General features: G+C 69.4%; 106 protein-coding genes and 6 pseudogenes (1 of these 112 cut by a window edge). 44 read left to right on the top strand and 68 right to left on the bottom strand.

All coding sequences use genetic code 11. From position 1 onward, the window contains the following. The 3 genes in view from ACFYO0_RS17430 to ACFYO0_RS17420 are tightly spaced (at most 52 nt apart) and all read left to right on the top strand, a layout consistent with a single transcriptional unit that may run on beyond the window. A protein-coding gene (locus ACFYO0_RS17430; protein WP_386344677.1) for a ferric reductase-like transmembrane domain-containing protein crosses the window boundary here: on the top strand, window positions 1-273 show its 3' end. 1107 nt of this gene lie to the left of the window's left edge; the window shows 273 of its 1380 coding nt (coding positions 1108-1380); its start codon lies off the left edge, out of view; its stop codon occupies window positions 271-273. Window positions 274-292: 19 nt separating this feature from the next. Then, entirely contained in the window at window positions 293-1423 is a 1131-nt protein-coding gene (locus ACFYO0_RS17425) for an FMN-binding protein (RefSeq protein WP_388676134.1), read from the top strand. 52 nt (window positions 1424-1475) lie between these two features. Continuing rightward, on the top strand, window positions 1476-2213 hold the full coding sequence (locus ACFYO0_RS17420; RefSeq protein ID WP_388676586.1) for an FAD:protein FMN transferase: 738 nt from the start codon (window positions 1476-1478) through the stop codon (window positions 2211-2213). A gap of 52 nt (window positions 2214-2265) precedes the next feature. Here the strand turns inward: ACFYO0_RS17420 and ACFYO0_RS17415 are convergent, their stop codons facing one another. The 5 genes from ACFYO0_RS17415 to argC form a co-directional block, all read right to left on the bottom strand. Further along, entirely contained in the window at window positions 2266-2802 is a 537-nt protein-coding gene (locus ACFYO0_RS17415; RefSeq protein WP_344393583.1) for an arginine repressor, read from the bottom strand. Window positions 2803-2809: 7 nt separating this feature from the next. Further along, window positions 2810-4030: an acetylornithine transaminase gene (locus ACFYO0_RS17410; protein ID WP_388676131.1), complete on the bottom strand. Its 1221-nt coding sequence runs from the start codon at window positions 4028-4030 to the stop codon at window positions 2810-2812. Beyond that, window positions 4027-4944: an acetylglutamate kinase gene (gene argB, locus ACFYO0_RS17405; protein ID WP_386344682.1), complete on the bottom strand. Its 918-nt coding sequence runs from the start codon at window positions 4942-4944 to the stop codon at window positions 4027-4029. Before argB ends, ACFYO0_RS17410 begins: the two co-directional genes overlap by 4 nt. Beyond that, window positions 4941-6092 carry a bifunctional glutamate N-acetyltransferase/amino-acid acetyltransferase ArgJ gene (gene argJ / locus ACFYO0_RS17400; RefSeq protein ID WP_388676128.1) on the bottom strand — a complete coding sequence of 384 codons (1152 nt, stop codon included), beginning with the start codon at window positions 6090-6092 and terminating at the stop codon, window positions 4941-4943. Before argJ ends, argB begins: the two co-directional genes overlap by 4 nt. A gap of 142 nt (window positions 6093-6234) precedes the next feature. Further along, on the bottom strand, window positions 6235-7263 hold the full coding sequence (gene argC / locus ACFYO0_RS17395; protein WP_388676125.1) for an N-acetyl-gamma-glutamyl-phosphate reductase: 1029 nt from the start codon (window positions 7261-7263) through the stop codon (window positions 6235-6237). A 73-nt stretch (window positions 7264-7336) separates the two neighbouring features. Here argC and ACFYO0_RS17390 point away from each other — a divergent pair, with 73 nt between their 5' ends. Next, window positions 7337-7876 carry a hypothetical protein gene (locus ACFYO0_RS17390; RefSeq protein ID WP_388676122.1) on the top strand — a complete coding sequence of 180 codons (540 nt, stop codon included), beginning with the start codon at window positions 7337-7339 and terminating at the stop codon, window positions 7874-7876. A gap of 147 nt (window positions 7877-8023) precedes the next feature. Here the strand turns inward: ACFYO0_RS17390 and ACFYO0_RS17385 are convergent, their stop codons facing one another. Continuing rightward, window positions 8024-8431, bottom strand: coding sequence for a DUF1304 domain-containing protein (locus ACFYO0_RS17385; protein WP_388676119.1), 408 nt, complete (start codon window positions 8429-8431; stop codon window positions 8024-8026). Further along, window positions 8428-8886: a cupin domain-containing protein gene (locus tag ACFYO0_RS17380; protein ID WP_388676116.1), complete on the bottom strand. Its 459-nt coding sequence runs from the start codon at window positions 8884-8886 to the stop codon at window positions 8428-8430. The genes ACFYO0_RS17385 and ACFYO0_RS17380 overlap by 4 nt, the downstream gene beginning before the upstream one ends. An 86-nt stretch (window positions 8887-8972) precedes the next feature. Between ACFYO0_RS17380 and ACFYO0_RS17375 the strand changes: the two genes are divergently transcribed. The 7 genes from ACFYO0_RS17375 to ACFYO0_RS17345 all read left to right on the top strand — a co-directional run bounded on the left by ACFYO0_RS17375 (window position 8973) and on the right by ACFYO0_RS17345 (window position 14920). Next, window positions 8973-10049 (top strand): helix-turn-helix transcriptional regulator, encoded by a 1077-nt coding sequence (locus ACFYO0_RS17375; RefSeq protein ID WP_388676114.1) that lies wholly within the window; start codon window positions 8973-8975, stop codon window positions 10047-10049. A gap of 66 nt (window positions 10050-10115) precedes the next feature. Beyond that, window positions 10116-10241: a hypothetical protein gene (locus ACFYO0_RS17370; RefSeq protein WP_388676111.1), complete on the top strand. Its 126-nt coding sequence runs from the start codon at window positions 10116-10118 to the stop codon at window positions 10239-10241. 232 nt (window positions 10242-10473) lie between these two features. Then, window positions 10474-10815: a helix-turn-helix transcriptional regulator gene (locus ACFYO0_RS17365; protein WP_053752428.1), complete on the top strand. Its 342-nt coding sequence runs from the start codon at window positions 10474-10476 to the stop codon at window positions 10813-10815. Window positions 10816-10818: 3 nt separating this feature from the next. Then, window positions 10819-11325 carry an SRPBCC family protein gene (locus tag ACFYO0_RS17360; protein ID WP_388676108.1) on the top strand — a complete coding sequence of 169 codons (507 nt, stop codon included), beginning with the start codon at window positions 10819-10821 and terminating at the stop codon, window positions 11323-11325. Then, window positions 11325-11945 carry a dihydrofolate reductase family protein gene (locus ACFYO0_RS17355; RefSeq protein WP_388676105.1) on the top strand — a complete coding sequence of 207 codons (621 nt, stop codon included), beginning with the start codon at window positions 11325-11327 and terminating at the stop codon, window positions 11943-11945. The genes ACFYO0_RS17360 and ACFYO0_RS17355 overlap by 1 nt, the downstream gene beginning before the upstream one ends. 222 nt (window positions 11946-12167) lie before the next feature. Then, window positions 12168-14345 carry a hypothetical protein gene (locus ACFYO0_RS17350; RefSeq protein WP_388676102.1) on the top strand — a complete coding sequence of 726 codons (2178 nt, stop codon included), beginning with the start codon at window positions 12168-12170 and terminating at the stop codon, window positions 14343-14345. After that, complete coding sequence (locus tag ACFYO0_RS17345; protein WP_388676099.1) at window positions 14243-14920, top strand: hypothetical protein; 678 nt, start codon at window positions 14243-14245, stop codon at window positions 14918-14920. Before ACFYO0_RS17350 ends, ACFYO0_RS17345 begins: the two co-directional genes overlap by 103 nt. A 13-nt stretch (window positions 14921-14933) precedes the next feature. On the opposite strand, the gene ACFYO0_RS17340 is transcribed toward ACFYO0_RS17345, so the two are convergent. Next, window positions 14934-15386: a hypothetical protein gene (locus ACFYO0_RS17340; protein ID WP_388676097.1), complete on the bottom strand. Its 453-nt coding sequence runs from the start codon at window positions 15384-15386 to the stop codon at window positions 14934-14936. A 278-nt stretch (window positions 15387-15664) separates the two neighbouring features. Beyond that, window positions 15665-18148 carry an alpha-L-arabinofuranosidase C-terminal domain-containing protein gene (locus ACFYO0_RS17335; RefSeq protein WP_388676094.1) on the bottom strand — a complete coding sequence of 828 codons (2484 nt, stop codon included), beginning with the start codon at window positions 18146-18148 and terminating at the stop codon, window positions 15665-15667. Window positions 18149-18307: 159 nt separating this feature from the next. Here ACFYO0_RS17335 and ACFYO0_RS17330 point away from each other — a divergent pair, with 159 nt between their 5' ends. Further along, window positions 18308-18799, top strand: coding sequence for a DUF6314 family protein (locus ACFYO0_RS17330; protein WP_388676091.1), 492 nt, complete (start codon window positions 18308-18310; stop codon window positions 18797-18799). A 39-nt stretch (window positions 18800-18838) separates the two neighbouring features. Here ACFYO0_RS17330 and ACFYO0_RS17325 read toward each other — a convergent pair whose 3' ends face one another. After that, window positions 18839-19423 carry a histidine phosphatase family protein gene (locus ACFYO0_RS17325; protein WP_388676088.1) on the bottom strand — a complete coding sequence of 195 codons (585 nt, stop codon included), beginning with the start codon at window positions 19421-19423 and terminating at the stop codon, window positions 18839-18841. Window positions 19424-19605: 182 nt separating this feature from the next. Beyond that, window positions 19606-21048 (bottom strand): PLP-dependent aminotransferase family protein, encoded by a 1443-nt coding sequence (locus ACFYO0_RS17320; RefSeq protein WP_388676085.1) that lies wholly within the window; start codon window positions 21046-21048, stop codon window positions 19606-19608. On the opposite strand from ACFYO0_RS17320, the gene ACFYO0_RS17315 reads away from it, so the two are divergent. Both ACFYO0_RS17315 and ACFYO0_RS17310 read left to right on the top strand, forming a co-directional pair. Then, complete coding sequence (locus ACFYO0_RS17315) at window positions 21047-21988, top strand: DMT family transporter (protein WP_388676082.1); 942 nt, start codon at window positions 21047-21049, stop codon at window positions 21986-21988. The two genes, ACFYO0_RS17320 and ACFYO0_RS17315, sit on opposite strands and share 2 nt — an antisense overlap. A 94-nt stretch (window positions 21989-22082) precedes the next feature. Continuing rightward, window positions 22083-22286, top strand: coding sequence for a DUF1918 domain-containing protein (locus ACFYO0_RS17310; RefSeq protein WP_388676079.1), 204 nt, complete (start codon window positions 22083-22085; stop codon window positions 22284-22286). Window positions 22287-22323: 37 nt separating this feature from the next. Here ACFYO0_RS17310 and ACFYO0_RS17305 read toward each other — a convergent pair. The 3 genes and pseudogenes from ACFYO0_RS17305 to ACFYO0_RS17295 all read right to left on the bottom strand — a co-directional run. Next, a pseudogene (locus ACFYO0_RS17305) lies at window positions 22324-22628 on the bottom strand (hypothetical protein); the annotation flags it as partial. Between the two features lie 214 nt (window positions 22629-22842). Next, window positions 22843-24096: a D-alanyl-D-alanine carboxypeptidase/D-alanyl-D-alanine-endopeptidase gene (gene dacB, locus ACFYO0_RS17300; protein WP_388676076.1), complete on the bottom strand. Its 1254-nt coding sequence runs from the start codon at window positions 24094-24096 to the stop codon at window positions 22843-22845. A 695-nt stretch (window positions 24097-24791) separates the two neighbouring features. After that, a pseudogene (locus ACFYO0_RS17295) lies at window positions 24792-25844 on the bottom strand (ISAzo13 family transposase); the annotation flags it as partial. A gap of 258 nt (window positions 25845-26102) precedes the next feature. Between ACFYO0_RS17295 and ACFYO0_RS17290 the strand changes: the two are divergent. From ACFYO0_RS17290 to ACFYO0_RS17270, 5 genes and pseudogenes are all read left to right on the top strand, one after another. Then, entirely contained in the window at window positions 26103-26738 is a 636-nt protein-coding gene (locus ACFYO0_RS17290; RefSeq protein WP_388676073.1) for a transposase, read from the top strand. A gap of 632 nt (window positions 26739-27370) precedes the next feature. Then, window positions 27371-28111, top strand: coding sequence for a class I SAM-dependent methyltransferase (locus tag ACFYO0_RS17285; RefSeq protein WP_388676070.1), 741 nt, complete (start codon window positions 27371-27373; stop codon window positions 28109-28111). A gap of 165 nt (window positions 28112-28276) precedes the next feature. Then, window positions 28277-28396 (top strand): annotated as a pseudogene (locus tag ACFYO0_RS17280) (peptidase); the annotation flags it as partial. Window positions 28397-28598: 202 nt separating this feature from the next. Further along, a pseudogene (locus ACFYO0_RS17275) lies at window positions 28599-28766 on the top strand (transposase); the annotation flags it as partial. A 32-nt stretch (window positions 28767-28798) separates the two neighbouring features. Beyond that, window positions 28799-29065 carry a hypothetical protein gene (locus ACFYO0_RS17270; RefSeq protein WP_388676067.1) on the top strand — a complete coding sequence of 89 codons (267 nt, stop codon included), beginning with the start codon at window positions 28799-28801 and terminating at the stop codon, window positions 29063-29065. 40 nt (window positions 29066-29105) lie between these two features. Here ACFYO0_RS17270 and ACFYO0_RS17265 read toward each other — a convergent pair whose 3' ends face one another. The 3 genes from ACFYO0_RS17265 to ACFYO0_RS17255 are packed head-to-tail and all read right to left on the bottom strand — an operon-like array spanning window position 29106 to window position 29936. Beyond that, window positions 29106-29402, bottom strand: coding sequence for a hypothetical protein (locus tag ACFYO0_RS17265; protein ID WP_388676064.1), 297 nt, complete (start codon window positions 29400-29402; stop codon window positions 29106-29108). Further along, entirely contained in the window at window positions 29399-29743 is a 345-nt protein-coding gene (locus ACFYO0_RS17260) for a pentapeptide repeat-containing protein (RefSeq protein WP_388676061.1), read from the bottom strand. The genes ACFYO0_RS17265 and ACFYO0_RS17260 overlap by 4 nt, the downstream gene beginning before the upstream one ends. Before the next feature lies 1 nt (window position 29744). Continuing rightward, window positions 29745-29936: a hypothetical protein gene (locus tag ACFYO0_RS17255; protein WP_388676058.1), complete on the bottom strand. Its 192-nt coding sequence runs from the start codon at window positions 29934-29936 to the stop codon at window positions 29745-29747. A 433-nt stretch (window positions 29937-30369) separates the two neighbouring features. On the opposite strand from ACFYO0_RS17255, the pseudogene ACFYO0_RS17250 reads away from it, so the two are divergent. After that, window positions 30370-30590: pseudogene (locus ACFYO0_RS17250) on the top strand (ATP-binding protein); the annotation flags it as partial. A gap of 147 nt (window positions 30591-30737) precedes the next feature. On the opposite strand, the gene ACFYO0_RS17245 reads toward ACFYO0_RS17250, so the two are convergent. Beyond that, on the bottom strand, window positions 30738-30911 hold the full coding sequence (locus ACFYO0_RS17245) for an AAA family ATPase (RefSeq protein ID WP_388676055.1): 174 nt from the start codon (window positions 30909-30911) through the stop codon (window positions 30738-30740). A 588-nt stretch (window positions 30912-31499) separates the two neighbouring features. Between ACFYO0_RS17245 and ACFYO0_RS17240 the strand changes: the two genes are divergently transcribed. Then, window positions 31500-32687, top strand: coding sequence for a serine hydrolase domain-containing protein (locus tag ACFYO0_RS17240; protein WP_388676052.1), 1188 nt, complete (start codon window positions 31500-31502; stop codon window positions 32685-32687). A gap of 155 nt (window positions 32688-32842) precedes the next feature. Here the strand turns inward: ACFYO0_RS17240 and ACFYO0_RS17235 are convergent, their stop codons facing one another. From ACFYO0_RS17235 to ACFYO0_RS17210, 6 genes and pseudogenes are all read right to left on the bottom strand, one after another. After that, the gene (locus ACFYO0_RS17235) at window positions 32843-33184 is read right to left on the bottom strand and encodes an AAA family ATPase (protein WP_388676049.1); all 342 of its coding nucleotides are present in this window, start codon (window positions 33182-33184) and stop codon (window positions 32843-32845) included. A gap of 112 nt (window positions 33185-33296) precedes the next feature. After that, on the bottom strand, window positions 33297-33617 hold the full coding sequence (locus tag ACFYO0_RS17230) for a histone-like nucleoid-structuring protein Lsr2 (RefSeq protein ID WP_388676046.1): 321 nt from the start codon (window positions 33615-33617) through the stop codon (window positions 33297-33299). 393 nt (window positions 33618-34010) lie between these two features. Continuing rightward, window positions 34011-34253 (bottom strand): annotated as a pseudogene (locus tag ACFYO0_RS17225) (diguanylate cyclase domain-containing protein); the annotation flags it as partial. A gap of 120 nt (window positions 34254-34373) precedes the next feature. After that, on the bottom strand, window positions 34374-35297 hold the full coding sequence (locus tag ACFYO0_RS17220) for a tyrosine-type recombinase/integrase (RefSeq protein ID WP_388676044.1): 924 nt from the start codon (window positions 35295-35297) through the stop codon (window positions 34374-34376). 383 nt (window positions 35298-35680) lie between these two features. Next, the gene (locus ACFYO0_RS17215) at window positions 35681-36484 is read right to left on the bottom strand and encodes a hypothetical protein (RefSeq protein WP_388676041.1); all 804 of its coding nucleotides are present in this window, start codon (window positions 36482-36484) and stop codon (window positions 35681-35683) included. A gap of 299 nt (window positions 36485-36783) precedes the next feature. Further along, complete coding sequence (locus tag ACFYO0_RS17210) at window positions 36784-38064, bottom strand: glycoside hydrolase family 10 protein (protein ID WP_388676039.1); 1281 nt, start codon at window positions 38062-38064, stop codon at window positions 36784-36786. Between the two features lie 165 nt (window positions 38065-38229). On the opposite strand from ACFYO0_RS17210, the gene ACFYO0_RS17205 reads away from it, so the two are divergent. Together ACFYO0_RS17205 and ACFYO0_RS17200 are read left to right on the top strand one after the other, a co-directional pair. Further along, entirely contained in the window at window positions 38230-39102 is an 873-nt protein-coding gene (locus tag ACFYO0_RS17205; protein WP_388676036.1) for a 3-hydroxybutyryl-CoA dehydrogenase, read from the top strand. Between the two features lie 205 nt (window positions 39103-39307). Further along, window positions 39308-39565 (top strand): hypothetical protein, encoded by a 258-nt coding sequence (locus ACFYO0_RS17200; protein ID WP_033323455.1) that lies wholly within the window; start codon window positions 39308-39310, stop codon window positions 39563-39565. Between the two features lie 23 nt (window positions 39566-39588). Here ACFYO0_RS17200 and ACFYO0_RS17195 read toward each other — a convergent pair whose 3' ends face one another. The 10 genes from ACFYO0_RS17195 to infC form a co-directional block, all read right to left on the bottom strand. After that, a complete protein-coding gene (locus ACFYO0_RS17195; protein ID WP_388676033.1) occupies window positions 39589-40134 on the bottom strand; it encodes an NUDIX hydrolase in 546 nt (181 codons plus the stop codon). A gap of 120 nt (window positions 40135-40254) precedes the next feature. Further along, window positions 40255-41595, bottom strand: coding sequence for a transcriptional regulator (locus ACFYO0_RS17190; RefSeq protein WP_388676030.1), 1341 nt, complete (start codon window positions 41593-41595; stop codon window positions 40255-40257). A gap of 295 nt (window positions 41596-41890) precedes the next feature. Continuing rightward, window positions 41891-43144 (bottom strand): PP2C family protein-serine/threonine phosphatase, encoded by a 1254-nt coding sequence (locus tag ACFYO0_RS17185; RefSeq protein ID WP_388676028.1) that lies wholly within the window; start codon window positions 43142-43144, stop codon window positions 41891-41893. A 196-nt stretch (window positions 43145-43340) separates the two neighbouring features. After that, entirely contained in the window at window positions 43341-45854 is a 2514-nt protein-coding gene (gene pheT, locus ACFYO0_RS17180; RefSeq protein ID WP_388676025.1) for a phenylalanine--tRNA ligase subunit beta, read from the bottom strand. Next, window positions 45854-46984 (bottom strand): phenylalanine--tRNA ligase subunit alpha, encoded by a 1131-nt coding sequence (gene pheS / locus ACFYO0_RS17175; RefSeq protein WP_388676023.1) that lies wholly within the window; start codon window positions 46982-46984, stop codon window positions 45854-45856. The genes pheT and pheS overlap by 1 nt, the downstream gene beginning before the upstream one ends. A gap of 143 nt (window positions 46985-47127) precedes the next feature. Next, on the bottom strand, window positions 47128-48273 hold the full coding sequence (locus tag ACFYO0_RS17170; protein ID WP_388676020.1) for an ATP-binding protein: 1146 nt from the start codon (window positions 48271-48273) through the stop codon (window positions 47128-47130). Between the two features lie 76 nt (window positions 48274-48349). Then, complete coding sequence (locus tag ACFYO0_RS17165) at window positions 48350-49192, bottom strand: TrmH family RNA methyltransferase (RefSeq protein ID WP_388676017.1); 843 nt, start codon at window positions 49190-49192, stop codon at window positions 48350-48352. Between the two features lie 652 nt (window positions 49193-49844). Continuing rightward, entirely contained in the window at window positions 49845-50228 is a 384-nt protein-coding gene (rplT, locus tag ACFYO0_RS17160) for a 50S ribosomal protein L20 (protein WP_006141703.1), read from the bottom strand. 98 nt (window positions 50229-50326) lie between these two features. After that, window positions 50327-50521 (bottom strand): 50S ribosomal protein L35, encoded by a 195-nt coding sequence (gene rpmI, locus ACFYO0_RS17155; protein WP_165257477.1) that lies wholly within the window; start codon window positions 50519-50521, stop codon window positions 50327-50329. 134 nt (window positions 50522-50655) lie between these two features. Further along, window positions 50656-51291: a translation initiation factor IF-3 gene (gene infC / locus ACFYO0_RS17150; protein WP_344393655.1), complete on the bottom strand. Its 636-nt coding sequence runs from the start codon at window positions 51289-51291 to the stop codon at window positions 50656-50658. A 402-nt stretch (window positions 51292-51693) separates the two neighbouring features. Between infC and ACFYO0_RS17145 the strand changes: the two genes are divergently transcribed. After that, complete coding sequence (locus tag ACFYO0_RS17145) at window positions 51694-52050, top strand: DUF1844 domain-containing protein (RefSeq protein WP_165345819.1); 357 nt, start codon at window positions 51694-51696, stop codon at window positions 52048-52050. A gap of 49 nt (window positions 52051-52099) precedes the next feature. Here the strand turns inward: ACFYO0_RS17145 and ACFYO0_RS17140 are convergent, their stop codons facing one another. Beyond that, on the bottom strand, window positions 52100-52831 hold the full coding sequence (locus ACFYO0_RS17140) for an SseB family protein (protein WP_388676013.1): 732 nt from the start codon (window positions 52829-52831) through the stop codon (window positions 52100-52102). Between the two features lie 150 nt (window positions 52832-52981). Here ACFYO0_RS17140 and ACFYO0_RS17135 point away from each other — a divergent pair, with 150 nt between their 5' ends. Then, window positions 52982-54007, top strand: coding sequence for a hypothetical protein (locus tag ACFYO0_RS17135; protein ID WP_388676010.1), 1026 nt, complete (start codon window positions 52982-52984; stop codon window positions 54005-54007). On the opposite strand, the gene mycP is transcribed toward ACFYO0_RS17135, so the two are convergent. Further along, the gene (mycP, locus tag ACFYO0_RS17130) at window positions 54004-55212 is read right to left on the bottom strand and encodes a type VII secretion-associated serine protease mycosin (protein ID WP_388676008.1); all 1209 of its coding nucleotides are present in this window, start codon (window positions 55210-55212) and stop codon (window positions 54004-54006) included. The two genes, ACFYO0_RS17135 and mycP, sit on opposite strands and share 4 nt — an antisense overlap. Next, complete coding sequence (locus ACFYO0_RS17125; RefSeq protein ID WP_388676005.1) at window positions 55209-56393, bottom strand: hypothetical protein; 1185 nt, start codon at window positions 56391-56393, stop codon at window positions 55209-55211. The genes mycP and ACFYO0_RS17125 overlap by 4 nt, the downstream gene beginning before the upstream one ends. A gap of 1059 nt (window positions 56394-57452) precedes the next feature. Between ACFYO0_RS17125 and ACFYO0_RS17120 the strand changes: the two genes are divergently transcribed. After that, complete coding sequence (locus tag ACFYO0_RS17120) at window positions 57453-58655, top strand: amino acid deaminase/aldolase (RefSeq protein WP_388676002.1); 1203 nt, start codon at window positions 57453-57455, stop codon at window positions 58653-58655. 25 nt (window positions 58656-58680) lie between these two features. On the opposite strand, the gene ACFYO0_RS17115 is transcribed toward ACFYO0_RS17120, so the two are convergent. The 4 genes from ACFYO0_RS17115 to ACFYO0_RS17100 are packed head-to-tail and all read right to left on the bottom strand — an operon-like array spanning window position 58681 to window position 63196. Continuing rightward, window positions 58681-59613, bottom strand: a complete 933-nt coding sequence (locus ACFYO0_RS17115) for a DUF2510 domain-containing protein (RefSeq protein ID WP_388676581.1) — start codon at window positions 59611-59613, stop codon at window positions 58681-58683. Window positions 59614-59661: 48 nt separating this feature from the next. Further along, window positions 59662-60444, bottom strand: coding sequence for a 3-oxoacyl-ACP reductase (locus ACFYO0_RS17110; protein ID WP_388676000.1), 783 nt, complete (start codon window positions 60442-60444; stop codon window positions 59662-59664). Beyond that, on the bottom strand, window positions 60441-61820 hold the full coding sequence (locus tag ACFYO0_RS17105; protein WP_388675997.1) for an aldehyde dehydrogenase family protein: 1380 nt from the start codon (window positions 61818-61820) through the stop codon (window positions 60441-60443). The genes ACFYO0_RS17110 and ACFYO0_RS17105 overlap by 4 nt, the downstream gene beginning before the upstream one ends. Window positions 61821-61831: 11 nt before the next feature. Continuing rightward, window positions 61832-63196 (bottom strand): glutamine synthetase family protein, encoded by a 1365-nt coding sequence (locus tag ACFYO0_RS17100; protein ID WP_388675994.1) that lies wholly within the window; start codon window positions 63194-63196, stop codon window positions 61832-61834. 77 nt (window positions 63197-63273) lie between these two features. Here ACFYO0_RS17100 and ACFYO0_RS17095 point away from each other — a divergent pair, with 77 nt between their 5' ends. The 10 genes from ACFYO0_RS17095 (at window position 63274) to ACFYO0_RS17050 (ending at window position 75315) form a co-directional block, all read left to right on the top strand. Then, a complete protein-coding gene (locus tag ACFYO0_RS17095; RefSeq protein WP_388675991.1) occupies window positions 63274-64020 on the top strand; it encodes a FadR/GntR family transcriptional regulator in 747 nt (248 codons plus the stop codon). A gap of 185 nt (window positions 64021-64205) precedes the next feature. After that, window positions 64206-65651 carry an ethanolamine permease gene (eat, locus tag ACFYO0_RS17090; RefSeq protein ID WP_388675988.1) on the top strand — a complete coding sequence of 482 codons (1446 nt, stop codon included), beginning with the start codon at window positions 64206-64208 and terminating at the stop codon, window positions 65649-65651. A gap of 25 nt (window positions 65652-65676) precedes the next feature. Next, window positions 65677-66360, top strand: coding sequence for a gamma-glutamyl-gamma-aminobutyrate hydrolase family protein (locus ACFYO0_RS17085; protein ID WP_388675986.1), 684 nt, complete (start codon window positions 65677-65679; stop codon window positions 66358-66360). Between the two features lie 332 nt (window positions 66361-66692). Further along, window positions 66693-67781 carry a glycine betaine/L-proline ABC transporter ATP-binding protein gene (locus ACFYO0_RS17080; RefSeq protein WP_388675983.1) on the top strand — a complete coding sequence of 363 codons (1089 nt, stop codon included), beginning with the start codon at window positions 66693-66695 and terminating at the stop codon, window positions 67779-67781. Next, window positions 67774-70386 carry an ABC transporter permease/substrate binding protein gene (locus ACFYO0_RS17075; RefSeq protein ID WP_388675980.1) on the top strand — a complete coding sequence of 871 codons (2613 nt, stop codon included), beginning with the start codon at window positions 67774-67776 and terminating at the stop codon, window positions 70384-70386. Before ACFYO0_RS17080 ends, ACFYO0_RS17075 begins: the two co-directional genes overlap by 8 nt. Window positions 70387-70648: 262 nt before the next feature. Beyond that, window positions 70649-71212, top strand: coding sequence for a helix-turn-helix domain-containing protein (locus ACFYO0_RS17070; RefSeq protein WP_388675977.1), 564 nt, complete (start codon window positions 70649-70651; stop codon window positions 71210-71212). Beyond that, window positions 71209-71919, top strand: coding sequence for a helical backbone metal receptor (locus tag ACFYO0_RS17065; protein ID WP_388675974.1), 711 nt, complete (start codon window positions 71209-71211; stop codon window positions 71917-71919). Before ACFYO0_RS17070 ends, ACFYO0_RS17065 begins: the two co-directional genes overlap by 4 nt. A gap of 394 nt (window positions 71920-72313) precedes the next feature. Further along, window positions 72314-73249 (top strand): LysR family transcriptional regulator, encoded by a 936-nt coding sequence (locus ACFYO0_RS17060; protein WP_388675971.1) that lies wholly within the window; start codon window positions 72314-72316, stop codon window positions 73247-73249. Between the two features lie 125 nt (window positions 73250-73374). Next, window positions 73375-74304: a 5'-3' exonuclease H3TH domain-containing protein gene (locus tag ACFYO0_RS17055; RefSeq protein WP_388675968.1), complete on the top strand. Its 930-nt coding sequence runs from the start codon at window positions 73375-73377 to the stop codon at window positions 74302-74304. Between the two features lie 162 nt (window positions 74305-74466). Next, window positions 74467-75315, top strand: coding sequence for a siderophore-interacting protein (locus ACFYO0_RS17050; RefSeq protein ID WP_388675965.1), 849 nt, complete (start codon window positions 74467-74469; stop codon window positions 75313-75315). 51 nt (window positions 75316-75366) lie between these two features. Here the strand turns inward: ACFYO0_RS17050 and ACFYO0_RS17045 are convergent, their stop codons facing one another. From ACFYO0_RS17045 to ACFYO0_RS17035, 3 genes are all read right to left on the bottom strand, one after another. Next, window positions 75367-76146: an ABC transporter permease gene (locus tag ACFYO0_RS17045; protein ID WP_388675962.1), complete on the bottom strand. Its 780-nt coding sequence runs from the start codon at window positions 76144-76146 to the stop codon at window positions 75367-75369. Continuing rightward, on the bottom strand, window positions 76143-77162 hold the full coding sequence (locus tag ACFYO0_RS17040) for an ATP-binding cassette domain-containing protein (RefSeq protein ID WP_388675959.1): 1020 nt from the start codon (window positions 77160-77162) through the stop codon (window positions 76143-76145). The genes ACFYO0_RS17045 and ACFYO0_RS17040 overlap by 4 nt, the downstream gene beginning before the upstream one ends. Window positions 77163-77361: 199 nt before the next feature. Next, on the bottom strand, window positions 77362-78057 hold the full coding sequence (locus ACFYO0_RS17035) for a PadR family transcriptional regulator (protein WP_388675956.1): 696 nt from the start codon (window positions 78055-78057) through the stop codon (window positions 77362-77364). 260 nt (window positions 78058-78317) lie between these two features. On the opposite strand from ACFYO0_RS17035, the gene ACFYO0_RS17030 reads away from it, so the two are divergent. Both ACFYO0_RS17030 and ACFYO0_RS17025 read left to right on the top strand, forming a co-directional pair. After that, the gene (locus ACFYO0_RS17030) at window positions 78318-79865 is read left to right on the top strand and encodes an amino acid permease (RefSeq protein WP_388675953.1); all 1548 of its coding nucleotides are present in this window, start codon (window positions 78318-78320) and stop codon (window positions 79863-79865) included. Window positions 79866-79869: 4 nt separating this feature from the next. Further along, on the top strand, window positions 79870-80814 hold the full coding sequence (locus ACFYO0_RS17025) for an RluA family pseudouridine synthase (RefSeq protein ID WP_388675950.1): 945 nt from the start codon (window positions 79870-79872) through the stop codon (window positions 80812-80814). Between the two features lie 7 nt (window positions 80815-80821). Here the strand turns inward: ACFYO0_RS17025 and ACFYO0_RS17020 are convergent, their stop codons facing one another. From ACFYO0_RS17020 to ACFYO0_RS16995, 6 genes are all read right to left on the bottom strand, one after another. Further along, window positions 80822-82336, bottom strand: coding sequence for a cytochrome P450 (locus ACFYO0_RS17020; RefSeq protein ID WP_388675947.1), 1515 nt, complete (start codon window positions 82334-82336; stop codon window positions 80822-80824). 101 nt (window positions 82337-82437) lie between these two features. After that, window positions 82438-83058, bottom strand: coding sequence for an ATP/GTP-binding protein (locus tag ACFYO0_RS17015; protein ID WP_388675944.1), 621 nt, complete (start codon window positions 83056-83058; stop codon window positions 82438-82440). Next, a complete protein-coding gene (locus ACFYO0_RS17010) occupies window positions 83039-83467 on the bottom strand; it encodes a DUF742 domain-containing protein (RefSeq protein ID WP_388675941.1) in 429 nt (142 codons plus the stop codon). Before ACFYO0_RS17010 ends, ACFYO0_RS17015 begins: the two co-directional genes overlap by 20 nt. Then, complete coding sequence (locus ACFYO0_RS17005; protein WP_344393515.1) at window positions 83464-83871, bottom strand: roadblock/LC7 domain-containing protein; 408 nt, start codon at window positions 83869-83871, stop codon at window positions 83464-83466. The genes ACFYO0_RS17010 and ACFYO0_RS17005 overlap by 4 nt, the downstream gene beginning before the upstream one ends. Further along, complete coding sequence (locus tag ACFYO0_RS17000; protein WP_388675938.1) at window positions 83868-85502, bottom strand: sensor histidine kinase; 1635 nt, start codon at window positions 85500-85502, stop codon at window positions 83868-83870. The genes ACFYO0_RS17005 and ACFYO0_RS17000 overlap by 4 nt, the downstream gene beginning before the upstream one ends. Before the next feature lie 300 nt (window positions 85503-85802). Continuing rightward, the gene (locus ACFYO0_RS16995; RefSeq protein WP_388675935.1) at window positions 85803-86426 is read right to left on the bottom strand and encodes a TetR/AcrR family transcriptional regulator; all 624 of its coding nucleotides are present in this window, start codon (window positions 86424-86426) and stop codon (window positions 85803-85805) included. Window positions 86427-86604: 178 nt separating this feature from the next. Here ACFYO0_RS16995 and ACFYO0_RS16990 point away from each other — a divergent pair, with 178 nt between their 5' ends. The 4 genes from ACFYO0_RS16990 (at window position 86605) to atzF (ending at window position 93412) form a co-directional block, all read left to right on the top strand. Continuing rightward, on the top strand, window positions 86605-87429 hold the full coding sequence (locus tag ACFYO0_RS16990; protein WP_388675932.1) for an urea amidolyase associated protein UAAP1: 825 nt from the start codon (window positions 86605-86607) through the stop codon (window positions 87427-87429). Further along, window positions 87426-88037, top strand: coding sequence for an urea amidolyase associated protein UAAP2 (locus ACFYO0_RS16985; RefSeq protein ID WP_388675929.1), 612 nt, complete (start codon window positions 87426-87428; stop codon window positions 88035-88037). The genes ACFYO0_RS16990 and ACFYO0_RS16985 overlap by 4 nt, the downstream gene beginning before the upstream one ends. After that, entirely contained in the window at window positions 88034-91633 is a 3600-nt protein-coding gene (uca, locus tag ACFYO0_RS16980) for an urea carboxylase (protein ID WP_388675925.1), read from the top strand. The genes ACFYO0_RS16985 and uca overlap by 4 nt, the downstream gene beginning before the upstream one ends. 105 nt (window positions 91634-91738) lie before the next feature. Then, window positions 91739-93412 carry an allophanate hydrolase gene (atzF, locus tag ACFYO0_RS16975; RefSeq protein WP_388675922.1) on the top strand — a complete coding sequence of 558 codons (1674 nt, stop codon included), beginning with the start codon at window positions 91739-91741 and terminating at the stop codon, window positions 93410-93412. Between the two features lie 36 nt (window positions 93413-93448). On the opposite strand, the gene ACFYO0_RS16970 is transcribed toward atzF, so the two are convergent. From ACFYO0_RS16970 to ACFYO0_RS16920, 11 genes are all read right to left on the bottom strand, one after another. After that, on the bottom strand, window positions 93449-96310 hold the full coding sequence (locus ACFYO0_RS16970) for a DEAD/DEAH box helicase (protein WP_388676578.1): 2862 nt from the start codon (window positions 96308-96310) through the stop codon (window positions 93449-93451). A 73-nt stretch (window positions 96311-96383) separates the two neighbouring features. Further along, complete coding sequence (tatC, locus tag ACFYO0_RS16965) at window positions 96384-97355, bottom strand: twin-arginine translocase subunit TatC (RefSeq protein WP_388675919.1); 972 nt, start codon at window positions 97353-97355, stop codon at window positions 96384-96386. Window positions 97356-97402: 47 nt separating this feature from the next. Next, window positions 97403-97693, bottom strand: coding sequence for a Sec-independent protein translocase subunit TatA (tatA, locus tag ACFYO0_RS16960; protein WP_165261740.1), 291 nt, complete (start codon window positions 97691-97693; stop codon window positions 97403-97405). A 237-nt stretch (window positions 97694-97930) separates the two neighbouring features. Then, a complete protein-coding gene (locus tag ACFYO0_RS16955; protein ID WP_386344489.1) occupies window positions 97931-98125 on the bottom strand; it encodes a hypothetical protein in 195 nt (64 codons plus the stop codon). Between the two features lie 9 nt (window positions 98126-98134). Beyond that, the gene (locus ACFYO0_RS16950; RefSeq protein WP_388675914.1) at window positions 98135-98413 is read right to left on the bottom strand and encodes a hypothetical protein; all 279 of its coding nucleotides are present in this window, start codon (window positions 98411-98413) and stop codon (window positions 98135-98137) included. Between the two features lie 11 nt (window positions 98414-98424). Continuing rightward, a complete protein-coding gene (locus tag ACFYO0_RS16945) occupies window positions 98425-99519 on the bottom strand; it encodes a helix-turn-helix transcriptional regulator (RefSeq protein ID WP_388675911.1) in 1095 nt (364 codons plus the stop codon). Between the two features lie 15 nt (window positions 99520-99534). Next, window positions 99535-100512 (bottom strand): WYL domain-containing protein, encoded by a 978-nt coding sequence (locus ACFYO0_RS16940; protein WP_344393496.1) that lies wholly within the window; start codon window positions 100510-100512, stop codon window positions 99535-99537. 178 nt (window positions 100513-100690) lie between these two features. Beyond that, on the bottom strand, window positions 100691-101065 hold the full coding sequence (locus ACFYO0_RS16935; RefSeq protein ID WP_388675908.1) for an FKBP-type peptidyl-prolyl cis-trans isomerase: 375 nt from the start codon (window positions 101063-101065) through the stop codon (window positions 100691-100693). Window positions 101066-101131: 66 nt separating this feature from the next. Next, window positions 101132-102139 (bottom strand): FKBP-type peptidyl-prolyl cis-trans isomerase, encoded by a 1008-nt coding sequence (locus ACFYO0_RS16930; RefSeq protein WP_388675905.1) that lies wholly within the window; start codon window positions 102137-102139, stop codon window positions 101132-101134. A gap of 128 nt (window positions 102140-102267) precedes the next feature. After that, window positions 102268-103629 (bottom strand): Pup--protein ligase, encoded by a 1362-nt coding sequence (gene pafA / locus ACFYO0_RS16925; protein ID WP_388675903.1) that lies wholly within the window; start codon window positions 103627-103629, stop codon window positions 102268-102270. A 9-nt stretch (window positions 103630-103638) separates the two neighbouring features. Next, the gene (locus tag ACFYO0_RS16920) at window positions 103639-104898 is read right to left on the bottom strand and encodes an MFS transporter (RefSeq protein WP_388675900.1); all 1260 of its coding nucleotides are present in this window, start codon (window positions 104896-104898) and stop codon (window positions 103639-103641) included. Between the two features lie 108 nt (window positions 104899-105006). On the opposite strand from ACFYO0_RS16920, the gene ACFYO0_RS16915 reads away from it, so the two are divergent. After that, on the top strand, window positions 105007-106020 hold the full coding sequence (locus ACFYO0_RS16915) for a LacI family DNA-binding transcriptional regulator (protein WP_388675898.1): 1014 nt from the start codon (window positions 105007-105009) through the stop codon (window positions 106018-106020). A gap of 65 nt (window positions 106021-106085) precedes the next feature. Here ACFYO0_RS16915 and prcA read toward each other — a convergent pair whose 3' ends face one another. From prcA to arc, 6 genes are all read right to left on the bottom strand, one after another. After that, window positions 106086-106865 (bottom strand): proteasome subunit alpha, encoded by a 780-nt coding sequence (gene prcA / locus ACFYO0_RS16910; RefSeq protein WP_388675896.1) that lies wholly within the window; start codon window positions 106863-106865, stop codon window positions 106086-106088. A gap of 79 nt (window positions 106866-106944) precedes the next feature. Next, window positions 106945-107790: a proteasome subunit beta gene (gene prcB, locus ACFYO0_RS16905; protein WP_388675894.1), complete on the bottom strand. Its 846-nt coding sequence runs from the start codon at window positions 107788-107790 to the stop codon at window positions 106945-106947. Continuing rightward, window positions 107742-107975, bottom strand: a complete 234-nt coding sequence (locus tag ACFYO0_RS16900; protein ID WP_388676575.1) for an endonuclease VII domain-containing protein — start codon at window positions 107973-107975, stop codon at window positions 107742-107744. The genes prcB and ACFYO0_RS16900 overlap by 49 nt, the downstream gene beginning before the upstream one ends. Window positions 107976-108374: 399 nt before the next feature. Beyond that, window positions 108375-108593, bottom strand: a complete 219-nt coding sequence (locus ACFYO0_RS16895) for a ubiquitin-like protein Pup (RefSeq protein WP_251411117.1) — start codon at window positions 108591-108593, stop codon at window positions 108375-108377. Window positions 108594-108759: 166 nt separating this feature from the next. After that, window positions 108760-110271 carry a depupylase/deamidase Dop gene (gene dop / locus ACFYO0_RS16890; protein ID WP_388675891.1) on the bottom strand — a complete coding sequence of 504 codons (1512 nt, stop codon included), beginning with the start codon at window positions 110269-110271 and terminating at the stop codon, window positions 108760-108762. 234 nt (window positions 110272-110505) lie between these two features. Continuing rightward, the gene (arc, locus tag ACFYO0_RS16885; protein ID WP_344393485.1) at window positions 110506-112272 is read right to left on the bottom strand and encodes a proteasome ATPase; all 1767 of its coding nucleotides are present in this window, start codon (window positions 112270-112272) and stop codon (window positions 110506-110508) included. Between the two features lie 254 nt (window positions 112273-112526). On the opposite strand from arc, the gene ACFYO0_RS16880 reads away from it, so the two are divergent. Next, window positions 112527-112832 (top strand): ferredoxin, encoded by a 306-nt coding sequence (locus tag ACFYO0_RS16880; RefSeq protein ID WP_386344471.1) that lies wholly within the window; start codon window positions 112527-112529, stop codon window positions 112830-112832. A gap of 57 nt (window positions 112833-112889) precedes the next feature. On the opposite strand, the gene ACFYO0_RS16875 is transcribed toward ACFYO0_RS16880, so the two are convergent. Beyond that, window positions 112890-113465, bottom strand: a complete 576-nt coding sequence (locus ACFYO0_RS16875; RefSeq protein ID WP_388675889.1) for a hypothetical protein — start codon at window positions 113463-113465, stop codon at window positions 112890-112892. Between the last annotated feature and the right edge of the window lie 236 nt (window positions 113466-113701).

Below are 113701 nucleotides of genomic sequence, written 5' to 3'. Positions count from 1 at the left end.
TACCGGGCCAACAGCACCCAGGACCTGGCCCTTTGGGACGAGCTCGCCGCCATCGCCGACGAGCGCGGCGCCCGGCTCATGTACGCGGTCAACAGCCCGGACGGGGAACGCCCCGACATCTCGGCGGAGACCCTGCGCAGAAAGCTGCCGGACGTCGACCGCCACGACGTGTTCCTGTGTGGGCCGCCCGGCTTCGCACAGCAGGTCTACGAAGCACTCCGCGGCGCGGGCGTACCGGCCCGCCGCATCCATCACGAGTCGTTCGAGATGTGAGCGACGGGAGTCAGGAGCGATGAAGAAGAGTCACCCCATTCGGCGTGCCATGCTCGCCACCGCCGCCACCGTGTCCGGGATCGTCCTGGTCCTCTCGCTGAAGCCGGCGTCGGACCCGTCATCGTCCGCATCCGCGCAGGACGGCGCGGCGCCACAGGGCGGCGCGCAGCAGTCGGCCGTCCAGGACGGCACGGTCACCGGAACCGCGGCCACGACCGAGTACGGCCCCGTCCAGGTCCGCGTGACCATGAGCGGCGGCAAGATCACCAAGGCCGAGGCGGTCCAGCAGCCGAAGGGCGGACGCAGCGACCAGATCAGCGCCGACGCGATCCCCAAGCTCAACCAGGCGGCGGTCACCGCGGGCAGCGCCGACATCGATGCCGTCTCCGGAGCCACCTACACCAGCGCCGGCTACAAGAAGTCCCTCCAGTCGGCAATGGACAAGGCCGCCCAGTCGGGTGGCGGCGGCTCGTCCTCCGGCTCGGCCCAGGCTCAGACGGTCACCGGAGACGTGGCCACGACCGAGTACGGTCCCGTCCAGGTCCGCGTCACGATGAGTGGCGGGAAGATCACCAAGGCCGAGGCGGTACAGAAGCCGACCGGCGGACGCAGCGACCAGATCAGCGGCAACTCGATCCCCAAGCTCAACCAGGCCGCCGTCACCGCGAGCAGCGCCGACATCGACGCCGTCTCCGGAGCCACCTACACCAGCGCCGGCTACAAGAAGTCCCTCCAATCAGCTCTCGACAAGGCTCCTCAGTCCGGTGGCGGATCCGCTGCCGGCTCCGGTCAGACCGGTTCCGGCAGTGGCGGTAGCGGGTCCGCAGACTCCGGCAATGGCAGCGGCGGTGGCGGGTCCGCCGACGTGGCAGCCGACGCGCGCATCGTGACCGGAAGCGTGGCCGAAACCCAGTACGGCCCCGTCCAGGTCCGTATCACCTACAACGGCGGGAAGATCACCAAGGCCGAGGCGGTACAGAAGCCGAAGGGCGGACGCAGCGACCAGATCAGCGCCAACTCGATCCCCAAGCTCAACCAGGCCGCGGTCACCGCGAGCAGCGCCGACATCGACGCCGTCTCCGGAGCCTCCTACACCAGCGCCGGCTACAAGAAGTCCCTCCAGAACGCCCTGGACCAGGTCGGTGGCTGAGGTGGCGGATCCCGCGCAGGCGCCCCCCGCGGTGCGTCACGCGGAGGAGGTGATGGGCACGGTCGTCTCGTTCGACGTGCGCGGGGGCGAAGCGACGGCCGTGCAGACCGCGTTGCAGGAGGCGATCGCCCAACTCCACGTGGTGGACGCGGTGTTCAGCACCTACAAAGAGGACAGCCAGATCTCCCGGCTCGGCCGGGAGGAGCTGACCGTCGAGGAGTGCGACCCGGAGGTCGCCGAAGTCCTCGAACTGTGCGCCGAGGCCGAGCGATTGAGCGACGGCTGGTTCAGCACGAAGTACGGCGGTGTCGTCGACCCGACGGGTCTGGTGAAGGGCTGGTCGGTCGAGCGCGCGGCCCGGCACCTGATGGCTGCCGGGGCGAGCGGCGTCAGCGTGAACGGCGGTGGTGACGTCCAGTTGCTCGGCACACCGGGGCCCGAGCGGCCCTGGCGGGTCGGCGTCTCGGACCCGCTGCGCCCCGGCTCCCTCGCGGCGGTCGTCTCCGCGGCGGGCGCCGCCGAACTGGCCGTCGCGACCTCGGGTTCCGCCGAGCGCGGCGTCCACATCGTGGACCCCGGCACCGGCCGGTCGGCGGTCACCGACCTGGTGGCCGTGACCGTGGTGAGCCCCCGGCTGACCTGGGCGGACGCCTGGGCGACGGCGGCCTTCGCGATGGGTTCCCGGCAGGCCCTCAGCTGGCTGGAGTCCCTCCCGGACGTCGAGGCGCTGCTCATCACGGCGGGCGACGAGGTTCGCTGCACCGGTGGGCTGGGCGCACGCCTGGGGTGAGGCTTCAGCCCCGTACGAGAGAGCGCGTGCTCACCGTACGCGTCAACGGTTCTCAGTGGTGGTTCTGCGCCAGCCGCAGCAAGTGATCAGCCAGCGCCTGCCCACCAGTCGGGTCACGGCTGATCAGCAGCAGCGTGTCGTCACCCGCGATCGTGCCGAGGATGTCGTGCAGTTCGGCCTGGTCGATGGCCGAGGCGAGGAACTGCGCGGCGCCGGGCGGCGTACGCAGGACCACGAGGTTGGCGGAGGCCTCCGCGGAGATCAGCAGCTCCGCGGACAGGCGCCGCATCCGCTCCTCCTTCGCCGACCCGCCCAGCGGTGCGCGCGGGGTGCGGAAACCGCCCTCGCTCGGGACCGCGTAGATGAGGTCGCCGTCGGTGTTGCGGATTTTCACCGCGTTCAGCTCGTCCAGGTCCCGGGAGAGCGTCGCCTGCGTGACGGTCAGCCCGTCGTCGGCGAGGAGCTTTGCCAACTGGCTCTGGGAGCGCACCGGTTGCCGGTTGAGGATGTCCACGATCCGGCGGTGGCGTGCGGTGCGGGTCTGCGGTACGGCAGGCCCGGCATGCTCGTGATCCTGCGCCTGACTCATCGTCGTCTCATTCTCCGGCTCGTCCATCCCCGTTGGCTGCCTCGGCCGCGTCAGCCGCTGCGTCGAGGACGCCGGGCAGTGCCCGGAGAAAGACGTCCACCTCGTCATCGCCGATGTTCAGCGGCGGCATCAGCCGTACGACATCGGGGGCGGGCGCGTTCACCAGAAGGCCGGCGTCCTGAGCCGCCTGCTGCGCCTGAGGCGCGAGTGGCTCGGTGAGCACGATACCCAGGAGCAGGCCCGAGCCACGGACATAGTCGATCATTGGGTGGCCCAGTGCCTCCACCCCGCCCCGCAGCTTCTCGCTCGTCCGCTTCACGTTCTCGAGCAGCCCCTCGGCCCCGATGGTGTCGAGGACGGCGAGACCGGCGGCGCAGGCGACCGGGTTCCCACCGAAGGTGGTGCCGTGGTGACCGGGCTTCAGCAGCTGGGCGGCCCGGCCGAAGGCGACGGTCGCGCCGAGGGGCAGCCCGCCACCGAGTCCCTTCGCCAGCGTGACGATGTCGGGCAGGACACCCTCGTGGGCCTGGTACTCGAACCAGTGCCCGGTCCGTCCGACGCCCGTCTGCACCTCGTCGAGGACGAGGAGGGTGCCCGTGGCCGCGGTGATGGCGCGAACCGCCTTGAGGTAGCCGGGGGGCGGTACGACCACGCCGTTCTCGCCCTGGATCGGCTCGACGATCACCAGCGCCGTGTCCTCGGTGACCGCGGCGGCCAGCGCCTTGGCGTCGCCGTACGGGACATGCGTGACGTCGCCCGGCAGCGGCAGGAACGGCTCCTGCTTGCCGGGCTGACCGGTGAGCGCGAGCGCGCCCATGGTCCGGCCGTGGAAGCCGCCCCGCGTGGCGACCATGTGTGAACGCCCGGTCAGCCGCCCGATCTTGAAGGCGCCCTCGTTGGCCTCCGCACCGGAATTACAGAAGTACACACGGCCGTCACGCCCGAAGAGCTGGAGCAGCCGTTCGGCGAGCGCGACGGGCGGTTCGGCGACGAAGAGGTTGGAGACATGGCCGAGGGAGGCGATCTGCTTCGTGACGGCCTCGACGATCGCGGGATGGGCGTGGCCGAGCGCGTTCACCGCGATCCCGCCGACGAAGTCGAGGTACTCCTTGCCGTCGGCGTCCCAGAGTTTGGTGCCCTCACCGCGGACGAGGGGCAGCCGTGGAGTGCCGTAGTTGTCCATGAGCGCGCCCTGCCAGCGCGTGGTCAGCCCCTCATTGCCCCTCACGCCGCGTCCCCCTTTTTCTTGTCGTCCTCGTCCGGCACGACCATCGTGCCGATGCCCTCGTCGGTGAAGATCTCCAGCAGGATCGAGTGCTGGACGCGCCCGTCGATCACGCGGGCGGTGTTCACGCCATTGCGCACGGCGTGCAGACAGCCCTCCATCTTCGGGACCATGCCGCTGGCCAGCTCGGGCAGCAGCTTCTCCAGTTGCTTCGCGGTGAGGCGGCTGATCACCTCGTCGGAGTTCGGCCAGTCCTCGTAGAGGCCCTCGACGTCCGTGAGGACCATGAGGGTTTCGGCGCCAAGTGCCGCAGCGAGTGCCGCAGCCGCCGTATCAGCATTGACGTTGTAGACATGTCCGTCGTCCTGGGAACGGGCGATCGAGGAGATGACCGGGATCCTGCCGTCCTCGAGCAGTGCCTCGATCGCGCCTGTGTCGATTGCGGTGATCTCGCCGACCCGCCCGATGTCGACCAACTCCCCGTCGATCTCGGGCTGGTGCTTGGTAGCGGTGATGGTGTGCGCGTCCTCGCCGGTCATGCCGATGGCGAGCGGCCCGTGCTGGTTGAGCAGTCCGACCAGCTCGCGCTGCACGTGTCCGGCCAGGACCATGCGTACGACGTCCATGGCGTCCTCGGTGGTGACCCTGAGGCCCGCCTTGAACTCGCTGACGATGCCGTGCTGGTCCAGGGCCGCGCTGATCTGCGGCCCGCCGCCGTGCACGACGACGGGCTTGAGGCCGGCGTGGTGCAGGAACACGACGTCCTGCGCGAAGGCGGCCTTGAGGTCTTCGTCGATCATGGCGTTGCCGCCGAACTTGATGACGACGGTCTTGCCGTTGTGCCGCACCAGCCAGGGCAGCGCCTCGATGAGGATCTGCGCCTTGGGCAGGGCGGTGTGCTTGCGAGTAGTGCTCATGACGAGTAGGCGCTGTTCTCGTGGACGTAGTCGGCGGTGAGGTCGTTGGTCCAGATGGTGGCCGTCTCGGTGCCGGCCGCGAGGTCGGCGACGATGTGCACCTCGCGGTAGCGCATGTCGACCTTGTCGCGGTCCTCGCCGACACCGCCGTGCTTGCAGACCCATACGCCGTTGATGGCGACGTTCAACCGGTCCGGCTCGAAGGCTGCTCGGGTTGTACCGATCGCCGACAGGACGCGACCCCAGTTGGGGTCCTCGCCGTGGATCGCGCACTTGAGGAGGTTGTTGCGGGCGATGGAGCGGCCCACCTCGACGGCGTCGTCCTCGCTCGCCGCGTTGATCACCTCGACCTTGATGTCCTTGCTGGCGCCCTCGGCGTCCCGGATGAGCTGCTGCCCGAGGTCGTCACACACCTTCCGCACCGCTTCGGCGAACTCCCCGTACTCCGGGGTGACTTGAGAGGCCCCGGAGGCGAGCAGCAGCACGGTGTCGTTGGTGGACATGCAGCCGTCGGAGTCGACGCGGTCGAACGTGACCTTGGTGGCCGCGCGCAGCGCCTCGTCCAGTACGTCGCTCTCCACGTCGGCATCCGTCGTGAGGACGACGAGCATGGTGGCCAGGCCGGGAGCGAGCATCCCGGCGCCCTTGGCCATCCCGCCGACGGTCCAGCCGTTCCCCTCGACAACCGAGGTCTTGTGAACGGTGTCGGTCGTCTTGATGGCGATGGCGGCCTTCTCACCACCGTGCTCGTTCAGGGACGCTGCGGCGGTCTCAACTCCCTTGAGCAGCTTGTCCATCGGGAGCAGCAGGCCGATGAGCCCGGTCGACGCGACGGCGACTTCGCCGGCGTTGTGACCGAGTACCGCGGCGACCTTCTCGGCGGTGGCATGCGTGTCCTGGAAGCCCTTGGGTCCCGTACAGGCGTTGGCGCCACCGGAGTTGAGGATCACGGCGGAGATGAGGCCGCCCTTGAGGACCTGCTCGGACCACAGCACCGGCGCGGCCTTCACACGGTTGGAGGTGAAGACGCCCGCGGCGGCCAGACGGGGCCCGTTGTTGACCACGAGGGCGAGGTCCGGGTTGCCGCTCTCTTTGATGCCTGCTGCGATGCCGGAGGCGGTGAAGCCCTTGGCAGCGGTGACGCTCACTGTGACTCCTTGTTCGCTTCTCCGCCCATGCAGCGCAGAGGTGCGGCTTTAGTCGTTGTCTGCGGCCCGGCGGCAGCACGTGCTTCCCCAGCTACCTCCCCCAGACTTCGTCCGGGAGGTGCCCCCAGGCGGTACCCCCAGCTCACGGTGCGACTCCGATCGTGGAAAGACCCGTGTCCTCGGGCAGCCCGAGGGCGATGTTCATGCTCTGCACCGCGCCGCCCGCGGTGCCCTTGGTGAGGTTGTCGATGGCGCTGATCGCGATGATGCGGTGCGCGGCCGCGTCGTACGCGACCTGGATCTGAACGGCGTTGGAACCGTAGACGGACGCAGTCGCCGGCCACTGCCCTTCCGGCAGCAGATGCACGAAAGGCTCGTCGCCGTACGCCTTCTCGTACGCGGCGCGCACGGACTCGGCGGTGACGCCGGGGCGGGCCTTCGCGGTGCACGTGGCGAGGATGCCGCGCGGCATCGGGGCGAGGGTCGGCGTGAAGGAGACGGTGACGGGCTCGCCGGCTGCCGCGCCGAGGTTCTGGATCATCTCGGGAGTGTGCCGGTGGACGCCACCGACGCCGTACGGCGACATGGACCCCATGACTTCGCTGCCCAGCAGGTGCGGCTTGGGCGACTTGCCCGCGCCCGAGGTCCCGGAGGCGGCGACGATCACGGCCTCGGGTTCGGCGAGCCCGGCCGAGTACGCCGGAACGAGGGCGAGCGAGGCGGCGGTCGGGTAGCAGCCGGGCACCGCGATGCGCTTGGACCCCTCCAGCGCGGCGCGGCCACCCGGCAGTTCGGGAAGGCCGTAGGGCCAGGTCCCGGCGTGCGCGGAACCGTAGAACGCCTCCCAGTCCCGCGCGTCCTTGAGCCGGAAGTCGGCACCCATGTCCACGACGAGAACGTCCGGACCGAGCTGCTCGGCAACGGCGGCGGACTGCCCATGAGGCAGAGCGAGGAAGACGATATCGTGCCCGGCGAGAACGTCAGGGCTGGTCTCCTGGAGCACACGGTCGGCGAGCGGCAGCAGATGCGGCTGCAAGGCACCGAGCCGCTGCCCCGCGTTGGAGTTGCCGGTCAGAGCACCGATCTCGACCTCGGGGTGCACGAGGAGCAGCCGCAGCAGTTCCCCGCCCGCGTACCCACTCGCTCCGGCCACCGCCGCACGTACCACCATGGAAGCCTCCTCCTTGATGGCATGACTATACGTTTCCCTGCACGTTTATGCAATCCGTTCGACGGGGCTGTCGATGGTCACTGTGACAGTCGAGGGCAGCGATCCGGGTAAGGCGGGCCCGGGCGTGGTGGTCGACCCCTCCGCCCTCGGGCACCCGGCCTCGTACAGCGTCCGCACGGACCCGACGCTGACGGGTCCGGCCGGGTCGCGTCGGTGGCTCTGGTGCCGGGTCCCCGAGGCCGGTTACGACGACCTGCGCCGGCGCCGCGGGTGGGAGCCGTACATCTTCCAGGGGCTGCCCAGTGCTGATCCGGCGTGGGCGTTGAAGATCGACCGCACGAGCGGCGCACCGTTGGGCGTCGTCCGGCTGCCGGCCGCGACCTTGCTGCCCGAGAGGCAGCCCTGGAAGTGGCGGCAGGACGTGTACGACCGCATCCTGTGGCGCGCCCCGGTGCCTGCGCCGGCGTCGGCATCCGCCGAGTGGCTGGAGGCCGCGCGCCGTCGGGACTCGGTCTTGTTGCACGGCCCGCTCGACGCGGGCCCGGACACGCCTGCCGACTGGGAGCGGCTGACGTCCGCGCACGCCGTCTGCCACTTCACCGACCGTATGTGACCACACATGCAAGGAGAACCGAATCCACTTGCCTCCGACGAGCTGCTGCTGTTCGGGGTCAGGACGCTTGAGAGGACGGCGGAGGCACCGGTGGCAGCAAGGAGGGCCGCGGCGAGATGGTCCTGAGGGCTCTGCCGACGGCGCCGTTCACAACGCCACCGCTGCGGCGACGAGCGCTATGAGCGGCGGCGAGATCTGTGCCACGGTGCCGCCGATGCCGGCACCCTTGGCGCGGCCGAGGCCCATACGGTCCGAAACACCCAATGTGACGCCCGCGAGCACCATGTAGGCGCAGGTGTAGAACACCAGCGTGCGTCCGACGGTCTCGCTCCCGCTGTGCAGCGCGATCAGCCCGATGATGGTGCCGAGGCCCAGGAACAGGTTGTAGAAGCCCACGCAGAACGACCACAGCTTGACGGCCGGCAGGTCCTCACTCGGTATGTGGAAGATCCCCCGGTGAACGCCCGGGCGGTCGAACACGATGGTCTCCCACACGAAGACCATGACGTGGATCGCCGCGGCCAGGCCCGCGAACAGTTGCGTGACCGCGTTCACGGCAGCTGTTCCGACAGCCGGATGCCGTGTCGGCCGACGACCTCCTGGAGCAGCGGGAACGCCTCCTCGAGCGGTGTGCCGGCGGGCACCGTCCGGTCGATGTCGCGGAAGAACCTGCCCATCGCGTCAGTGAGGCCGACGGCGAGGAACCGCACCGACGGGGTGTGGACGGTGAAGGTGTGCACGGCGTGCGGCGGGATGGTGATCGACGCGCCCGGTCCCAGGTCGTGGAGCTCGCCGTCCACGAACACGGTCATCCGGCCGTGGAGCACGTAGTACGTCTTGGCCCACGGGGTGCCGTGCGGGGGCACGGTCGGACCTCTGGGGGCGTCGACCTCGAACAGCTCGTAGGCGCCATCGGTGTGCTCGGCGTCCACCTTCACGATGATCCTGGCGTCCGGCGAGTCCAGTTCGAGGCCCTCACCCACGCCGCTGAGGTGTGTCTTGTGTGCCATGAACCGAAGCTAGGGCCCGGGCGCAGGGCGTTCCATCCCGGAATTCTGGGATATCGGACCGTCAGGAGGAGGCGCATACTTCGGACATGTGGGAAGGACGGGCGCACAGCGCGCGCCGCGACATCGCCGCGCTCGCGACAGCGGGTCTCGGGATCACCGAACTGCACACGGCCGCGATCGAACTGATGGGCCGGGTCGTGGCCGCCGAACTGTCCTGCTGGGCCTCCCTGGACCCCGACACCACAGTGATCAGCTCGATGACCAGCGGCGCCGGCCGCATCCCGCAGCAGTACGAGCCGCTGCTGGCAACGTACGAGTACAACGGCACCGAACCGCACAGCTTCGCCGAACTGGGCCAACGACCGGTACCGGTGGCCAGATCGTCGGACCTCCCGCACCGCGACATCGTCCGTAGCGGCCGGGTCAACGAGGTCTGGCGGCCTCTGGGGCTCGCTCACGAACTGCGCGCCGTGTTCCGCGTCGACGGCGCGTGCTGGGGTGCGGCGGGCATGGTGCGGTCCGGCGCTTTCAGCGACCGCGAGGTCGAATTCGTCGCGGCCGTGGCACCGGCACTCGCCACCGCGACCCGCGTGGCGGCACGGTCAGGCGGCCGTCGTGGACCCGGTGAGCCAGGGATCGTCGTGGTCGGCCAGGACGGCAAGCCCCGGGCAGCCACGGCAGCGGCCCACTCGTGGCGAGGCGAGCTGGAGGAGATCACACCCGGCCGGTTCACTGTGATGCTGCGCGCGGTCGTGGTCGGTGCGCGGACCGCCGCCTCTGGGACGTTCCGGGCGCGGGTCCGCGACGCCGCAGGCGGCTGGATCCTGCTGGAGGCCAGCAGACTGATCTCCGGGGAGGGCGACGACGAAACCGTGGTCACCTTCAAACGGGCCTCCGGCACCGAACTCCTCGGACTGCTGTTCGCGGCGTACGCGCTGACGACCCGCGAGCGCGACGTCTGCCGGGAGGTGATCGCCGGCCGGTCCACCGCGGACATCGCCACCGGGCTCGGGATCTCTGCGCACACCGTGCAGGATCACCTCAAGTCCATCTTCGGCAAGGTCGACGCACGCAGCCGAGGCGAGTTGGTCGCCAGGCTCCAGCCGGAGGACCACACCGTCCGCAGGATCGTGTCCCGGGGCCCCCGGTCGGCCGCTGACTGAGCACGGCCGATGCCCTTCACGGCGCCGCACTGCCCCACATGACGCTCGCCGACCGCGTCCACTCTCATGACGACGTCCTACCGCGAGGTCGCCGCCGCACTGGGCCTGGACGTGCCCGCGGACGACGACGACCTGCGTGACGTCCTCGAAGCGGACGTACAGCAGGTCCACCACCCCTGGCGCCACCACTGACTGACGCACTTGTCCGCATCGCCGGCGGCGGGGCAGTTGATGCCCATCAGGGTGTCGGGCCGTTCGAAGAACGATCATCCAGCGGAATGGGGAGCCAAGTCGAAGAAGGGGGCGCGAGCGAGTTCCACACCCACCTCGACGGTACCGGTCCGGCCATGGCGGTTGTTGTTCCACGATCACCACGGCGGCCTTCGAACTTGATGTATGCCGATATAGGAATATGATGGCGTCCATGGCACGAGCAGCGACGACGTCGGACGCGTTCAACGCGATCGCCGAGCCGCAGCGCCGGGACATCCTGGCGCTGCTGCGGGCGGGTGAGCGGCCGGTGACCGACCTGGCCCAGGAGCTGGGGATGAGCCAGCCGCGGGCGTCCAAGCACCTGCGGGTGCTCCGGGAGGTGGGGCTGGTGCGGGTCCGCGAGGCGGGCAAGCAGCGCCTCTACGGCCTGGACGCCCGCGGGCTGCGGCCGGTCCACGAGTGGGTCGGCGGCTTCGAGCGGTTCTGGAACGAGAGTTTCGACCGGCTGGACACCTACGTGCAGGACCTGAAGCAGACACGGCAGGAGGAATGACCGATGGCAGGGACAGGGCAAGGGACGCGGGCGGAGCCGGCGACGGCCGACCGGGAGATCGTGATCTCCCGGGTCATCGACGCCCCGCGGGAGCTGGTGTTCGAGGCGTTCACCGAGGTCCGGCACCTGTCGCGATGGTGGGGTCCGGAAGGGTTCACCACCACCACGCGGTCCTTCGAGTTCCGCGAGGGCGGTGAGTGGGACTTCGTGCTGCACGGGCCGGACGGGACCGACTACTCCGAGTGGATCCGCTGGCTGCGGATCGCCCCGCCGGAACGGATCGTGCTGCTGCACGGTGAGTCCCGCGACGACCCGAACGCCTTCGAGTCGGTCCTGACCTTCGCGCCGGACGGCGCGGCGACCCGGATCGTGATGCGCACGGTGTTCCCCACCAAGGAACTGCGCGACGAGGCGGTCGAGAAGTACCACGCGATCGAGGGCGGCCAGCAGACCCTGAGCAGCCTGGCGGCCTACGTCACCGAGATCCTTCGGAAGGGGGCGGAGGGCTGATGGCCGGGAAGGTGTTCTTCAGCGTGTCGATGTCGCTGGACGGGTTCATCGCGCCCGAGTCCCTCGGGGACTTGATGGGGCAGCAGTGGATGGAACTGCAGCAGTGGATCTTTCCGCAGCGGTTCTTCCGGGAGAACCTGAAGCTGGGAGAGGGCGGCGAGGAGGGGCGCGACAACGACATCGTGCGGGAGACGTTCGAGCGCACCGGCGCGAGCGTCATGGGCAAGCGCATGTTCGACGCCGGCGAGCAGATGTGGCCGGAGGAGGCGCCGTTCCACACGCCGGTCTTCGTCGTGACCCACACCAAGCGTGACCCCTGGGAGCGGCCGGGCGGGACCACGTTCCACTTCGTCAACGACGGCATCGAGACCGCGCTCGACCAGGCCCGCGAGGCCGCCGGCGACCGCGACGTCCGCATCGCGGGCGGCGGCGCGACGATCCTGGAATACGTGAACGCCGGCCTGATCGACGAGTTCTCGATCGCGCTGTCGCCCGTGCTGTTCGGCTCCGGAATCCGCCTGTTCGAGGGCGTGGACGCGTCCAGGGTCGCGCTGGAGCCGGTCCGTTCGGAGCCGTCGTCGCGGGTGACGCACCTGACCTACGCCGTGCGCCCACGGTAGCCGCGCCACCACTCCCCTGGCGACCCGAACACCCACGCCGCACACGCTTGAATCAGCAGGCCACCACTCCGCCGGTCCTGGCACTGGGCCACCAGGTCGTGCGGCCCGCCTCTCAGGGTTGCTCTCCGTCGGCAGAAGGAGACGTTACCCGAAGCAGTTCCAGGGATTGGCCCCTTCGTTCGCATGACGCCTGAGGCCCGGCCGCATGGTCCGCTGGATCGCATGGCGATGGACAGGCGTACGGCGGTGAAGGCGTTGGGGATCGGCTCGCTGGGGCTCGGCTCGCTCCGGTTCACAAGCGCTCCGAAGGCACGCGGGGCGGCCATCACGGTGCAGGGCGAGTCGGCCGTCCGTACCAACATCCCGACGGCCCGGGACCGCCGGGCCTCGGGCGGCGGGTTACTGGCGCTGGCGACCCCTCAGCCTCCCCCGGAACAGGGCTGGTACGCGACGTACGAGGTCGAGGTCCCGGCCGAAGGGCCGTACCGGCTGACCGCGGTGGCCACGGTGCCGGTCGAGCAGCCGCATATCGAGGAGATCGGCTGCTACTTCAAGCTCGGGGTGGGCGACGGGCCCCTCGTGCCGGTCGCCCGCTCGCAGCCGTACTGGTACGAATCCGTGCCCGCGTGGGGCGATCTCTCCGAACTCGCCCTGGGGGTCCTTGAGTTGGAGCGCGGCCGGAACACGATCACCTTCGTCGCAGACAAGCCGACCGTGCTGTCCGACTCCACCGGTTACCGTTTCCTGCTCGACCGGTTCACGCTGACGCCCGTGGCCCGCGTCGCGCCGCTCGGCATCCATCTCGGGGACCCGACCCACAACCTGGGTACGTATCGGGGCGACGAGCCCCGACTCCCGCAACTGACCCTTGTCCTGGAAACGCGCACGCAACGGCCCCGCACGTTGCCTTTCACCGTCACCGACTACTTCGGCAACGAGGTCGCACGAGGGCAGGCGACCGTCCCTGCCGGCCAGGCGCAGACATCGATCGCGCTCCCACGATTGCGCCAACTACCGCCGGGCCACTACCGGGTGACAGCCGCGGGCGTCACGGGCTGCTTCGCCCGGCTGCCCGAGCGACGGCCCGTCACCGGCCCTGGCAACCGTTTCGGCGTCAACACCTACGTCTTCTCCCTCGTCCCGCCCTCCCGTCTCGACGCGTTCGCCGCCGCGATGAAGGACATGGGCGCCGGACACGTACGCGACGGAATGGCCTGGCCCGCCGCAGAACCGAGCCGTGGCACGTACGACACGCGGCTGTACGACAACGTGCGGCGGGCCTTCCACCGCCACGGAATCGCCACGCTCGACGTACTGACCACCGCCCCGGAGCGGGCGATGACGGAGGCCTCGCTGCCGCTGGCCGCCGATCTTCGGGACGCCTACCGCTACGCCGCCCATCTGGCCGCCGCCCCGCCCGACGCGATCCAGCTGTCCAACGAGCCCGACGTCGACACGACCAGTTCCACCGGCGACCAGCACGCGGCCTTCGTCAAGGCGGCGGCGCTGGGGATCGCGGACGCGGGTCCCTCCACCACGGTCACCGTGCTGCCCGGCATCGCCGACGCGGGCAGCCACTTCCAGACCCTGATGCTGCAGAACGACGTGGCCCGGTACGCCGACGCATGGGGCTTCCACGGATACCCGGACCCGACAGACCAGGACGAACCCGAGGTCCCCGAATCGGCCGACGTACAAAGGGAGTTGCGCCGTCTCTACGGGGCCTCGCGGCTGCCGATGTGGATGACGGAGTGCGGGGTCTTCCTCGATGCGCGGCCCGGCAGCGATCTGACTCCCGCGCAACAGGCCGTCCAGGCCCGCTATCTCGTCCGCGCGACCGTGCGGAGCCTGGCGGCCGGTACGGGGAAGCAGTTCTGGTTCGGCGCGCCGCCCATCCATGACGAGGGCGTGTACTTCGGGCTGCTCAGCCGCGAGTTCCAGCCCTGGCCCGCCTACAGCGCCCACGCCGCGCTCACCTCGCTGCTCGGCGAGGCACGTTTCGTGGAGCGGCTGTCCGACATGTGCTACGTGTTCGCGGCGGGTGCGGGGCGGCGGGTCACGGTGGTCTGGGGACCGGCGGCGGAGGTGTCGGAGGTGGAGGTTCCGATGGTCTCCGGGGGGACGGCCGAGGTGTACGACATCATGGGCCGGCGCGTGGGGACGGTAGGGCCCGAGGGCCGGGTGAAGGTCTCGGAAGACCCGGTCTATGTCGTTCAGGAAGGCGCACGGGGCGCCCTGCCCGAGCCACCCCTGACCGCAACCCCACCACCCGCAAACTGTCAGTCGCCGAGCACATCGTGCTCAGCCAGCGGTTCGACATCGCCAACGCCGCGCCGAACAAGGCCGACGGCGACGCCCAACCGCCCCTCGGCTACCGGCTGTCCACCACGACCCGGATGACGGTCGACGTCTACAACTTCAACGCCACGCCCCAGACCGTCGAGCTGACCGGCCGCGCCTTCGGCGGCTGGACGGTACGGCCGACCCGGGCGTGGGACCGGATCACCGTGCCGCCCAAGGGCCGTACGAGCGTGGAGTTCGCGGTCGTCGCCGGGAAGGGCGTGCGCCGGGGCGTGGACTATCCGCTGGTCTTCGAGGCGACGATCCCTGCCCCGGACGGCGACCGCTCCGTCTCGCCCTCCGTTTCGCGCATCCAGCGCAGGTCTCGCAGGCGCGGAACGCCGATCCCGCTCGCGCCCTCCGTCGACCGGCTCACATCGGCCGACGGAACCACGGTCGACGGCCCTGACGTACGTGTGGAGGCCCGGATCACCGAGGCCCTCTCGGGCGTGGACGCGGAGCGCGTCGGCGTCGAGGTGGACGGCCGACGCGCGCCTTGCCACTACGATCCGGCCACCGGACGGCTGACGGCCACTCTGCGCCTTCAGCCGGGTCGCCACGAGATTTGGGTCCGGGCGTACAACAGGGCGCACGCCCCGGCCCAGGCGTCGGCGACGGTGACCGTGAGCGCGTAACCGGTCGGGCCGCTCAGTCCGCGATCATCCGGTTGCCGAACCACCCCCTGGGCTCGGTGTTGCGCTCCCGCTGACGGCGTACGACATAGCGACCGGGTGCGATGCCGGTGCCGCCGTGCTCCGGGTGGATGAGGTACGCGACTGCCGAGGTGTCGATCATGCCGAGGGCGAGGCCGGTCGGGTCGCGGAGGTCGCCGGTGAAGCGGCAGGTGCCCGGGTCGGCGACGAGGGAGTGCGGATTGCCGCCCGCGGCGCTGCGCAGCAGCTCGATGCCCGCGGCGGGGACGTCCTGCCAGCGCGTGTACTCGTGTGTGGAGACACCGTGCTCGATGAACGCGTACGGGATGACGATCAGGTCGCCCTGGGCCTGGAGGCCGTCCACGACGGGGATGGTCACCTGGCGTTCCAGGTGATCGAGGACGTCGAGACCGGTGAGGTCGGTGAGTTCGGCGAGGGTCATGGTCATGCAGATCACCTTTGGTGTGTGAGGGCAGCTCACGAACGACTGCATGAATGTCCTTGTCGAATACGGGAGTTGAGCGCTGCGGGGGCGTAGAGGCGAGGTCCGGGCTTCGGGGCGTACGACCGCCCCGCCGCCTCACGTACGGCGCACGAGTCGGGCGTACTGCTCGCCGGGCAACACCTTTCTCTCCGCCACGGTTGGTGCACTTGAGGACGTACGGGCGGCCCAGGCACCGAAGTACGCCTGAGCCGCCCGCCGATCACCTCATCCGATCCTTCGGATCACCTCTCCTTGATCCTGAGGAAGGTGACCGAGTTCGCCGGGAAGGTGTACGTGAACTTGCTGCTCACCCCCTCGAAGGTGGACCTGACCGGGGCAACGGGCGTCTCCGTCTCGGAGTTGACCGCATCGGGCGCGGCCTTCAGCGTCGTCACAGCGGCCTTCTTCGACGTCTTCAGACCGCCGAGGTCGATCGCCGTACGGGCGTCCGCCGACTGGGCGTTGACCACCTTGACGATCACATCGCCGGTCTTCGCGTCGCGCGTGACGACCTGACGGAACGGCTCGGCCGGCTTGTCGTCGGTGAAGCTGCCCCACTCCTTGCCGTCGAGGTAGAGGGTCACCTGACGGCCGCGGACCTTGATGTCGACGTCGTACGCGCGGCCCGTCTCGATCGATCCGGCCTTGGAGATGAGCGTCGACTTGCCACCGTCCGAGGCCTGTTCGACGGCGGACTGCGTGTTGTTCCAGCCGCCCAGGTTCCACCAGTAGTAGTTCCCGGTGTCCTTGACGCCGAAGGCGACGAGGAAGCCCTCCTTGCCGGACTTCTTGGTGGCCTTCACATGCAGGTCGTAGTCGTGCCAGGCCGGGTCGCCCGCCGACACCATGGTGTTCTCTGCGGCCGCGTCGGTCTGCACGTACTGCCCGTCCTGGACGCTCCAGCTGCCGCCGCCCGTGTGCGTCCACTTCGAGGCGTCACCGGAGAAGTCGTCGCTGAGCAGCGTCGCACCGTCCGCGCCGGTCACCTTCACGTCGTCGTACGCGGCACTCGTCGCCCAGGTCGACAGACCGACCGCACCAGAGATCGGGCCGCTCACCGAGGGCGTGCTGGTCGCCTCGGAAGGCACGACCCGGTCGCCGACGTTGCGCATGAACAGCTTCTGGACCTCGTAGCTGGCCGAGTTCCAGGAGGCGTGGTTGTTGAACCAGATCATGTCGGGGCGCCACTGCACGTAGTCCTCGTTGGCGAGCAGCGGGGCGTACGAGGCGAGCTTCACGATGTCCGCGTTGCGCTCCAGGCCGGTCATGAACGCGGCTTCGGAGAGGGCGTTCTTGAAGGCGTTGCCCTGCGAGGCGTACTCACCGAGGAAGACCTTGGGGCCGTTCCTGTCGTACGAGTCGTAGCGGTCGTTGTTCTGCAGGAACCACTGCGGGCTGTTGTAGTAGTGCTCGTCGACCATGTCGACGTTGCCCTCGCGGTTGAGCTTCCAGGCCGTGTCGAAGGTCGAACCGCTGTCGTCCGGGCCGGAGTTGGAGATGACGGTGATGTCCGGGTACTTCGCCTCGATGGCCGCGCGGAACTGCTTGAAGCGGGCGAAGAACTCGTTCGGCAGGTTCTCCTCGTTACCGACGCCGAGGTGGGTGAGGTTGAAGGGCTTCGGGTGGCCCATCTGCGCCCGCTTCTTGCCCCACTCGCTGGTCGCGGGACCGTTGGCGAACTCGATCAGATCGAGGGTGTCCTGGATGTGGCGCTTGAGGAGCGCGTCGTCGTCGGTGGCCTTGTTCTGGCCGCAGCCGGTGACGAGGGCGGGCACGACGGGCAGCGGCATAGCGCCGATGTCCTCGGAGAACTGGAAGTACTCGTAGTAACCGAGGCCGTAACTCTGGTTGTATCCCCAGAAGTTGGCGTTGGTCGCGCGCTGCTCGACGGGCCCGATGGTGTCCTTCCACTGGTACGAGCGCTTGCGCTGCCAGCCGGACGCCTCGTCGTATCCCTCCATGCTGCCGGTGTTGACCAGACAGCCGCCGGGGAAGCGCACGAAGGACGGGTCGAGCGCGGCGATCTTCTCGGCGAGGTCCTTGCGCAGGCCGTGACCCTTGTATGTGTCGCGCGGCAGAAGCGAGATCATGTCCAGCGCGACGGGGCCGGCGGTGGCGACGGTGAGGCGGCCCGCCGCGCTCGTACGGGTCGCGGTGAACCTTGCCTTGTACTTCGCCCAGCCGCCGCGCGCGGTGACTCGCCGAGCCTCGGCGAGCGCGCCGTCGGCGTCCGCCAGAGTCACGGTGAGGGCGGAGGCCTGTTCGGCGCGGGCCCAGACGGAGAAGTTGTAGACCTCGCCCTTCTCTACGGAAATCCCGGTGTTGTAACCGGAGTTGGTGACGGACGAACCGCCGTCCAGGGTGAGGTAGGTGCGGTTGCGTTCATTGAGGCGGCCGTCGTCGTTCACGGCCTTCGCGGTGCCCGTGGCGGCCCAGGAGGTGAGGGGCGTGTACGAGGCGTGGTCGGCCGTCGAGTACTCGAACGACCGGTTCTGCACGAGCTCTGAATAAAGGCCGCCGTCCGCGGCCCGGTTGATGTCCTCGAAGAAGACGCCGTACATCGTGTCGTCGATCTTCGCGCCCTTGGTCTTCGGGGCGACGGCGATCGCGTAGTCGGTGGTGTCCTCGGCGGCGGCGTTCCCCGGTGCGGCCGGGACGAGGAGCGAGGCGGCCATGATGCCGGTGGCCGTCAGGGCGAGTCTCCAGCGGGTGCGGGTGCGTGACATGGATACTCCGCGGCTCTGGTGTCGGTTTTCTCGGCTGTTCTCAGCAGTACTAGACTGTTCGGTATATCGGACAATGATCAATACTTCGAACGGCAAGATAGGGAGGGGGCTGGAGTGAGTCAATGGTTTGCGCAGGACACGTCAAGGAGGCGGACCAGCGTGGACGGTTTCTGGCCGGTTGCCGATGTATTGGCGTATCTGGCGGGGAGTTGGCGAGTGGAGCGTTCCGTACGGGATCTCGCGAGCGGGGAGGAGGGGACGTTCAGCGGCACGACGGAGTTCGCACCGCTCGAAGAGGGCGGCCTGCTCCACCACGAGTCCGGCACCTTCGTCTGGCAGGGCGTCGCCCGCCCCGCCGAGCGGACACTGCGGTTCCTGCCGGGCACTGCGCCGGGCCGCGCCGACGTACGGTTCGCCGACGGCCGCCCCTTCCACGACCTGGACCTGACATCCGGGCAGCACATTGCGGACCATCCGTGCGCCGCGGACCTCTACCGGGGCGAGTTCACCGTGTCCGACGCGGACCACTGGCGCACCGCGTGGCGGGTGGGCGGACCGGCCAAGGACCTGGTGCTCACCACGGACTACACGCGCACTGCCCAGGGTCCGTCAGGAGGGCCCTGGCGTCCGCGATCGCCCGGCGGACCCTAGCCTTGGTGATGCCACCTTCGGAGGCAGGGAAGCAAGCATTCAGACGAGCAGGGACTGATAGTCGAGACGCAGGTTCCAGCGCCCCGCCCGGCCCGTGATCGTGGCCATCGACAAGGGGCGGACGTCGATGTTCCAGTACGTCGACGGGGGCGCCTTCAGGGCATAGACGAGCGCGGCGCGTACGACCGCGGGTTCGGCCACCGCGACAATGCGGGCGCCGTCGTCGGCGGGACGGGTGTCGAGCCAGCTGCCCACCCGCTGGATGAACGCCACCAGCGACTCACCGCCGTGCGGCGCGGAGTACGGGTCGGCCAGCCACGCGTCCACGGCCCGCGGTTCGCGGGCCATCGCCTCGCCGAGGGTGAGGCCGCGCCAGCGGCCCATGTCGCAGTCCCGCAGGGCGAGCTGGGCCAGCGGCGCGAGACCGAGCGCGTCACCGGTGGCCCGGCTCCGCGGCGTCGGCGAGCAGTACCGCAATTCGGCCGCCGCCAGGTACACCAGGGTGTGGGCGACGCGCTGCACCTCGTTCCAGCCCGGCAGGTCGAGCGGCCGGTCGTCGCCGAAGCGCTCGGCGAGCAGCGGGGAGCTGCGGGCGGCGGCGAGGAGCGTGACACGAACGTGCATGCGGCGATCGTGGGGTGCGCAACTGCGCAGGTCAAGGGGGTAGCTGAGGGTACCGGGAGGCTCACGCCCACCACAGGACGACCGGCTCGGTCATCGCGGGGAGGCCGACTCGGTCATGGCAGGGGCGGACGCGCCGGTCACCGCAAGGCGGCCGGACCGGTCACACCGTGACGGGCGCCGTTTCACCGGCCCTGGAACATCTCGTCGCAGGCGATGCGCAACCTGCGTACGCCCTCCGTGATCTCCGCCGTGCCCGCCACGGCCGCGAAGCTCAGCCGCAGGTGCGCGGCGGCGGGTTCGGCGCTGAAGTAGGGGCGGCCGGGGGTGACGGCGACGCCCGCGCGCAGAGCGGCGGCGACCAGGGCCGACTCGTCCGTGCCATCGGGCAGCCGCAGCCACAGGTGGTAGCCGCCGGCGGGGATGTGCGGGAGGGCGAACTCGGGCAGGTGCAGCCGCAGTGCGGCCGTCATCGTGTCGCGGCGGTTCTTCAGCTCCGCCGCCACAGCCCGCAGATGACGGGGCCAGGCGGGCGAGCCGACGAGCTCCAGGGCCGCCTCCTGGAGCGGGCGCGGCACGAAGAAGGTGTCGACGACCTGGATGGCCCGCAACCGTTCCAGTACGGGCCCGCGGGCGGCGAGCGCGCTCACCCGGAAGCTCGGCGACGTCGCCTTGGTCAAGGAGCACACATGCACGACGACTCCCTCGGGATCGTCCGAGGCCAGCGGACGCGGCAACGGCCCCGCGTCCTCGTGCGCGAGACGCCGGACGAAATCGTCCTCCACGACGAAAGCACCGGCCTCGCGCACGATCCGCAGCACCTCACCGCGCCGCTCGGGCGCGAGCATGGCGCCGGTCGGGTTCTGGAACAGCGGCTGGCAGACGAAGACACGGGCACCGGTCGCCTGGAACGCGTCGGCGAGCAGGTGGGGACGCACCCCGTCGGCATCGACCGGTACGGGTACGGGGCGAAGCCCAGCCGCCCGGGCGATCGCCAGCATGCCGGGATACGTGGGCGATTCGACGAGCACCGGCGCGCCAGGCGGAGCGAGGGCGCGCAGAGCGGTGGTCAGCGCGGACTGGCCGCCCGCCGCGATCAGCACCTCGGCGGCCGTGATCGCGCCGCCGAGGCCCCGCGCGAACCACTCACGCAGCTCCGGCAAGCCGTCCACCGGCGGGCGCCCCCAGGCACCGGGACGGCGGCCGGCCCGGGCCAGCGCCGCGGCCATCGCCCGCTCCGGCTGCAACGAAGGGTGCAGATAGCCGCCGTTGAACTCGATGACTCCGGGCGGCGGGGCGGCCAGCGTGACCAGCACCCCGGAGGCGTCGACGGTACGCGGCACGAGTTCGGCGGCGGCGTCCGCGGTGAGCGCGAGCTCCTGCCAGGAGGTGTCCCCCGCGGCAGGCCCGTCACCCCGCGGCCGAGCCCGGAACGCACCGGCCCCGGGCCGTGTCACCACCAGCCCCTCGGCGGCCAGCTGCGCCAAGGCCCGGGACACGGTCACCGGACTCACCCTGAACCGCTCGACGAGTACACGGCTGGACGGCAGCTTTCCACCAAGTGAGTAGCGGTCCAACTCATTCCGCAGCCGATCGGCCAGTGCTGCCACACTGCTACGCTCTTGCATGAGAGCACAGAATAGCGCTACTGCGCCCACTTCAGTAGCGGTCCCCGCCGCCCGGGCGCGACCAGCCACCGAAAGTCCACAGGTGTCACCCCGTGGCGTGCTCCGGGCCGCCCTCGGGGTCACCGCCTTCTCCCTCACCTTCCCCGCCACCGCCTGGGGCCTGGAAGGCTTCGGCCCCTGGTCGCTCGTGGCCGTACGCAGCGCCCTCGCCGCGCTCATCGCCGGCGCCTGTCTGCTCGCCCTGCGCGTACCGTTGCCGGCCCGCCATCACTGGCCAGGGCTGTCCGTCGTGGCCGCCGGAGTCGTACTCGGCTTCCCCATGCTCACCACCCTCGCCCTGGAGACCTCGACCACCGCCCACGCCGCCGTCGTGGTCGGTCTGCTCCCCTTGACCACCGCGCTGTTCTCGGCACTGCGCGTCGGCTCCCGCCCCTCCCGTGGCTTCTGGGCCGCGGCGCTCGCGGGCGCCGCCGTGGTGATCGCGTTCACCGTGACGCAGAGCGGCGGAGCCCTGACCAGTGCTGACGCGTACCTCTTCGGGGCGCTGCTGGTCTGCGCGGCCGGATACACGGAGGGCGGCCGACTGGCCCGTGTGATGCCCGGATGGCACGTCATCGGCTGGGCTCTGGTGTTGTGCCTGCCGCTCACGATTCCGGCGGCCACGGTGGCGCTGTCGTACGAGCCCGTACAGCTGACGGCGCACAGCGTGACCGGGCTGCTCTGGGTCGCGGTCGGCTCGCAGTTCCTGGGCCTGGTGGTGTGGTACCGGGGCATGGCGGCGATCGGCATCCCGAAGGCCAGCCAGTTGCAGCTCGCTCAGCCCCTGCTCACACTGGTGTGGTCGGTGCTGCTCCTCGGCGAGCAGCTCACACCCGCCGCACCCCTGGCCGCCGCGGCCGTACTGGTCTGCATCGCGGTCGCCCAGCGAGCACGCGCCTGACCGGCACGCACCGCGCCGGTGGCAACCGGCTCCACCCGCCCTAGACTGAGACCCACGGACCGCTACTCCCGTGCGAGACGAGGAGGCCCTCCAGATGCGTGCAAGCAAAGGCGATCACCTGCTGGTGCACGGCAGGATCGTCGGACAGCACGACCGGGTCGGGGAAGTCGTCGAAGTACTGGGGCCGGACGGCAATCCGCCGTTCCGCGTCCGCTTCGAGGACGGCCACGAGACCGTGATGTCCCCTGGTCCTGACACCACAGTCCAGCATCACATCAGGGAGACCAAGACCCAGTAGGTCCCGGACCACAGAGGTCCGGACCCAGCGGGTCGGATCAACGCGGCGGCTTCGCCGACTGCTGATAGTGGTCGGCGACCACGCGTGCCATGGCGCCGATCGGGTCGGCATCGACCTCCCTGGCCGCGAAGAAGACATGCCCGCTCGCTTGCGGGTGATCGCGGGCGAAGGTCAGGTGCCGGGTCCTGCCAGGCGTCGGGACAGCTCGGCAGGGTCCTGCCAGACGTCGGGCTGCGCGGGATCGCCGGCCTTGTACAGCGCCTCCCCCACATACAGCCGCGTACTGCCGCCCTCGGCGACCTCCGCCCACCAGGGCAGCAGCTTCGCGTAGTCGGCGGCGGCGGCACGGCGTCCGTCGCGCAGGCGCTGCGGCCGAACGCCGTGTGCCCCTCGGCCTCGAACGTCAGCAACTACGCGTGGGACCTCCACCTCGGCGGACGCGGCGTGCGCACCGTGCACGCCGCGATCGCGCAGGACGCTGCGCGAGGCGGCCCGGGGCCGGCGCTGCACCGGGTGCGGCTGTGTCCGGCTCCCCGGTACCGGGCTCAGCCCCGGCTCAGAAGCAGCCGTTCACTGTGGCGGCCAGGCCGTCCAGGACTTTCTTGGTGGCGGCCGGGTCAGCGGAAGCGCCGTTCTCGACGAAGGAGAAGACCTTCCAGCGTCCGTCCTCACCGGTGGTGAGACCGCTCAGGGCGAGGGCACCGGTGAGAGTGCCGGTCTTGGCCTTGACCTCGCCCTTGGCACAGTTGCTGGGCTCGGTGTCGAACCGGCCCGTGCCAGGCCCCAGGGTCCCGGTCTCGCCGGCCTCTGGGAGCCCGTCCAGAACGGGCCCGAGGACAGCCTTGTTCTGCGGATCGGTCAACAGATCCAGCAGGTCCGCGAGGGTGGTGGCCGGTATCCGGGCGGAACGGGACAGCCCACTCCCGTCGAACAGCTGGACGCCGTCCAACGAGATGCCGTACTTCTCGCTGAGGATGTTGCGCACAGCTGTTGTCCCACCCTCGAACGTGGCGGGCTGACCGGCGCCGATCGCGGTCATCCGCAGCAGGGTCTCGGCAATGTTGTTGTCGCTGTTGAGCATCATCCTCTTGACGATCTCGGACAGCGGCGGGGAGTTGTGGCTGGCCACCGGTACATCGGTGGCGGCAGCCGTGCCGCGGGCGACCGTGCCGTCAACAGTGACGCCCTGGTCGGTGAGTAACCGGGCGAAGACCTCCCCGGCATCGATGGACGTGTCCATGACCGGCTTGCCGTCGACCACCAGAGGCCGGACCGGGGACACCACGTCCGGGAAGTAGCCGTCGTTCCAGCCTTCGGCGAGCGTGGGCTCGGGGAAGAGGCTGTCGTCCACGCGCACTTTCACCGAAGTCAGGCCCGCCGCGGAGAGGCCGTCGACAGCCGTCTTCGCGAGGACGGAGAGGTCGTCGGCGGTGAGAACCCTGTCGCCGCCGCCGACCAGCGTGAGCGTGCCATCGCCGTAGACGACGCGGGTGGTGAAGCGATGGTCCGGACCGAGCGCGGTCAGGGCCGCGGTCGCGGTCGCGAGCTTGGCATTGGACGCGGGCATCAGCGCCGTGGAGGCGTTGTTGTCGAAGATCTCACCGTTGGACTCGGCGTCCATCACGAAACCACTGAGATTGGCGCCGAGGCCGGCCTCCTTGATACGAGCCTCAAGATCGTCGGCAATCTTCTGATCGGCCTGACTCAGCGAAGCGCTGTCGTTCGCGTAGGACGTGTAGCCCGCCAGAACGGATCCCATGACGGGTCCGGTCACGGCGAGGCCGAGCATTCGGCGGACCGCCGGGCTCATGGGTTTCCGCTTGCGATGGCGCCTCGCGGCAGGCGCGGCGGGGTGGGGGTTGTATGCCGACAGCGGCACGTGAGTTCTATCGCTCCCGCTGACCGTGGTTTCGTGCATGACAGTTCCAATGGCTCGAAGGCTTGGGGTGTTGACCCTTGAGACGGATCAAACATCCCTGTATACGCGCCACGGCAACCAATTACTCGAATCTTCAAGGAACTTGACCTACCGTCAATCGTTGAAGGAGGTCCTGGACGTCGCGATCGCCGGGTGACACCGACACAGTCGCCACGCTCGACCGTCCCGGGCCCCCGAAGTTCCCGCCGAGCCCGACCCAGCCGCCCAACTCGCCCTGCAGGCCGCCGCCGCCCGCCGCATCCTCGAACACGCTGCGGCCATCCTGGAGGTCGTACGCGGCGCTGCTTCGGCCGATCCCGAACTCGCCGAGCTGCGGCAGACCAGCCTGCGGCAGCGGTACACGGTTCAACTCCGGTTCGCCGAGGCCCTGGTGCCCAAATCCGAAGGCCCTCTGCCGACGACCACGACGCCACAGGCGCCGACACCGCCGCCGCCCTCCGCCACACCGGCCGCGACTACGCCCGGCCCCTACGAGCCCTCGGCCGCACCTGACGAACCCGGACAGATCTCGATCACGCAATGGCCCTGGGGCCTGCCGATCAATAACTCGTCGATCTTGGTGGGGATTACGGGAGGGTGGGGTCGTGCCCGGCGATCGCGGCGAGTTGTTGTGCCGTGGTCACGGTGAGGGCGCCGGCCGGGACCTTGTGCCCGAGCGCGGTGAGCACGGGGGTGACCTCCTGGAGGGTCGCGCCGATTCTGCTCTTGGCCAGGCTGGTCGCCTCGGCGAGAGCGGCGTTCGTCATGGACCAGCGCCTCTTGAGGAGGAAGACGACAAGCTGGTCGGAGACGGAGAGCCGTCTGCCGCCGGCGCCGGGGCCGCCGTCGGGGCGTTTCCCAGGCAGGAAGATCGGCGGGTGCTCGGCACGCCAGGCTCGGTAGCGGACGGCGAGATCGTCAAAGGCGGCGGGCTCGAGTCCGGTGAGGCTGGGGTGCCGCAACCAGGCGGGGAGCTTATCCCCGATGGGAAAGCGCCCGAACTCGAGGCTGGGCGGGGGCGATTGGGGAGCGAGCGGTTCGGGGCGCAACGTGTAGTTCCATGTGCCGTGCCACTCGTGCGGCGTCAGGGGTAGGCGCTCCATGACGGTGTCGGGGACGGTGACGCCGGTGGGCTAGGCGCCGGGGTCGAACTCGGCGTGGACGGACAGCCCGCTGCGTGTCGTGGTCGCTCCGATGGTGCTGACGACGACTTCGTGGCTGGTCAGGGGCCTGCCACGCCAATTGATGCTGATCTGTGAGAACAGCCGGTGCTCTATTTTGTTCCACTTCGATGTTCCCGGTGGAAAGTGACAGACAGTCACATCAAGGCCCGACTCATAGGCGAAATCGGCGAGTTTCTTCTTCCAGGCACGCACACGGTGGCCGTTGGAGCCTCCGGCGTCGGCGGTGACCAGCAGGCGAGAAGCGTGCGGGTAGCGGCGGCGCCCCTCACCGTTCCACCAGCGGCGCAAAGTGGTCACCGCGAAGGCAGAGGTGTCCCCGTCGCAGCCCACCGACACCCAGCCGGTATCCGCGCCGATGTCGTAGATCCCGTACGGCACGGCTTTCTGGGCACCCTTCTCGGGGAAGTCGTGCGCGCGGACCGGCACCGGCTGCCCGGCGCGATGCCACTCGCGTCCCTCCAGGTGGCCGAAAGATGGCACCTGTGGCACAACCTCGGTCAGGCCGCAGAGCGTTGCGTGTCCCAACACCGCACCTGCCTGCGCGCAGCTCCGCAAGCGGCAGAACGTGTGGAGGAGCCGTCGGCTGAGGAGAGCCCTGCCTCACCATGGCCCACCGGCCATCGTTTCGCCGACCGCATCCGTGCCCGCCATGCGCAGGTCCACGCGCTCCTGGAAGCCGGCCACAGCCGCCGCTCGATCCAACGTCAGCTCCGCATGACCTACCGCACTGTCAAGCAACTTGCAGACGCGAACGCGCCGGAGGAGCTATTCCGTGGCCAGTGGCAGAACCGGCCGACCAAGCTCGATGCGTTCAAGCCGTACCTCCACCAGCGGTGGGAGGACGGCTGCACCAACGCCTGGCAGCCGTGGGAGGAGATCACCGAACGCGGCGGCTACGGCGCTGTACGCGACTATCTGCGTCCCCTTCGGACGACACCACGTCCCCCTGACGTCCAGCCGCCCTCGGTCAGGACGGTGTCCGGATGGTTGCTCACTCACCCCGACGCCCTCCGGGAGGACGACCGGGTCCGGCTGAAGGCCGCTTTCGCCAACTGCCCCGAACTGGAAGCTCTCGCCGGTCACATCCGCTCCTTCGCCCGGATGCTCACGCAGCGAGAAGGCGAGAAGATCGCGGAGTGGATCACGGCCGTCCGCACCGACGACCTCCCCAGCCTCCACACCTTCGCCAGCGGCCTCGAACGTGACCTCGACGCGGTCGTCGCCGGACTCTCCACCCCGTGGAACTCGGGAGTGGTCGAAGGCCATGTCAACCGCATCAAGATGCTCAAGCGCCAAATGTTCGGCCGAGCCGGCTTTGACCTCCTACGAAAACGTGTACTGCTGGCGTGACCGGCAACGTGCAGCGGGCGTCCCTCATTTCGACCGGGGTCGTCAGACGACTGGATGACTTACCGCCATACGATTCCTGGCATGACGCCCAGTTGCTACACGTGTGGCCAGGAAGAACGATTCGACGATCTGCCACTACGGGAGCGCATCGCCGTGGATCAGCACTGGCGGGTGGCCCATGCTTTCGATACGGCACTACCTGGATGGCTGGTGCTGTTGCCACGCCGACATGTCACAGCCATCCACCAGCTCACGGACCTGGAGGCCGAGACGCTGGGAATGTGGCAGGTGAGGTTGTCTCGGGCTCTTCACGACGTGACTGGGTGCGTTAAGACCTACGTTGCGCAGTTCGCTGAGGTCGAAGGCTTCGCCCATGTGCACTTCCACATCATGCCGCGCATGAGCGACCTGCCCCAGCAACTGCGTGGCCCTCGTGTCTTCGGATTGCTCAGGCAGCCCGAACCCCGACGGGTATCCGCTGGCGTTGCAGACGAGATCGTGCATTCTCTTCGGTCCCGCCTACTTCCTGACGCTTACGCCCCGTAACCGACCACAGAAGTTGAGTCAGAGCCTGAGAACTGACAACGCTGCGGGCTCTTTCCGGTGCCAGCGGGAAGGGCATACTGCCGGGTGTGGCGACTTACAACAGCATCGGTGCGACCTACGCTGACACCCGGCGACCGGACCCCCGAATCGCCGCCAGGATCCATCAGGCCCTCGGTGGTGCCGCCACCGTGATCAATGTGGGGGCCGGCACCGGCTCCTACGAACCGTCAGAAACGGTGCTGGCCGTTGAACCCAGCGCAGTGATGATCGCCCAACGGCCGGCCGGATTCGCGCGGGCACTGGAAGCATCCGCGGAGTCGATCCCTCTCGCTGACGACTCGGCCGATGCGGTGATGGCCCTCCTGACCGTGCACCACTGGAGCGACCTGGAAGCCGGCATCGGGGAACTCCGCCGCATTGCCCGGCAGCGGATCGTCGTCTTCACCTTCGACCACGACATCAGCCGCAGGTTCTGGCTACTGGACGAGTACCTGCCGGAGGCGGCCGCGTTCGACGACACACGAGCGGTCGCGGTCGACCGGCTGGTCACGCTGTTGGGAGGCGCCCGCATCGAGACGGTCCCCATCCCGCACGACTGCACCGACGGATTCCTCGCCGCCTTCTGGCGCCGACCCGAGGCATACCTCGATCCGCAGGTCCGGGCCGGTATCTCGATGTTCGCCCAGATCAGCGACGACGTCATCCAGCCTGGCCTGGCCCGGCTGTCCGACGACCTGTCCTCCGGCCGGTGGCACCAACGCCATGCCGACCTGCTCGACCAAGAGGCACTCGATGTCGGCTACCGGCTTCTCGTAGCCGACCTGTAGATCCAGGCGAGCCGTCTGACTGCACACTCAGTGACCGATTTTGCCAGCTGAACTCGCCCGCTGCCCAAATCAGCCGGCACCTCCCCTGTCAGGCTTCTCCCGGGCCACCTCGATGGTGACGGCCAGCGTTCCTGATCTCTCGGGGGAACCGTCGGCTACCACGTCGCGATCTACGCGGGCGACGGCAACGTCCTCCACGCGCCACGCACCGGCAAGAACGTGGAAGTCGTCTCCCTCACCAGCGCCATGCCGGAATCCGACTACCTCGGCGCCACCCGCCCCTGAACACCTGTAGGTTCCGATTCAAGTTGTCAGTGTCCGAGTAATCTGTCGGCAACTTGTCGGTTTGGAAGCGGCGTTGAGGGGTCTTGCCCGGGTGAGCCGGTCGCACAGCCGGGACAGGCGAGGCTCCCTGATCCTCGGAACCGAACAACGAATCGCTCTTGACCTTCACCGGGCAGGAGCCGTGCGACAGCCTCCCGGCTCTCCAGCTGGTGCACCGAAACCGTCCAAGCCCGGCCCTGGTCGACCGCTCGGCTCGAAGAACCGTCGCAGGGCTACCCGGCACGACGTGGGACGCGTCCTCGCCACCGGCGAGGCCTACAGCCGTCCCACCCACCACAACGTCGGCACCAAAACCCGCAGGGCAGGCTGACAAGCGACCAAGCGGATCAGCACACTGAGCGCATGCGATACGAGGAGAGAGCCAAGCTCACGGCCGTGAGAGCCCTGGTTCCGGTGGCCATCCTTGTCTCCTCGCCGGTGTTGCTGATAGCCGGAGCCCCGATCCGCCGCCGATACCTCCGCTACGTCTACCGGGACGAGGCCCCGCAGATCCTGGACAAGAAGCGGGGCTGGGTCAGCGCCCACTACTTCGTGGTCACCAGTCCTCTTCTTGAGTGGCTCTGCTGGCCCACAGAATCACTTGCCCGTCTCGTCTCACGCCGAGGTTAAAAGACAAGCTTAGATCTGCCGGTATCTCAGCGATCTGTCGTCAACTTGTCGCTTGCGACAGATCGCCGAAAATCGCGCACTCACCAGCCACGCCAACGTTTCCACCATCCAGCGGCGCGGTCTCGGCGCCCTTCTTTGACGCGAGTTCAGCGATCCGTGCCTGCACGGCCGGGTCTTTGGCGAGGGTCGGGGGAAGCTTCGTGTACGGGGTGATGCGGGCAGAGACGAGTTGCTTCACACTCACCTGGGTGTCACGCGGCTCCGAGGGCCACACATGCGGCTTGCCTACCAGGTTCGCACCGCCCAGGTCCGCGCCTGTCAGGTCTGCGCCCGTCAAGTCCGCGGCGTCCAACTCCGCCGTTTGCAGGTTTGCACCTTTTGGATTCGCGCCTTCAAGTTCACCTTGGTCCAATCCGCGCTGCTCAGATCCGCACCGCTGAGATTCGCCTGAGGCAGTTCCGCCAGAACGAGGTCCGCATATCTCAGGTCGGCGCAGCTCAAGTTGGCTTTGGGCCAGTCCGACCAGGAGAGTCGTGCGTTGTGCAGATTCGTGCCAGCCAGCGCCGCGTGGTCGGGGAGGCGGATGCTCTCCAGGTGTGTGTACCACAGGTGAGGGCTGTAGCCGTCGGCATCGTGATCGGTGTCCCGGGTGGCGAGCACGGTCAATGCGGCCGCCACGTCATCGACCGGCCCCCCTCGTCCCGCTTCGCACGTCCATCGAGTCGTCACCGAGGTTCTCCACTGCCGCGCTGTACCGGTCGGTAATCTGCCCCTCCTTGGTGATCGCCAGCTCGTCGCGCACCTGGTTGGTGGAGTACCACAGCCCGGCCACGGCTACGGCGGAGGCGATCAGAACCGAGGCAAGCTCCACCTTGCGAGCCAGGTCCAGGGTCCCCTCGCGCGGCGGGACGTCGTCGGGCTGTGAAGGCCGGATGCCCGGGCGGACAAACTGGGTGGGCAGGCGACGAATAACCGGCCGCGTACTCGGTGGCGGGACAGCGCCGCCCCTGATGCGACTAGCGCGCCGCACGACTCGGTGCAACTGCTGACTGCGTCGGTAGGACATGAGGGTATTCGACACCTCCTGCCCAGTTCAGCGCAGCGCTTCGCGCCTGCTCTTCTGTTCTTGACGCTCGAGCTCAGATAGCTGGTTTGTACGTGGGAGCTGACACCACCTGTCGCTCAGAGCGGAGAGCGCCCGGTTTTGCCGGAGGGCTATGTCTCTGAGTTCTGGCAACGCCCGGGACCTTGCGCTGGGAGCATCGGAGTGCTCGACGCGGTGAGGGGCGCTGGTGCCACCGGAGGAAATGGACCGCCGCGGCGCCGAGTTACTGTTCCAGGTTCCGACCGAGCGGGAGGAGAAGAACAGCGTCGCCATCGCCTCGAAGGAGTCATTTGAGGGCTGGAAGAAAACCTTCATCGATCCGCGGCTGTGCGCGGCTATCGTGGACGGGCTCACCTTCGGCGGCAACATCATCGAGACCGGAACCGAGCCTACCGGCTCGCCGGCACCCGGGCCCCGGCCGTTGGGGGCCGAACCCACGCCGGACCGAGGGATGGGTTCGGCTGCCGAACAGGATGCCGCCACCGGCTGAGCAAGCCCGCCGCCCGGCCCGACTCCCTCGCCGGACGGGCACCCCGAGGGGGCCACAGCGCAGCCACGGCCCGGAGATCACCGAGACCCGTCGGGCACCCGCCGGTTGGCCGGGCGGGGGGCGTTGCGGGCCACGCACTGCTCCAGCGCCGCGGTCATCACCACCGCGGCGGCGTCCAGGCCGTAGTCGTGGGCGGTGTCCACCAGGCGCCGGCGCACATCGGCCCTCGTGTTCGTAGCGTTCCCTGTCAAGTTCTTCTGTTCAGAATCACTTCAAGGCTGAACGAGAGCCGAGAGACCGCTGGAGCGCCGCCTGGAGCCGAGTGAGAGTCGACTCGCCCAAGGCCGTGGGTGTCGCGAAGTAAGTCCTTGAAACACACGGAGGACGCAGAGCCATACTCAACGGCATGCCGGCCACGCCGACATCGTGCGCGAGCTCATCGACGGGTCCGTCGGGTATTTGAAGGGCCGACAACATGCCACCCGGTGACCAACCATGGTGGGAGGACCATCGGCGCAGAGTGGAGCTCGTGGCACGGGAAGTCGGTAACAACTGATCTCGCCCTGCTGCCGCCGACCCCGCCGCCTGCGGGGTCGGCCATGCGTCGTCGTTCACCACGCCGAAGGACTCGTCGTGCCAGCGCCAACTGGTGGTGCCGTCGTCGTGGATGTGCAGCATGAACTCGCTGCCCGGGTTGCCGACGGGAGCGCCTCCGCCTTGGCACCCTCCTGCTGCCGGCGGTGCGGCATGAATCGAGCCTGGTACCGGGGGATATCCCCCATCCCGATCCTGGGGTGCACCGGATCGTCTCCGCCCCGGGGCGGACCTAGCGTTTGGCCATGACTTCGACTTCGCGCACGCGCCTCGCCGTGATATTGGCCACCGCCACGCTGCTCGCCGCCGAGGCGGCCACTGCCATAGCCCGGCCGGCGGATTCCTCCGCCGCAGACCAGTTGCGCCGGGACACCGAGGCGATCCACGCCCTCGGTGTCAGCGGCGTGCAGGCCCGCGCGATCGCACCTGACGGTCGGCAATCGGTGGCCACCAGCGGCACGGCCGACCTGCGCACCGGCCGCCCGGTCTCCTCCGACGGATACTTCCGCATGGCCAGCACTGCCAAGACGCTGGTCGCCACCGTAGTCCTCCAACTGGAGGCTGAGGGCAGGCTGTCCCTGGACGACACGGTCGACCACTGGCTGCCAGGAGTAGTGCGAGGTAACGGCAACGACGGCAGCCGGATCACGATCCGCCAACTGCTCCAGCACACTAGCGGTATCTCCGACGACGGCATGCCCGGATATACCACGCCGGAGGAGTACTACCAGCAGCGCCACGACGTCTACCGCCCCGAGCAGCTGGTCGCCCGTGCCATGGCCCACGCTCCGGACTTACCGCCCGGCGAGGACGAGAACTGGAAGTACTCCAACACCGGCTACGTCGTGCTCGGCATGATCATCCAGAAGGCCACCGGTCACCCCGCCCACCAGGAGATCGAAGACCGCATCCTGCGCCCGCTCGGCCTTGACCAGACCCGGTGGACCGGCACCTCCTCCGCCCTGCCCCGGCCACACGCCGAGGCCTACCAACTCTTCGGCCCCGGCTCCCTGGTGAACGTCACCAATCAGGTCGCGGTGGACCACGAGACCTCGTTCACCACGACCACGCGGGATGAGAACCGCCTCCTCCGAGCCCTGCTCTCGGGCCGCCTACTGCCGCCGCGGCAACTCGCCGAGATGAAGCAGACCGTCCCCGTGAGCGCGGACGTACAGCAGCTGTGGCCCGGCGGCCGATACGGGCTCGGCCTGGTAGAACGTCCCCTGACCTGCGGAGGAACCTACTGGAGCCATGAGGGCGGGGACGGCGGCTACATCACTCTCAACGGCGTCACCGACGACGGCCGTCGGAGCGCCGTGGTCTCCATGTCCGAGGCACGCGGCGACACCCCTGAGCACATACTGGCCCAGGAGAACGCCGCCAGCACCCTGATCGACAACGCGCTGTGCGCCAGCGGCCGCGGCACCTCGTGAGCCAAGGCGTCCGGGCGGCCCATGGTGCTCATTTCCTGGGAAGTCGTCGGCGCCTCTGAGACGGTACGACCGTTGGGTAAGCCGGTTGGCGGCGGCGACATCACGGGTCCGTCAGGTTGTCGATTGGGGGAACGGGACGACGTTGTCGGGAGCGGTCAGACAGCAGCGATCCCCACTGCCCCGGATCGGGCACCCACACCACGTACCAGTCGTGCAACTGACGCCTCCCCTGACGCTTGAACACGCCCAATCTTCAGGGAAGTAGCGTCCACGACGCTGGTCAGGCCCCGGGCGGCACGGGCCACCAGCACCTGGTGCAGGAGGGCCGCCGCGTCGCCGGTGGCCTCCTGGTCACCCGCGTCGCCGGAGACGAGCGACCTGTAGAAGTCGAGCTCCAGCCGGTAGTCGGCGGGCCACGTACGGGCCAGCGTCGACTTGCCGGAACCGCTCGCGCCGACGAGGACGATCACGGACGGCTCGGGGACGGTGTCGTTCATTCGGATCTCTCCTGAGTCCTGGGGTGAAGGGTTCGGAAGGCACCCGGGGCGACCGGCTGTTCCTGGCCGGGATGGCGGCCGCCCCGGGGAGGTGAGGGCTGTGCCGAGCGGGTCAGCTGACGGCGGCCAGCGGCCGGGCGCCGGGCCGCTGGCGCCAGGCGTCGAGCACGGGCGACGGGATCCGGCCCCGGGCGGGGACCTCGTGGCCGTTCTGGCGGGCCCACGCCCGCACCTCGGCAGCGTCGTAGTCGAGCCGCTTGGTCTTCTTCTTCGCAGGCTTCGACGGCCGCAACGTGTCCTCGCGGGCGGCCAGTTCGGCCAGACGCATCTGGAGCTGGCTCTTCTCGTCGGTGATCTGCTCCAACTCGGCGTCGACGGCGCGGCGCTCCCCGCAGCGTGGCGAGGACGGCGGCCGCCGTCTCACCGTCCGCACGGACGGCCTCGTCGTCGTGGGCGGCGGCCCACGCGAGCAGCTCGGCGAGCTCGGGTATGGCCTCGGCGGGCGGCTCCGGTGCCGGGTCCGGCTGGTCGGCCACAGTCTGCGTCTCGGTGGCCTGCTCGACCGGGGCATCGGCCTCGGCGTCCTTCTTCGCCCGGGCGTCGTCGATGATCTCCGTGACCTCCTTGACGTCGATTCCGAGGCGGTCGGCGATCTGCTGGTCGCTGTAGCCGTCGTTGTTCATGGACAGGATCAGGGCGTTGTACGTGTTCACGGGGTAGGTCTCCTTGCTGCGTGGATGGGTTTTGCGGGGCGGGAGCTGGGGGGCCGGTGGGCGGACGACGTCGGGCTGCACCTGATCGAGCAGGCGGCGCAGGGCGGCGATCGTCATGCCGCGAGGCGGAAGCGGCGGGGCGTGAGGCGGCGACCGAGCGCGGCCAGGGCGGGAGCGATCGGGCGGCGGCCGCGCCGGCCACGGCCCTTGACCCGGTACATCGCGGTGTCGGCGGCCTTGAGCGCGGCGGCCAGGGTCGAGGTCTCCAGGTCGGCCATCCGGGCCGCACCCAGCGAGATGCCCACCTGAAGCGACAGGCCCCGGTCCTGTCGACGACGGGCTGGCGCACCAGCTGCGCGAGCTCGTCGAGCCGCTGGTTGAGGTCCTGGTCGTCGCGCAGGACGGCAACGAGCTCGCGCTTTCTCCGACCCCGGTAGTCTCGCCCCGCTCTATGCTGACCTGCCGGATGATCCGGCTCAACTCGCCCGTGTGGCCCGTGATCTGATGGATACGTCGCGGTCTATCCCGAGGAGGTCATCCGCCACTATCGGCAGTTCGTCGACCAGCGCCGGACCCACCGCCCCAGCGAGGAGTACCGCGAGTTGGCACCGTTCAACGGCCCGAGCGACAGCAGCGTCTCCACCTTGTTCAGCGCCGCGAGATCGATCCTGAGTCGTGTTGAGATCGAGGTGGCCCAGTAGCTTCGCGGCGATGTGGATCGGCAGGCCGCCGTTGACGGTCTCCGTTGAGAAGATTCTGCGGAAGTCGTGCGGCGTGAACCTCAAGGGTGACCCGTCGACGTCGACGATGCTGGCCTTCAGCGCATGGTCGGTGAGGAGCTCGCGGATGCGATTGGGAGAGACGACCTGCAGCCGGTGCTGGGAAAGGCGCTGGAACAGATGCGGCATCGGTGGGCCGAAGATCCGCTCGTAGCCGTCGTACCGGGTCAGCAGCGGCACCCGCTCCCCGGTGCCCTTGATCCGGCGAATGATCCGGGCGAGGACCGCGACCAGGTCCGGGTCGGCGGGGATGACGCGCTCGCGGTCCGTCTTGGACGGGCTGATCTGCAGCAGCGGCACTGTTTCGCCGGTCGGTGCCTGGTACTGGCGCAGGCTCAGGTGGGTGAGCTCCAGCAGTTCCTCGATCCTGGCCCCGGTGCATCGCAGGATCTCGATGCCGGCCCAGGTCCTGAACGCGTTGTTCTCCTCGCATTCGGCATCGAACCGCGGCCCCGGCTCGTCGACTGGAGCGAGGAACAGCGCGGTGGGACGCCAGTGGCTGCCGTTCCGGTCCGGTGCGTCGATACCGCGACTCCTCGATGGTGGACTCCTCTCCCGGCATTGCGGATCGGGCCGCCTGCAGCAGGAGCGTGGCGCGCTGCAGCCGGGCCTCGGCAGCACGGACGAGCTGCGGCAGGACAGGGACCAGGGTGCGCGTGCGCTGCTGCATCCTCGCCTGCCGGTGCCGGGACTCTTTGATGTAGCCGCGGATGTCGGATTCGCTGATTGGGCAGGGTGCGGCCCAAGCCGCCCAGCGGGCCGGGTCCTCCATCGACCATTGCGAGAGGTCCAGATAGAAGGAGCGGACGGCCAGGAACACGGCGTGGGAGGTGCGGCGCGGTCGCCCGTCGGGCAGGACGCGGACGCGTTGTTTCCATGCCTGGGCCACCTCGTCGGGCAGGCTCAGTGAGTCGACCGCGACCCGATCACTAATCGCGCGGTCCGCGACGTGCTCGTCCACTACATCGCCGAGCGATCCGCCGTCCTCGACTACGGCTCCCTGGTCAACCAGGCCCAGATGCTGGCCGACCTGTTCTGGGGCGACCTGCAACGCCACCACCCAGGGATCTCACCAGCTCGGCCGGGGTGAGCTGACCGCGGGCCTGGGCCTCGCGCAGGGTCGGCGGCGAGTCATTGAGGCCGCCGACCGCGTGCAGGATGTCGTAGGCGAGCGGCAGCGCTGTCACTGTCCGGCCACTGGCCAAACGAGCCCCGGCGTAGTCGGTGAGGTCCTCCAGATCCAAGGCCAGCAGGTCCTTGCCGGTGACGATGCTCATGCGGGTGAGCACGTTCAGGGCCTCGGTCGCGTGCTCGTCGCAGCGCTGTCCGCCGGCGTGCTGTTGGAGTTCGGCGAACAGGACCGACTGGTTGTGGCGACGGTAGGCGTCGTAGACGCCCAGTAGGCGGCTGCCGAACAGCCAACCGTAGGAGGGCCGGACCACCTGGAGGACGATCAAGGCGCCCAGACCAGCGGTGAACCGCGACCGGGTGCCCGCGCTGAGCCCTTGCGGCCCCCAGCCGGAGCCCAAGTCATCGGACCCGCTCAGCAGCCAGCGGTCCTGCCAGTTGTCGGCGGGGAATCCCTCCAGCCAGTCGAAGACCCGCGTCAGCGAGAGCTGCTGGCGCCACAAGTTGCGGACGGTCGGCTCGCTCAGCAGGTTCTCGGCCAGGCGGGCGAGTTCACCGCGATGCGCCGTCGCCCGTCCGTTGCCGAGGGCCGTGCTCCTCGGCGCGGGGAGCGCGGCGGTCAGGAGTGCGGGGTCGCGAGGACTGACCGGAGTACGGGCAACACGTCCGTGCCGGGCCATCAGCGGTTCCCGACCACGTCGGCGAGGTCGTCCGGGTCATACGTCCAGCCGGTCAGTGGCCGCGGTGGCGGTTTGGGGCGCGCACGCGGGCGGATCAATTCTGTGACGGTGGTGATCCCGGCCGCTGGGCGCCTGCCGGCTCTCAGGCCGGTGGCACGCTGCCGGTCAGCAACTCGATGAGCGTGGAGAGCCGGACTTCTCCCACGGCATCCGCGACCTGCAGCGACCTGCAGCGACCTGCAGCCGAACGCGGTGCCGCGTCTCTCCGTGAGCACCCCCGTAGAGAGCCTGCCCCGCAATCATCGGGGCGTCCGCGCCGACCGCTGATAGTGGTCGGCAACCACCCGGGCCATGGCCCCGATCTTGTCCTCCCCGACCTCCTTGGCCGCGAAGAACACGTGGCCCCGCGCCTCTGGGTGCTCCTTCGCGAGAGTGAGGTGTCGGGACAGTTCGGCCGGGTCCTGCCAGGCCTCGGGCTGTGCCGGGTCGCCCGCCTTGTAGAGGGCCTCCCCGATGTAGAGCTGTGTCCCAGACCCCCTCGCGACCTCTGCCCACCAGGGCAGAAGGACTGCGTAGTTAGCAGGAACCTGCTGGTCAAGCGGGTGTGCCGACCAATACAGCTGCGGGCAGATGTAGTCGATCCAGCCCTCGCGCACCCATTTCCTGGTGTCCGCGTACAGGTCGTCGTACGTCTGCACACCCGCCTGGGTGTCCGAGCCCAGCGAGTCCGTCGAGGCGTTGCGCCACACTCCGAACGGGCTGATCCCGAACTGCGTGCCCGGCCGGATCTTCTTGACGCGGACCGCCGTCTCACGCACCAGTTTGTCTGTGTTGTCCCGCCGCCAGGACGCCCGGTCCTCGAAGTCGCCGCCGTACTGGGTGTACGTCGCGTCGTCGTCGAAGACCTCTCCCGCGACCGGGTACGGGTAGAAGTAGTCGTCCCAGTGCACGGCGTCGATGGCGTACTTCTTCAGCGCGTCGAGCATCGCGTCCTGGACGAAGGCACGGACCGCGGGCAGCCCCGGGTTGTAGTAGAGCTTCCCGCCGTACGGCACGACCCAGTCGGGGTTCTCGCGGGCGGGGTGCGAGGCGACCAGCTTGGTGGGGTCGGCGTGGTTGGCGATCCGGTACGGGTTGAACCAGGCGTGCAGTTCCAGGCCGCGCGCGTGCGCCTCCTCTACGGCGGTGCCGAGCGGGTCCCAGCCGGGGTCCTCGCCCTGGGCGCCGGTGAGGTACTGCGACCAGGGCTCGTACGGCGAGGGCCACAGGGCGTCGGCGGTGGGTCGCACCTGGAAGATCACCGCGTTCAGGCGGCAGCGTGCGGCCATGTCGAGGTGCGCGAGCAGTTCGGCGCGCTGCTCGGCGGCGGTCAGCCCGGCCCGGGACGGCCAGTCGCGGTTGGTGACGGTCGACAGCCACATGCCGCGCAGCTCACCGGAGCCGGCGCGGCGACGGGCCTCGGCCTTCTCGTGCTCATCCGCGTCTCCGCCGGTCGTCGCGCCCCAGGCCACCGCGCCTCCCGCTGCGGTGAGCCCGGCCAGCATCGCTCCCGCGAACGCCCTGCGTGTCACTCGCCCCATGGGTTCCCCCCATACGCACCGGATCGGCCTGCTCATGTATCGCTTCCGGGCAGACAGCATGCCGCACCCGCACGATCGATCATCGGGACCCCGAGAGTAACGTTCACGAATGGAGCAGGCGCCCCCGGGGCCCTGCGACCCTCATGGAACAGCGAAAGGGACGATGTGACGGACACCTTCGGAGACATCTCACGTGTCGGAGTGGTGGGCTGCGGCCAGATGGGAGCGGGCATCGCCGAGGTGTGCGCCCGTGCCGGGCTTGATGTGATGGTCGCCGAGACCACCGGCGAGGCCCTCGAGATCGGCCGGACCCGGCTCTACAACTCGCTCTCCAAGGCCGCCGAGCGCGGCAAGATCTCCGAGGAGGAGCTGGCCGCCACGCAGGCGCGGCTCACCTTCACAACCGATCTGGGCGAGTTCGCCGACCGCGACCTGGTGATCGAGGCCGTCGTCGAGAACGAGATGGTGAAGACCGAGATCTTCCAGGTGCTCGACCAGGTGGTGACCCGCCAGGACGCGATCCTCGCTTCCAACACCTCCTCCATCCCGCTGGTGAAGCTCGCCGTCGCCACCTCGCGTCCCGACCAGGTCATCGGCATCCATTTCTTCAACCCGGCCCCCGTGCAGAAGCTGGTCGAGCTGATCCCGGCGCTCACCACCTCCGAGGGCACGATCAGCCGGGCGCAGGCGCTGGTCGAGAAGATCTTGGGGAAGCACTCGATCCGGGCCCAGGACCGCTCGGGTTTCGTGGTCAACGCCCTGCTGATCCCGTATCTGCTGTCCGCCATAAGGATGTTCGAGTCGGGCATCGCGAGCCGCGAGGACATCGACAACGGCATGGAGATGGGCTGCGCCCACCCGATGGGCCCGCTGAAGCTGACCGACCTGATCGGCCTGGACACGGTGGCGTCGGTCGCCTACTCGATGTACGAGGAGTACAAGGAGCCCCTGTACGCCGCTCCCCCGCTGCTCCAGCGCATGGTCGACGCCGGCAGGCTGGGCCGGAAGTCTGGCTCCGGCTTCTACACCTACGCCTAGCGGCGTCCTCGTACCGACTACGGTCCGTACGTCTCAGGCCGACGGGCCCGGCACTCTTCCGAGCGCCGGGCCCGCGCCATTCACACACCGTGTGCGCACCGGGCCCGCATATGCCCCTCGCACACGCTCCCCAGGTGCCCGCCAGGGCGGGTTGACTTTCCGTGCGCATGTAAGGGATGTGACGACTACGGAAAGGAGCGGACTCGTGACCGCCGACCCGGAGCATCCCGTGGTCCATGGAGAACTCGCAGAGTTACGCCGTCGCCTCGATGTGGCGCATGCCCGCGTCGAGGGAGGGCAGGCTCTGCTCAGTCATCGCGCCGAACAGACCGCCAAGGATCTCGACGACCTCAGCGCACGCGTCGTCGCATTGGAACACACCCGCTGGCCACTGCGCGCAGTCGCGGTCGTCACGGCCGTGGGCGCACTCGCCGTGGCGGTCTGGCAGGCTCTGGGCCACTAGGTCCCAGGACGCGGTGGGGGGGATCAGGGCAAAGCGTCCTGCCCGAGCCTGAGATGGTGCAGGAGGAGCAGCGCGGCTGCCATATTGGCGGCCGGGACCTCTCCGCGGGCGACCATGTCGGGGACGAGCTTGAGTGGAACCCATTCCCGACGGTCCGACTCGAAGTCGTCCACGGGGTGTCCGATGTACGTGCCTTCGTCGGCCCAGTAGATGTGGTGCCGGGCGTCGGTGAGCCCATTGGAGGGCTCGACGCTCATCAGATGGCGCAGGGGTCCCGGCCGCCACCCGGTCTCTTCCTCCAGTTCGCGGGCCGCCGCGACGGCGATGTCCTCGCCGTCCTCGACAACGCCCGCCGCGAGCTCCCACCCCCAACTGTCGGTGATGAAGCGGTGCCGCCACAGCAGCAGCACCTCGTTGGCCTCGTTCACGACGGTGGCCACGGCGACGGGCCGCAGCCGTATCAAGAAGTGATCGAGGTGCCGACCGTCCGGCAGCTCCACATCCGCGAGATTGACGCTGAACCAGCGGTTTGCGTACACAGTTCGTTCGTCCTGTTTCGTCCACTGCACGGTTCTGCCACCTTTCGCCGGGTAGATGGCAATATCGCAGCAGGAGCGTCTTCACAGCAGACTCATGGTGGCCCGTCGGCGGTCCGCTCGCGGCGGTGGGCGCAGTGCCCGGTGCTCTCCCTACAGCGGTACGCGCAATGCCCCGTCGATGAGTTCGGCGGCCTCGGACGTCCCCGCGCAGTCACTGGCCACCAGGTGCTCGCGTACCGCCCGCAGTCTGTCGCGCAGCCGCTGGGACTCCATTCCCCGCGCCTGCTCGGCCATTTCGACCGCGGTGACCACCGCCTTGTCCGCATTGCCCTGGCGCAGCTCGATCTGACTGAGCATGGCGAGCCGGTGCACCCGCCCCCGGTCGTGCGCCGGAGTGTCCACGGCAGCCGCGGCGTGCTCCTGAGCGGCGGTCAGGTCACCGAGGCTGAGCAGCGCCTCCGCCACCTGTACGTTGACCAGGCCCGGCTGGACATAGCCGGTCTCGTCCGGCTCGTAACCGCGCCGGATGCGTTCGGCGGCCGACTCCGCACGCCGGATGCAGGACAGGGCGCTGCTTCCGTCACCGAGGTGCGCGTACGCCTTGGCCTGCATCGCGTAGAGGTCGGAGGCGAGCGCCGGTGTGATGTGCCGCCCCGCGGCGCGCAGTGCGGCCTCGGCGAAGGCGACGGCCTGCCGGTACTCCCGCATGAACAACGACTGGTTGACCAGCAGGGCGATGACATACGCGCCGAGTCCCCGGTCACCGCTGGCCTTTGCGAGCCGGAGCGCCTGGTGGAAGTAGCGCTGGGCGAGGCCGTGCGCATCGGAGTCGTACGCGCAGATGCCCGCGATCGCCACCAACCCCCCTGTCGCGCGATGGAGTTGGCGGCCGGTGGCGTCGGTGTAGCTGCCTCTGAGGAGCGGGGCGGTCTCGGAGTTGAGGAACCCGACGATACGGCTGCGGGTCGCGACTCCACCGGCCTTGCGGTACATCTGCTCGTAGTGGGCGCGGGCGGCGCGCAGCATCTCGATGTCGGCCATGCTCACGCGCTGCCGGCCGCCGCGCGAGACGTCCGTGTCCTCGGGAGGGTTCTCCCATTCCCATACGGGCATCACGGCGGGTGTTCCGGTGACGGCGGGGGCGCCGAGGATGTGCGGGCGCTGCTGTTCGTCGGAGCGCCACAGGGCGGTGGCCCGCTCGACGAATCCGGAGAGGGTCGTGCCGTGCGGAGAGGCCGACTCGCCGGGTACGCCGAGGCCTATGTCGTCGAGTGTAACGGGGCGCTGCAAGCGCGTGGCGAGCACCTCGCAGATCAGGTCGGGCACCTGGCCGCGCGGGCGCTGGCCCTTCAACCACCGGGCCACGGCGGTGTGTTCGTAACGGAGTGTCAGGCCACGGCTGCGCCCCGCCTGGTTCACATGCGCGGCGAGTCCCGCATGGGATATCCCGGCCTCGTCGAGAATCGCGTCGAGCAGAGTGTTGGGCTGCATGGGTGCCCTCCGGGTGGCTCGGTGCGGACAGAGTAGTGCGAACGTCTTCACACGGGGTGTGAACGGAGTGCTCGAATCCGCGCTGTGCGCGCGCTGTTGCGGAGGGTTTCCGGCCGGTTGACTGAAATACCTCGTAAAGAGGCCCGCCGGGCCGCCGGCTCCCCCTCGTACAGTGCGGTGGCCCGTCTTCACGCCGTCCGCCCAGCTGCCTGCCCGACACTCCGTGGCTTGGGCGGACGGTGTCGTTCCACGGGTTCGCTCCGCTGGATTGGACAGGTCGGCCAAGCAGCGGAGGCTACAAGTTGTGTGTCGGCTGCGGGTTCATCGTGGCTTGTCGCGCCCCGGCGGCGGAGCCGACTATGTCACAGCCCCGCGCCCCTGAAGGGGCGCCTGATGCGGGGCGGTCGTTGCGTAGTACCAATACTGCGATGTCGTCCGACATGCTTCCGTCTGTGTGGCGTTCGAGGCCGGCGAAGACGTCGCGTAGTACGTCGCTCGGTGAGACAGGGTGCGCCTTGGCGGCCTCGGCGAGCGTGACCGGTAGCGGGAAGAAGCGTCCCGTGCTGTCCCGTGCGTCCTCTGCGCCGTCCGTGTAGAGGAACAGGGCCTCGCCAGGGCGGAGTTGGCCGCAGTCCGTCGACGGGAGTTCGGCGGGGAGCGGGAACAGGCCCAGAGGGGGCAGGGGCTCGGCTTGCGCGAACGGTTCCGCTCGGCCCGGGCTGAGCAGATACGGCCAGGGGTGGCCGCAGTTGAGGGCGTGCACCTCGCCACTGTCGCGGATTTCCAGCAGCAGTACGGTGACGAAGTCCTCAGCTACCGGACTCTGTGGATCCGTGTCGGAGGCCGCCGGGCGTTCGTGGCGGGAGCGTTCCCGATGGTGCCGGTCCAGAGCGCGCTCCAGACGGCGCAGTACATCAGCGAACTCGGCCTCGTCGTGGGCCGCGTCGCGGAAGCTGCCCAGCAGTGCCGCGACCGTTCCGACCGCGGCCAGGCCATGGCCCCGTACGTCTCCCATGACCGCCCGCACCCCGTGTGCCGTGGCCATCACCTCGTACAGATCGCCGCCCACGGCCGCGCCCCGGCTCGCGGACAACTGCCCGGCGGCCAGGGCGAGTCCGTCAAGTCGCGGCGGCAGCGGCCGGAGTACCACGGCCTGGGCGGCGTCGGCGACGGCGCGGGCGCTTTCGAGTTCGCGCTGCAGCCGGGCGCGACGCCCGGCCGTGAGATGGCTGGCGATGACGACGGCAAGGATGGCCGCGAACGTGCCGCACCGGGTGCCGATGCTCTCGTCCCGGCCCGCCGTGCCGATCGGGACGAGCGCGAAGACCGCGCACAGGCCGCCCAGCAGGACGCACGAGCGGCGGCCCGTTCCGGCGCAGGCGATGGCGGGGGCGGCGGCCAGGAGCTGGACGAGCTGGGCCTCGGTCGGGAAGAGCATCTCCCACAGGACGACGGTGAGGACCCAGAGGCCTGGCAGGACGAGCACGAGCGCCCGCCACGCGCGGGAGGCACCGGCGCGCGCGCCGCTCCGAGCGATGGTTCGGATCATGCCGACGGACCCCCAGGCTGCGGTACGGCGGTCGCGGAGCCTTCCCTGGTCATGGGCGGCTGATCGACCGGATCGATTCTGTCGGCGTCCATACCCGAATGACCCGTTGGGACCGAATTCTCACCCGAATGAGTGAGGGACACCTCCGTGGCTCCGGAGGTGTCCCTCATCGCAGGTCAGCAGGCATGTGCCGGGGTCACGCCCCGCGCAGCACCGCCCCCGTGCGCTCGCCCGCCAACGTGATCGCCGCGTCGCGGGCGGCCGATGCCTCCTCGACGGTGAGCGTGCGGTCGTCGGCGCGGAAGCGCAGCGCGTACGCCAGGGACTTCCGCTCCTCGCCGAGCTGCTCGCTCTCGTAGACGTCGAACAGCCGGATGGACTCGAGGAGTTCACCGGCGCCCTCACGCAGCGCGGCCTCCACGTCGGCCGTCGGGACGTCCCGGGAGACGACGAGCGCGACGTCCTGCGTGGCGACGGGGAAGGCGGAGATGCGCGGCGCCTGAAGGGCGCCGGTGCCCGCCTGCTCCAGGAGATCGAGCTCGATCTCCATGGCGCAGCTGCGCTCCGGAAGGTGCAGCGCCTTGATGACCCGCGGGTGCAGCTCACCGGCGTGACCGACGAGCGTCTCCTCGCCGTTCACCGTGACGTACAACGCGGCACATCGGCCCGGGTGCCAGGGAGCGTGCTGGTCACTGCGCACGGTCAGCTCGACACCGGCTTCGCGGGCGACGGTACGAGCCGCCTCGACGGCGTCCGCCCAGTCCGCCGGACGGCCCTTGCCCCACCAGCCGGCCTGCTCGCGGGCGCCCGCGAGGACGACGGCGACGCGGCGAGGCTGGCGCGGCAGCGCGGAGTTGATCCCGGCGATCTCCTCGTCGGTGGGACGGCGCTCGACGGGGAGGCGCTCGGCCGTGTGCTCCTCTCCGGTCGGCCGGAAGACCAGGCCGGTCTCGAAGAGCGCCAGGTCGTGCGAACCGCGGCCGTCGTTGCGCCGAAGCGCGCCGAGCAGCCCCGGCAGCAGGGTGGTGCGCATCGCCGGCTCTTCGTCGGAGAGCGGGTTGACGAGCTTGACCAAGGCGCGACGCGGGTCGTCGGCTTCCAAGCCGAACTGGCCGAGCACCTCGGTCCCGATGAACGGGTAGTTCAGCGCCTCGACGTATCCCGCACCGGCCAGGGCGCGGCCGACCCGGCGGTGCAGCCGCTGCCGGTCGGTCAGGCCCAGGCCCGCGGGGGGCTTGGGCAGCGTCGAGGGCAGGTTCTCGTAGCCCTCGAGCCGGATGACCTCTTCGGCCAGGTCGTTCGGGTCCGTCAGGTCGGGCCGCCAGGAGGGCACGGTGACCGTCAGCCGGTCTTGCCCGTAGACGTCGCAGCCGACCTGCTGGAGACGGCGTACGACGGTCTCGCGGCCGTACGCGACACCCGCGACCTTGTCCGGGTGGTCGGCCGGAATGGTGATGGTGCGCGGCGCCGAGGGCGCGATGACCTCGGTGACGCCGGCCTCGGCGGTGCCGCCCGCGAGGAGCATGAGCAGGTCGACGGTCCGCTGGGCCGCCGCGGACGTGGCCAGCGGGTCGATGCCGCGCTCGAAGCGCTTGGACGCCTCGGAGGCCAGCTTGTGACGGCGGGCCGTGCGCGCGATGGAGACCGGGTCGAAGTGCGCGGCCTCGATGACGACCTCGGTGGTGACACCGGCGTCGTCGTCGTGGTCGGCGATCTCCGTGTTGGCGCCGCCCATGACGCCCGCGAGGCCGATCGGTCCGCGGTCGTCGGTGATCAGCAGGTCCTCGGCGTCCAGCGTGCGCACGACGCCGTCGAGGGTGGTGAGTTTCTCGCCCGGCTCGGCCCGGCGCACACCGATCGCGCCCTGGACGCGGGTGCGGTCGTACGCGTGCAGGGGCTGGCCCAGCTCCAGCATCACGTAGTTGGTGATGTCGACGGCGAGGGAGACCGGGCGCATCCCGGCCTTCTGCAGACGGCGCCGCAGCCAGATCGGGGAGCGCGCCTCGGGGTCGAGGCCGGTGACCGTACGCGCGGTGAAGCGGTCGCAGCCGAGCGGGTCGGACACCTCGACCGGGTAGCCGAATTCGTTCGGCGCCGGTACGTCGAGCAGGGCCGGGTCGCGCAGCGGCACCCCGTACGCGATGGCGGCCTCGCGGGCGACACCGCGCAGCGAGAGGCAATAGCCGCGGTCGGGGGTGACCGCGATGTCGAGGACCTCGTCGACGAGTTCGAGCAGCTCGATCGCGTCGGTGCCGACCTCGTGCTGCGGCGGCAGCACGATGATGCCCTTGCTGCCGTCGTCGCCCATGCCCAGCTCGTCGCTGGAGCAGATCATGCCGTGCGAGGTCCTGCCGTACGTCTTGCGTGCGGAGATCTCGAAGCCGCCGGGCAGCACGGCGCCCGGCAGGACCACGACGACCTTGTCGCCGACGGCGAAGTTGCGGGCGCCGCAGATGAGCTCTTGCGGCTCGCCGGTGCCGTTGGCCTGGCCGACGTCGACGGTGCAGAAGCGGATCGGCTTCTTGAACTCCGTCAGCTCCTCGATGGTCAGCACCTTGCCGACGACGAGCGGCCCCTTGAGGCCGTCGCCGAGCTGCTCGACGGTCTCGACCTCGAGACCGGCCGAAATGAGCTTGGCCTGGACGTCGCGCCCGGTCTCCGTTGCCGGCAGGTCGACGTACTCCCGCAGCCAAGAAAGCGGGACCCGCATCAGATCTCCATCCCGAACGGCCGGGTGAACCGGACGTCACCCTCGACCATGTCTCGCATGTCTTCGACGTTGTGCCGGAACATCAGCATCCGCTCGATCCCGAACCCGAAGGCGAATCCGCTGTACTTCTCCGGGTCCACGCCGCAGGCGGTCAGCACCCGCGGGTTGACCATTCCGCAGCCGCCGAGCTCGATCCAGCCCTCGCTGGAGCAGGTGCGGCAGGGGCGGTCGGGGTTGCCGACGGACTCGCCCTTGCAGACGTAGCAGAGCATGTCCATCTCTGCGGACGGCTCCGTGAACGGGAAGTAGTTCGGGCGCAGCCGCGTCTTCATGTCGGCGCCGAAGAGCGCCTGGACCATGTGGTCGAGGGTGCCCTTGAGGTCGGCCATGGTCAGGCCCTCGTCGACGGCCAGCAGCTCGATCTGGTGGAAGACCGGCGTGTGCGTGGCGTCCAGCTCGTCCGTGCGGAACACCCGGCCGGGGCAGACGACGTAGACCGGCGGCTCGCGGTCCAGCATGGCGCGGGCCTGCACGGGCGAGGTGTGGGTCCGGAGTACGACTCCGGACTCGCCGTCGCTGTCAGCACCCTTGGGGCCCTGGACGAAGAAGGTGTCCTGCATCTGCCGGGCCGGGTGGTCCGGGCCGAAGTTCAAGGCGTCGAAGTTGAACCACTCGGCCTCGACCTCGGGGCCCTCCGCGATCTCGTATCCCATGGACACGAAGACGTCCGCGACCCGCTCCATCATCGTGGTCAGCGGGTGCCGGGCTCCGGCGGGGACGCGGTCGTACGGCAGCGTGACGTCCACGGCCTCCTCGACCAGCACTCGTGCGTCGCGCTCCGCCTCCAGCTCGGCCTGGCGAGCGGCGAGCCCCTTGTTCACGACGCCACGGGCCTGGCCGACACGCTTGCCGGCGTCGGCCTTGGCGTGCGGGGGCAGGGCGCCGATCTCGCGGTTGGCGAGCGCCAGCGGCGAGGCGGGGCCGGTGTGGGCGACCTTGGCCTCGTGGAGCGCGTCGAGCGAGTCCGCAGCGGCGAAGGCGGCGAGCGCCTCGTCCCGCATGCGCTCGATCTGTTCCGGTTTCAGTGCCTCGACCTCTACAGGGTCGTACGACTTGTTCGGTGCCGACATCTCTTCCCGTGCTTCCGGTTGGCTGGCTGAAGGTCCCCGCTACGACTCGGAGGCGAATCGTCCACGGATCAGGACGCAAGGTGCCAAAGGCCGAGTCTAACGGGGCTGAGGTGTGCGAATGCGCCCGTGGGGCCTCGTCGGCGTTACTGCAGATACGCCGGGGTGCCCACGGGCAACGTAAATCGGAACTGCGCGCCGCCGCCGGGGGCGCGGCCGACCGTGATGGTGCCGCCATGGGCTTCGACGATGCCCTTGACGATGTACAGCCCGAGGCCGGTGCCGCCGCGCTTGCTGCCCCGCCAGAAGCGGGTGAAGACGCGGTTCATGGACTCCTCCGGGATGCCGGGGCCCTCGTCGCTCACCGTGACCGACGTACCGGCGCATTCCCGTTCGCGGGGCGACGGCGCGGGCTCTACGTCGATGGTGACGGTTCCCTCGCCGTGCCGCACGGCATTTTCCAGCAGGTTGCTGAGCACCTGGTCGACCTTGTCGGGGTCGGCCCACAGGTCGGGCAGCGGCTGGCCGATGCGGAGCAGGAAGCGGTCGGCGGACTGGCCGGAGGCGACGTACGACTGGATGTGCCGGCCGACGGCGACGCCCAGGTCGACGGGCTGGCGGCGCAGTTCGAGGCGGCCGGAGTCGATGCGGGATATGTCGAGGAGTTCGGCGATCAGACGCGTGACGCGGTTCGCGTCGGCGTCGACCGTCTCCAGCATGAGCTTCTTCTGGTCGTCGGTGAACCGTTCCCACTTCGCGAGCAGCGTCGCCGTGAAGCCCTTCACGGAGGTGAGCGGCGAGCGGAGTTCATGGGCGACCGTGGCGATCAGCTCGGCGTGGCTGCGCTCGGTGCGGCGGCGGGCCTCGGTGTCGCGCAGCGAGACGACGACGCGACGGACGGGACCAGTGGGTGCGGTGCGTACGTAGCGCGCGGAGACCAGGACCTCGCGGCCTCCGGGAAGGAGCAGGTTGCGCTCGGGCTGCCCGACACGGATCGCGAGACCGCCGTACGGGTCGGTCAGCTGCCACCAGCGGCGGCCTTCCAGGTCTTCTAACGGGAGCGCCCACTCCAGCTGCCGGCCGAGCGCGTCGGCGGCGGGGACGGCGGTGATCCGGGCCGCGGCGGCGTTGAAGCAGATCACGCGGCCGTGCTCGTCGGCGATCACCAGTCCGTCGGGCAGGTCGTCGGGGTCGATGCCGAGGTCGGTGAGATCACCGCGGAGGGACGCGGCTGCGCTGTGCACGTCCCGTGCTCGCAGTGCCCTTTTCGCACCGCTCGTTCCGACACTCATCCCCGCACCTCTCGGACCTGGCGAGTGGGCCCCGAGTCCGTCACCCTACTAGCTCTCAGTGACGGAACGGACCCCCTCAGGGACGTGCACCGCGGGTGCGCTGGGCACGGGCGGACGCGTAGAGACATACGGCAGCAGCGGTCGCGAGGTTCAGGCTCTCGGCCTTTCCGTGAATGGGTACGCGCACCACGGCGTCCGCCAGCGCCCGCGTCTCCTCCGGCAGTCCCCACGCCTCGTTCCCGAACACCCAGGCGGTGGGCCCGCCCATGGTGCCCCGGTCGAGTTCGTCGTCCAGGTCGTGCTCACCGGCCCCGTCGGCGGCCAGTACGCGTACACCGGCACCCTTGAGCCCCGCGACGGCGTCCTCTACGGACACCCCCACGGCGACCGGCAGATGGAACAGCGAACCGACCGACGCCCGCACCGCCTTGGGATTGTAGACGTCCACGGACGCGTCGGTGAGGACGACGGCGTCCGCTCCCGCGGCGTCCGCGCACCGCAGCACGGTTCCCGCGTTCCCGGGGTCCCGCACATGCGCCAGTACGGCGACCAGCCTGGGCCCGGCCTCGATGATCTCCTCGAACGGCGTGTCCAGGAACCGGCAGATCCCGACGAGGCCCTGCGGGGTGACGGTCGTCGAGATTCCGGCGATCACGTCCTCGGCGGCGAGGTGCACGCGCGCGCCCGCCGTCCGGGCCTCGCCCACGATGTCGGCGTACCGCTCCGCGGCGTCGAGCGTCACGAACAGCTCGACGAGCGTGGGCCCGTCCCCGCCCCGATGCCCGGCCGCCTCCCGCACGGCCTGCGGCCCCTCGGCAAGGAACAGCCGTTCCTTGACTCGGAAGTTCCGCTTGGCCAGCCGCCGAGCGGCGGTGACGCGGGGCGAGCGCGGGGAGATCAACTCGGGGGCGAGTGGCATGGGGTTCACCTTCGGTGGGACGGCGGAGGGGGTACTACGTGCGGTTTCTCGCCCCCGCCGCCCCTACCCGTCCCATCGCAGAGGCTTCGCCCCATGGACCCCACCAGGGGCGCTGCCCCTGAACCCCGCTGGAGGCTGCGCCCCAGACCCCCGTCGGCCTGAACGGCCTCGTCCTCAAACGCCGGACGGGCTGATTGATGCCGGCCTCGGCTGCAATGACTCAGCCCCGCTGCGGAAGGCGGCCCGGCCACGAAAAATTCAGCTCCTCCGGCGATTGAGGAGCGGGGGCCGGGGCTGGCCCCGAAACGGGGCCGGGGCGGAGCCCCGAGCGGAGTCCAGAGGCAGCGCCCCTGATGGGGTCCGCGGACGGAGCCACGAAGGGGAGTCCGGGGGCGGGCCCCTGATGGGGTCCGCGGACGGAGCCACGAAGGGGGGTCCGGGGGCGGGCCCCTGATGGGGTCCGGGGGCGGCGCCACGAAGGGGGGTCGGGGGCGGCGCCACTGGTGAGGGTCCAGGGTCTGGCCGCGGGATGGGTCGGGTGGGGGCGTCGGGGGCAAAAACCCGCCCACCGCGGACGCACCCGGACCCGCAGGCAGCGCACAGCCTGCGGGTCCGGGTCACGTCAGGGACGCGGCTGAAGCCGGCGCCGGCGTCACGCCGCCTTCGGCGCGTTCACGTCCGACGGCAGCGCCTTCTGCGCGACCTCGACGAGCGCGGCGAACGCGTTGGCGTCGTTGACGGCGAGCTCCGCGAGGATCTTGCGGTCGACCTCGACGTTCGCGGCCTTCAGGCCCTGGATGAAGCGGTTGTAGGTGATGCCGTTGGCGCGGGCAGCGGCATTGATGCGCTGGATCCACAGCTGCCGGAAGTCACCCTTGCGCTTCTTGCGGTCGTTGTAGTTGTAGACCAGCGAGTGGGTGACCTGCTCCTTGGCCTTGCGGTACAGGCGCGAACGCTGACCGCGGTAGCCGGAGGCCTGCTCGAGGATCGCCCGGCGCTTCTTGTGGGCGTTGACTGCCCGCTTGACGCGTGCCACTTTGATTAACTCCTTGTAGCGGGGCCGTGGTTGGACTCACACGACCCGAAATCGATTGGGTCCCGGTCAGAGATCAGGTACGCGATGCGTTCCCGACGTCACTTGCCGAGAAGCTTCTTGATCTTCTTGGCGTCGCCCGGGGCCATCTCGGCGTTACCGGTGAGGCGACGCGTCAGACGGGACGACTTGTGCTCGAGCAGGTGGCGCTTGCCGGCGCGCTCACGGAGCACCTTGCCGGAGCCGGTGACCTTGAAGCGCTTGCGGGCACCGCTGTGCGACTTGTTCTTCGGCATAGCGCCGTTCTCTCCTCGTCAGTGGCGTTCCGATGCCCGGTCGTGAAACCGGGCACGGCGGAACGTCAGATGTATCGGTTGGCATCCCCGGACTCTCGTCCAGGGACCTGGACCCCAGGACCTGCGTCCTGGAATCAGGCGTCGGCGGAAGCCTCGGCCGGAGCTTCCTCGGCGACGTTCTGCGACTTGCCAGGGTTGGCCTTCGCTTCCGCCTTCCGGGCTTCCTGCGCCTGGCGGGCCTCGGCCATCGCCTCGGTCTTCTTCTTGTGCGGACCGAGAACCATGATCATGTTCCGGCCGTCCTGCTTCGGGTTCGACTCCACGAAACCGAGGTCCTGGACGTCCTCCGCGAGACGCTGCAGCAGTCGGTAGCCGAGCTCCGGCCGGGACTGCTCGCGACCACGGAACATGATCGTGATCTTGACCTTGTCGCCCTGCTTGAGGAACCGGACGACGTGACCCTTCTTGGTGTCATAGTCGTGCGGGTCGATCTTCGGCCGGAGCTTCATCTCCTTGATGACCGTGTGCGCCTGGTTCTTGCGCGCCTCACGGGCCTTCATGGCCGACTCGTACTTGAACTTCCCGTAGTCCATGAGCTTGCAGACCGGCGGACGTGCGTTCGCAGCCACCTCGACCAGGTCGAGGTCGTACTCCTGCGCAAGCTCCAGGGCCTTGGCAAGCGGAACAATCCCGACCTGCTCGCCGCTGGGACCGACAAGTCGCACCTCGGGAACGCGAATCCGGTCGTTGATGCGGGGCTCGGCGCTGATGGATCCTCCTCGGTTAGCACCACACGGCTGTCTGGCAGACAGCTCGCGTACGTCTCTTCAACTGGGACCAACCATCGGGAGCCACGAAAAATGCCCCGGACGGGACGCAGGCGGGGCTCCAATGACTACCGGAGCACCGCCGCGGAGGCCCGCGGGGCGCATATCCTGCGGCTCCATCGTCCGTACGGAACGATGGTGGCCGCCTGACCGGGTGACCCGCCATCCCGAAGGACAGCCAGGTGGGAGATCGGAGCCTCCACTTGCGGGTCGAACGCGCTAAGTGTCTGGGCGCATCCGACCGGTCGTTACACAAGGTTAGCAGCTCCTGGAGGCGTGCGCTAACCAGGTGTCCGGTGCCTCCTGCTGTCAAGTGGGCGCGCACCTGGCCCTATCGTGTGGGGCATGAGTGACACCCCTCCTGAGACCCCCGACTTCGACGCCATGACCCGCGACATCGCCGAGGTCCCGGCGGTCGAGGTGATCGTGACGGTCGCCGTCAACCTGATGAGCGCCGCCGCCGTGAAGCTCGGTCTGACGGAGGAGGGCGAGAAGCACAAGGACCTGGACGAGGCGCGAAAGCTGGTGCACGCGCTGGCCGGGCTGCTGGACGCGAGCGCGACCGAGATCAGCTCCTTCCACGCGGCACCGCTGCGCGACGGCCTGAAGTCGCTCCAGCTCGCGTTCCGCGAGGCGTCGTCCGTCCCGGACGAGCCGGGCCAGGGGCCGGGCGAGAAGTACACGGGTCCGGTCTTCGGCTGAGGCCGCCTCCGGAGGCATACCGAAGACGGTACGAGAGACGTACGAGACTTCAGGTCCGTACGTAAAGGGGCTCGCCCGGTGGTGTCGCCTCGGTCGGCAGGAGAGCCAGGTCGAGGCCGTGTACCAGGCGGGCCCTCAGCGTGTCGTCGGCGGCCAGGCGACGGGCGACGGAGCGGGCGGTCTCGGCGGGGGTGGCGGAGGGGTCCAGTACGAGGGCGAGGGTGCCGTCGGCCTGGCCCGGGCCGAGGTGGGCGCGGAGTACGGCGGGCTCGGCGGCGACGGCGGCGCGTACGGCGTCGGTCACGGCGGGGTCGGCGAGCGGGTCCGTGCTGGTGCGGCCCTCGGCGAGGGCGAGCAGGGCGGGGCCGGTGAGTTCGTACGGCACGGGGCCTGCGAGGTCGAGCACGATCGTGTCGGCCTTCTCGTGGGCGGCGGCCTGCAGGGCCTGGTGCAGGGGTACGGCGACGGGTCGGGCCGCCGGGTCCCAGCGGGCAAGAGACTCGGTGGACGTGAAGGCGGGCAGGGCGGTCCGGGCACCGGCCTTGAGTGTGGGGACGGCCATGTCGCTGGTCTTCTCGCGGCGCAGCCCGTTCTCATCCTCCTCCGTCTCCCCGAGGACGGCCACGACGGGTACGAGGAGCCGAGCGCCCTTGAGCGCCTCCAGGACCGGTACGTGTGCGGACCGGTCCTCCGCCCAGGCCGCGAGCGCGGCGCTCAGCCGGGGGTCGGCGGAGCCGTCGTCGTCGGAGAAGCCGGAGTCGGGAATGTTCTTGTTCGCCACGGTCACCGACTCTATGCGGGTCTCGCTCGCATGCTTCCCGCGGCCCCGGAAACATGGTGTTCACGTGGTTCAGGCTTTTATCAGCGAACGCTTACACGTTTCTGACGTGCGGATAACCGTAAGCACAGCGCGGGGCCCCAGCATCGCGGGATGGACCCGCAGAGAGCTCGTCGGCCCGGCGCCCGCCCGTCCTGGTGCGGGCCTCTCCTCTACACCGCGGTGGCCTCCGTCGTGCTCGTCAGCGTCACGGCTTCCGGGACCACGCACGTGAAGGCGCAGGCGCGCGGCGGCACCGGTCTCGTATCGTCCTCGGCGGCGCCCAGTGCGGGCGCGCAGGCAGCGGACGTATCCCAGAGCCCGGAGGCGACAGTGGAATCCGTGGCGGCGACCGCGAGCCCGACTCCTACGGTTCCCGCGGTGGACCGGGACGCGCTTCTCGCCAAGGCGATGGAGTCCGTGGCCGTGGAGGACGGCGCACAGGTGTCGGTGGCGGTGCTGGATCCGGAGTCCGGGCAGAGCGCGGTGTACGGGGACGGGTCGTTCGACACCGCCAGCATCGTCAAGGTCGACATCCTGGCGGCGCTGTTGCTCCAGGCACAGGATGAAGGGCGGGAGTTGACGGCGTCGGAGAAGTCGTACGCCACCGTGATGATCAAGAACAGCGACAATGTGTCGGCGAGCGAGCTGTGGAACGCGATCGGACGGGCGGAAGGTCTGGCGGCGGCGAACGAGCGGTTCGGGCTCACCGGTACCGAGGGCGGGAACGGGGCGTTGTGGGGGCTGACGCAGACCACTGCGGCCGATCAACTCACCCTGCTTGGACAGGTTTTCGGGGACGAGTCGGAGTTGACCGAGGCGTCGCGGACGTATCTGCGGGGGCTCATGGGGGACATCGCGGTGGGCCAGGACTGGGGAGTGTCGGCCATCGGATCTGAACAAGCCGAAGACGCGACTGACGGGTCCGCCGGCTCCCGATTCGCCCTGAAAAACGGGTGGTTGCCGCGCAGTCAGACCGGGCTGTGGGTCATCAACAGCATCGGGCGGGTGACGGTGGACGGGCATGTGTGTCTCGTCGCGGCGCTGTCGCAGGGCAACTCCACGAAGGCGAAGGGGATTTCGCTGGTGGAGGCTGCGGCGAGGGCAGCGGTGTCGTCGCTGCGGGATGCGGACGTCTAGTAGTCGGGGTCGCCGGCAGGCGTTTGGCGTGGTTCGCGGCGACCGCGCCAGAGCACGACCGCTCCGATCAGGAGTACGCCGCCGAGGCCTCCCGCGATGGGCCCCGCCCAGCCGTTCGAGGAGTCGTCGTCCGCGGTGTCCGGGCCCGAGCCGAAGTATTTTTGGCCGTACGCGGCCGAGCGCAGCCCTTCCGGCTTGAGCTTGCCGCCCCGCTCGATGGCGGCCGCGGGGTCGACGAAGCCGAAGCCGCGGGAGTCGTCCCGGCCGCCGCTGGGCGCGTTGCGGGCCGTGTCCTCCAGGAGCTCCTTGATCTGGGCCGGGGCCAGGTTCGGGTGGGCGGCGCGGACGAGGGCGACAGCGCCGGAGACGAAGGCCGAGGCGGCACTGGTGCCCCAGCCCTCGTAGTACCTGCGGTCCGGGTCGGCGATGACGACGTCGACGCCGGGTGCGCTGACGGTGGCGTACCAGCGGCGGGTGGAGAACGAGGCGCGGGTGCCGTAACGGTCGACGGCGGTGGCGGCGATGACGCCCGGGTAGGCCGCGGGGTACGAGATGTGGTCGCCCTTCTCACCACCGTTGCCGGCGGAGGCGACGACGACGGCGCCCTTCTTCAGGGCGTACTGCACGGCGGCGTCCTCGGTGGCCTCGGGGTGGGCTGACTTGGAGTCGTCACCCAGGGAGAGGTTGATGACGTCGGCGTCATGGTCGGCGGCCCAGCGGATGCCTTCGGCGAGGGCGTTGCCGCGGGTGTTGCGGGCCTTGCCGCGGGCCGAGTCGCCGTCTTCGAGGATGACGCGGACGGGCAGGATCTTGGCCCCGGGGGCGATGCCCATGACTCCGTCGGCGTTGCCGGGGCCGTGTCCGTGGCCGGCGATGATGCCGGCCATCGCGGTGCCGTGGCGGGCCCAGGCGCGGTCGCCCCGGTCGGCCCCGAAGCCGACCATGTCCTTGCCGGCGAGGACATTGCCTGCGAGGTCCGGGTGCTGGGCGTCGACCCCCGTGTCGAGGACCGCGACGGTGATGCCCTCGCCCTTGGTCGTCTGCCAGGCCTCCTTGGCGCGCATCGCTTCCAGGGCCCACTGCTGGGCGCGTATCCCGTCGGCGTGGGCGATGGTGGGCGGGACGAGGGCGAGCGAGGCGGCGAGGAGGGTGGCGACGACCCCGGTCCTGCGGGCACCTCCCGTGCATATGGCCTTGCGGGTCATGACGGCTTCTCCGTGGCCGAGTTGACGGTTCTGCGGAGGCCGCGCTCGATGCGGTCGGCGAGGCCTTGTGCGTCGTGGCCGAGGCCCGCCTGGGCGGACGGTGTGGTGGCGTCGGTCTTCATGGCGTCCTCGGCGGACTGCGGCTCGGTGACGGCGCGGCCGTCGGCGAAGCCGGAGACGGCGTAGACGACCACGGGGGCGTCGGTCAGCACCGACACCGTCCAGGACGCGCGCTGGTCGTCACCGAAACCGGCTGCGACGGTGCCCTTCGCGGCGTACGTGCGTGGCATCAGGTCGCGCCGCCCATCGAGCCCCTCGTCCTCGAACTGGCTGCTCAGCGCGCCCATGGCCGCGGAGTCCGCCTTGGTGAACAGGAGCCCGACGGTGGTGACATGACTACGGGTCGCATCCGTGTACGTCGCGCGAAGGAGGCGCAGGCAGCCGGCCGGGGCGAGGGCCTTGCGCAGGAGCGGGTCGAAGGCGTCCGCGCAGCCGCTGTCCGGGGCGACGGCGATACGGGTCCAGGTACGGTCGGCTCCGCCGGGCCCCGCCCCCTCCCCCTCCACGGTCGGTGGAAAGAGCTCGTCCACGGGGACGCTGTGCCAGAGATCCCCGGCCGCCGTGAACGAGTCCCGCGACCCTGCGTCCCCTCCGCTGTCTCCGGTCAGCCAACTCCCGGTCGCCGCACCCCCGATGAGCCCGAGCCCCAGCACAACGCAGGCCGCCGCAGCCGCGACCCGGGGCCGAATCCGGGGCACCACGGGCCGCAGCCGCGCGGTGTCGTCGTCGTACGTGTCCGGGGGTGCGAGCGAGATGAAGGGGCGCCCGGCGGGAACGCCGGCCGGTGCCGGGTCCGGGTTCGCCCGGGGCTCGACGGGCGGGTCGGCGGGAATGGGCCGGAGCCGTCGCGTGGTCTCGCTGAAGGTTTCCTCCGGCGCGTGCGCACGCGGAGGCGGGACGACCGGCGGCGCCGGGGCACTCGGCCTCGGCGGCGCAAAGGGCCGCTGAGGAAAGCTGACGGCTGCCCGTTGGGGGGCGATGGTCGGCTTCGGTTCGGTTACGGGGGGCGGCGGCATGGGTGAGCCGCCGGCGTCCCGAGCAGTCGAACGCGGCTCGGCCGCGGGGCGCGGCGGTACGACTGAACCGTCGGCGTTCTTCGTGGTCGTGCGTGGCTCGGCCACCGAGCCACCAGCGCTCCGTGACGCCGGAGGCCAGTCAGCCGCCGCACCCGACGGGACGCCCGAGCGCTCGCCGCCCCCCGCAGTCGTCCCCGGCTCAGCTGCCCGACGCGGCGTCACGATTGAGCCCTCGGCGTAGCTCGTACTGGAGCGCGCCTCGGCCACCGAGCCGTCGACGTTCCCCGCGGCCGGACCCCGCTCAGCCGCTCCCCGCGGCTCCGTGGCCGGACGCGGCGGAACGACTGAACCCTCAGCGCCCCTCCCAGCCGGGAGCCGCTCGGCCTCCGGACCATCGGTGCTGCGCGCGGCCGGACCCCGCTCAGCCGCCGCACGCGGCGATACGACTGAACCGTCGGCGTTACTCGAAGCCGGGCGCCCCTCGGACGCCGGGCCGTCGGCGCTCCGCGGAGTCGGACCCCACTCGGCCGCCGCACGCGGCGGGACGCCCGGCCCCTCGACGCTCGGCAGGGCCCGTGTCGTTGGAGGTGGCGTGTCCGGGAAACGGGCCGAGGCGGGCGGAGGCGGTGGGGTCATGGGTGAGCGCGTCTGGTCGCCGGTGGGTCGGAGGTCAGGGAAACGGAGTGGCCCGACCGGCGGGTGCTCGTCACCGTCGTCCCCCTTGAAGGCTCGGGGGTCGTCCACGTCGAAACCGCGTGCCGGGGCCGATCCGCCCGCACCGGCACCCCCGGACAGCGCGCCCGCGATGCCGGGCCTTCGCGGCGCGGTGTCGGGATCACGTCTCGGCAGCGGACCCGTCGTTCCGGCGCCCTGAGGGGCGGTCTCGGAGGGCTGGTCCTGCGGTGCGCTCGGCGCCCCGCCCGGCGGAGTGGGCGGGCGTGGAGGGACGGGGGTGCGACGCGCTTCCGTGCTCAATGCACCCCCCGTTTCCTCGTGCCCGGGCAACCGGCCCACCCAAAGGAACTCCTCCGGACCGTTCCCTTCCTGCGTGCGCGTCACTCTACGGGCTGACACTGTGCGAGTGGGAACCAGTACGCGGGCCCGCGGCATCTGCCCGGAACGTCCCCCTACCCTGCGGTAATCACGTCTGGCAGGCTTCGTGGCATGACTGGCCGCGCCGCAGACCGGGCCCGCTACGACCGGGCCACCGCTGACCTCGACGCCCCCGTCGCGATCGTGGACCTGGAGGCCTTCGACGCCAACGCTGAGGACCTCGAACGAAGGGCGGCCGGCAAGCCCGTACGCGTCGCGAGCAAATCCGTACGCTGCCGGGCCCTTCTCGAACGCGTCCTGGCCCGGGACGGCTTCGCCGGGATCATGTCGTTCACGCTGGACGAGTCGCTGTGGCTGGTCCGTTCCGGATTCGAGGACGTACTGCTCGCCTACCCGTCCGCGGACCGGAAGGCGTACGCGGAACTGGCGAGCGACCCCAAACTCGCGGCCTCCGTCACCGTCATGGTCGACGACCCGGCGCAACTGACGCTGATCGACGACGCCCGGGACGGCGGGCGCGAAGTAGTGCGCGTCTGTCTGGAGTTGGACACCTCACTCAAGCTGCTCGGCGGGCGCGTGCGTGTCGGCGCCCGCCGTTCGCCGCTGCACTCCCCCGCCCAAGTCGCCGAGATGGCCCGCGCGGTGGCCCGGCGGCCCGGCTTCCGGCTGGTGGGGATCATGGCGTACGAGGGGCATGTCGCCGGTGTCGGCGACGCCCTGCTCGGACGGCCGCTGAGGTCGCGTGCCATCCGGCTGATGCAGGCCGCAGCCCGCAGGGAGCTGGCCCAGCGGCGCAGCGAGGTCGTGCGTGCGGTACGGGCCGTGGCGCCGGACCTCGAGTTCGTCAACGGCGGCGGCACGGGCAGCGTCCAGCACACCGCCGCCGAGGACTCCGTCACCGAGATCGCGGCCGGATCGGGGCTCTACGTCCCGCGCCTCTTCGACAACTACACCTCGTTCAGCGGGCGTCCCGCCGCACTCTTCGCCCAGCCGGTCGTCCGCAGGCCGGGCATGGGCGTCGTGACCGTCCTCGGCGGCGGCTACCCGGCCTCCGGTGCGGCGGGGGTCGACCGGCTGCCCGAGCCGTACCTCCCCGAGGGGCTGCGGTACGACCCCCAGGAGGGGGCCGGCGAGGTGCAGACACCGCTGCTCGGCTCCCCCGCCGACGATCTGCTGATCGGCGACAAGGTGTGGTTCCGGCACGCCAAGGCAGGTGAACTGTGCGAGCGGTTCGACGTCCTGCACCTCGTGGAGGGCGAGACGGTCACGGCGACGGTTCCGACATATCGAGGGGAAGGCCACACCTTCCTGTAGCCGTATTCGCCATGTCCCGTACGCGCTACTGCGTGGGACCGACGCTGCTGCCCACCCCTCCGCCCGTGTCCGCGTCCCCCACCGGCCGGATCCCCTTGGTGATCTCGTCCATGTCGGTCAGCGGCGGCCCGTCCTGACCGGCGTCGAACACGAACCGCACCATGACCGGTGCCCCGGAGCCGACGCTGGACGGGAACGCAAGCGACTGGACGTAACCCCCTGGCCCTTTCTCGGTCTTGACCTGCCAGCGCACGAAGTACCCGGTGCGGCCCGCGACCGCGACCGGCCCCTGTTTGACCCGTTTCTTGGACGTGATGCCGCCGTAGGGACGGCGGTCGAGCCGGTCGACGTCGTAGGCCTGGTCCGCCGCCTCCGAGATGTCGGCCTTGGCGAGCGCCTCGGGGGACTTCTCGTCGTTCGCGGTCACCGTGCGCGAGATGACCCTGCCGTGGCGGCACAGTCCGTCGTCGCCCGGGCAGGTGTAGGTGTCGGGCGTGGTCATCACGACGTAGTCCTCGGCGACGTACTGGGGTCTGACCCAGCCGTCGAGGAGGGGAAAGGTGATGCCGTTGAGCTCGTCCACGACCGTGGAGGGGTCGTCGGCCGACGGTTCGGAGGTGGATTCCGAGGGCGTGGGCGAGGGCGGGTCGCTCGCGGGCGCGGAGGATTCGGGCGCCGGGGTGGTGTTCGCCTCTGCGGAGCCGTCGTCCTGGTTCAGGACGACGGCTCCGGTGACGATGGCGGCGACCAGGACGGCCGCCGCGGCGACCAGGGCGATGGCCTTCGCACGACCGGAGCCGCCGCCGGGGCCACCGGGTGCAGGGGCGAACCCGGGCTGCGCCAAGGGCTGTTGGGGCGCCTCGGGAGCGCGCATGTGCTCGGTCCACCTGGTCCCGTCCCACCAGCGTTCGACATGCGGCGCCGAAGGGTCGCGGTACCAGCCGGGCGGGGGCGTCATGCTCATTCCGGCACTGTAAGCGCCCCTGAACCGTCAGTACACGGCGGTCTACAGGGGAGTGACATATGCGCCCGAAATCCCGCCGTCCACAAGGAAGTCGGTCGCGTTCACGAACGAGGAGTCGTCGCTGGCGAGGAAGGCGACCGCCGCGGCGATCTCCTCGGCCTCCGCGAACCGCCCGAGCGGGATGTGCACGAGACGGCGCGCGGCCCGCTCCGGGTCCTTGGCGAACAGCTCCTGGAGGAGCGGTGTGTTGACGGGGCCGGGGCACAGGGCGTTGACGCGGATGCCCTCGCGGGCGAACTGCACGCCCAGTTCGCGGGACATGGCGAGGACGCCGCCCTTGGAGGCGGTGTACGAGATCTGGGAAGTCGCCGCGCCCATCCGGGCCACGAACGACGCGGTGTTGATGATGGAACCCTTGCCCTGGCGCCGCATGTAGGGGATCGCGGCCTTGCAACACAGGTAGACGGAGGTGAGGTTGACTTCCTGGACCCGCTTCCAGGCCTCGAGGCCCGTCTCCAGGATGGAGTCGTCGTCGGGCGGCGAGATGCCCGCGTTGTTGAAGGCGATGTCGACCGAACCATAGGTGTCGTACGCCGTCTGGAACAGCGCCTCGACCTGCTCGGCGTCGGTGACGTCGACCTTCACGAAGATCCCGCCCAGCTCCTCGGCGGCTCCCTTGCCGCGCTGTTCGTCCACGTCGCCGCAGACGACGTGGGCGCCCTCGGAGGCGAGGCGGCGCCCGGCGGCGAGGCCGATGCCGCTGCCGGCACCGGTGATGACGGCGGTGCGGCCGACGAGGCGGCGGCAGATGCTCTCTTCGGTCACTGTGCGGGACCCTCCGTGCTGATGAAGACGTTCTTGGTCTCGGTGAAAGCGGTGAGTGCGTCCGGGCCGAGTTCACGGCCGAGCCCGGACTGCTTGTAGCCGCCGAACGGGGTCCAATAGCGGACGCTGGCATGGGAGTTGACGGACAGGTTCCCGGCACGCACGGCCTGGGACACGCGCAGCGCCCGGCCGACGTCGCGGGTCCAGATGGAGCCGGACAGTCCGTACTCGGTGTCGTTGGCGAGCCGGATCGCGTCCGCCTCGTCCTCGAAGGGCAGCACGACGGCGACCGGTCCGAAGATCTCCTCGACGGCCACGCCGGCTTGAGGCTCGATTCCGGTCAGGACGGTGGGCGGGAACCAGAAGCCGGGGCCTTCGGGGGCGCTGCCACGGATGCCTTGCAGATCGTCGGTGACGTACGAACGTACGCGCTCCAGCTGGACCTTGGAGATCAGCGGGCCCATCGCGGTCTTCTCGTCCGCCGGGTCGCCGACGAGGACGGACTCGACGGCGGGGGCGAGGAGTTCGAGGAAGCGGTCGTACGCCGTGCGCTGGACGAGGATGCGGGTGCGGGCGCAGCAGTCCTGGCCGGAGTTGTCGAGGAAGGACATGGGAGTGGCCGCGGCGGCGGCTTCGATGTCGGCGTCGGCGAAGACGATGTTCGGGCTCTTGCCGCCGAGTTCGAGGGTGACCGGCTTGAGAAGCGACGAGCCTTTCGCCAGCACCTGTTTGCCCACGGTCGTCGACCCGGTGAACACGATCTTCGCGACACCGGGGTGCTCGACGAGCGCGTTGCCCGCGACGGGCCCTTCGCCCGGCAGCACCTGGAAGAGCCCTTCCGGTAGCCCGGCCTCCAGGGCGAGTTCGGCCAGCCGCAGCGCCGTCAGGGGTGTCGTCTCGGCGGGCTTGAGGATGACGGCGTTGCCCGCCGCGAGTGCAGGAGCGGTGCCCCAGGCGGCGATGGGCATCGGAAAGTTCCAGGGCGCGATCACACCCACGACGCCGAGGGGTTCGAGGATCGTCACGTCGAGACCGCCCGGCACCGGGATCTGCCGCCCGGTCAGCCGCTCCACTCCCCCGGCCGCGTAGTCGAGCAGATCGCGTACGTTGCCGGCTTCCCAGCGGGCGTTGCCGATGGTGTGCCCGGCCTCCCGCACCTCCAACTGGGCCAGTTCCTCGATGTGTTCGTCGACGATGACGGCGAAGCGGCGCAGCCGCCGGGCCCGCTCGCCGGGCGCCGCGGCAGCCCACCGGGACTGCGCCTTCGCCGCCCGTACGACGGCGGCGTCGACGTCCTCGGCACCGGCGGCCGGGACGGTGGCGATGACCTCCTCCGTCGCCGGATTGAGGACTTGGAGCTGATGCTCGTACGACACGGACGGACCTTTCACATGCGTTCGAAGGAGCGGCGCAGCTCCCAGTCGGTCACCGCGGCGTCGAAGGCGTCGAGCTCGACGCGCGCCATGTTGCGGTAGTGGGCGACGACCTCGTCCCCGAAGGCGGCTTTGGCGATTGGGCTGTTCTCCCAGAGTTCGGCGGCCTCGCGCAGGGTGGTGGGGACGTGCTCGTACTCGGCGGTGTACGCGTTGCCCGCGCACACCTCCGGCAGCTCCAGTTTCTGCTCGATGCCGTACAGACCGGCCGCGACGAGTCCCGAGACGGCCAGGTACGGATTGACGTCGCCGCCGGGCAGCCGGTTCTCGAAGCGCATCGAGCGGCCGTGGCCGACCACGCGCAGGGAGCAGGTGCGGTTGTCGTAGCCCCAGGCGACGGCGGTCGGCGCGAAGGAGCCGGGCTGGAATCTCTTGTACGAGTTGATGTTGGGCGCGTACAGCAGGGAGAAGTCCCTGAGTGCGGCCAGCTGTCCGGCGAGGAAGTGCCGCATGATGTCGGACATGCCGCCGGGTCCGTCCCCGGCCATGGCGTTCCGGCCGTCCTTGTCGGCGAGCGAGAGGTGGATGTGACAGGAATTGCCCTCGCGCTCGTTGTACTTCGCCATGAAGGTGAGCGAGACGCCCTCCTGGGAGGCGATCTCCTTGGCGCCGGTCTTGTAGATGGCGTGCTGATCACAGGTGACCAGGGCCTCGTCGTACTTGAACGCGATCTCGTGCTGCCCCGGATTGCACTCGCCCTTGGCGGACTCGACGGTCAGCCCGGCGACCTGCATCTCGTTCCGGATGCGCCGCAGCAGGGGCTCGATACGGCCCGTGCCCAGTACGGAGTAGTCGATGTTGTACTGGTTCGCCGGGGTGAGCCCTCGGTAGTTGGCGTCCCAGGCCTGTTCGTACGTGTCCTTGAAGACGATGAACTCCAGCTCGGTGCCGACCTGCGCGGTGTAGCCGTGCTCGGCGAGGCGCTCCAGTTGGCGGCGGAGTATCTGGCGGGGCGCGGCGACGACGGGCGCGTCGTTGTTCCAGGCCAGGTCGGCGATGAGCATGGCCGTACCGGCGTTCCAGGGGACCTTGCGGAGGGTGCTGAGGTCCGGGCGCATGGCGAAGTCGCCGTAGCCGCGGTCCCAGGAGGACATCTCGTAGCCGTCGACCGTGTTCATGTCGGTGTCGACCGCGAGGAGGTAGTTGCAGCCCTCCGTACCGTGGTGGAGGACCTCGTCCAGGAAGAAGCGCGCGGCGAACCGCTTGCCCTGAAGCCGCCCCTGCATGTCCGGGAAGGCCAGGACGACGGTGTCGATCTCGCCGCTCGCGACGAGAGCGTGCAGCTCCTCCACGCTGAGCGGTGGTGTGCGGTGGGCCACGGGAAAGGCCTCCTTCGGTCAGCCGAGAGCCATAAGGTATTGCCGAGAACCATTGCTTGGGAAGGGGGCACGGCCATATGACGCAGCCGGATTCACACGGCGTGAACGAGCGGCCGGGCGATCAGCTGGCACCCGTCCTGCGCCCGGTCCGCGCGGGCAACGGCTTCGAGGAGGCACTGGAGCAGATCCTCCAAGTGGTACGGCTCGGTCTGGTGCCCGGTGGTGAACGCCTGCCCGCCGAACGGGAGTTGGCGGACCGGCTCGGGATCAGCCGGGTGACGCTGCGCGAGGTGCTGAAGGTGCTCCAGGACCAGGGGCTGGTCGAGTCGCGGCGCGGACGGTACGGCGGCACGTTCGTCCGGCCCAGAACCGAGGCGCCCGGCCAGGACGAGCTGCGCCGCCGGATCGAGGGCACCGACATCGAGGACGTCCTGCGCTTCCGTGAAGTCCTGGAGGTGGGCGCGGCCGGCCTGTGCGCCCAGCACGGGCTGGACGAGAAGCAGGCGGCACGACTGCGGGACGCCCTCGCGCGCACCCACGACGCACCGCTCACCGACTACCGCCGCCTGGATACGCTGCTGCACCTCACGCTCGCCGAACTGTGCGGTTCGCCGACCCTCACCGCCCAGTACGCGGCCGTACGGGCAACCGTTAACGACCTGCTGGACTGCATTCCCCTGCTGGTCCGGAACCTGGAGCACTCACAGCAGCAGCACACCGCCCTGGTGGAGGCCGTGCTCGACGGGGACACCGACGGGGCGCGGGAGATGATGCGCGAGCACTGCGCGGGAACCGCCGCCCTGCTGCGCGGCTTCCTCACGTGACGAGCCGCGGCTTCCCACGCGAGACCCGATTAACGGGCACGTAACGCAAGCCTCTTGCTTTCTGGCCATGTGGCCCGCAAAGGTATGGATCCGTTCCATTGCGCTTCGCTGCGCCGCCGGGGCCCCCTCATGCGCCTCGGGGCCCCTTTCACCCGAGCGTCCACCGCCCTTTGGGGAGTCCGCCCATGTCCATCGATTCCACCAAGCCACCCGCCACCCCGGAGGCGGACGACTATCTGGAGCGCAGGAGCCTGCGCCGGGGCAGCGCCGGCTGGCTGCTGCTCACCGGACTCGGTGTCGCGTACGTCGTCTCCGGCGACTACTCCGGCTGGAACTTCGGACTCGCCGAGGGCGGCTTCGGCGGCCTCGCGATCGCCATGGTCCTCATGGGCCTGATGTACATATGCATGGTCTTCGCACTCGCCGAGCTGTCCTCCATCCTGCCGACGGCGGGCGGCGGCTACGGCTTCGCGCGCCGGGCGCTCGGACCCTGGGGCGGCTTCCTGACCGGCACGGCGATCCTCATCGAGTACGTCCTCGCGCCCGCCGCCATCTCCATCTTCATCGGCGACTACGTCGAGTCGCTGGGCCTGTTCGGGCTCACCTCCGGCTGGCCGGTGTACCTGGCCTGCTTCGTGATCTTCATCGGCATCCACCTGTGGGGCGTCGGTGAGGCGCTGCGCTTCAGCTTCGTCGTCACGGGTATCGCGGTGGTGGCGCTGCTGGTGTTCGCGGTCGGCGCGTTCCCGGACTTCGACGCCTCGAACCTCGACGACATCGCGGTGGACGAGAGTGCCTTCGGGTCCAGCTCCTGGCTGCCCATGGGGCTCCTGGGCATCTGGGCCGCCTTCCCGTTCGGCATGTGGTTCTTCCTGGGGGTCGAGGGCGTGCCGCTCGCGGCTGAGGAAACCAAGGACCCGGCACGTACGCTGCCGAAGGCGATCCGCTGGTCGATGGGCATCCTGGTGGTCCTGGCTCTGCTCACCTTCTTCGCCTCCGCCGGGGCGCGAGGCTCGGATGCCATCCAGGGAGCGGGCAACCCCCTCGTCGAGGCGCTCCAGCCCGACGGTGAGGCGACGACGCTGAGCCGGATCGTCAACTACGCGGGTCTCGCGGGCCTGGTCGCGTCGTTCTTCTCCCTGATCTACGCCGGCTCGCGTCAGCTCTTCGCCCTCTCGCGGGCCGGCTACCTGCCCCGCTTCCTGTCCCTGACGAGCAGCCGCAAGGCGCCCTACCTGGGCCTGCTGGTGCCGGGCGCGATCGGCTTCGCACTGGCCGCGGCCACGGGCAACGGCGCGCGCATGCTGAACGTGGCGGTCTTCGGCGCCACCATCTCGTACGCGTTGATGTCGCTCTCGCACATCGTGCTGCGCCGCCGCGAGCCGGGCCTTGAGCGGCCGTACCGTACGCCGGGCGGTGTGCTGACGTCCTCGGTGGCACTGGTGCTGGCGTGTTCCGCGCTGGTGGCGACGTTCCTGGTGGACGTGACGGCGGCGGTCATCGCGCTCGCGGTCTACGTGGTGGCGGTCGCCTACTTCGGCCTCTACAGCCGCAAGCATCTGGTGGCGAAGGCACCGGAGGAGGAATTCGCGGCGCTGGCGGCCGCCGAGGCAGAGTTGGAGCGGAACTGATCCAGGAGACCACGAAAAGGGGTTCATGGTGGGCGGCAGGCCGCTGATCGGAATCAGTACGTATCTGGAGTCCGCGCGCTGGGGTGTGTGGGAGCTGGAGGCGGCGCTGCTGCCCGTCGGGTATCCGCGGCTTGTGCGGGACGCGGGCGGGCTGGCCGCGATGCTGCCCCCTGACGATCCCGCGCACGCCGCCGCGGCCGTGGCCCGGCTCGACGGGCTGGTGATCGCGGGCGGCCCGGATGTGGATCCGGCACGGTACGGCGCCGTGCGCGGGCCCCGTACGGGGCCCGAGGCCCGTGAGCGGGACAGTTGGGAACTCGCCCTGATCGACGCCGCGTTGGCCTCCGGCACTCCGCTGCTGGGGATCTGCCGGGGGATGCAGCTCCTGAACGTTGCCCTCGGGGGGACGCTCGTGCAGCACATCGAGGGGCATGCCGAGGTGGTGGGCGTCTTCGGCCACCACACCGTGAAGCCGGTTCCCGGCTCCCTCTACGCCGGTCTGGTGCCCGAGGAGACCTCGGTCCCCACCTACCACCACCAGTCCGTGGACCACCTCGGCTCCGGCCTCACGGCTTCGGCCCACGCGGCGGACGGGACGGTGGAGGCGCTGGAACTCTCGGGTACGGGGTGGGTGTTGGGCGTTCAGTGGCATCCGGAGATGGGGGACGACGTGCGGGTGATGCGCGGACTTGTCCACGCCTGCGCCTGACGGAGAGTCCTTTCAGGTCGACTTCGGGGCCGAACCGGTTCCGTCAGTGGCTGACGGTTTCCTGCGGGTCGATGCCTCAGCGGCCACGTGCACCCGGCCTGACGAGGATGTGCGCTACTCGTTAAACGTAAACAGCCTGTGAACTGGGGCACTCTTGCGTTTGGTCCAGACAAGTGAGGGCAGGTGCCGCCCCGGAGCGAAGCCGGTCCCGTTTTCAACTACACCTGACAAATGGGGAGTAAGGGAGACCGGACATGCGGGCGGACCCCGCGTCGCTCCACGGCCCGTCGACGGGGGAGGCGGGCCGTCCTCGTTCGACCTGAGAGGTGCAAGTGTCATCCAGGCTGCAAGCCGAACACCTTTACAAGGTGTTCGGCAGACGACCCGAGAAGGCGGTAGAGCAACTCCGCGAAGGACGTGACCGTGAGGCACTGCGCGCCGACGGCTCCACCGCCGCGGTGATCGACGCGTCATTCACGGTCGAACCGGGCCAGACCTTCGTGGTCATGGGCCTGTCCGGATCCGGCAAGTCCACCCTGCTGCGCATGCTCAACGGACTGCTGGAGCCCACCGCGGGACAAGTGCTCTTCGACGGCCAGGACCTGACCGCGCTGAGCGACCACGAACTGCGCCAGGTCCGCTCGAAGAAGATCAGCATGGTCTTCCAGCACTTCGCGCTCTTCCCGCACCGCAGCGTCCTCGAGAACGCCGCGTACGGCCTGGAGGTGCAGGGTGTGCCGCGCGCCGAACGCGAGACGCGCGCCACCGATGCCCTCGCGATGTGCGGCCTGGCCGGCTGGGAGAAGTCCTGGCCAGACGAGTTGTCCGGCGGCATGCAGCAGCGCGTGGGGCTGGCCCGTGCCCTGGCCACCGACGCCGACCTGCTCCTGATGGACGAGTCCTTCAGCGCCCTGGACCCGCTGATCCGCCGCGATATGCAGGACCAGCTGATCGAGCTCCAGAAGAAGCTCAAGAAGACCATCGTCTTCATCACGCACGACCTCAACGAGGCCATGCGCCTGGGCGACCGTATCGCCGTGATGCGCGACGGCCGCATCGTCCAGATCGGCACCGCCGAGGACATCCTGATCCGCCCCGCAAACGATTACGTCGCCTCGTTCACCAAGGACGTCGACCGCTCCAGGGTGCTCACGGCCGACGCGGTCATGGACACGGACGTACGGGGCGACGAGGCGGACTGCGGCTGCGAGACCGCGCGACCGGACAGCTCCTTCGTGGACCTCTGCGCGATCAGCGCCCGCGTGCCGCACTCGGTCGCGGTGCTCGACAAGGCACAGAAACTCGTCGGAGTCGTACCGCGGCAGCGCCTGATCGGCTTCCTCGGGGACGAACAAGGCGACCCCCGGCCCTGCGACGCGCCGCGTGACAAGGTTGTCAAGGCGGTGAAGGCCGATGCCTAGGATCCCCTTCGGCGACTGGGTCAACGACACGGTCGACTGGCTGCTCGAGCACATGGCGTGGCTCTTCGACTTCTTCAAGGCGATCTTCGAGGGCACGTACGACGGAATCAACGCCGTCCTCCAGGCCCCGCAGCCGCTCCTCCTCGCGGGCATCTTCGCCGTGATCGCGTTCTGGCTGCGCGGCACGTCCGCCGGTGTCCTCACCTTCCTCGGTTTCGCCTTCATCGACTCCGTCGAACTGTGGGAAGACGCGATGGTGACCCTGTCGCTCGTCCTCGTGGCGACGATCATCGCGCTCGCCATCGCGGTACCCGTGGGCATCTGGGCGGCGCGCTCCGACCGGGTGAGCAACACGGTCCGGCCGGTGCTCGACTTCATGCAGACGCTGCCCGCGATGATCTACCTCATCCCGGCGATCCTGTTCTTCGGCACCGGCGCCCCCGCCGGCATCGTGGCCACCATGATCTTCGCGCTGGCACCCGGCGTCCGCATGACGGAACTGGGCATCCGCCAGGTCGACAAGGAACTGGTCGAGGCCGCTGACGCGTTCGGCACCACCCCCGGCAACACCCTGCTGCGCATCCAGCTGCCGCTGGCCCTGCCCACGGTCATGGCCGGTGTCAACCAGGTCATCATGCTGGGACTTTCCATGGCCGCCATCGCCGGCATGGTCGGCGCCGGCGGACTCGGCGGCGACGTGAACGAGGCCCTCGGCCAGCTGAACGTGGGCCTGGGCTCCGAGGCCGGCGTCGCCATCGTCATTCTGGCGATCTACCTGGACCGTATGACCAGCTCGCTCGGCACCCAGGTCTCGCCGCTCGGCCGCCGCGCCCTCGCCAGGCTGCGCGCCGCGCAGGGCCTGAATATCTGGTCCTACCGTCCCCGGCCCGCCGTGGCCATGATCGGTGTCGTCGTGCTCGCGCTGGTCGCCGGCGGCATGGGCGTCTTCGGCGGTACGAACTCCGAGACCACCGCCGCCGACTCCTCGAACGTCGGCCAGGGCAAGAAGATCACCATCGGCTACATCCCGTGGGACGAGGGCGTCGCCTCCACCTTCCTGTGGAAGGAGATCCTTCAGGAGCGCGGCTACGAGGTCGAGACGAAGCAGCTCGAGGCCGGCCCGATGTACACCTCTCTCGCCGCCGGCGACATCGACTTCCAGACGGACGCCTGGCTGCCGACCACCCACGAGCAGTACTGGAAGAAGTACGGCAAGCAGATCGAGGACCTGGGCTCCTGGTACGGACCGACGTCCCTGGAGCTGAGCGTGCCCTCCTACATGAAGGGCATCGACTCCCTGGAGGACCTCAAGGGCAAGGCCTCCGAGTTCGGCGGCAAGGTCACCGGTATCGAGTCGAGCGCCGGCATGATGAGCCTGCTCAAGGACAAGGTTCTGGGGGAGTACGGCCTCGACACGGAGTACGAGGTCGTCGACAGCTCCACGCCCGCCATGCTGGCCGAGCTGAAGCGCGCGTATGCCAAGCAGGAGCCCATCGTCGTCACGCTGTGGTCGCCGCACTGGGCGTACAACGACTACAAGCTCACCAAGCTCAAGGACCCGAAGGGCGCCTGGGGCAAGGGCGACGACGTCCACACGGTCGCGCGCAAGGGCTTCGCCGAGGACAACCCGGTCGTCGGCCAGTGGCTCAAGAACTTCAAGATGACCGAGAAGCAGCTCACCAGCCTCGAGGCCGAGATCAACAAGGCGGGCGACGGCAAACAGCCGCAGGCCGTGAAGGCCTGGCTCAAGTCGAACCCCGGCGTCGTCGACAAGCTGGCCCCGGTCGAGAAGTCCACGGGCGGAGACCTGGCGGAGGCGAAGCGTCCGGTGGACGTCGCCTTCTTCCCCTGGGACGAGAACGTAGCCGTGACCTACCTGTGGAAGAACGTCCTGGCCCGCCGCGGCTACACGCTGAACCTCAAGCAGATGGACGTCGGCCCGGTCTACACGGGCCTGGCCACCGGCGACATCGACGTCAACTTCGACGCGTGGCTGCCGTACGCCCAGTCCAACTACTGGGAGAAGAACAAGGCCAACCTGAGAGACCTGGGCACCTGGTACGAGCCGACCTCGCTGGAACTGGCCGTGCCCTCGTACGTGAAGGACGTCCAGTCCCTCGCGGACCTCAAGGGCAAGGGGGACACCTTCGGCGGCAAGATCATCGGCATCGAACCGGGCACCGGCGAGATGAACCTGCTCAAGAAGGACGTCCTGCCCGGCTACGGCCTGGACAAGGAGTACGAGGTCGTCGACGGCTCCACGCCCGCCATGCTGGCCGAGCTGAAGCGCGCGTACGCCAAGAAGGAGCCGATCATCGCCGTCCTGTGGTCCCCGCACTGGGCCTACAGCGAGTACGAGCTCACCAAGCTGTCGGACGAGAAGAAGCTGTTCGGCGAGGGGAACACGATCCGCACAATCACCAACAAGGCGTTCCCGGACCGGTACCCGCAGCTCACGAAGTGGATCAAGAACTTCAGGATGAGCGAGGAGGAACTCGGCACCCTGGAGGCAGAGATCAAGGACCGCGGCCAGGGCAACGAGGAGGAAGCCGTCGAAGCGTGGCTCAAGGAGCACCCGGACATGGTGAGCCGGATGACTCCCTAGCGGGCTCGAGCAGTCCGCTGAGGGGTGGGCTTCGCCCGCGGGGACCGTGCGGTTCCGGTGGGGGAGCCTGCCCCTTTGTTCACGGCGTTGTGACGGGCGCATGAAACGGTTTGCCGAACGTGCGTAGGGTGCAAACAAAACATCGGGAGACACTGGCTCGTACGTCCCTCGTATGTAGTACCCCATACGTACGAAGACCGGGCCGTCACCGAGCCGCCCGCACCGACCCCGCACCGACGACGCACAGGAGGGAGCCGAAGCGATGGACGACAACAAAGATGCCCTTCGGGTGGGCGCGGCCGTCCGGCGGCGGCGCCGGGCACTGGAGCTCACCCTCGCCGTCGTCGCCGAGCGCAGCGGACTGTCGGTGCCTTTCCTGAGCCAGGTCGAGAACGAACGCGCCCGGCCGAGCATGCGCTCCCTCCAGCGCGTCGCCGACGCACTGGGGACGACCTGCGTCGAACTCTTCGCCGCCGCCGACCCGGCGCGCAGCGTCGACGTCGTGCGCTCCCACGACTCCGAGTTCACCCACGAGCCCCTCGTGCGCCCCCTGGTGCGCGGTCACCACCAGCTGCACGCCATGGAGTTCAGCGGGGACCACGACGCGGGCCGCGAATTCCAGCACCGCAACGACGAGTTGATGTACGTCGCGGACGGCGCCGTCGAGGTCGAGGCGGAAGGCCGCGCGTACCGGCTGGGGCGCGGCGACACGCTGTACATGACCGGTGGCGTACGGCACCGCTGGCGCGCGACCGTGCCGGACACCCGCGTACTGGTCGTGGCGGTCGCGGACCACATCGAGGCGGCAGAGGACGCACAGCGGTGAGGGTCGTGTCCCTGGTGCCGTCCCTCACGGAGGCGGTGGCCGCATCGGCGCCGGGCGCGCTTGCCGGGGCGACGGACTGGTGCAGTCATCCGGTCGATCTCGATGTCGTACGGATCGGGGGCACGAAGAACCCGGACGTCGAGCGGATCGTGCGGCTCGCGCCCGACCTGGTGATCGCCAACGAGGAGGAGAACCGGGAGCCGGATCTGGCCGCCCTGCGGGAAGCGGGGATCGAGGTGCTGGTGACCGAGGTGCGGTCCGTGCCGCAGGCGTTTCCGGAACTGGAAAGGGTCCTTGAGGCCTGTGGGGTTCGAGGCCGGCCGCGGTGGCTGGACGAGGCGGAGGCGGTGTGGGCGGACCTGCCGGTGCCGTCGCGTCGCCGCCGTGCCGTCGTGCCGATCTGGCGGCGGCCGTGGATGGTGCTCGGGCGGGACACCTTCGCGGGTGACGTGCTGGCACGGCTGGGCGTGGACAACGTGTACGCGACGCACACGGAGCGCTATCCGCGTGTGCCCATCGAGGAGTTGAGGTCCGCGGAGTACGTCGTACTGCCGGACGAGCCGTACCGGTTCACGGCCGAGGACGGCCCTGAAGCGTTCGAGGGCCGGCCCTGCGCATTGGTCAGCGGGCGGCATCTCACCTGGTACGGGCCTTCGCTGGTGGAGTCGCCGCGGGTCCTGGGCAGGGCAATCGCCCCCAGCGGTTGACTGGGTTCCCGAGGAGCCCGAACCTCCGACTACCCGCACTCTCCCACCGGCGGGAGGGGACGTGGGCCGGTGCGTCGTATGCCCGTCGCGTAGGTTCTGTCTCAGGTCACCCGCACCCCCGTGTCAGCAAAGGGCCGTATGCCCACCCCGGCGATGGGCTGACGCACCGGCCCACGGCCCCGACCCACCACACACCCAAGGGGCGCGGGTCTGTGACATCAGCGGCTCCGCCGCGATGCGGGTCCCCCGCTCGAGCGGAGCCGAGAGTGGGGGAGCGAGCAACCACCACGAACCCGCACCCGGCAGCGAACCCGAGACCCCCACGAGCCCCGCCCCACCGCCGGAGGCCAGGTGCGAACCCCAGGGGCTTGGCGCTCCCACATAGAGTGGGCTTATGAGTATGGCTGAACAGGAGCTTCCCGGGTTCTCCGGAGGGCTTGGGCGGCGGGTGCCCGAGCTTGGGGCGTTGGAGTTGCTGCTTGCTGTGGCGCGGCTGGGGAGTCTGGGGCGGGCGGCTCGGGAATTGGGGATCACGCAGCCGGCGGCCAGCAGCCGGATTCGGTCGATGGAGCGGCAGTTGGGGGTGGCTCTGGTGGACCGTTCGCCGACGGGGTCGCGACTCACGGACGCCGGTGCGCTGGTGACGGACTGGGCGCAGCGGATCGTGGAGGCGGCGGAGGCCTTCGATGCCGGGGCGCAGGCCTTGCGCGACCGGCGTGACTCCAGGTTGCGGGTCGCCGCGAGCATGACGATCGCCGAGTATCTGCTGCCGGGGTGGCTGATCGCGCTGCGCGCCCAGCGTCCGGACACGGCCGTGTCGCTGCTCGCCGGGAACTCCGCTGCCGTGGCCGAGCGGCTCCTCGCCGACGAGGCCGACCTCGGCTTCGTGGAGGGGCTGTCCGCGCCCACCGGGCTCGACTCGGCGGTCATTGCCCACGACCGGCTGATCGTGGTGACGGCGCCCGGGCATCCGTGGGCGCGACGGCGTCGGCCGCTCGAGGCGACGGAGCTCGCGGCGACGCCGCTGATCCTTCGGGAGAAGGGTTCCGGTACGCGTCAGGTCCTGGACGCGGCCCTCGGCGGGCTGGCCCGGCCGTTGATCGAGCTGTCGTCCACGACGGCGGTGAAGGCCTCCGTGGTCAGTGGAGCGGGGCCGGCGGTTCTGAGCGAGCTCGCTCTCGGCGAGGAGTTGTCAGCTCGCCGCCTCGTCTCGATCCCTGTGGCGGACGTGCGCCTCAGCCGGGCGCTTCGTGCGGTGTGGCCGGTGGGGCATCGGCCTGCGGGGCCGGCGCGGGACCTTTTGTCGCTGACGGTTGCCTCCGGCCGTTGAGGGGATGTGCGGGTTCGTCGTAGCTGGTCGCTCCCCCACTGTCGGCTCCTCCCCCGCTCGAGCGGCGTGCCCACGGGGACACTTTCAAGCTGGGGCGTCGGGCCCCTCAGTGGCATGCTGTGCGCATGCCGATCAGCCCAAGAAGACTTCTTTTGCTTGACACCGCCTCGCTGTACTTCCGCGCCTATTTCGGGGTCCCGGATTCCGTGAAGGCTCCGGACGGCACACCGGTGAACGCGGTGCGGGGACTGCTCGAATTCATCGACCGCCTCGTGCGGGACCGCCACCCGGACGATCTCGTCGCGTGCATGGACGCGGACTGGCGGCCCCAGTGGCGCGTCGATCTGATCCCCTCCTACAAGGCGCACCGCGTCGCGGAGGAGCGCGAGACCGGCCCGGACGAGGAGGAGGTGCCCGACAAGCTCTCGCCCCAGGTGCCGGTCATCGAGGAGGTCCTGGACGCACTGGGCATCGCGCGCGTGGGGGTCGAGCAGTACGAGGCGGACGATGTGATCGGCACGTTCACGGCCCGCGCCACCGGACCGGTCGAGATCGTCACCGGCGACCGCGACCTGTTCCAACTGGTCGACGACAAGCGGCAGGTGCGGGTGCTGTATCCGCTCAAGGGCGTGGGCAGCATGCAGCTCACGGACGAGGCGCTGCTGCGCGAGAAGTACGGGGTGGACGGCCCGGGGTACGCGGACCTCGCACTGCTGCGCGGCGACCCGAGCGACGGGCTGCCGGGTGTGCCCGGCATCGGCGAGAAGACGGCCGCCAAGTTGCTGGCCGAGTTCGGCGACCTGGCCGGGATCATGGCGGCGGTCGACGACCCGAAGGCGAAGCTCACGCCCTCGCAGCGCAAGCGCCTCGACGAGGCGCGGCCGTACGTGGCCGTCGCCCCCAAGGTCATCAAGGTGGCCGACGACGTGCCGCTGCCGGTGGTGGACACGGCGCTGCCGAGCGCGCCGCGCGACCCGGCGGCCCTGGAGGAGCTGGCGGCGCGCTGGGGTCTGGGCGGCTCACTGCAGCGACTGTTGGTGACGCTCGGATCCTGATCCGTAACACCCTGCACTTCACACTTCCGACCGGATCTTTCGTCAGTTCAAAGATGTGGTCATCAACACCCCAAGCCTGGTCATCGACTTCTCGAGCGAGAGGTGTTAACTAGAGGGAGGTGCTAACTTAGGTAAGCCTTAGTAACATTTCGGGAGGCCGTCATGGCAGAGCGTCCGGCACGCAGGGCTCCGAAGCCCCACTCCGCGCGGGTGATCCGCACGGAGCGGCTCACCCCTCATATGCAGCGCGTGGTTCTCGGCGGTGAAGGCCTCGCCGAATTCTCCGCGGGCAGCAGCACCGACCATTATGTCAAGCTGCTGTTCGGAGCGGAGGGCGTGACCTATCCGGAGCCCTTCGACATCGCCCGGATCCGCGAGGAGTTCCCGCGCGAGCAGTGGCCGGTGACGCGTACGTACACGGTGCGCGCCTGGGACCCCGAACTGCGCGAGCTGACGCTCGACTTCGTCATCCACGGCGACGAGGGCCTGGCCGGGCCGTGGGCCACGCGGGTCCAGCAGGGCGAGATCGTACGGTTCCTGGGCCCCGGCGGGGCGTACGCGCCCGATGCCGAGGCCGACTGGCATCTGCTGGCCGGGGACGAGAGCGCGCTGCCCGCGATCGCCGCCTCCGTGGAGGCGATGCCCGACGGCGCCAAGGTGTACGCCTTCATCGAGGTCGAGGGCCCGGACGAGGAGCAGAAGATCGCCTCCGACGTGGAGGTCGTCTGGCTGCACCGCGGCGACCGGCCGATCGGCGAGGCGCTCGTCGAAGCCGTACGGGCGCTGGAGTTCCCGGAGGGCCGGCTGTGCGCGTTCGTGCACGGCGAGGCCGGCTTCGTGAAGGAACTGCGCCGGCTGCTGCGCGTCGAGCACCAGATCCCGCGCGAGCACCTGTCGATCTCCGGCTACTGGCGCCTCGGCCACAATGAGGACGGCTGGCAGGCGGCAAAGCGGGACTGGAACGCACGGGTGGAGGCGGAACAGGAGACTGCCACGTCGGCAGCCTCCTGAGTTTCCCGCATACGTGACCTCTGAGCACATGGCTCCCGAACTCGAGGCCCGCTAGACCGAGCGCTGATACGCCCGGAACGTTCGGGTCGACAGCCACACCGTCGCCACCGCCAGTGCGAGGAGCGCCCCGCCCCGGGTGAGTACGTCGCCCCAGTCCGGGTTCTCCGCCATGGCCGAACGGCCCGCCACCATCGCCCAGTCGAGCGGGTTGAAGTCTGCGATGCGTCGCATCCAGGCGGGCATCTGCGAGGGCGCCATGAAGGCCGAGGAAAGGAACGTCAGCGGCAGCAGCAGGAACGTGTTGATGCCGATGATCGACTCCCGCTCGCGCACCAGCATGCCCACGGCGTTGGAGAGCGCGCCGAAGACCGTACCCAGCAGCGAGGCCGCGACCACGAGCACGACCAGGCCCGCGGCGCCGCCCGGATAGTCCGCGCCGCCGAGCTTCCCGAGGAGGATGATCAGCGCGGACTGCACGGCCGTGGTCAGCCCCTGTTGCACGACGTTGGCGTTCATCAGGGCGCTGCGGCTCACCGGAGTGGTCAGGAACCGGTTGAGCGTGCCGCGCTCGATCTCCTCCAGAGTGCCCATGCCCGCCCACATGTTGGAGCTGAGCGCGCTCATCACGACGATGCCCGGCACCAGGTAGTCCAGATACGTGGTCGTGCCGAAGCCGCCGAGTTCGACGACCTTCTTGAAGAGATTGCCGAACAGGAACAGCCAGATCGCCGGCTGGATCAGCATGAAGACGACGTACGCGGGCTGACGCAGCACCGACATCAACTGACGTTGTGTCATGTACCACGTCTGAGTGAGGGCTTCGCTGCTCATCGGGCACCTCCGGTGAGGAGGAGGCGGTCGGTGGTGTCCGCGGCGGCTTCGGCCTCCACATAACGGCGGCCCGCGTAGCGCAGGTAGACGTCGTCGAGCGAGGGGCGGGCCACGGTGGCGGCGACGACGCCGACTCCGGTGCGCTCCAGGGTGGCGAGCAGGGCAGGTACGGCGGCCGCCCCATCGACGGCACGGACGCTGATCCGGCGGCCGTCGAACAGCACCTCGTGCACACCGGGCAGTGCGGTCAGGGCGCCCCTCAGGAGCGTACGACCAGCTTCGCCGACCGCTTCGCGCACCTCCAAGTGAACGGCGTCGCCGCGGAGTTCGCCCTTGAGGACGTCCGGGGTGCCCTCGACGACGACACGGCCACGGTCGACGATGGCGATGCGCTCGGCGAGCCGGTCGGCCTCTTCGAGGTAGTGCGTAGTGAGCAGGATGGTCAGGCCCTCGTCACCGGCGAGGCGGGCGATCTCGTCCCACATCGCCGTACGCGCCTCTGGGTCGAGGCCGGTCGTCGGCTCGTCGAGGAACAGCACCTCGGGCCGGTGGACCAGACCGAGCGCCACGTCGAGCCGGCGCTGCATACCTCCGGAGTAGCCCTTGACCCGGCGGCCCGCCGCATCCGCGAGATGGAAGCGGGCCAGCAGTTCCTCGACACGGTTCTTCAGCGAACGGCCCCGCAAGCCGTAGAGCCTGCCCTGAAGCTGGAGGTTCTCGCGGCCGGTGGCCACCGGGTCGGCGCCGGACTTCTGCGCGACCACACCGATCGCGCGACGCACCCGGTCCGGGTGGCGCAGCACATCGTGGCCCGCGACGGTGGCGGTGCCCGAGTCGGGGCGGGCCAGCGTGGTGAGGATCTTGACGGTGGTCGACTTGCCGGCACCGTTCGGGCCGAGGAGGCCGAAGACCGTGCCCGGTTCGACGGTGATGTCCATGCCACTGAGGGCGGTGACATCACCGGGGTAGTTCTTGGTGAGTTGGCGCGCCTCCACTGCGGGCGCATGCGTGTTCATGACGACTGCTCTCCTGAATGAGCGGATGCGGACGGATCCGCATGAACGGATGACGACTGATCCGCGTGAAGAGCGCCGGGCTATCCTGGGTGTGCCGCACCTCGATCACCTGGCGTGCCTCACGGCGGAGTCAGTTCGGGGTTGGAGACCCTGGCGGGGCTGCTGCAACAGTCCTGCCGGGGTCTGTTTCACGTCTGGATCACTTCTCGAGGTCGCGGTCCTCCAAGTCGTCGCGGTCAGCCAGGTCCTCGCGGTCATCCGGGTCCTGCGGAAAGTCCTGGAATTCCGGCGGTATCTCCCCCGTCTCGTGGAGGGTCCGCCACTCCTTCACCCCGGGCAGGGCGCCGTCCTTCAGCTCCGCGAGGAAGCCACGGACCCACTCGGCCTGCGCCTCGATCATGTGCAGTTGGTACTCGGTCTCCACCAGGAAGATCCGCGGCAGGGACTCGTAGAGCTTCTCCAGCGCTCCCCGACCGCTCGCGGCCTGCACCTCGAGCGACTTGAGCCGCTCCTCCAGCAGCCGCGTCACTTCGTCGGGATGCAGCACCCCCATCAGTGAGAGCGCGGTCTCGAAGATCGGGTACTCCCGCGCCGGGACCGCCACCAGGTCCGACATCCACTCGGTCATCTCCTCGCGCCCGGCCCCGGTGAGCCCGTAGATGGTGCGCTCGGGGCGGTTGCCCTGCCGCTGCACATCGGTGACCTCGACGAAGCCGTGCTTCTGCAGGTTCTGCACGACCGTGTAGAGCGATCCGTAGTTGATCTTCGTACTGGTGTCCTTGCCCTGGCGGCGCAGGGTCTGGGCGATCTCGTACGGATGCATCGGCTTCTGCCAGAGCGTCGCCAGCACGGCGAGCGCCAGTGGATTGCCGAGCTTCCTGCGCTTGGCCGCCACCCGACTCACCTGACCCCGCTCGTCACCGAATATCCGTAGCCGAACATATCGCGAGTCGAAGAGAGCGTCAACACACACGATGTATCGCGATTCGCCGCGTCCGCAAGAGCGTGAGGACTTCGGCCCATGGCAGACATGGCCGCGTCATGCGAGCGAAACAGCCGCTCCCTAATTTCTGTCGCCCGACAGGAATTCCGCAGCCCATTCCGTCCGCCACTTCCGTCCCATTCCGCTCCCCTGCGCACAAGGCAGGTGCCACCATGACGACAACCGCCCCGTCCGACGTCCACTCCGAGCCACCGGACTCCCTCGACGACGGCTCTCTCGCCGAGTTCGGCTACCGCCAGGAACTGCATCGCAGCCTGGGCCGCTATGCCTCGTTCGCCGCCGGGTTCTCCTTCATCTCGGTGCTGACGACCGTCTTCCAGTTCTTCGCGTTCGGCTACACCTTCGGCGGCCCGGTGTTCTTCTGGGCCTGGCCGGCCGTGCTGATCGGCCAGTTACTGGTCGCCGCCTGCTTCGCGGAACTCGCCGCGCGCTATCCGATCTCCGGCGCCATCTACCAGTGGTCGTCCCGCCTCTCCAACCTCACCTTCGGCTGGTTCGCCGGCTGGATCATGGTGATCGGGCAGATCGTGGTGGTCGCCGCAGCCGCGCTCGCCCTGCAGATGGTGCTGCCCGCGATCTGGTCCGGCTTCCAGCTGATCGGCGACGACCCGACGCCGACCTCCGCGAGCGGCGCGGCCAACGCGGCGCTGTTCGGGGTGCTCCTGCTGGTCCTGACGACCTTCGTGAACATCATCGACATCCGCGTGATGTCCCTGATCAACCGCGTAGGCGTCACCGCCGAGATCATCGGCGCCGTCCTGATCATCGTGCTCCTGCTCACCCACTCCGAGCGCTCCCCCGGCATCACCTTCCACACCGGAACGGCCGCCCAGTCGGGCCTGTTCGGGGCGCTTCTGGTGGGTTCGTTCGCGGCGGCCTACGTGATGATCGGCTTCGACAGCGCGGGTGAGATGAGCGAGGAGACGCATCATCCGCGGCGTACCGCGCCCCGTACGATCCTCACCGCGCTCGGTGCGGCGGGCCTGCTCGGCGGACTGATCATCCTCGGCGGACTGCTCGCCGCGCCCAGCCTGACCGACGGCCGGCTCGGCGTCGAGGGCCTGAGTTACGTCCTGACCAGCAGCCTGGGCGACGGGGTGGGCCGGCTGCTGCTCGCCGACGTGGTGGTGGCCATCGCGGTGGCGACCCTCGCGATCCAGACGGCGGCCTGCCGCATGCTCTTCTCGATGGCCCGCGACGGCCAGCTGCCCCTCTCCCGATGGCTCGCGAAGGTCAACCCGCGCACCGGAATGCCGAGCGCACCCGCCCTGGTCGTCGGTGTCCTCGCCGCGGCCCTCCTGCTCCTCAACTTCGCCTCGCCGGAGGCGTTCCTCGCCATCGGCACCACCTGCATCGTGATGCTCTATCTCGCGTACGCGATGGTGACCGGACCACTGCTCTGGCAACGTCTGCGCGGCAACTTCGCAGCCGATGGAGCCGCCGGCACCGACGAGACGGGCCGCCCGTACTTCACCCTCGGCCGCTGGGGCGTCCCCGTCAACGCACTCGCCCTGCTCTACGGCCTGTTCATGACGGTCAACCTCGCCTGGCCCCGCGCGGAGGTGTACGACCCGGCGGGTGGGCACTGGTACTTCCAGTGGTTCACGGCGCTGTTCCTCGGCGCGACGCTCGTCCTCGGTGGCGCGTATCGGGTGTACAGGGCGCGTACGACGGTCGCCGAGGCCGCTGCGTACGCTTGACCAGGTGAGACGTAGGAAACGGATTCCGTCCGCTCCCCTGCCGCAGCGCGAGGGGGTGGATCCGGTGCGGGTGCGGTTGCCGGTCGAGGGGGCGTGGAGCACCGTGCGGGAGCATCTCGTGGAGCGGCTCGCGACGGGGGCCGGGGTGATCGACGGGATGCTCGACGCGGGGCTGATCGTCGGGGCGGACGGGCTGCCGGTGTCGGCCGACGCGGCGTATGTGCCGGGGATGTTCGTGTGGTTCCACCGGGAGCTGCCCGACGAGGTGCCGGTGCCGTTCGATCTCGATGTGGTGTATCGCGACGAGCACATCGTCGTGGCCGACAAGCCGCACTTCCTGGCCACGACGCCGCGCGGCAGTCATGTCGCCGAAACGGCTCTCGCGCGGCTGAGGCGGGAGCTGGGCATTGCGACGCTCACGGCGGCGCACCGGCTCGACCGGCTCACGGCCGGCCTGGTGCTGTTCACGGTGCGGCCCGATGAACGCGGCGCGTATCAGTCGCTGTTCCGCGACCGGCTCGTACGCAAGGAGTACGAGGCGGTGGCCCCGTACCGGGAGTCCCTGGTGCTGCCCCTGACCGTGCGCAGCCGGATCGAGAAGGAGCGCGGGGTGATGGCCGCCCGCGAGGTGCCGGGCGAGCCGAACGCCGTGAGCCGGGTCGAGTTGGTCGAGCACCAGGACGGACGCGCGCGCTACCGGCTGCTGCCCCGCACCGGGCAGACCCACCAGCTGCGGGTGCATATGAACGCGCTGGGTGTGCCGATCCTCGGCGACCCGCTCTACCCGGTGGTGACCGGCCCGGTGCCGGCCGGTGACTTCCGGCGCCCGCTCCAACTGCTTGCGCGGGTGCTGGAGTTCACCGATCCGGTCACGGGGCACAGCCACTCGTTCGTGAGCGGCCGGACGTTGGGGGCGTGGTCCGGGAACGAGAACTGGGCCGGGCAGTGACGCTCCGTCAGTAGCCTCGCCACCAGCGGACGAAGCGCTGCCAGGCGCCGAGGCGGCGCGCGGGTTCCGCGGACGGAGTCACGGACTCGGGCCGGGGAGTCGCGGGCTGCGGTGCCGGGGCGGGTTCGGGCGTCGGAGCGGGCGTGGTGACCTGCCAGTCCGCACTCGGCTGCTGCTCGGCGGGATGTGCGCCGGGCTCTTCCATGTCGTCCTGCGGCAGCTTCGCCATGAACGTCACCGGGAGCTCCGCCAGGTGCCGGGAGGAGATGGACGCCGTCCAGCGCAACTCGTGTTCCTCGCAGGCGAGTCGGACGTCCGGAAGCCGCATCAGGAGGGCGTCGACGCCGACGTCGGCGATGGCGCGGCCGATGTCCTGGCCGGGGCATTCGTGCGGGCCGCCGCCGAAGGCGAGGTGTGAGCGGTTGCCCTGCATGTTCGCCGTGAGGTCCGGGCGAACGCGCGGGTCGACGTTGCCCGGTGCGATCCCGAGCAGCAGCCCGTCGCCCTTACGGATGCGCTGACCGCCCAACTCGGTTTCCTGCTTGGCGAAGTAGCCCAGGACGGCGCTGAACGGCGGCTCGTCCCACAGGGACTGCTCGACCGCCTCGGGCACCGTCATCTGGCCGCCGTTGAGCTGGGCGCGGAAACGCGGGTCGGTGAGCACCATGCGCAGCACGTTGGCGATGAGGTTGGTGGTGGCCTCGTACGCGGCGATCAGTACGAGGCGCAGGTGCTGCGCCACCTCGTCGTCGGTGAGCCCTGCCGGGTGCCTGATGAGGTGGCTGGTGAAGTCGTCCTGGGGCTGGGCACGACGGCGGATGGTGAGCCGGTTCAGGGCGCCCATGACGTACTCGTTGCTGGCGATCGCGGTCTCAGTGCCCCTGATCATGTCGCGGGCGGCGTGCACCATGCGGTCGTTGTACTCCTCGGGCATGCCGAGGATCTCGCACAGCACGGCCATCGGGAGGTGCTCGGCGAACCGGCTGACCAGGTCGGCGCTGCCCTCCTCGCAGAAGCGGTTGACCAGACGCTGCGTCGAGCGGTTGATGTAGCGGCGGATGCCGCGGTGGTCGATCGTCGACATGGCGCCGACGACCGCCCCGCGCAGCCGCAGATGCTCGTCGCCCTCGGCCATGGCGCAGATGGGCTGCCAGGCGAAGAGGGGCATGAGCGGGTGGTCCGGGCCCGCTGTGCCGTCCCGGACGGGGTTCCAGATGCGGCTGTCTCGGGTGTACTGCGAGGGGGTGCGGACCATGTGCAGGTTCTCGGTGTGGCCGAGCACCACCCAGATCGGCACGTCGTCGTGGAGCAGCGCGGGGGCGACGTTGCCGTGTTCGGCGCGGAGTTTCTCGTACAGGGATCCCAGGTCCTCCGCCTCGGCGCCGTACAGGCGGCGCAGTCCGCCGGGGCCCATGCCGTGGGCCGGGCAGCCCGGCGGCGGGCCGGGCGTGGGGTCGTGCATACCAGGGTCGTCCATACCGGGGTCGTCCATACCGGTTCGGGAGTGGAATTCAGGCGTCACGGTGGTCGCTTTCGAAGCTGGGGTCGAATTCGAGGCCGGGGTCGATTCGAAGCTGTGGCTGAAGGTGAGGTGGGGCCGCTGTCACGGCAGTTGACAGGACGTCAGGCGGACGTGGAGGCCATGGCGATCGAGTGCAGGAAGCGCATCAGAGTCATCAGCACGTCACGGCTTGACGCCCTGCGGCGCGCGTCGCACTTCACGATGGGGATCTCCTCGGGAAGGTCGAGCGCGGCACGCAGGTCCTCCATGGGGTAACGGGGCGCGTCCGGGAAGTCGTTGACGGCGACGACGAACGGGACCCCGCGCTCCTCCAGGCGGCCGATGACGTCGAAGCTGACTTCCAGGCGCCGGGTGTCGATCAGGACGACCGCGCCCAGGGCGCCCTCGAACAGCCCGTTCCACAGGAACCAGAAGCGCTCCTGGCCGGGGGTGCCGAACAGGTACAGCACCAGCTGTTCGGTGATGCTGATGCGGCCGAAGTCCATGGCCACGGTGGTGGCCGTCTTGCTGTCCGAGCCGTAGTTGTCGTCGACTCCGACGCCGGCCTGCGTCATGGTCTCTTCCGTGGTCAGCGGCCTGATCTCGCTGACGGAGCCCACCATGGTCGTCTTGCCGACGCCGAAACCACCCACGATCACGATCTTCACGGCTGCCTGCGCCGTGTGCGGAAGATGATCCTCGGCACGAGGGCCCGTGATGGTGTCAGAGCTTTTGAAGTCCATGCATCACCGCTTCGAGGAGGGAACGGTCGGGCAACTCCGAGCGGACGATCGGGGCGCGCGCCTGTACCAGTTCTGCCGTCAGCAACTCCGTCAGCAGTACGGTCACCACGCTGAACGGCAGATTGAGATAGGCCGAGAGCTCGGCCACGGACAGAGGGGTCCTGCAGAGCCGCAGCAGGGCCGACTGCTCCGGCTGGGCGGTGGGCGGCGGCGCGTCGTCACTCGCCACGATCAGGGTTACCAGGTCGAGCGCGGCACGATCGCCGTCCTCGACCTGGCCGGTGAGGATGTACAGCCTCCCCGGGTTCGCCTCGCCCTGCCCCTCTCCTGCCGCCGGCTCCGGGATCTTCTCGGGACTGTGCTCCGGCGGTTCCTTGGGGAAGCGCCGTCGTCGTTGCGGAGGAGTCATACGGCCGTCCCGTTCCGCCGGGGCGGACTCGTCAGGTGGGCACCGATCCGTACGACGAGGTCGCGCATGCGGTTGCTCATGAGCCCGGCGTCGACGGTCTCGTCGGCGAGGACGGCGAGATAGGCGCCCGGGCCCGCGGCCATCATGTAGAAGTAGCCGCCGTGGATCTCGATGATCACCATCCGCATCCGGCCGTCGGTGTCGGGGATCTCGGTGGCGACGGCCGCGGCAAGGCTCTGCAGTCCGGCGCAGGCCGCGGCGATGCGGTCGGCGGCGTCGGGATCACCCCCGTACCGGGCGATGCGCAGGCCGTCGGCAGAGAGCACGACGACCTGCCGGGTCCCGTGCACCCCGTCGGACAGCTCCTTGAGCATCCAGTCGAAGTTGGCTCGCTGCTGGATCACTTGAGGTCCCCCTCGTCGTCGGCCTCGGCAGTGGCCGCAGTGTTCGTCGCGCCTGGTGTCTTGTCCTGGCCGTCCTGGTCAGCCTGGTCGGCGGGCCCGCCCTTGAGTCCGGCCATGAACGCCTCGACCCACAGGCCGGGTTCGGGTTCGTCCTTCTTCGGCTCGGGCTGCGCCGCGGTGGAGGAACGGGACCAGTCGATGACGGGGCGGCCTTCCTTGCGCGCGGCCTCCGCCTCAGCCTCGGCCGCCCGTGCCTCGGCGATCCGCTGGCTGTAGGGGATCTTGACGCGGCTGCGGCGCTGCGGCAGACCGTTCGCCGTCCACTCGGTCACTTCTGGGACGTCGTCCTCCATGGCGGCCACCGAGTCCGGGATGCGGGGGCCGGTGGTGGGACGGCGCCGCTTGGGCTTGCGCTCCGGTCCCTCGACACCGCCGAAGTCCACCTTGGGCACGGAGGAGGCGCCGATGCCGTGGGCGAGGCCAGGGGCGGATTCCTCGGTGAGCATGTCACGGGGTACGACGATCACGGCGCGGACACCGCCGTACGCGGACTGCCGCAGCGAGACCTGCATCTTGTACATCTGCGTAAGGCGGCCCACGACGGCCATGCCGAGCCGCGGGCTCTCGCCGAGGTCGTTGAGGTCGATGCCGACCTGGGCCTTCTCGAGCATGCCCTCGGCCCGGCGGCGCGCCTCCTCGCTGAGGCTGACGCCGGCGTCCTCGATCTCGATGGCGACGCCGGTCTGCACCTCGACGGCGGTGACGTGCACCTTTGTCTGCGGCGGCGAGTAGCGCGTGGCGTTGTCGAGGAGTTCGGCGGCGGCGTGGATGACCGGTTCGACCGACGGGCCGTTGACGTTGACCTTGGCGATGGAGTGCAGCTCGATGCGCCGGTACTCCAGGATGCGGGACATGGCACCGCGCAGCACGCTGTAGAGCGGTACGGGCTTGGGCCATACGCGGCCCGGACGGGAGCCGCCGAGTACGGCGATGGAGTCGGCGAGGCGGCCGATCAGCGCGGTGCCGTGGTCGATGCGCAGCAGGTCGTCGAAGACCTCGGGGTTGCGCCCGTGGTCCTCCTCCATCTCGCGCAGTTCCTTGTTCTGCTGGTGGACGATCGCCTGGACGCGCCGGGCGATATTGACGAAGGCGCGCTGCGAGGAGTCGCGCATCGCTTCCTCGTGGTCCACGATGCGCAGCAGGACCCGCAGCAACTCGCGCTGGGATTCGGGGAGTTCGCGGACGGCCGGGTCCGCCTCGGCGGTTTTGCGAATCGCCACATCGGGGGAATCTCCACTGCGCAGCCGGTACAGCGCGGCGGGCAGCAGCTCCTTGCCGAGGTGGAAGATCTCGTCGTCCTGGGCGGCGATGCGCTGTTCCAAGTAGGCCGTACGGCGCGCGAGTTCGGCGCGGACGGCACGGACGAGGCGCCCGCGGCGGACGGCTTCGGCCACGGTCGCGATCACGAGGAGCGTCGCGACGCCTCCGCACCAGCCGACGGCGACCCGGGCCGGTTCCGTGACAACGGCGACGGCGGCTCCGGATGCCGCGGCCATCAGTATGGCCGGCAGCAACAACACTCGGGCGTAAGGAAGTTCACGGCCAACGAGAGGCGATTGAACACTCACCATGTAAGCCCTCTAAGACAAATCGGCTGGGGATCTGGGGGGGGGAGTTCTCGGGATCTTCAGAACATTGGGGAACAAGCGCACGAATACACCGCAACTCGGTGCGCCGCGGGCGAGCTTAGTCCGACCAGATCATCGCCAAGTCATATTCGGCAAGCGCCTGAAATGGCCCGCAGGACAGGAGTACGCTCGGCCCCATTTATACGCTCGGACACCATTCGAACACCTTGCGTCACTGTGCACGGGTGCACGAAAACCCCCATCAGAAGGGGTGAGGCCCAGCCCGCCGAGGCGAATTCCGGCTCAGATTCCCACGATTCGCAGCGCCGCATCCGCGGTGGCTTCCGCGAAGGCCGAGGCGGGCCGGTCGGGGTCGGAGCGGTGAACCAGAATGACGCCCTCGATCAGCCCGAACACCAGATCCGTGCGCAGATCCAGCTCACTCTTGGGGAGCGCACCGCCCGCCTCGGTCGCGGCGATCAACTGCCGGTAGGCGTCTTTGAGTTCGGCCCGTACGGCATGGAAGCCGGCAAAGCGTTCGGCGCGCACCTCGGGCAGCAGATAGAGCCCGCCGAGGTTGTGCGGACCGCCGCAGAGCAGCTGGACATCCGTGCGGCACAGGTCCCACAGCCGGCTCTGGGCCGGAGTCATGTCATCGGCGAGGAGCTCCCGGGCGAAGGCCAGCGAGGGCGTGACGGTGGACTCCAGGAGCTCGGCGAGCAGTTCCTCCTTGCCGGAGACGTAGTGGTACATGGACGCCTGGCGCATGCCCGCCCGCTCGGCGACGGCCCGGGTGGTCGTGGCCGCGTATCCACGCGTCGTGAACAACTCCGCGGCGGCGGCGAGCAGTTCTTCACGCGCCGAGAGACCGCTGTCCGGTCGCCGCTCGGCCCGTGGCCTGCCCACTCGTCGCCCGCTGGTACCCATGCCTTCGATCGTCGCACACGGGCCCCTACGGCGATCTCGGTGAGACATCGGTAACCGGGCGGCAACGCACGGGCAACGGCGCCGACCCGCCCGGCTCCTAATTTCTGTCGGGCGACAGAAATGACGTACGTGCATGGCGTACGTACATGACCGCCCCTGCCGAGCCGGAGGTCCCGCGATGGCGACAGCGACCACGTACGGAGCCCGGGCGCACGCCCGCGCACAAGAAGGCGCCCGCGCCGAGGCGATGCCGGTCGTCCCGGCGAGCGCCTGGCCCGCGCCGCCCTGCGCGGCGGGGCATCTGGTGTGGGCGGAGACGGTGGCGGGCGGCAACTACACGCACAGGGTGCTGGCCCGCGGCACGGAACTGCGGCTGACCGACCTCAGGGGCGAAGCCTGCGCGCATCTGCTCCTGTTCGCCGCCGACCGTCCCTGGGAGCGCCTGAACGTGGCGGACACGGTCAAGATCCAGTGGAACGCCTACGTCGGCGAGGACCGGCTGCTCCTCTCCGACCAGGGCCGGGTCCTCGCCTCGGTGATCGCCGACACCTCCGGTCGGCACGACGCGCTGTGCGGCACCTCCACCCTGGTACGGAACACGCAGCGGTACGGAGACGGAACGCCGCAGTCCGCGTCCCCGGCCGGCCGCGAGCTGTTCAAGCTGGCCGCCGCGAAGAACGGTCTCGCACCCCGGGATCTTCCTCCGTCCCTGTCCTTCTTCCAGGGCGTGGAGGTACGCGACGACGGCACCCTCGACTTCACCGGCTCGGCCGGGCCGGGCGCGAGCGTGACGCTGCGGGCCGAGCAGGACATCACGGTGCTGCTCGCCAATGTGCCCCACCCGGCCGACCCGCGCGCCGACTACACGAGCACCCCGCTGGAGGTGCTGGCCTGGCGCGCCGAGGCCACCCCACCCGGCGCCCCGCTGTGGGAGGCCTCCCCCGAGGGCCGCCGTGCCTTCCTCAACACCGCCGAATTCCTTGCCTCGAGGGGGCTCGCATGACCGTCACCACGACCGTGGTCCCGGCCCGCTCCGCCTGGTCCGCCCTCGTGCGGACGGGTGAGACGCTCACCATCACCGACCTGCACGGCAACCAGGCCGTCGACTTCCTCGCGTACGACGCCCATGACACGGCCGTCCGCTACAGCGCGCCCGACACGATCCACGCCCAGGGCAACATCTTCCTGACCACCGGCAGCGTGCTCATGTCCAACGAGCACACTCCGCTGATGACCGTGGTCGAGGACGAGGTCGGCCGGCACGACACGGTGGGCGGCGCCTGCTCCAAGGAGTCGAACACCCTGCGCTACGGCCACCACACCTGGTCGCAGCATGCGTGCGTCGACAACTTCCTCGCGGAGGGCGCCAAGTACGGCCTCGGGAAGCGCGATCTCGTCTCGAACATCAACTGGTACATGAACGTGCCGGTCGAGAAGGACGGCACCCTCGGTATCGTCGACGGTCTCTCCGCCCCGGGCCTGAAGCTGACGCTGCGCGCCGAGCGCGACGTACTCGTCCTGGTCTCCAACTGCCCGCAGATCAACAACCCTTGCAACGGCTTCGAGCCGACGGCCGTGGAGATGGCCATCGCTGATGCGGGCGATCGATGAGTGACGGGGGAACGGCCTTCGACACGCTCCTCGTCGCCAACCGGGGCGAGATCGCGGTCCGGATCCTGCGTACGGCACGGGAGTTGGGTCTGCGTACGGTCGCGGTGTACTCCGACGCCGATCGATCGGCACCCCATGTGCGCCTGGCCGACAAAGCGGTCCGTCTGGGCCCGGCACCGGCCAAGGAGTCATATCTCGACGCCGATCTCGTCCTGAGGGCGGCGAAGGACACGGGTGCCGGAGCGATCCACCCGGGCTACGGCTTTCTCTCCGAGGACGCGGCGTTCGCGCGGCGCTGCGAGGGTGCCGGAATCGTGTTCGTGGGCCCGACGCCGGAGCAGCTGGAGCTGTTCGGGGCAAAGCACACGGCCCGGGCGGCGGCGGAGGCGGCCGGGGTGCCGCTCGCTCCGGGAACGGGCCTGCTCGCCTCGGTGGACGAGGCTCTGGTGGCCGCGGACCGCATCGGCTACCCGGTGATGCTCAAGGCGACGGGTGGCGGGGGCGGCATCGGTATGTCGGCATGTCGCTCCACCGATGAGTTGACCGAGGCCTGGGACCGGGTGCAGCGCGTGGCCGCGGCCTCCTTCTCCCTGGCCGGGGTGTTCCTGGAGCGGCTCGTCGAGCACGCCCGTCATGTCGAGGTGCAGATCTTCGGCGACGGCGCGGGCCGCGTCGTCACCTTCGGTGACCGCGACTGCTCGCTCCAGCGCCGCAACCAGAAGGTGGTGGAGGAGGCACCCGCACCCGGTCTCCCCGCGCACATACGCGAGCAACTGACCTCCGCTGCCAGGGACTTGTGCGCCTCTGTGGACTACCGCTCCGCCGGAACCGTCGAGTTCGTGTACGACGCGGCGCGCGAGGAGGCGTACTTCCTGGAGGTCAACACCCGGCTCCAGGTGGAGCATCCGGTCACCGAGGAGATCTATGGCGTCGACCTTGTCGCATGGATGCTGCGTCTGGCGCGCGGGGACTTCGATGTCGTACGAGACCCCGGGGCGCCGCGCGGTCATGCCGTCGAGGCCCGCGTGTATGCCGAGGATCCCTCGCGTGAACACCGGCCCAGCGCCGGCCTGTTGACCCGGGTCGAATTCCCGCCGGGCGTCCGCGTGGACGGCTGGGTCGAGACGGGCACCGAGGTCACCACGTCGTACGACCCCATGCTTGCGAAGATCGTCGCGTACGGCTCCGACCGTGCTCGGGCGCTGGCACGGCTGGACGAGGCGCTGGCCGGGACCCGCGTCGACGGCATCGAGACGAATCTGGGGCTGGTGCGGGCGGCGCTCGCGTCGGACGACTTCCGGACGGCCTTGCACTCGACGGCGACGCTCGCGGGCGTGAGCGATCCCACGCCGCGTATCGAGGTCGTCTCCGGCGGGACGCTGACGACGGTCCAGGACTGGCCGGGGCGTACCGGCTACTGGCAGGTGGGCGTGCCGCCGTGCGGGCCGATGGACGACCTGTCGTTCCGGCTCGGCAATCGGGCGCTGGGCAACGACGAGGGGGCGCCCGGCCTCGAATGCACCTTGCGGGGACCGTCGTTGAGGTTCACGCACGCGACGACGGTGTGTGTCACGGGTGCTCCCGCGGCGGTGACGGTCGACGGCGGGGCGGTCTCGCAGTGGGAGCCGGTGACGGTTCCGGCAGGGGGCGTACTGGAGATCGGCGCACCGCGTGAGCACGGTCTGCGCACCTACGTGCTTTTCATGGGCGGTCTGGACATACCCGAGTTCCTGGGCAGTGCGGCGACCTTCACGCTGGGCCGGTTCGGCGGGCACGGCGGGCGGGCGCTGCGGACGGGGGACGTGCTCCACGGGGGCGCGGTCGCGTCCTCGGGGGCGGCGGTGCCGGAGGGCGAGCGGCCGGTGTTCGGCGCCGTATGGCAGGTGGGCGCGCTCGAAGGCCCGCACGCCGCACCGGAGTTCTTCACCGAGCAGGACATCCACGACTTCTACGCGGCCGACTGGAAGGTGCACTTCAACTCGGCGCGCACAGGCGTACGGCTGGTCGGTCCGAAGCCCCGCTGGGCCCGCACCGACGGCGGCGAGGCGGGACTGCACCCCTCCAACATCCACGACACCCCGTACTCGGTCGGCGCCGTCGACTACACGGGCGACATGCCGGTCCTGCTCGGTCCCGACGGCCCCTCGCTCGGCGGGTTCGTGTGCCCGGCGACCGTCCTCAGCGCGGAGCGCTGGAAGCTCGGCCAGCTGCGTCCCGGGGACACGGTGCGCTTCATGCCGGTGGCCGATGGGGGTCCCCCCGCTCATGGGGGTCCCCCCGCTCGAGCGAAGCCGAGAGTGGGGGAGGAGCCGAGAGTGGGGGAGGGTGTGGCGCGGTCCGCGATCGTGGACGGTGGCGTGCTGGCGCGGGACGGTGACGTGACGTACCGGCGCAGCGGCGACGACCACCTGCTGGTCGAATTCGGTCCCATGCAGCTGGACCTGGCGCTGCGTATGCGGGTGCACGCCCTGATGGAGGCGGTGGCAAAGGCACGCCTCGACGGAGTCACCGACCTCACGCCGGGCATCCGCTCCCTCCAGATCCAGACGGATCCGCACCGCCTCCGCCAGCATCAACTCCTCACGGCGGTACGGTCGTTGGTGGCCACGCTGCCCTCGACGGACCAGCTGGTCGTGCCGTCCCGCACCGTCCACCTCCCCCTCTCCTGGGACGACCCGGCGACCCGCGAGGCGATCGCCCGCTATATGGCGGGTGTCCGGGACGACGCGCCCTGGTGCCCTTGGAACATCGAGTTCATCCGCCGGGTCAACGGCCTGGACTCGGTGGAGGAGGTGTACCGGACCGTCTTCGACGCCGAGTACCTGGTCCTCGGCCTGGGCGATGTGTACCTGGGCGCCCCGGTGGCCACACCCCTGGACCCCCGCCACCGCCTGGTCACGACGAAGTACAACCCGGCCCGCACCTGGACCGCCGAGAACTCGGTCGGCATCGGCGGCGCGTACCTCTGCGTCTACGGCATGGAGGGCCCCGGCGGCTACCAGTTCGTCGGCCGCACGACCCAGGTCTGGTCCGGCTGGCAGCAACGCGGCGCCTTCGAACCCGGCTCCCCCTGGCTGCTGCGCTTCTTCGACCGCATCAAGTGGTACCCGGTGACCCCGGACGAACTGCTGGAGCTACGGGCCGACATCATCTCGGGCCGTTTCGTTCCCCAGATCGAGGAGGGCGTCTTCTCATTCGCCGAGCACGGGGCGTTCCTGACCGAGAACGCCGACTCGATCGCCGAGTTCAGGACCCGCCAGGGCGCCGCCTTCGCGGCGGAACGGGACGCCTGGGAGGCATCGGGCGAGTTCACCAGGGCGGAGACGGCCTCGGCTCCGGCACCAGCAGCACCGGAGGTGACGGTCCCACCGGGCGGCCACCTGGTCGAGGCCGAATTCGCCGCGTCGGTCTGGCAGCTGAACGTCGCCCAGGGCGACGAGGTCACCACCGGCCAGCCCCTCCTCGCCCTGGAGGCCATGAAAATGGAGTCAAGGGTGCACGCACCGATGAACGGCGTCGTGACGCAGATCCTCACCAGGCCGGGCGCCCAGGTGGAACCGGGCACGGCGCTGATGGTGCTCGCACCTCCGAGCTGACTCCGGCCAGCTGTCTGCGGGCAGGCGTCCCGCAGGGCGGAACGGGTGGGCACAGACGGCCACCGGGCCGCACCCGACAACGAAACCCCAGCGCAAGGAGCACCGATGTCGCCCCGGTCCCAGACCCTGACCCGAGTCCAGATGGCCTACGCCCGCATAGAGGCCGTGGACCGCCCCGAGGTCTGGATCGACCTGCGCCCCAGGGCGGAGGTCGAGACAGAGGCCCGCGCGATCGACGCACGGGTGGCCGCAGGCGAACACCTCCCCCTCGCAGGGCGACTGTTCGCAGCGAAGGGCAACATCGACGTAGCGGGCCTGCCCACAACCGCCGGCTGCCCTTCCTACGCATACCGGCCGGAGGCAGACGCCCCGGCGGTCGCCCGCCTGCGCGCGGCAGGCGCGATCGCCCTCGGCACCACGAACCTGGACCAGTTCGCCACAGGCCTCGTCGGCACCCGCTCCCCGCACGGCGCCGTGCGGGGCGCCATCGACCCGCAGAGAATCAGCGGCGGCTCCAGCTCCGGCTCAGCCGTAGCGGTAGCGTGCGGCATCGTCGACTTCGCGCTGGGCACGGACACCGCGGGCAGCGGACGCGTCCCCGCCGCATTCAACGGAATCGTCGGCCTGAAACCCACCCGAGGCCTGGTCCCCACGCAAGGCGTGGTCCCGGCCTGCGCCTCCCTGGACTGCGTAACGGTCTTCGCCCGCACCCTCCCGGAGGCGGAGGAGGCCCTCACCCACTTGACCTCCCCACCCGCCCGAGAACTACCCGCACTCCCCCAGCGCACCCCGGGCCCCTGGCGCATAGCCGTCCCTCCCCGAGGCCAGCTCGGCGAAATGGACGAGGGCTGGCTCAGGGCATACGAGTCAGCCGTGACCCAACTACGTGCAGCAGGCGCCGAGTTGCGCACCATGGACCTCGCCCCCTTCACGGAGGCCGCCACGATGCTCTACGAAGGCGCCTTCGTGGCCGAGCGCTACACAGCCGTTGGGAGCTTCGTCGACAAGTTGCTCTCCGAGGGCGGCGACGGCCTCGATCCCACGGTCGCCGGAATCATCACCCGGGCCCGGGACATCCCGGCGCACCAGCTCTTCGCGGACCAGGACCGCCTGGCAGCCCTGCGCACCCGCGCGCTGGAGTCACTCGGCGACGCGGACGCCCTGCTTCTGCCGACCACGCCCGGCCATCCCACCCTCGCCGAGGTAGCCGGCGACCCCCTGGGCACGAACGCCCGCCTCGGCCGCTTCACCAACTCCACCAACCTCTTCGACCTGGCCGCAGTCGCCGTCCCGGCGGGCCAGGTGGCGGGGCTGCCCTTCGGCGTCATGCTGATCGGCCCCGCGTTCACCGACGAACGTCTCGCTCGCATCGCCAGAACCCTGGAAGTGCCGCCCGTCCGGCTCGCCGTGCTCGGCGCGCACCTGTCGGACCAGCCCCTCAACGGCCAACTTCTCGCGTTGGGCGCCCAGTTGGAGCGTACGACCCGAACCGCCCCCGTCTACCGGCTGCACGCCCTGACCACCGACCCGCCCAAGCCGGGCCTGGTCCACGTCGGCGCGAACGGAGCCGCGATCGAGGCCGAGGTCTGGCAACTGCCCGCCGAGGGTCTCGGCCGCCTCACCGCCACGCTGCCCCGGCCGATGACGCTGGGCCGGGTGACGCTGGCCGACGGCAGCGACGTACCGGGATTCCTGTGCGAGCCGGGCGCGCTCGACGATGCACGGGACATCACGGAGTACGGGGGCTGGCGCGCCTACCTGAAGTCGCTCAGTGACTGATACGAGAGAGGCCTGTGCCGGCAGCCGAACGCCCGATCATCCCACCGACGAGTAGGCGACAACCCCCCGGAGCAGCCCGTCCACAGCCTTCCGCGCGTTCTTCGCGACGGTGGAGTCCTTGGTACCGGACACCGGCGCCGCCGCCGATATCTGGCCGAGTACGTCGATGACCTGCTTGCACCAGCGCACAAAGTCACCGGCGGGCATCTCGGCCTCGCGCAGTACCTCGTCGAGCCCCTTGCCGGAGGCCCATTCGTACGCGGCCCAGGCGAAGCCCAGGTCCGGCTCGCGCTGGCCGACGCCCTCCGTCTGGCTGATCCGGAACTCCTCCTCCAGGGCGTCCAGGCGGCCCCAGATGCGGACCATCTCACCGAGCGCGGCCTTGGCTTTGCCGGATGGCAGCTTCGGTGCCAGCGCGTCGTCGCCGACGCGGGCCTCGTACACCAATGCCGAGACACACGCGGCCAGTTCGGCCGGGGCGAGGCCCTCCCAGACGCCGGCGCGCAGGCATTCGCTGGCGAGCAGGTCCAGCTCTCCGTAGAGCCGGGCAAGCCGCTTGCCGTGCTCGGTGACCTCGTCGCCGCGCAGATAGTCGAGCTCGGTCAGGAGCGCGACGATGCGGTCGAAGGTACGGGCGATGGTGTTCGTCCGCCCCTCGATGCGCCGCTCCAGCTGTGAGGTGTCGCGCAGCAGACGGTGGTAGCGCTCGGCCCACCGGGCGTGGTCCTCGCGGTCGTTGCACCCATGGCAGGGGTGGGCGCGCAGGGCGGTGCGCAGCCGGGCGATCTCCCGGTCGTCGACGGCATCGGAGCGCCGCTTGCGATGCCGGTCGGGAACGATGTGCCCGGCCTTCGTGCGCAGCGCGGACGCGAGATCGCGGCGCGACTGCGGCGAACGCGCGTTGAACGACTTCGGGATGCGCATCCGCTCCAGCGCCTCGACGGGCACCGGGAAGTCGATCGACGCGAGGCGCTTGACCTGCCGCTCGGCGGTGAGGACGAGGGGCCGCGGCCCGTCGTGGTGCTCGAAGCCGCGGTGGCCGTTGGACCGCCCGGCAGGCAGCCCGGGGTCCAGCACCAGCGCAAGTCCCGCGAACTTGCCCGTCGGCACGTGGATCACATCGCCGGGCTTGAGCTTCTCCAGCGCCACGGCCGCTTCCGCACGCCGCTGCGCCGCGCCCTGCTTGGCCAGCTCGGTCTCGCGGTCCTTGAGTTCGCGACGCAGTCGCGCGTACTCGTCGAAGTCGCCCAAGTGGCAGGTCATGGAGGCCTTGTAGCCCTCGAGGCCCTCTTCGTTGCGCTGCACCTGGCGGGAGATCCCGACGACCGACTTGTCGGCCTGGAACTGTGCGAAGGACGTCTCCAGGAGTTCGCGCGAGCGGTGCCGGCCGAACTGCTCGACGAGATTCACCGCCATGTTGTACGACGGCTTGAAGCTGGAGCGCAGCGGGTACGTGCGCGTGCCCGCGAGGCCCGCGAGGTGCTCCGGGCTCATGCCGCGCTGCCACAGCACGACGGCGTGGCCTTCGACATCGATGCCGCGGCGCCCTGCGCGGCCGGTCAGCTGCGTGTACTCGCCGGGAGTGATGTCGGCATGCTGCTCGCCGTTCCACTTGACGAGCTTCTCCAACACCACCGAACGGGCAGGCATGTTGATGCCGAGGGCGAGGGTCTCGGTGGCGAACACGGCCTTGACCAGACCGCGTACGAACAGTTCCTCGACGACCTCCTTGAATGTCGGCAACATGCCCGCGTGGTGGGCCGCGATGCCGCGCTCCAGGCCTTCCAGCCACTCGTAGTAGCCCAGGACGTGCAGGTCCTCGGCCGGTATCGAGGACGTACGTCCCTCGACGAGGGCGCGGACCTTGTGGCGTGCCTCGTCGTCGTTCAGTCTCAGGCCCGCGTACAGGCACTGCTGGACGGCGGCCTCGCAGGCGGCGCGGCTGAAGATGAACGTGATGGCGGGCAGCAGCCCCTCGGCGTCGAGCCGTTCGATGACTTCGGGGCGGCTCGGTGTCCACACGCGCGATCTCTGCCGCCGCTCGCGCTCACGGTCGGCCTCTCGCATATTGCGGCCCCGTCTGCGGTCCTGGTACGAGGGCCGGGTCGCCTCCATACGGGCCAGGCGGGTGAGGTCGGGGTTGACGGCCTTCTTGTGGCCCTCGCCCTCCTCGAAGAGGTCGTAGATGCGGCGTCCGGCGAGCACGTGCTGGAACAGCGGTACAGGGCGGTGCTCGGAGACGATCACTTCGGTGTGGCCGCGGACGGTGTCGAGCCAGTCGCCGAACTCCTCGGCATTCGACACCGTCGCCGAGAGCGACACCAGGGTCACCGACTCGGGGAGGTGGATGATCACTTCCTCCCAGACGGCGCCGCGGAAGCGGTCGGAGAGGTAGTGCACCTCGTCCATGACGACGTGGCCGAGGCCGAGGAGGGTCTGCGAGCCCGCGTAGAGCATGTTGCGCAGGACCTCAGTGGTCATCACGACCACCGGGGCATCGGCGTTGACACTGTTGTCGCCGGTGAGCAGGCCGACCTTCTCGGCGCCGTAACGCCGTGCCAGATCGGTGTACTTCTGGTTCGACAGCGCCTTGATGGGCGTGGTGTAGAAGCACTTCTTGCCCTGCCGGAGAGCGAGGTGGACGGCGAACTCGCCCACGATCGTCTTGCCCGAGCCGGTGGGCGCGGCCACCAGCACACCCTTGCCCGCTTCGAGTGCCTGGCAGGCCTCGATCTGGAAGGGGTCGAGGCCGAAGTCGTACATCTCGCGGAAGGAGGCGAGCGCGGTGGCCTGCTCGGCAGCGCGCCGCCGCGCCGCCTCGTACCGCTCGGCCGGTGAGAGATCCTCTGTCATCGTGCTTTCGAGCGTACCGTCAGCCACTGACAACAGGACGATCAATATCCGGATCCGGCCTCGCACACCGGGAATCCACCCAGCTCAGGTGTGCGGGGCCGGTCCCGGTGCGCGTCTGTCAGGTCACGTCGTCGTAGCCGTTGACCCGGTCGGGATCGCGCCGGCGGTCGGTGTCCGTCTGCGCCGGCAGCGCGCGGCTGGCCGAGACGGATTCGATCTCGCCGATGTCCTCGGGCGTCAGGTCGAGTTCGGAGGCCTCGTCGTCGTCCGGGCCCATGGCCTCGCGGCGGGCCCTGCGACGGTCGTTCAGCAGCGAGAATCCGGTCGCCAAGAAGTACAGGATCCAGATGGGGGCGGCCAGCGCCATCATCGTCAGCGGGTCCGTGCTGGGCGTTGCGATCGCGGCGAACAGCGTGATGCCCATGATCATGCCGCGCCACCAGCCGGCCATGCGCTTGCCGGAGATCGCCCCGGTCATGTTGAGCATCACCAGGAGCAGCGGCAGCTCGAAGGAGAGTCCGAAGACGACCACCATGCGCGTGACGAGGTCGAGCAGATCGTCCAGCGGCAGCAGGTTGTCCACACCGAAGGGCGTGAACTCGATCAGGACCTTCGCCGTGGTGGGGAGCACCTTGTACGCGAAGAAAGCGCCGATGAGGAACAGCGGGACACCGGAGCCGACGAACGCGTAGGCGTACTTCTTCTCACCCTTGTGCAGGCCGGGCGCGATGAACGCCCAGAGCTGGTAGAGCCAGACCGGCGAGGCGAGGACGACGCCGGCCATGAGGGACACCTTCAGCGCCAGGGTGAAGGGCGTGATCAGGCCGTTGATGGTGATCCGCGCGCAGGGGTTGCTGTCGTCGGACGCCTGCGCCAGTTCCTCGAACGACTTCGAGCAGCCGACCTCTTTGAGGATGGGCTCGGTGAAAAAGTTGATGATGTCGTTGTAGAAGAAGGCGGCGACGATCGTGACGAGGACGATGCCCAGCATCGCCTTCGCGAGCCGGTTGCGGAGCTCACGAAGGTGCTCCGCGAGGGGCATCCGCCCCTCGGGATCCTTCTCTTCCTTCTTGCGGGCAGACTTGAGCAACCCACGTTCCCATCTCGTGCAGCGGGCCGGAGGTCACCGGCCCTGCGTCAGCGCTTGGTCGTGTCCGTCGGCTCGGTGACCGGGCGGGAGCTGGTCACATCGCCGGGCGCGGCCTGGATGGTGCGCTGGGCCGGGGGCTGCTGGTCGTCGTGCGGCGGACCTGCCGGGGTGGCGCTGTCGTCCTTGCCCTCGGTCTTCATCGCCTTGGCCTCGCTCTTGAGGATGCGAGCGGACTTGCCCAGGGAGCGAGCCATGTCCGGAAGCTTCTTCGCGCCGAACAGCAGGATGATGACGACGAGGATGAGAATGATCTCGGGAGCTCCGAGCCTTCCGAACATAAGTCTTTACCTTCTCACCGAGGCGGCTGGGGCGGGGTTGCCGTCCGACCCGTCGGACACCTGTCCGAGGATCGTGCTGACAGCGATCGTAACGCGCAGGGGTGAACGCGAGGCAATCCCTGTGCGTACTCCCGGTCTGCGGCCCGCGCCTCGTTCTCGGGGCCGCGTCCAGCAGCGTACCTGGCGATGCTGGGAAGCTGACAGGTCGAGTGACTCAAACCGCCCGGCGGGGACGGCTCACAGCACATCCACGGAGCGCGCTGCGGCCTCGGAGGCCCGTTCCAGGTCTTCTGCCGCGCGACTGATCCGACGTGCGGAGTCCGTGACCTGCCTGCCCAGGCGCTCGGCTTCAAGGAAGACCCTGACGGCGAGGACGCCGAGCACGGCGATTCCCAGGAAACCCACAGCGATCGCGAGCATCGGCCAGAACATGCGCCGCCCCTAGACGGTGGAGTGCAGCCGCAGGGTCCGCACTCCCCCGCCGGTGAGAAGCTCCACGATCCGCTCACCGGCCGGTTTGCGCACCGCCGCCTCGCACTCCGGGCAGGTGAAGGAATAGAAGGTCGTCCGCGGCGTGGCGCCGATCGCCAGGCGGAGGGCGTTCGCGGAGAGTTCGAAGTGGGCGCGGCAGTCGGGGCAGGCGGCCTTGAAAACCACGGGATCCACTCTCGTCATGCCCGAGAAAGCGGATGTCACGGACATTCCCTGCGCACCAGACATCGCCGACCTGCTCACAGCCCTTGCTCCTGCCTGCCGTACAGCCCTTCCTGAACTCCGTGCGGCTCCTCGGGGAGACCCTCCCCCACTCTCGGCTCCGCTCGAGCGGGGGGACCCCCATCGCCCTGTGGCACGTCGTACGCCGCGAGCGCCTCGCGTGCCGCCTGCCGGGCGCTGTCCGCGACCTCCCGCGGTGAGACGATCCGGCCGTCCCGCCCGAGCCGCAGCGCGAGGCGGCGCAGCGAGGCGGGATCGGGGGCACGCAGGGTGATACGCAGCCCGCCGTCGGGGAGTTCATCGGCGCTGTCGTGCGGGTAGTACTCGGCCACCCAGCGCCCGCCCGGGGCGACCTCGACGACCACCTCGGGATCCTCGGCGGCGGGCTGCACCAGCCCTTCGGAGAGGTCTCGCAGTTGGATCTCGGGCGGCGCGGACGGCTCGTCCAGGATGCGGATCTCCGCGACCCGGTCGAGCCGGAAGGTGCGCCGCGCCTCGGAGCGGCGGCACCAGGCCTCCACGTAGGTGTGGCCGACGCTGACCAGGCGGATCGGGTCGATCTCACGCTCGGTGAGCTCGTCACGCCCGGGCGAGTAGTAGCGGATCCACAGTCGGCGCCGCTCGGAGATCGCCCGGTCGACGTCCGCGAAGACCCCGCCCTCCGACTCGAACGTCACCGACAGCCGGGCACTGGCACCCGCCGCCTCACCCGCCGCGGCCTCCACCTTGGCGGTGGCCCGCAGCAGCGCCTGCCGGTCGCCCTCACGCAGCCCCGGCAGCGTCGCCACGGCCCGGGCCGCCACCAGCAGCGCGGTCGCCTCGTCGGCGGCGATCCGCAGCGGCTCGGCCGCCTCCGCACCCAGGGCGCCCGGGTTACGCCACCAGATCCGGTCGCCGTCGGTGTCGATGTCCAGCAGATCGCCGCCACGGAAACTGGTCCCGCACAGCGGCAGCACATCGAGGTCGGAGATCAGCTCGTCCTCGGAGATCCCGAAGGCCCGCGCGACATCACCGACGCGCGCACCGGGGCGCTCCCGCAGATACGTCACCAGGGACAACATCCGCCGCGTCTGGTCGATGGCACTCACGGGCCTGACCGGTTTTCCCGCCACTTCTCCTACGCCCCCTCAGCCCTTGGCCACGGCGCGCAGCCGGTCCACGACATCGGCCCGCAGCTCGGCGGGCTCCAGGACCACCACATCGGGCCCGAACTCGACGAGCCAGGCGTCCAGGCCATGTCCGTACGGAATCTCCAACTCGTCCCAACCGTCGCCCAGTTCCCGTACGGACACGGCCTTGGCGCGCAGCGGATAGCCCGCCCCGGTGCGCAGCCGGATCAGCGCGGAGCGGTCGGCGGTCTCTCCGGCCCAGCTCGCGACGGTCTCCCGCACGGTGACGACATCAGGCACCTCGGCCGTGAATTTCCCGCTCCGGGTACGGACCTTGCCGGTGATCCGCGACAGCCTGAACACCCGCTCGGCGCCCCGGTCGCGGTCCCAGCCGGCCAGGTACCAGTGGCCGCGCCAGCACTCCAGCGCCCAGGGCTCGACGATGCGGGGCTCGGGGTGGGCGGCGGTGGCCTTGCGGTAGTCGAAGGCGACGGGGCGGCGGTCACGGCAGGCGAGCATCAGCGGTTCGAAGGCCGCCTCGTGCACGGGGATGTGCGGCTCCAGGGCGCCATGGGCCTCGTACGGGTCGACGTCCTCGGGCAGCCCGGCCGCGCGCAGCTTCTGCAGGGCGCCGCTCGCCGCGCCCGCGAGGCGGGCCTGCTGCCAGACCTTGGCGACCAGGCCCAGGGCGGCGGCCTCCTCGGCGTCGAGCGCGATGGGCGGTAGCCGGTTGCTGTCCCGGCGGGCGAGATAACCGACCTCGCCGTCCAGACTCTCCACCGTCTCGATGACCAGGCCGAGCTCGCGCAGATCGTCCTTGTCGCGCTCGAACATCCGGTTGAAGGAGTCGTCCGAGCCGACTGCACCACTACCCGGCCTGAAGGCCTCGACGTAAGCCTCGATGGAGTCGCGCAGCTCGCGCTTGCTGAGCGGCCGCCGCGTCCCGAGCAGACACAGCGCCAGGTTCATCAGCCGCTCGGCCTTGGCAATGGCCATCGACGCCCTTCCCTATGGTGCTTCCGATCGATGACCGTACCGCTCCGTGGTGTCGTGGCAAAAGCCGAGGGCCCATGCCCGACAGGCATGGGCCCCAGCTGATCGGGTCCGGTCGGACCAGATCACACGGCGTACGAAGACCGGGCCGCGAGTCACTCGCGGACGGACCCCGCGAAGATCAGACCGCGACCAGGTCGCAGACGAAGATCAGCGTCTCGCCCGGCGCGATACGGCCACCACCGGCACCGCGGTCGCCGTACGCGAGGTGGGCGGGGATCGTCAGCTGACGGCGCCCGCCGACCTTCATGCCCTGCACACCCTGGTCCCAGCCGGAGATGACCTGGCCGACGCCGAGCTGGAACTCCAGCGGCGTACCACGGTTCCAGGAGGCGTCGAACTCCTCGCCGCTGGAATAGGCCACGCCCACATAGTGGACCTTCACGAAGTCGCCGGCCTTCGCGACCGGCCCCTCGCCCTCCCAGATGTCCTTGATCTCGAGGTCCGCGGGCGGCGGGCCTTCGGGGAAGTCGATCTCCGGCTTCTCGATGCTCACGATTCGGCTCCTGCTGTGTGCGAAAGGCAACTGGGGCAACCCCGACAGTCTTACATCCCGCACGCCTCACATCTTCGCGAGGATGTCGACCGAGAAGACCAGCACCGAGTCCTTCTTGATGGTGCTGCCCTGCGGCGGGCTGTCGCCGTACCCGAGCTTCGGCGGGACGACGATGAGTACGCGGCTGCCGACCTTCTTCCCGGTCAGGCCCTGCGCCCAGCCCTTGACGACCTGCTGCAGCGAGAACGAGGTGAGCTGCTGCCTGCTGTACGTGGAGTCGAACTCCTTGCCGTCGGCCCAGAGCACCCCCTTGTACTGCACGAGGACGCTGTCGCTCGCCGCGACCTCCTCGCCGTCCCCCTCCAGGATGTAGTTCGCGACGAGCTTCGTCGGCGCGTCCCCCTTCGGCACCTCGATGGAGGGAGCCTTGCCATCTGTGTTGGTGCCGACCTTGGGCAGATCGATGTTGTCCTGCGCGACCTCGGAGCCCTCGGCGGAGCTCTTCGCGTTGAACGTGTCCTGGGCGTCGAGGACACAGACCAGCGTGTCGGTGCCCTTGACGCCCGCCTGGGCGTTCCCCTGCTCACCGAAGCCCCAGGCCGGCGGCACGGCCATCAGAACGCGGCTGCCGGCCTTCTTGCCCATCAGGGCGTAGCGCCAGCCGTCCATGACCTGGCCCTGGGCGAGTTGGATCACGATGGGCGTCTTACGGTCGTAGGAGTTGTCGAAGACCTTCGCCGTCGTCCAGACCTGTGCCAGGTAGTTCACCTTGACGAAGTCGCCCTCGGCCAGCGTCTTGCCGTTGCCCGCGACGACCGTCTTCACCGCGAGGTCCTTCGAAGGATCACCGCTGCCCTTGGCCACGGTCGGCTTCTCGCCGAACTTGGCACCGGCGGTGATGGCCGGCAGCGGCCCGTCAACGAGCTTCGGCGGTGGGGGCGCACTGGCCGACGGGGACGCCGAGGGGGACGTACTGCTGCTGGCCTTGTCCTTGTCGGCCGTGTCGTCGCCACCGCAGCCGGCGAGCGTGAGCAGTCCGGCAGGAGCGGCAATCAGAAGTGAGCGTCGGCGCACGGTGGGGGCCTCGTATCGGTCGATCTTGCGGTTGGCGTGCGCGCAACTCTACGGCGTGAGCAGGGCGCCGTACGAAGAACGTACGGCGCCCTGTGTTGCGTTCCGCAAAAACGACCGCGGCTGACAGCTCACATTCCGGCGATGAGCTTCTCCACTCGATCGTCGACGGAACGGAACGGGTCCTTGCACAACACCGTGCGTTGCGCCTGGTCGTTCAGCTTGAGATGGACCCAGTCGACGGTGAAGTCCCGCCGCTGCTCCTGCGCCCGCCGGATGAAGTCGCCGCGCAACCGCGCGCGGGTGGTCTGCGGCGGCACGGACTTGCCCTCGAAGATCTTCAGATCATTGCAGATCCGGGCGGCCTGTCCCTTCTTCTCCAGCAGGTAGTACAGCCCTCGACGACGGTGGATGTCGTGATACGCGAGGTCTATCTGCGCGACCCGAGGATGCGACATCGTCATGTTGTGCTTGGCGCGGTACCGCTCGATGAGCTGGTACTTCATCACCCAGTCGATCTCGGTGCCGATCCGGTCGAGGTCCTCGGACTCGATCGAGTCCAGCGTGCGGCCCCACAGCTCGAGGACCTGCTCGACGGTGCCGGTGCGGATGCCGCGGCGCTCGCAGAAGTCCACGGCCTTCTCGTAGTACTCACGCTGCACCTCCAGAGCGGAGGCCTCCCGGCCGCTGGCCAGGCGCACCTTGCGGCGGCCCGTGATGTCATGGCTGACCTCGCGGATCGCCCGGATCGGGTTCTCCAGGGTCAGATCCCGCATCACCGTGCCCGCCTCGATCATGCGCAGGACTAGATCGGTGGCGCCGACCTTGAGCAGCATGGTCGTTTCGGACATGTTCGAGTCACCCACGATGACATGCAGGCGACGGTAGCGCTCGGCGTCCGCGTGGGGTTCGTCACGCGTGTTGATGATCGGCCGGGAACGGGTCGTCGCCGACGAGACGCCCTCCCAGATGTGCTCGGCCCGCTGGCTGACGCAGTACACCGCGCCCCGCGGGGTCTGCAGCACCTTGCCGGCACCGCAGAGAAGCTGCCTGGTGACGAGGAACGGGATGAGGATGTCCGCGAGCCGGGAGAACTCCCCGTGGCGGGCCACCAGATAGTTCTCGTGGCAGCCGTAGGAGTTGCCCGCCGAGTCGGTGTTGTTCTTGAAGAGGTAGACGTCGCCCGCGATTCCTTCCTCGTGCAGGCGTCGTTCGGCATCTACCAGGAGTCCTTCCAGAATGCGCTCGCCGGCCTTGTCGTGGGTGACGAGTTCTGTCACGTTGTCACATTCCGGTGTGGCGTATTCCGGATGTGACCCCACGTCGAGATAGAGGCGGGCGCCGTTTCGCAGAAAGACATTGCTGCTGCGGCCCCATGACACGACACGGCGGAAGAGGTACCGCGCCACCTCGTCGGGAGACAGTCGACGCTGTCCCCTGAACGTACACGTGACGCCGTACTCGTTCTCCAGCCCGAAAATGCGGCGGTCCATGACTGAACATTACGCCTGATGCCCTGCGCTGAAACGAGGTTCGCCTGCACCGTTTCGATCATTTTCCGATGCGACTTCAACCACCCCGCCGCCGCCCGCAGCTGCGAGGACCCGCCCCGTGGCCAGCAGAACCAGCAGCGCCACGGCCCCCGCGACACCCGGCAGTGCGAAACCCCACACCGCTCCGCCCCACTCGACGACCGGCCCCGCGAGACCCGTCCCGACCGACATCCCCACCGTGAACGTCGTCACAAGCCAGGAGAACGCCTCGGTGACGGTGCCCCTCGGCGCGTGCCGGTCCACCAGAACGAACGCACAGGCGATACAGGGCGCGAGAAACAACCCCGAGAGCGCGATCAGCGCCGTCATGGCGACCGCGCCCGGCGTCAGCGTCAGCGGTACGTAGAACACCGCCAGAAGCGCGACAAGCACACGCAGCCGCCGCCCCGGTGCACCGCTCCACTGCCGCGCCCCGTACACGGTGCCCCCGACGAGCGCGCCGAGCCCGATGGCGGCCATCAGCCAGCCGTACGTCACGTCGCCGCCGTTGTCATCCGCGTACGACATCGCCGCGACGTTGATCGAGCCCAGCGCGATCCCCACGAAAAGGAACGCGCCGAGCAGGACGAGCAGACCGGCCGAACGCAAGGCCCCGAGCCAGTGCGCCTCACGCGGCGCCGAACGCCACGCGCGCGAAGGCAGCGACACCACCACGGAGAGCGCCCCCAGCACCCCTATGACATTCAGTACGAGGAGCGCGGCCTGCGCCGACCACAGCGACACACACAGCGTGATGAGCAATGGCCCCACGGTGAACATGACTTCCTGCGCCACGGCATCCATCGCATACGCCGTGTGCACCTGGTCCTCCCTGCGCAGAACCGTGGGCCACAGCGCCCGCAGACCGCCCTCCAGAGGCGGCGTGAAGAACCCGGCGACGACCATCAGGACGTACGCCAGCGGAAGCGCCCCGATGCCCGTGAAGGCGAACACCGCCATGCCGAGGGCGGAGACCAGCGCGGCGGGCAGTTGCACACGCGGCTGCCCGTGGAGGTCCACCAGGCGCCCGAGCAACGGCTGCCCCACGGCATTCGACACCCCGTACACCGCGGCCAGCGCGCCGGCGAGGCTGTAGCTGCCGCCCTCGGCGCGGACGAACAGCAGGACGGCGATCGCGGCCACGGCGTTCGGCAGCCGCCCCACAAGAGTGCCGACCAGCAGCCGGGCTGCATGCCTCGTTCTGAGGATCTCCAGGTAGCGCGCGGCCATGTCCCGCCCTTCTCGTAGCCCGTGGCAGCTCAAGTTGTACGTATAACGCCCGCCGTCATACGTACCATGTGCCCTATCCGCGAGTCCAGCAGAAAGAGCAGGTCGACGGTGGCACGAGGAAGCACGCGCCCCACGAGCCGCGACGTCGCCCAGGCCGCCGGAGTCTCCCAGGCCGCCGTCTCCCTCGTACTGGGCGACAAGTGGCGCGGACGAGTCTCCGAGGCGACAGCCGCGCGCGTACGCCAGGCGGCACAGGACCTCGGCTACCGGCCCAACCTCGCCGCCCGCAACCTACGGCTCGGCCAGGCACGCACGGCCCTCCTGGTGGTGCCCGCACTCACCAACGAGTTCTTCGCCGCCGTCTACGAAGGAGCCGCCCGCATCGCCGCGAAACACGGCTTCGGCGTCGTCCTGTACCCCTCACCCGAGGGCATCGGGCCTGCCCCGGACCCGTTCGCCTCCGCACGAGCCGCGCTGGACGGCGTCATCGCCTCCTCCATGGCCTCCGAAGCCCTCACGGAAATCCGCGGCGACGACCTCCCCCTCGTCATGCTGGACAGCGACCCGGCCGGCAGCCTCGGCGCCGCGACCGTCAACCTCGACATCACAGACGGCATGCGCCAGATCACCGAACACCTGCTGGCACTGGGCCACCGCCGGTTCCTGCACCTGGCCGCCGACATCGACTCCTGGACCTTCCACGTACGCGCCCGGGAACTCGCCACCCGCGTGGGACAGGCAGCCGACACCGAGGTACGCACGGCAAAGGCGCCGATCACCATCGAGGGAGCACTCGCCGCGGCCGAGAGCGCCCTGCACGGGGACCCCCGGCCCACCGCCGTCGTCTGCGACGACGACAAGCTCGCCGTCGGCGCCTACAAGGCCGCCCGCCGCCTCGGCCTGCGCATCCCCGAAGACCTCTCGGTGACCGGCTTCGACGACCTGGCCCTCGCCACAGCGATCGAACCCGAACTCACCACCGTCCACCTCGACGCCGAACTCTTCGGCGAACGCGGCATGACAGCCCTCCTCGCGGTCCTGGGGGGCGAAACACCACCGGAGGGCAACATCCCCGTCGATCTGGTCGTACGGGGCTCCACAGCGCCACCACGCCCGTCCTGAACACCGATGCGCCCCGGCCCCGCTGCAAGGCGGGGCCGGGGCGCAAAGGGTGATGACTGGCGGACTTACTTCTCCTCGGACGCATCCGACCCATCGGCATCGTCAGAACCATCGGACTCGGCGGCGTCCGCAGCCCTGTCCGAACTGCCGGCCTCCAGCAGACGGGACAACTGGGCGCCCACAATGCGCTTGAACTTGCGCTTCTGGGGACGCGTACGGTCCAGAACCGCCACCTCAAGACGCTCCGCGGGAATCTCCCGCTCGCTGCCGTCGGTATCCCGGGACAGGGCCTGAACGGCCAGCTTCAGCGCCTCGGCCAGCGTCATACCGTCCCGGTGACGCTGATCGAGATAACTGCTGATCTGCTCGGCGTTACCACCCACCGCGACCGAGCCGTGCTCGTCCACGATCGATCCATCGTGCGGCAGCCGGTAGAGCTGGTCACCGTCGGGCGTCACCCCGACCTCCGCGACCACCAACTCCACCTCATACGGTTTCTCCGCCCCGCTGGAGAAGATCGTGCCGAGCGTCTGGGCATACACATTGGCAAGACCGCGAGCGGTCACATCGTCACGGTCGTAGGTATAACCCCGCAGGTCGGCGTAGCGGACACCACCGATGCGGAGATTCTCGTACTCGTTGTACTTGCCGGCGGCCGCAAAGCCGATCCGGTCATAGATCTCGCTGAACTTGTGCAGCGCACGGGACGGGTTCTCGCCGACGAAGACAATGCCGTCGGCAAACTGCAGCACAACCAGACTGCGACCACGGGCGATGCCCTTGCGGGCATACTCAGCCCGGTCGGCCATCTGCTGCTGGGGTGAGACATAGAACGGCGTCGACACCGGCTATCCGTCCCTTTCTGTGGAAGTCACTGGATCACCTGGAAAACAGGGGCCTTGGCCTTCTGGAGGGCCGCAGCAGTCAGAGCAACGCCGCACGCGGGCCGTCGGGCTGCTCCAGGCGCCGCTCCAGGATCGAGCGGGCGATCTCGGAGGACTCCTCGTCGGTAAGACGGCGGAACCCGTCCTCGGTGATCACGGTGACGAGCGGATAGATCCGGCGGGCAACATCGGGGCCGCCGGTCGCCGAGTCGTCGTCGGCCGCGTCGTACAAGGCCTGCACGACAAGCGTCGTCGCCTGCTCCTCGGTCAGGTCCTCGCTGTACAGCTTCTTCATGGCACCGCGCGCGAAGATCGAACCCGAGCCCGTCGCCGCGAAACCATGCTCCTCGGAACGACCACCCGTGACGTCGTACGAGAAGATGCGCCCCTTCCCGCGGTCCACGTCAAAACCGGCGAAGATCGGCACCACGGCGAGACCCTGCATGGCCATGCCGAGGTTCGACCGGATCATCGTCGACAGACGGTTCGCCTTGCCCTCCAAGGAGAGCTGGGCACCCTCGACCTTCTCGAAGTGCTCCAGCTCCAACTGGAAGAGCTTCACCATCTCAACAGCCAGACCCGCCGTACCCGCGATCCCCACCGCCGAGTACTCATCAGCCGGGAACACCTTCTCGATGTCCCGCTGCGCGATGACATTGCCCATGGTGGCCCGCCGGTCACCGGCGAGTACGACGCCGCCGGGGAAGGTCGTGGCCACGATGGTGGTGCCGTGCGGCGCCTCGATCACACCCTGAACGGGAGGCAACTGCCGGTTCCCCGGCAGGATTTCAGGCTGGTGATCGGACAGGAAGTCCATGAAGGACGACGACCCGGGCGTCAGGAAGGCAGCCGGTAGACGCCCGGTGCTACGAGTGTTGGCTTCCACGCGTTTCCTTCCACGTATGTCGCAGCCCGCCTTATCACGTCGGGCCGATCCTTGAACTGCCCCAGTGCAGCGTTGCGGCTGAAGCACAGTACGCCTCGGACCCTACCCGTCTCGTGGCAGTGATCAACATGTGCGGCAGGGGCAGCCGAACATATGCAGCAGACACCTGCTTGAGAGGCGATCATCTCGTCACGCTCGGCTTCAGTGATGCCGTACTTGCGCTTGAAGTAGCTCGCACGCATCCGCTTGGCACGACACTCACGGCAGTAGCTCGCCCAGCCGTCCGAGGTGGACTTGTTGGGTTCCCATTCAGCGTGTGGCTTCACTTCCTCACACTGGGGGCAGCGCTTGTGCCCGCGCGGGACTGACACCTTGACACGCACAGCCCTCCCCTTGGCCTCCTGGCGTTGCCGGTAGTACTCAGCAGAGCACTCCCGGCAGTACGCCTGGAGACCGTCGGGCATGGACTTGTTACTCGCAAACGCCGCCCGCGGCTTGTTCTCCTTGCACCGCGAGCAGCGCCGCAATCCCGCCTGTTCGATCACTCCCCAGCCCCTTACCTTCGATTCGAAGGTAAAAGTAATCTACTGCCCGCCTTTTTGAACGAAGGACCGCACGAAATCCTCGGCATTCTCCTCGAGTACGTCGTCAATCTCGTCCAGGACGGAGTCCACGTCGTCGCTCAGCTTCTCCTGGCGTTCCTTGAGGTCTTCCGATGCCTGCGCGTCCTGCGCAGTCTCCTCGACCTCTTCGGTGGACCGCGTCGCCTTCTGCTGTCCGCCGCCGGTGTCCTTGGTCGCCATAACCCTCACCCCGCTCGGTTCGACGTTCTTGATCAGACCCTACAAGCAGGGTCCGACATCGGCCCCGCAGTTGCTACAACGTCCGGGCACCACCTTCATGATTCCCGGACGCCGCTGTTTTCCACCCTGCCTGTGACCTGCTGCCAGTGGGTCCGGCTGGGCTCGTTCAGCCACCGGAGAGGACCTTGACCAGGTCTTCTGCTGTGCGGCAGCGGTCAAGGAGTTCCTTGACGTGATTACGCGTTCCGCGAAGCGGCTCGAGGGTTGGTACGCGTTGGAGTGAGTCGCGGCCGGGGAGGTCGAAGATCACCGAGTCCCAGGAGGCGGCTGCGACGTCGTCCGCGTACTGCTCGAGGCAGCGTCCGCGGAAGTAGGCGCGTGTGTCCTCCGGAGGTTTCGTGCGGGCCCGTTCCACATCCGTGTCGTCCAGGAGGCGCTTCATCTTGCCGCGCGCCGCCAGGCGGTTGTAGAGGCCCTTCTCGGGGCGTACGTCGGCGTACTGGAGGTCGACGAGGTGCAGCCGTGCCGCGTCCCATTCGAGGCTGTCGCGGCGTCGGTAGCCCTCCATGAGCTCCCGCTTGGCGACCCAGTCGAGTTCGCCGGCAAGGCTCATGGGATCGCTTTCCAGGCGGCCGAGGACGTCTTCCCAGCGGGTGAGTACGTCTTTGGTCTGTTCGTCCGCGTCGGCGCCGTACCGTTCCTCGACGTATTTGCGTGCGAGTTCGAAGTACTCCATCTGGAGTTGTACTGCGGTGAGTGTCCGGCCGCTGCGGAGTGTGATCAGGCGCTGCAGCGAAGGGTCGTGCGAGACCTGATGGAGGGTGCGTACTGGCTGGTCGACGGCCAGGTCGACGGCGATGAAGCCATCCTCGATCATGGACAGGACGAGTGCGGTCGTACCCAGTTTCAGGTACGTGGAGATCTCCGAGAGGTTCGCGTCGCCGATGATCACGTGCAGGCGGCGGTACTTCTCGGCGTCCGCGTGCGGCTCGTCACGCGTGTTGATGATCGGGCGCTTCAGAGTCGTCTCGAGGCCCACCTCGACTTCGAAGTAGTCGGCGCGCTGGCTGAGCTGGAAGCCGTGTTCGTGGCCGTCCTGGCCGATGCCTACGCGGCCTGCGCCGGTGATGACCTGGCGTGAGACGAAGAACGGGGTGAGGTGGCGCACGATGTCCGAGAAGGGGGTTTCCCGCTTCATCAGGTAGTTCTCGTGGGTGCCGTAGGAGGCGCCTTTGTTGTCGGTGTTGTTTTTGTAGAGGTGGATCGGCTGGGCGCCGGGGAGCTGGGCCGCGCGTTCGGCGGCCTCGGCCATGATGCGTTCGCCGGCCTTGTCCCACAGGACGGCGTCCCGCGGGTTGGTTACCTCTGGTGAGCTGTATTCGGGGTGTGCGTGGTCGACGTAGAGCCGTGCCCCGTTGGTGAGGATGACATTGGCGAGGCCGATGTCCTCGTCGGTGAGCTGGCTGGCGTCGGCGGCCTCGCGGGCGAGGTCGAAGCCTCGGGCGTCCCGCAGCGGATTTTCCTCCTCAAAGTCCCACCGGGCGCGGCGCGCCCGGTGCATCGCCGCCGCGTAGGCGTTGACGATCTGGGACGAGGTGAGCATGGCATTGGCGTTGGGGTGGCCGGGGACGGAGATTCCGTACTCCGTCTCGATGCCCATTACTCGCCGTACGGTCATGCGGCCCTCCTTGCCCGGCGGCACCCTCGGTCGGGGGCGCCGCTCAAGTACCGCTGGTTCTCCGGTGCGTGTGCGGTGCCCGTCCCCGCACTGCGCAACTCGGCGGTATGGAAGAGCCTAGAACGCCTTTGCGCTGGTGGGGAGATCATTTGCGTCATTGCTCTGCTCCGGTGGTGCCCTGGAAAACAGTCGACTGCGGGTACCCGTTGAGGGCACCCGCAGTCGCCCTGTCTTTTACAGGTACTGACCGGTGTTCGCCACCGTGTCGATGGAGCGTCCGGTGTCTGCGCCCTGCTTTCCGGTGATGAGGGTGCGGATGTAGACGATCCGTTCGCCCTTCTTTCCGGAGATACGGGCCCAGTCGTCCGGGTTTGTAGTATTGGGCAGGTCTTCGTTCTCCTTGAACTCGTCCACGCAGGCCTGGAGGAGGTGGGAGACCCTGAGGCCCTTCTGGTTGTGCTCCAGGAAGTCCTTGATGGCCATCTTCTTGGCGCGGCCGACGATGTTTTCGATCATGGCGCCGGAGTTGAAGTCCTTGAAGTAGAGAACTTCCTTGTCGCCGTTGGCGTAGGTGACCTCGAGGAAGCGGTTCTCTTCGGTCTCGGCGTACATGTGCTCGACGGCCGTCTGGATCATGCTCTGAACCGTGGTCGCCTTGCTGCCGCTGTGCTCGCCGAGGTCGTCGGCGTGTAGCGGTAGCCGCTCGGTGAGGTACTTCCCGAAGATGTCCTTCGCCGCCTCGGCGTCGGGGCGCTCGATCTTGATCTTCACATCGAGGCGCCCGGGGCGCAGGATGGCCGGGTCGATCATGTCCTCACGGTTGGAGGCGCCGATCACGACCACGTTCTGCAGGCCTTCCACGCCGTCGATCTCGGCGAGCAGCTGCGGGACGATCGTATTTTCCACGTCCGAGCTGACGCCGGAGCCGCGGGTGCGGAAGAGGGATTCCATCTCGTCGAAGAAGACGATGACGGGTGTGCCCTCGCTGGCCTTCTCACGGGCACGCTGGAAGACGAGGCGGATCTGCCGCTCGGTCTCTCCGACGTACTTGTTGAGGAGCTCGGGGCCCTTGATGTTGAGGAAGAAGCTCTTGCCGGCGGCCTGGCCGGTCACTTCGGCCACCTTCTTGGCCAGTGAGTTGGCCACGGCCTTGGCGATGAGTGTCTTACCGCATCCGGGAGGCCCATACAGCAGCACACCCTTGGGCGGCCGCAGTTCATGCTCCTTGAAGAGGTCGGGGTAGAGGTACGGGAGCTCGACCGCGTCGCGGATCGCCTCGATCTGGCCGCCGAGACCGCCGATCTGGTCGTAGCCGATGTCGGGGACCTCTTCGAGGACGAGCTCCTCGACCTCGCTCTTGGGTACGACCTCGTAGACGTAGCCGGATCGGGGTTCGAGCAGGAGTGCGTCGCCGGCACGGATGGTGACGTCCAGCAGCGGCTCGGCGAGCCGTACCACCCGCTCCTCGTCGGTGTGCCCGAGTACCAGGGCGCGCTCGCCGTCCTCGAGGATCTCCTTGAGGGTGACGATGTCCCCGACTCGCTCGTACTCCATGGCCTCGACCACATTGAGCGCTTCGTTGAGCATCACTTCCTGGCCGCGCCGGAGCTCTTCGAGCTCGACGCTGGGGCTGACGTTCACCCGGAGCTTGCGGCCCCCGGTGAAGATGTCGGCCGTGCCGTCCTCGTTCGCCATGAGGAAGACACCGAAGCCGGCCGGCGGCTGTGCGAGCCGGTCGACTTCCTCCTTGAGAGCCACGATCTGGTCGCGGGCCTCTCGGAGGGTGTTGGCGAGCCGCTCGTTCTGCGCGGACACGCCGGCCAGATTGGTCTGCAGCTCGACGATCCGCTCTTCGAGAATTCTCGTGTGTCGCGGAGAGTCGGCGAGCTTGCGTCGCAGGACGGCGATCTCCTGCTCAAGATAGGCGATCTGCCCGGCCGGGTCCTCGGACCCTCGTCCCGGGCGGATGCCGCGGTTCATGTCGTCGTCGTGGGCTGCCACGGTCCTCACCTCCTCCAAGGGGAGCTGGACGCTTCCAGACCCTACCTGGGTGGGTGTCGATTGAAACCCCTAGATCACAAAGACGGTCGGGGTGTGTCCGATCTTCACCCTTGCGCTCTCCCTCACGCCAGGGAAATACCCACTGAACGGGATGAGAAAGCGGGCACAGGTAGGGTCTAAGTGTTCAACACCCGTCAGAGCTGGGCCGACTTGCGTTTTATTCCGGTTCGCTCGGCACAGGATCGGCAGGAGTCATGAGCGTTCAGCAAGAGGCCGGCGTCGGCGGCGAGGACCTGGAGGTGTGGATCGATCAGGACCTCTGCACCGGCGACGGCATCTGCGCCCAGTATGCACCCGAGGTCTTTGAGCTGGACATCGACGGACTGGCCTATGTGAAGGGCTCCGACGAGGAGTTGTTGCAGGCCCCGGGGGCTTCAACGCCCGTCCCCCTGACGCTTCTGCGTGATGTTGCCGACTCCGCGAAGGAGTGTCCCGGCGAGTGCATCCACGTGCGTCGGGTTTCGGACAAGGCCGAGGTGTACGGCCCGGACGCGGAGTAGTTCGACGGTCACGTCAAGTCACTTTACGTTCCGGGCCGTTCCGGTATGTCTGTTTGGTCACACACTCTGGGCACCAGCAGGGACAGAGCGGACGAATGTGCCGTTTTTCCACTGCCACTTGGCTCGTTCGTCCACGTCTGGGCAGCAACGCGGGACGTCGGACGAGGAGTAGCCGAGCAAGGTCGCGGTGACGGAGGCGTCACTTACGGCGAAATCCTTGACGGTTAGGCGGTCTTTCGGGTCGACGAGGGTGGCGACGATGCGGGGTTCGGTGGCGTCGGCGGCTTGAGTGAGTACGTAAACGCCGTTGGGCGGGGCGCCTGCGATCGCATCGCAGCGGACCACGGCGACTGTTTCGGGGCGGCCGTCGCCGTCGAGGTCTCCGGAGGCCTTCTTCTGCACGATGACCTTGGTGGGGCCGCACTCCACGGGGAAGTCGACGCCGGTGGGATCGGGGGGCGCCGTGGCGGCGGGGGCGGACTGGGCGCCGCGGCCGGGCTGGGCGGCGGTGGCCTCGTCGGGCTGGAGGAATGCGGAGGCCGCGACGACTCCGGCCAGGGCGGTGGCTGTCGCGACCCAGTGGATCGGGCGGGCATGCGTGTGTGCCAGTTCCGGGACGGCGGATTGCTGCACGAGAGATGTGTCTCCTGTGAGGGCTGTGCCGGTGGGTGGCCAGCATGGTGCCATACGTCACAGCGAGGGGGAACGGCGGGGTCGGCGGTTCTGTCGCGGTGTCAACAGAAAAGCGCCGTGGGGGGGGGGGGGGGGGGGGGGGGGGGGCGCCGCCCCCCGCGGGGGGGGGGGGTTGGGGCCCCCCCCCCCCCCCCCCCCCGCCCCCCCCGCAAACCGTAGGGCCCGCCTGTGGAACC

This window comes from Streptomyces sp. NPDC006365 (assembly GCF_042870755.1).
Lineage (GTDB): Bacteria > Actinomycetota > Actinomycetes > Streptomycetales > Streptomycetaceae > Streptomyces > Streptomyces xiangluensis.
Note: the sequence above shows the minus strand (reverse complement) of the source record. Positions and strands in the feature narration are given on the sequence as shown.

Bases quoted from the DNA above. Each gene is read 5' to 3' on its own strand.
- ACFYO0_RS16950 (WP_388675914.1), bottom strand. From the start codon at position 98,413: ATGTCTGGTGCGCAGGGAATGTCCGTGACATCCGCTTTCTCGGGCATG.
- atzF (WP_388675922.1), top strand. From the start codon at position 91,739: ATGTCGCCCCGGTCCCAGACCCTGACCCGAGTCCAGATGGCCTACGCC.
- ACFYO0_RS17365 (WP_053752428.1), top strand. From the start codon at position 10,474: ATGGCACGAGCAGCGACGACGTCGGACGCGTTCAACGCGATCGCCGAG.
- ACFYO0_RS17270 (WP_388676067.1), top strand. From the start codon at position 28,799: ATGCGATACGAGGAGAGAGCCAAGCTCACGGCCGTGAGAGCCCTGGTT.
- ACFYO0_RS17320 (WP_388676085.1), bottom strand. From the start codon at position 21,048: ATGCAAGAGCGTAGCAGTGTGGCAGCACTGGCCGATCGGCTGCGGAAT.
- ACFYO0_RS17210 (WP_388676039.1), bottom strand. From the start codon at position 38,064: ATGGGGCGAGTGACACGCAGGGCGTTCGCGGGAGCGATGCTGGCCGGG.
- ACFYO0_RS17235 (WP_388676049.1), bottom strand. From the start codon at position 33,184: ATGAACGACACCGTCCCCGAGCCGTCCGTGATCGTCCTCGTCGGCGCG.
- ACFYO0_RS16985 (WP_388675929.1), top strand. From the start codon at position 87,426: ATGACCGTCACCACGACCGTGGTCCCGGCCCGCTCCGCCTGGTCCGCC.
- ACFYO0_RS17325 (WP_388676088.1), bottom strand. From the start codon at position 19,423: ATGCACGTTCGTGTCACGCTCCTCGCCGCCGCCCGCAGCTCCCCGCTG.
- ACFYO0_RS17215 (WP_388676041.1), bottom strand. From the start codon at position 36,484: ATGGCCCGGCACGGACGTGTTGCCCGTACTCCGGTCAGTCCTCGCGAC.
- ACFYO0_RS17070 (WP_388675977.1), top strand. From the start codon at position 70,649: ATGGACGACAACAAAGATGCCCTTCGGGTGGGCGCGGCCGTCCGGCGG.
- ACFYO0_RS17040 (WP_388675959.1), bottom strand. From the start codon at position 77,162: ATGAACACGCATGCGCCCGCAGTGGAGGCGCGCCAACTCACCAAGAAC.
- ACFYO0_RS16955 (WP_386344489.1), bottom strand. From the start codon at position 98,125: ATGTTCTGGCCGATGCTCGCGATCGCTGTGGGTTTCCTGGGAATCGCC.
- ACFYO0_RS17145 (WP_165345819.1), top strand. From the start codon at position 51,694: ATGAGTGACACCCCTCCTGAGACCCCCGACTTCGACGCCATGACCCGC.
- tatA (WP_165261740.1), bottom strand. From the start codon at position 97,693: ATGTTCGGAAGGCTCGGAGCTCCCGAGATCATTCTCATCCTCGTCGTC.
- ACFYO0_RS17055 (WP_388675968.1), top strand. From the start codon at position 73,375: ATGCCGATCAGCCCAAGAAGACTTCTTTTGCTTGACACCGCCTCGCTG.
- ACFYO0_RS17165 (WP_388676017.1), bottom strand. From the start codon at position 49,192: ATGCCACTCGCCCCCGAGTTGATCTCCCCGCGCTCGCCCCGCGTCACC.
- ACFYO0_RS16920 (WP_388675900.1), bottom strand. From the start codon at position 104,898: ATGGCCGCGCGCTACCTGGAGATCCTCAGAACGAGGCATGCAGCCCGG.
- ACFYO0_RS17075 (WP_388675980.1), top strand. From the start codon at position 67,774: ATGCCTAGGATCCCCTTCGGCGACTGGGTCAACGACACGGTCGACTGG.
- ACFYO0_RS16995 (WP_388675935.1), bottom strand. From the start codon at position 86,426: ATGGGTACCAGCGGGCGACGAGTGGGCAGGCCACGGGCCGAGCGGCGA.
- ACFYO0_RS17135 (WP_388676010.1), top strand. From the start codon at position 52,982: ATGGACCCGCAGAGAGCTCGTCGGCCCGGCGCCCGCCCGTCCTGGTGC.
- eat (WP_388675988.1), top strand. From the start codon at position 64,206: ATGTCCATCGATTCCACCAAGCCACCCGCCACCCCGGAGGCGGACGAC.
- ACFYO0_RS16900 (WP_388676575.1), bottom strand. From the start codon at position 107,975: ATGATCGCCTCTCAAGCAGGTGTCTGCTGCATATGTTCGGCTGCCCCT.
- ACFYO0_RS17390 (WP_388676122.1), top strand. From the start codon at position 7,337: ATGGTCACTGTGACAGTCGAGGGCAGCGATCCGGGTAAGGCGGGCCCG.
- dop (WP_388675891.1), bottom strand. From the start codon at position 110,271: ATGACCGTACGGCGAGTAATGGGCATCGAGACGGAGTACGGAATCTCC.
- ACFYO0_RS17000 (WP_388675938.1), bottom strand. From the start codon at position 85,502: ATGGTGAGTGTTCAATCGCCTCTCGTTGGCCGTGAACTTCCTTACGCC.
- uca (WP_388675925.1), top strand. From the start codon at position 88,034: ATGAGTGACGGGGGAACGGCCTTCGACACGCTCCTCGTCGCCAACCGG.
- ACFYO0_RS17085 (WP_388675986.1), top strand. From the start codon at position 65,677: ATGGTGGGCGGCAGGCCGCTGATCGGAATCAGTACGTATCTGGAGTCC.
- ACFYO0_RS17420 (WP_388676586.1), top strand. From the start codon at position 1,476: ATGGGCACGGTCGTCTCGTTCGACGTGCGCGGGGGCGAAGCGACGGCC.
- ACFYO0_RS16895 (WP_251411117.1), bottom strand. From the start codon at position 108,593: ATGGCGACCAAGGACACCGGCGGCGGACAGCAGAAGGCGACGCGGTCC.
- ACFYO0_RS16990 (WP_388675932.1), top strand. From the start codon at position 86,605: ATGGCGACAGCGACCACGTACGGAGCCCGGGCGCACGCCCGCGCACAA.
- pheS (WP_388676023.1), bottom strand. From the start codon at position 46,984: ATGTCGGCACCGAACAAGTCGTACGACCCTGTAGAGGTCGAGGCACTG.
- ACFYO0_RS17355 (WP_388676105.1), top strand. From the start codon at position 11,325: ATGGCCGGGAAGGTGTTCTTCAGCGTGTCGATGTCGCTGGACGGGTTC.
- ACFYO0_RS17310 (WP_388676079.1), top strand. From the start codon at position 22,083: ATGCGTGCAAGCAAAGGCGATCACCTGCTGGTGCACGGCAGGATCGTC.
- ACFYO0_RS17240 (WP_388676052.1), top strand. From the start codon at position 31,500: ATGACTTCGACTTCGCGCACGCGCCTCGCCGTGATATTGGCCACCGCC.
- ACFYO0_RS16940 (WP_344393496.1), bottom strand. From the start codon at position 100,512: ATGGCCATTGCCAAGGCCGAGCGGCTGATGAACCTGGCGCTGTGTCTG.
- ACFYO0_RS17050 (WP_388675965.1), top strand. From the start codon at position 74,467: ATGGCAGAGCGTCCGGCACGCAGGGCTCCGAAGCCCCACTCCGCGCGG.
- ACFYO0_RS17335 (WP_388676094.1), bottom strand. From the start codon at position 18,148: ATGTCACGCACCCGCACCCGCTGGAGACTCGCCCTGACGGCCACCGGC.
- ACFYO0_RS17015 (WP_388675944.1), bottom strand. From the start codon at position 83,058: ATGGACTTCAAAAGCTCTGACACCATCACGGGCCCTCGTGCCGAGGAT.
- ACFYO0_RS17425 (WP_388676134.1), top strand. From the start codon at position 293: ATGAAGAAGAGTCACCCCATTCGGCGTGCCATGCTCGCCACCGCCGCC.
- ACFYO0_RS17190 (WP_388676030.1), bottom strand. From the start codon at position 41,595: ATGCAGCCCAACACTCTGCTCGACGCGATTCTCGACGAGGCCGGGATA.
- ACFYO0_RS17290 (WP_388676073.1), top strand. From the start codon at position 26,103: ATGACCTACCGCACTGTCAAGCAACTTGCAGACGCGAACGCGCCGGAG.
- ACFYO0_RS17010 (WP_388675941.1), bottom strand. From the start codon at position 83,467: ATGACTCCTCCGCAACGACGACGGCGCTTCCCCAAGGAACCGCCGGAG.
- pafA (WP_388675903.1), bottom strand. From the start codon at position 103,629: ATGGACCGCCGCATTTTCGGGCTGGAGAACGAGTACGGCGTCACGTGT.
- ACFYO0_RS17350 (WP_388676102.1), top strand. From the start codon at position 12,168: ATGGCGATGGACAGGCGTACGGCGGTGAAGGCGTTGGGGATCGGCTCG.
- ACFYO0_RS16880 (WP_386344471.1), top strand. From the start codon at position 112,527: ATGAGCGTTCAGCAAGAGGCCGGCGTCGGCGGCGAGGACCTGGAGGTG.
- ACFYO0_RS17340 (WP_388676097.1), bottom strand. From the start codon at position 15,386: ATGACCATGACCCTCGCCGAACTCACCGACCTCACCGGTCTCGACGTC.
- ACFYO0_RS17170 (WP_388676020.1), bottom strand. From the start codon at position 48,273: ATGAGTGTCGGAACGAGCGGTGCGAAAAGGGCACTGCGAGCACGGGAC.
- ACFYO0_RS17415 (WP_344393583.1), bottom strand. From the start codon at position 2,802: ATGAGTCAGGCGCAGGATCACGAGCATGCCGGGCCTGCCGTACCGCAG.
- ACFYO0_RS17380 (WP_388676116.1), bottom strand. From the start codon at position 8,886: ATGGCACACAAGACACACCTCAGCGGCGTGGGTGAGGGCCTCGAACTG.
- ACFYO0_RS17185 (WP_388676028.1), bottom strand. From the start codon at position 43,144: ATGATCCGAACCATCGCTCGGAGCGGCGCGCGCGCCGGTGCCTCCCGC.
- ACFYO0_RS17375 (WP_388676114.1), top strand. From the start codon at position 8,973: ATGTGGGAAGGACGGGCGCACAGCGCGCGCCGCGACATCGCCGCGCTC.
- ACFYO0_RS17060 (WP_388675971.1), top strand. From the start codon at position 72,314: ATGAGTATGGCTGAACAGGAGCTTCCCGGGTTCTCCGGAGGGCTTGGG.
- rpmI (WP_165257477.1), bottom strand. From the start codon at position 50,521: ATGCCGAAGAACAAGTCGCACAGCGGTGCCCGCAAGCGCTTCAAGGTC.
- ACFYO0_RS17315 (WP_388676082.1), top strand. From the start codon at position 21,047: ATGAGAGCACAGAATAGCGCTACTGCGCCCACTTCAGTAGCGGTCCCC.
- ACFYO0_RS17115 (WP_388676581.1), bottom strand. From the start codon at position 59,613: ATGACGCCCCCGCCCGGCTGGTACCGCGACCCTTCGGCGCCGCATGTC.
- pheT (WP_388676025.1), bottom strand. From the start codon at position 45,854: ATGCGGGTCCCGCTTTCTTGGCTGCGGGAGTACGTCGACCTGCCGGCA.
- ACFYO0_RS17030 (WP_388675953.1), top strand. From the start codon at position 78,318: ATGACGACAACCGCCCCGTCCGACGTCCACTCCGAGCCACCGGACTCC.
- ACFYO0_RS17120 (WP_388676002.1), top strand. From the start codon at position 57,453: ATGACTGGCCGCGCCGCAGACCGGGCCCGCTACGACCGGGCCACCGCT.
- ACFYO0_RS17045 (WP_388675962.1), bottom strand. From the start codon at position 76,146: ATGAGCAGCGAAGCCCTCACTCAGACGTGGTACATGACACAACGTCAG.
- dacB (WP_388676076.1), bottom strand. From the start codon at position 24,096: ATGAGCCCGGCGGTCCGCCGAATGCTCGGCCTCGCCGTGACCGGACCC.
- argB (WP_386344682.1), bottom strand. From the start codon at position 4,944: ATGAGCACTACTCGCAAGCACACCGCCCTGCCCAAGGCGCAGATCCTC.
- ACFYO0_RS17360 (WP_388676108.1), top strand. From the start codon at position 10,819: ATGGCAGGGACAGGGCAAGGGACGCGGGCGGAGCCGGCGACGGCCGAC.
- ACFYO0_RS17370 (WP_388676111.1), top strand. From the start codon at position 10,116: ATGACGACGTCCTACCGCGAGGTCGCCGCCGCACTGGGCCTGGACGTG.
- argC (WP_388676125.1), bottom strand. From the start codon at position 7,263: ATGGTGGTACGTGCGGCGGTGGCCGGAGCGAGTGGGTACGCGGGCGGG.
- mycP (WP_388676008.1), bottom strand. From the start codon at position 55,212: ATGACCCGCAAGGCCATATGCACGGGAGGTGCCCGCAGGACCGGGGTC.
- ACFYO0_RS17095 (WP_388675991.1), top strand. From the start codon at position 63,274: ATGACGCAGCCGGATTCACACGGCGTGAACGAGCGGCCGGGCGATCAG.